At 40.8% G+C, this 115,343-nt stretch carries 94 protein-coding genes (1 of these 94 running past the window's edge); 70 read left to right on the top strand and 24 right to left on the bottom strand.

Features of this window, described 5'->3' with window-relative positions; genetic code table 11:
• The first annotated feature begins 214 nt into the window (after positions 1 to 214).
• The gene (locus FNH22_RS12310; protein ID WP_143398687.1) at positions 215 to 445 is read left to right on the top strand and encodes a helix-turn-helix domain-containing protein; all 231 of its coding nucleotides are present in this window, start codon (positions 215 to 217) and stop codon (positions 443 to 445) included.
• Between the two features lie 343 nt (positions 446 to 788).
• Here the strand turns inward: FNH22_RS12310 and FNH22_RS12315 are convergent, their stop codons facing one another.
• Positions 789 to 3,563: a phosphoenolpyruvate carboxylase gene (locus tag FNH22_RS12315; protein WP_143398688.1), complete on the bottom strand. Its 2,775-nt coding sequence runs from the start codon at positions 3,561 to 3,563 to the stop codon at positions 789 to 791.
• A gap of 145 nt (positions 3,564 to 3,708) precedes the next feature.
• Between FNH22_RS12315 and mfd the strand changes: the two genes are divergently transcribed.
• The gene (gene mfd, locus FNH22_RS12320; RefSeq protein WP_143398689.1) at positions 3,709 to 7,074 is read left to right on the top strand and encodes a transcription-repair coupling factor; all 3,366 of its coding nucleotides are present in this window, start codon (positions 3,709 to 3,711) and stop codon (positions 7,072 to 7,074) included.
• On the opposite strand, the gene FNH22_RS12325 is transcribed toward mfd, so the two are convergent.
• From FNH22_RS12325 to FNH22_RS12335, 3 genes are all read right to left on the bottom strand, one after another.
• A complete protein-coding gene (locus FNH22_RS12325) occupies positions 7,063 to 7,314 on the bottom strand; it encodes a hypothetical protein (protein ID WP_143398690.1) in 252 nt (83 codons plus the stop codon). The genes mfd and FNH22_RS12325 overlap by 12 nt on opposite strands.
• Before the next feature lie 217 nt (positions 7,315 to 7,531).
• On the bottom strand, positions 7,532 to 8,245 hold the full coding sequence (locus FNH22_RS12330) for a LytTR family DNA-binding domain-containing protein (RefSeq protein ID WP_143398691.1): 714 nt from the start codon (positions 8,243 to 8,245) through the stop codon (positions 7,532 to 7,534).
• A 7-nt stretch (positions 8,246 to 8,252) separates the two neighbouring features.
• Positions 8,253 to 9,314, bottom strand: a complete 1,062-nt coding sequence (locus FNH22_RS12335; protein WP_143398692.1) for a sensor histidine kinase — start codon at positions 9,312 to 9,314, stop codon at positions 8,253 to 8,255.
• 336 nt (positions 9,315 to 9,650) lie between these two features.
• On the opposite strand from FNH22_RS12335, the gene gldJ reads away from it, so the two are divergent.
• Both gldJ and FNH22_RS12345 read left to right on the top strand, forming a co-directional pair.
• Positions 9,651 to 10,904, top strand: a complete 1,254-nt coding sequence (gene gldJ / locus FNH22_RS12340; protein ID WP_143398693.1) for a gliding motility lipoprotein GldJ — start codon at positions 9,651 to 9,653, stop codon at positions 10,902 to 10,904.
• A 223-nt stretch (positions 10,905 to 11,127) separates the two neighbouring features.
• Positions 11,128 to 11,757, top strand: coding sequence for a DUF1295 domain-containing protein (locus FNH22_RS12345; protein WP_143398694.1), 630 nt, complete (start codon positions 11,128 to 11,130; stop codon positions 11,755 to 11,757).
• A gap of 26 nt (positions 11,758 to 11,783) precedes the next feature.
• Here FNH22_RS12345 and FNH22_RS12350 read toward each other — a convergent pair whose 3' ends face one another.
• Positions 11,784 to 12,710 carry an AraC family transcriptional regulator gene (locus FNH22_RS12350; RefSeq protein ID WP_143398695.1) on the bottom strand — a complete coding sequence of 309 codons (927 nt, stop codon included), beginning with the start codon at positions 12,708 to 12,710 and terminating at the stop codon, positions 11,784 to 11,786.
• Positions 12,711 to 12,957: 247 nt separating this feature from the next.
• On the opposite strand from FNH22_RS12350, the gene FNH22_RS12355 reads away from it, so the two are divergent.
• Positions 12,958 to 14,802 (top strand): BspA family leucine-rich repeat surface protein, encoded by a 1,845-nt coding sequence (locus FNH22_RS12355; RefSeq protein WP_143398696.1) that lies wholly within the window; start codon positions 12,958 to 12,960, stop codon positions 14,800 to 14,802.
• Positions 14,803 to 15,227: 425 nt separating this feature from the next.
• On the opposite strand, the gene FNH22_RS12360 is transcribed toward FNH22_RS12355, so the two are convergent.
• A complete protein-coding gene (locus FNH22_RS12360) occupies positions 15,228 to 15,782 on the bottom strand; it encodes a ComF family protein (protein WP_185154202.1) in 555 nt (184 codons plus the stop codon).
• Positions 15,783 to 15,950: 168 nt separating this feature from the next.
• Here FNH22_RS12360 and FNH22_RS12365 point away from each other — a divergent pair, with 168 nt between their 5' ends.
• The 12 genes from FNH22_RS12365 (at position 15,951) to FNH22_RS12420 (ending at position 30,866) form a co-directional block, all read left to right on the top strand.
• Positions 15,951 to 16,298: a carboxymuconolactone decarboxylase family protein gene (locus FNH22_RS12365; RefSeq protein ID WP_143398698.1), complete on the top strand. Its 348-nt coding sequence runs from the start codon at positions 15,951 to 15,953 to the stop codon at positions 16,296 to 16,298.
• The gene (locus FNH22_RS12370; protein ID WP_143398699.1) at positions 16,295 to 16,666 is read left to right on the top strand and encodes a hypothetical protein; all 372 of its coding nucleotides are present in this window, start codon (positions 16,295 to 16,297) and stop codon (positions 16,664 to 16,666) included. Before FNH22_RS12365 ends, FNH22_RS12370 begins: the two co-directional genes overlap by 4 nt.
• 102 nt (positions 16,667 to 16,768) lie before the next feature.
• Complete coding sequence (locus FNH22_RS12375) at positions 16,769 to 20,050, top strand: DUF4175 family protein (RefSeq protein WP_185154203.1); 3,282 nt, start codon at positions 16,769 to 16,771, stop codon at positions 20,048 to 20,050.
• A 5-nt stretch (positions 20,051 to 20,055) separates the two neighbouring features.
• The gene (locus tag FNH22_RS12380) at positions 20,056 to 20,457 is read left to right on the top strand and encodes an ATP-binding protein (RefSeq protein WP_143398700.1); all 402 of its coding nucleotides are present in this window, start codon (positions 20,056 to 20,058) and stop codon (positions 20,455 to 20,457) included.
• Positions 20,457 to 20,894 carry an rRNA maturation RNase YbeY gene (gene ybeY / locus FNH22_RS12385; RefSeq protein ID WP_143398701.1) on the top strand — a complete coding sequence of 146 codons (438 nt, stop codon included), beginning with the start codon at positions 20,457 to 20,459 and terminating at the stop codon, positions 20,892 to 20,894. Before FNH22_RS12380 ends, ybeY begins: the two co-directional genes overlap by 1 nt.
• Before the next feature lie 106 nt (positions 20,895 to 21,000).
• Positions 21,001 to 22,863, top strand: coding sequence for a tRNA uridine-5-carboxymethylaminomethyl(34) synthesis enzyme MnmG (gene mnmG / locus FNH22_RS12390; RefSeq protein ID WP_143398702.1), 1,863 nt, complete (start codon positions 21,001 to 21,003; stop codon positions 22,861 to 22,863).
• A gap of 1 nt (position 22,864) precedes the next feature.
• Positions 22,865 to 23,749 (top strand): class I SAM-dependent methyltransferase, encoded by an 885-nt coding sequence (locus FNH22_RS12395; RefSeq protein ID WP_143398703.1) that lies wholly within the window; start codon positions 22,865 to 22,867, stop codon positions 23,747 to 23,749.
• Positions 23,749 to 25,452: an Ig-like domain-containing domain gene (locus tag FNH22_RS12400; RefSeq protein ID WP_143398704.1), complete on the top strand. Its 1,704-nt coding sequence runs from the start codon at positions 23,749 to 23,751 to the stop codon at positions 25,450 to 25,452. Before FNH22_RS12395 ends, FNH22_RS12400 begins: the two co-directional genes overlap by 1 nt.
• Positions 25,453 to 25,809: 357 nt before the next feature.
• Positions 25,810 to 27,663 carry a tetratricopeptide repeat protein gene (locus FNH22_RS12405; RefSeq protein WP_143398705.1) on the top strand — a complete coding sequence of 618 codons (1,854 nt, stop codon included), beginning with the start codon at positions 25,810 to 25,812 and terminating at the stop codon, positions 27,661 to 27,663.
• Positions 27,664 to 27,708: 45 nt separating this feature from the next.
• The gene (locus FNH22_RS12410) at positions 27,709 to 29,475 is read left to right on the top strand and encodes a long-chain fatty acid--CoA ligase (protein ID WP_143398706.1); all 1,767 of its coding nucleotides are present in this window, start codon (positions 27,709 to 27,711) and stop codon (positions 29,473 to 29,475) included.
• Positions 29,476 to 29,477: 2 nt separating this feature from the next.
• On the top strand, positions 29,478 to 29,969 hold the full coding sequence (locus tag FNH22_RS12415; RefSeq protein WP_143398707.1) for a hypothetical protein: 492 nt from the start codon (positions 29,478 to 29,480) through the stop codon (positions 29,967 to 29,969).
• A 111-nt stretch (positions 29,970 to 30,080) separates the two neighbouring features.
• Complete coding sequence (locus tag FNH22_RS12420) at positions 30,081 to 30,866, top strand: hypothetical protein (RefSeq protein ID WP_143398708.1); 786 nt, start codon at positions 30,081 to 30,083, stop codon at positions 30,864 to 30,866.
• Positions 30,867 to 30,935: 69 nt separating this feature from the next.
• Here the strand turns inward: FNH22_RS12420 and FNH22_RS12425 are convergent, their stop codons facing one another.
• Complete coding sequence (locus tag FNH22_RS12425; protein ID WP_143398709.1) at positions 30,936 to 34,301, bottom strand: amidohydrolase family protein; 3,366 nt, start codon at positions 34,299 to 34,301, stop codon at positions 30,936 to 30,938.
• A gap of 345 nt (positions 34,302 to 34,646) precedes the next feature.
• Between FNH22_RS12425 and FNH22_RS12430 the strand changes: the two genes are divergently transcribed.
• From FNH22_RS12430 to FNH22_RS12455, 6 genes are all read left to right on the top strand, one after another.
• On the top strand, positions 34,647 to 36,581 hold the full coding sequence (locus FNH22_RS12430; RefSeq protein ID WP_143398710.1) for a GAF domain-containing protein: 1,935 nt from the start codon (positions 34,647 to 34,649) through the stop codon (positions 36,579 to 36,581).
• 179 nt (positions 36,582 to 36,760) lie between these two features.
• A complete protein-coding gene (locus FNH22_RS12435; protein WP_143398711.1) occupies positions 36,761 to 37,195 on the top strand; it encodes a hypothetical protein in 435 nt (144 codons plus the stop codon).
• A gap of 118 nt (positions 37,196 to 37,313) precedes the next feature.
• Complete coding sequence (locus FNH22_RS12440) at positions 37,314 to 38,234, top strand: carbon-nitrogen hydrolase family protein (RefSeq protein ID WP_143398712.1); 921 nt, start codon at positions 37,314 to 37,316, stop codon at positions 38,232 to 38,234.
• A 124-nt stretch (positions 38,235 to 38,358) separates the two neighbouring features.
• Positions 38,359 to 39,690: an amidohydrolase family protein gene (locus tag FNH22_RS12445; protein WP_143398713.1), complete on the top strand. Its 1,332-nt coding sequence runs from the start codon at positions 38,359 to 38,361 to the stop codon at positions 39,688 to 39,690.
• Complete coding sequence (locus FNH22_RS12450; RefSeq protein ID WP_143398714.1) at positions 39,671 to 40,012, top strand: hypothetical protein; 342 nt, start codon at positions 39,671 to 39,673, stop codon at positions 40,010 to 40,012. The genes FNH22_RS12445 and FNH22_RS12450 overlap by 20 nt, the downstream gene beginning before the upstream one ends.
• A gap of 79 nt (positions 40,013 to 40,091) precedes the next feature.
• Positions 40,092 to 40,904, top strand: a complete 813-nt coding sequence (locus FNH22_RS12455; protein WP_255518041.1) for a toxin-antitoxin system YwqK family antitoxin — start codon at positions 40,092 to 40,094, stop codon at positions 40,902 to 40,904.
• Between the two features lie 22 nt (positions 40,905 to 40,926).
• On the opposite strand, the gene FNH22_RS12460 is transcribed toward FNH22_RS12455, so the two are convergent.
• Positions 40,927 to 41,292 carry a YraN family protein gene (locus FNH22_RS12460; protein WP_143398715.1) on the bottom strand — a complete coding sequence of 122 codons (366 nt, stop codon included), beginning with the start codon at positions 41,290 to 41,292 and terminating at the stop codon, positions 40,927 to 40,929.
• 53 nt (positions 41,293 to 41,345) lie between these two features.
• Here FNH22_RS12460 and lipB point away from each other — a divergent pair, with 53 nt between their 5' ends.
• The 6 genes from lipB (at position 41,346) to FNH22_RS12490 (ending at position 47,184) form a co-directional block, all read left to right on the top strand.
• Positions 41,346 to 42,065: a lipoyl(octanoyl) transferase LipB gene (gene lipB / locus FNH22_RS12465; RefSeq protein WP_143398716.1), complete on the top strand. Its 720-nt coding sequence runs from the start codon at positions 41,346 to 41,348 to the stop codon at positions 42,063 to 42,065.
• Complete coding sequence (locus FNH22_RS12470; protein WP_143398717.1) at positions 42,062 to 42,466, top strand: hypothetical protein; 405 nt, start codon at positions 42,062 to 42,064, stop codon at positions 42,464 to 42,466. Before lipB ends, FNH22_RS12470 begins: the two co-directional genes overlap by 4 nt.
• Positions 42,467 to 42,607: 141 nt before the next feature.
• The gene (locus FNH22_RS12475; RefSeq protein WP_143398718.1) at positions 42,608 to 43,327 is read left to right on the top strand and encodes a 3'-5' exonuclease; all 720 of its coding nucleotides are present in this window, start codon (positions 42,608 to 42,610) and stop codon (positions 43,325 to 43,327) included.
• A gap of 92 nt (positions 43,328 to 43,419) precedes the next feature.
• Positions 43,420 to 45,591 carry a ribonuclease R gene (rnr, locus tag FNH22_RS12480; protein ID WP_143398719.1) on the top strand — a complete coding sequence of 724 codons (2,172 nt, stop codon included), beginning with the start codon at positions 43,420 to 43,422 and terminating at the stop codon, positions 45,589 to 45,591.
• 51 nt (positions 45,592 to 45,642) lie between these two features.
• Complete coding sequence (locus FNH22_RS12485; protein ID WP_143398720.1) at positions 45,643 to 46,620, top strand: polyprenyl synthetase family protein; 978 nt, start codon at positions 45,643 to 45,645, stop codon at positions 46,618 to 46,620.
• Between the two features lie 120 nt (positions 46,621 to 46,740).
• Positions 46,741 to 47,184: a DUF3995 domain-containing protein gene (locus FNH22_RS12490; protein WP_143398721.1), complete on the top strand. Its 444-nt coding sequence runs from the start codon at positions 46,741 to 46,743 to the stop codon at positions 47,182 to 47,184.
• A gap of 42 nt (positions 47,185 to 47,226) precedes the next feature.
• On the opposite strand, the gene FNH22_RS12495 is transcribed toward FNH22_RS12490, so the two are convergent.
• The 6 genes from FNH22_RS12495 to FNH22_RS12520 all read right to left on the bottom strand — a co-directional run bounded on the left by FNH22_RS12495 (position 47,227) and on the right by FNH22_RS12520 (position 55,284).
• A complete protein-coding gene (locus FNH22_RS12495) occupies positions 47,227 to 48,093 on the bottom strand; it encodes a hypothetical protein (RefSeq protein WP_143398722.1) in 867 nt (288 codons plus the stop codon).
• A 32-nt stretch (positions 48,094 to 48,125) separates the two neighbouring features.
• Positions 48,126 to 49,097, bottom strand: a complete 972-nt coding sequence (locus FNH22_RS12500; RefSeq protein ID WP_143398723.1) for a metallophosphoesterase — start codon at positions 49,095 to 49,097, stop codon at positions 48,126 to 48,128.
• A gap of 38 nt (positions 49,098 to 49,135) precedes the next feature.
• Positions 49,136 to 50,197 carry a phytase gene (locus FNH22_RS12505; protein WP_143398724.1) on the bottom strand — a complete coding sequence of 354 codons (1,062 nt, stop codon included), beginning with the start codon at positions 50,195 to 50,197 and terminating at the stop codon, positions 49,136 to 49,138.
• Between the two features lie 63 nt (positions 50,198 to 50,260).
• Positions 50,261 to 53,371, bottom strand: coding sequence for a TonB-dependent receptor (locus tag FNH22_RS12510; protein WP_255518042.1), 3,111 nt, complete (start codon positions 53,369 to 53,371; stop codon positions 50,261 to 50,263).
• 119 nt (positions 53,372 to 53,490) lie between these two features.
• Positions 53,491 to 54,492, bottom strand: coding sequence for a FecR family protein (locus FNH22_RS12515; RefSeq protein ID WP_143398725.1), 1,002 nt, complete (start codon positions 54,490 to 54,492; stop codon positions 53,491 to 53,493).
• 237 nt (positions 54,493 to 54,729) lie between these two features.
• Complete coding sequence (locus FNH22_RS12520; RefSeq protein WP_143398726.1) at positions 54,730 to 55,284, bottom strand: RNA polymerase sigma-70 factor; 555 nt, start codon at positions 55,282 to 55,284, stop codon at positions 54,730 to 54,732.
• A 207-nt stretch (positions 55,285 to 55,491) separates the two neighbouring features.
• Here FNH22_RS12520 and FNH22_RS12525 point away from each other — a divergent pair, with 207 nt between their 5' ends.
• Both FNH22_RS12525 and FNH22_RS12530 read left to right on the top strand, forming a co-directional pair.
• Positions 55,492 to 56,757, top strand: coding sequence for a sensor histidine kinase KdpD (locus FNH22_RS12525; protein ID WP_143398727.1), 1,266 nt, complete (start codon positions 55,492 to 55,494; stop codon positions 56,755 to 56,757).
• Positions 56,750 to 57,433, top strand: a complete 684-nt coding sequence (locus tag FNH22_RS12530) for a response regulator transcription factor (RefSeq protein ID WP_143398728.1) — start codon at positions 56,750 to 56,752, stop codon at positions 57,431 to 57,433. Before FNH22_RS12525 ends, FNH22_RS12530 begins: the two co-directional genes overlap by 8 nt.
• A gap of 522 nt (positions 57,434 to 57,955) precedes the next feature.
• Here the strand turns inward: FNH22_RS12530 and FNH22_RS12535 are convergent.
• Positions 57,956 to 58,207 carry a DUF3253 domain-containing protein gene (locus tag FNH22_RS12535; protein ID WP_143398729.1) on the bottom strand — a complete coding sequence of 84 codons (252 nt, stop codon included), beginning with the start codon at positions 58,205 to 58,207 and terminating at the stop codon, positions 57,956 to 57,958.
• Positions 58,208 to 58,561: 354 nt separating this feature from the next.
• Here FNH22_RS12535 and FNH22_RS32010 point away from each other — a divergent pair, with 354 nt between their 5' ends.
• Positions 58,562 to 59,164, top strand: coding sequence for a hypothetical protein (locus FNH22_RS32010; RefSeq protein WP_185154204.1), 603 nt, complete (start codon positions 58,562 to 58,564; stop codon positions 59,162 to 59,164).
• A gap of 47 nt (positions 59,165 to 59,211) precedes the next feature.
• Positions 59,212 to 60,600, top strand: coding sequence for a S41 family peptidase (locus tag FNH22_RS12540; RefSeq protein WP_185154205.1), 1,389 nt, complete (start codon positions 59,212 to 59,214; stop codon positions 60,598 to 60,600).
• A 27-nt stretch (positions 60,601 to 60,627) separates the two neighbouring features.
• Here the strand turns inward: FNH22_RS12540 and FNH22_RS12545 are convergent, their stop codons facing one another.
• From FNH22_RS12545 to FNH22_RS12555, 3 genes are read right to left on the bottom strand one after another with little or no spacing between them, the layout of a single operon-like run.
• A complete protein-coding gene (locus FNH22_RS12545; protein ID WP_143398731.1) occupies positions 60,628 to 61,494 on the bottom strand; it encodes a fructosamine kinase family protein in 867 nt (288 codons plus the stop codon).
• Between the two features lie 3 nt (positions 61,495 to 61,497).
• Entirely contained in the window at positions 61,498 to 62,628 is a 1,131-nt protein-coding gene (locus tag FNH22_RS12550; RefSeq protein ID WP_143398732.1) for a PLP-dependent aspartate aminotransferase family protein, read from the bottom strand.
• 58 nt (positions 62,629 to 62,686) lie between these two features.
• Positions 62,687 to 63,676: a LysR substrate-binding domain-containing protein gene (locus FNH22_RS12555; RefSeq protein WP_370513181.1), complete on the bottom strand. Its 990-nt coding sequence runs from the start codon at positions 63,674 to 63,676 to the stop codon at positions 62,687 to 62,689.
• Between the two features lie 141 nt (positions 63,677 to 63,817).
• Here FNH22_RS12555 and FNH22_RS12560 point away from each other — a divergent pair, with 141 nt between their 5' ends.
• From FNH22_RS12560 to FNH22_RS12600, 9 genes are all read left to right on the top strand, one after another.
• Positions 63,818 to 64,153 (top strand): hypothetical protein, encoded by a 336-nt coding sequence (locus tag FNH22_RS12560; RefSeq protein WP_143398734.1) that lies wholly within the window; start codon positions 63,818 to 63,820, stop codon positions 64,151 to 64,153.
• Positions 64,154 to 64,239: 86 nt separating this feature from the next.
• Entirely contained in the window at positions 64,240 to 64,899 is a 660-nt protein-coding gene (locus tag FNH22_RS12565; protein ID WP_143398735.1) for a hypothetical protein, read from the top strand.
• Entirely contained in the window at positions 64,889 to 65,698 is an 810-nt protein-coding gene (locus FNH22_RS12570) for a sensor histidine kinase (protein ID WP_143398736.1), read from the top strand. The genes FNH22_RS12565 and FNH22_RS12570 overlap by 11 nt, the downstream gene beginning before the upstream one ends.
• On the top strand, positions 65,670 to 66,326 hold the full coding sequence (locus FNH22_RS12575; protein ID WP_143398737.1) for a response regulator transcription factor: 657 nt from the start codon (positions 65,670 to 65,672) through the stop codon (positions 66,324 to 66,326). Before FNH22_RS12570 ends, FNH22_RS12575 begins: the two co-directional genes overlap by 29 nt.
• A gap of 182 nt (positions 66,327 to 66,508) precedes the next feature.
• Positions 66,509 to 66,961: a PleD family two-component system response regulator gene (locus tag FNH22_RS12580; protein ID WP_143398738.1), complete on the top strand. Its 453-nt coding sequence runs from the start codon at positions 66,509 to 66,511 to the stop codon at positions 66,959 to 66,961.
• Positions 66,962 to 67,303: 342 nt separating this feature from the next.
• On the top strand, positions 67,304 to 68,335 hold the full coding sequence (locus FNH22_RS12585) for a hypothetical protein (protein ID WP_143398739.1): 1,032 nt from the start codon (positions 67,304 to 67,306) through the stop codon (positions 68,333 to 68,335).
• Between the two features lie 6 nt (positions 68,336 to 68,341).
• Positions 68,342 to 68,584: a hypothetical protein gene (locus FNH22_RS12590; protein WP_143398740.1), complete on the top strand. Its 243-nt coding sequence runs from the start codon at positions 68,342 to 68,344 to the stop codon at positions 68,582 to 68,584.
• On the top strand, positions 68,584 to 69,579 hold the full coding sequence (locus FNH22_RS12595; RefSeq protein WP_143398741.1) for a patatin-like phospholipase family protein: 996 nt from the start codon (positions 68,584 to 68,586) through the stop codon (positions 69,577 to 69,579). The genes FNH22_RS12590 and FNH22_RS12595 overlap by 1 nt, the downstream gene beginning before the upstream one ends.
• Positions 69,580 to 69,782: 203 nt before the next feature.
• Entirely contained in the window at positions 69,783 to 69,983 is a 201-nt protein-coding gene (locus FNH22_RS12600) for a hypothetical protein (protein ID WP_143398742.1), read from the top strand.
• Positions 69,984 to 70,036: 53 nt separating this feature from the next.
• Here FNH22_RS12600 and FNH22_RS12605 read toward each other — a convergent pair whose 3' ends face one another.
• Together FNH22_RS12605 and FNH22_RS12610 are read right to left on the bottom strand one after the other, a co-directional pair.
• Complete coding sequence (locus FNH22_RS12605) at positions 70,037 to 71,062, bottom strand: RluA family pseudouridine synthase (RefSeq protein ID WP_143398743.1); 1,026 nt, start codon at positions 71,060 to 71,062, stop codon at positions 70,037 to 70,039.
• Positions 71,063 to 71,108: 46 nt separating this feature from the next.
• A complete protein-coding gene (locus FNH22_RS12610; RefSeq protein ID WP_143398744.1) occupies positions 71,109 to 72,881 on the bottom strand; it encodes an RDD family protein in 1,773 nt (590 codons plus the stop codon).
• Positions 72,882 to 73,007: 126 nt separating this feature from the next.
• Between FNH22_RS12610 and FNH22_RS32015 the strand changes: the two genes are divergently transcribed.
• From FNH22_RS32015 to FNH22_RS12635, 6 genes are all read left to right on the top strand, one after another.
• Complete coding sequence (locus FNH22_RS32015; RefSeq protein WP_185154206.1) at positions 73,008 to 73,148, top strand: hypothetical protein; 141 nt, start codon at positions 73,008 to 73,010, stop codon at positions 73,146 to 73,148.
• A 221-nt stretch (positions 73,149 to 73,369) separates the two neighbouring features.
• Positions 73,370 to 73,711 carry a single-stranded DNA-binding protein gene (locus FNH22_RS12615; RefSeq protein ID WP_143398745.1) on the top strand — a complete coding sequence of 114 codons (342 nt, stop codon included), beginning with the start codon at positions 73,370 to 73,372 and terminating at the stop codon, positions 73,709 to 73,711.
• 86 nt (positions 73,712 to 73,797) lie between these two features.
• Positions 73,798 to 75,954 carry a DNA helicase RecQ gene (gene recQ / locus FNH22_RS12620; RefSeq protein WP_143398746.1) on the top strand — a complete coding sequence of 719 codons (2,157 nt, stop codon included), beginning with the start codon at positions 73,798 to 73,800 and terminating at the stop codon, positions 75,952 to 75,954.
• A 40-nt stretch (positions 75,955 to 75,994) separates the two neighbouring features.
• The gene (locus FNH22_RS12625) at positions 75,995 to 77,050 is read left to right on the top strand and encodes a PA0069 family radical SAM protein (protein ID WP_143398747.1); all 1,056 of its coding nucleotides are present in this window, start codon (positions 75,995 to 75,997) and stop codon (positions 77,048 to 77,050) included.
• A gap of 108 nt (positions 77,051 to 77,158) precedes the next feature.
• On the top strand, positions 77,159 to 77,818 hold the full coding sequence (gene msrA / locus FNH22_RS12630; RefSeq protein WP_143398748.1) for a peptide-methionine (S)-S-oxide reductase MsrA: 660 nt from the start codon (positions 77,159 to 77,161) through the stop codon (positions 77,816 to 77,818).
• A 45-nt stretch (positions 77,819 to 77,863) separates the two neighbouring features.
• On the top strand, positions 77,864 to 79,711 hold the full coding sequence (locus tag FNH22_RS12635) for a glycosyltransferase (protein WP_143398749.1): 1,848 nt from the start codon (positions 77,864 to 77,866) through the stop codon (positions 79,709 to 79,711).
• Between the two features lie 26 nt (positions 79,712 to 79,737).
• Here FNH22_RS12635 and FNH22_RS12640 read toward each other — a convergent pair whose 3' ends face one another.
• Positions 79,738 to 81,093, bottom strand: a complete 1,356-nt coding sequence (locus tag FNH22_RS12640; RefSeq protein WP_143398750.1) for an HTTM domain-containing protein — start codon at positions 81,091 to 81,093, stop codon at positions 79,738 to 79,740.
• The gene (locus tag FNH22_RS12645) at positions 81,090 to 82,019 is read right to left on the bottom strand and encodes a carbon-nitrogen hydrolase family protein (protein WP_143398751.1); all 930 of its coding nucleotides are present in this window, start codon (positions 82,017 to 82,019) and stop codon (positions 81,090 to 81,092) included. Before FNH22_RS12645 ends, FNH22_RS12640 begins: the two co-directional genes overlap by 4 nt.
• An 81-nt stretch (positions 82,020 to 82,100) precedes the next feature.
• On the opposite strand from FNH22_RS12645, the gene FNH22_RS12650 reads away from it, so the two are divergent.
• Positions 82,101 to 82,361, top strand: coding sequence for a hypothetical protein (locus tag FNH22_RS12650; protein WP_255518043.1), 261 nt, complete (start codon positions 82,101 to 82,103; stop codon positions 82,359 to 82,361).
• A gap of 9 nt (positions 82,362 to 82,370) precedes the next feature.
• Here the strand turns inward: FNH22_RS12650 and FNH22_RS12655 are convergent, their stop codons facing one another.
• Positions 82,371 to 83,012 carry a porin family protein gene (locus tag FNH22_RS12655; RefSeq protein WP_185154207.1) on the bottom strand — a complete coding sequence of 214 codons (642 nt, stop codon included), beginning with the start codon at positions 83,010 to 83,012 and terminating at the stop codon, positions 82,371 to 82,373.
• Positions 83,013 to 83,079: 67 nt separating this feature from the next.
• Between FNH22_RS12655 and FNH22_RS12660 the strand changes: the two genes are divergently transcribed.
• The 16 genes from FNH22_RS12660 to FNH22_RS12735 all read left to right on the top strand — a co-directional run bounded on the left by FNH22_RS12660 (position 83,080) and on the right by FNH22_RS12735 (position 111,129).
• Positions 83,080 to 84,096: a gliding motility lipoprotein GldB gene (locus FNH22_RS12660; protein ID WP_143398753.1), complete on the top strand. Its 1,017-nt coding sequence runs from the start codon at positions 83,080 to 83,082 to the stop codon at positions 84,094 to 84,096.
• A 2-nt stretch (positions 84,097 to 84,098) separates the two neighbouring features.
• Entirely contained in the window at positions 84,099 to 84,842 is a 744-nt protein-coding gene (locus FNH22_RS12665) for a type III pantothenate kinase (RefSeq protein WP_143398754.1), read from the top strand.
• Positions 84,843 to 85,266: 424 nt separating this feature from the next.
• Positions 85,267 to 86,385, top strand: coding sequence for a hypothetical protein (locus tag FNH22_RS12670; RefSeq protein WP_143398755.1), 1,119 nt, complete (start codon positions 85,267 to 85,269; stop codon positions 86,383 to 86,385).
• A gap of 13 nt (positions 86,386 to 86,398) precedes the next feature.
• Positions 86,399 to 87,187: a hypothetical protein gene (locus FNH22_RS12675; protein WP_143398756.1), complete on the top strand. Its 789-nt coding sequence runs from the start codon at positions 86,399 to 86,401 to the stop codon at positions 87,185 to 87,187.
• The gene (locus FNH22_RS12680) at positions 87,184 to 87,666 is read left to right on the top strand and encodes an OmpH family outer membrane protein (RefSeq protein WP_143398757.1); all 483 of its coding nucleotides are present in this window, start codon (positions 87,184 to 87,186) and stop codon (positions 87,664 to 87,666) included. Before FNH22_RS12675 ends, FNH22_RS12680 begins: the two co-directional genes overlap by 4 nt.
• Positions 87,650 to 88,252, top strand: a complete 603-nt coding sequence (locus tag FNH22_RS12685; protein WP_143398758.1) for a hypothetical protein — start codon at positions 87,650 to 87,652, stop codon at positions 88,250 to 88,252. The genes FNH22_RS12680 and FNH22_RS12685 overlap by 17 nt, the downstream gene beginning before the upstream one ends.
• Complete coding sequence (locus FNH22_RS12690) at positions 88,249 to 93,093, top strand: hypothetical protein (RefSeq protein WP_143398759.1); 4,845 nt, start codon at positions 88,249 to 88,251, stop codon at positions 93,091 to 93,093. Before FNH22_RS12685 ends, FNH22_RS12690 begins: the two co-directional genes overlap by 4 nt.
• Positions 93,094 to 93,100: 7 nt before the next feature.
• Positions 93,101 to 96,745, top strand: a complete 3,645-nt coding sequence (locus FNH22_RS12695) for a PKD domain-containing protein (RefSeq protein WP_143398760.1) — start codon at positions 93,101 to 93,103, stop codon at positions 96,743 to 96,745.
• A 5-nt stretch (positions 96,746 to 96,750) separates the two neighbouring features.
• Positions 96,751 to 97,428, top strand: coding sequence for a hypothetical protein (locus FNH22_RS12700; RefSeq protein WP_143398761.1), 678 nt, complete (start codon positions 96,751 to 96,753; stop codon positions 97,426 to 97,428).
• Between the two features lie 74 nt (positions 97,429 to 97,502).
• A complete protein-coding gene (locus FNH22_RS12705; RefSeq protein ID WP_143398762.1) occupies positions 97,503 to 98,726 on the top strand; it encodes a hypothetical protein in 1,224 nt (407 codons plus the stop codon).
• A 116-nt stretch (positions 98,727 to 98,842) separates the two neighbouring features.
• Positions 98,843 to 100,651 carry a hypothetical protein gene (locus tag FNH22_RS12710; RefSeq protein ID WP_143398763.1) on the top strand — a complete coding sequence of 603 codons (1,809 nt, stop codon included), beginning with the start codon at positions 98,843 to 98,845 and terminating at the stop codon, positions 100,649 to 100,651.
• Between the two features lie 105 nt (positions 100,652 to 100,756).
• Positions 100,757 to 109,315: a leucine-rich repeat domain-containing protein gene (locus FNH22_RS12715; protein ID WP_143398764.1), complete on the top strand. Its 8,559-nt coding sequence runs from the start codon at positions 100,757 to 100,759 to the stop codon at positions 109,313 to 109,315.
• Positions 109,312 to 109,608 (top strand): hypothetical protein, encoded by a 297-nt coding sequence (locus FNH22_RS12720; protein ID WP_143398765.1) that lies wholly within the window; start codon positions 109,312 to 109,314, stop codon positions 109,606 to 109,608. Before FNH22_RS12715 ends, FNH22_RS12720 begins: the two co-directional genes overlap by 4 nt.
• A 132-nt stretch (positions 109,609 to 109,740) precedes the next feature.
• Complete coding sequence (locus FNH22_RS12725; protein WP_143398766.1) at positions 109,741 to 110,184, top strand: SMI1/KNR4 family protein; 444 nt, start codon at positions 109,741 to 109,743, stop codon at positions 110,182 to 110,184.
• A gap of 380 nt (positions 110,185 to 110,564) precedes the next feature.
• Positions 110,565 to 110,807 (top strand): hypothetical protein, encoded by a 243-nt coding sequence (locus FNH22_RS32660; protein WP_255518044.1) that lies wholly within the window; start codon positions 110,565 to 110,567, stop codon positions 110,805 to 110,807.
• Positions 110,808 to 110,871: 64 nt separating this feature from the next.
• Positions 110,872 to 111,129 (top strand): hypothetical protein, encoded by a 258-nt coding sequence (locus FNH22_RS12735; protein ID WP_143398767.1) that lies wholly within the window; start codon positions 110,872 to 110,874, stop codon positions 111,127 to 111,129.
• A 108-nt stretch (positions 111,130 to 111,237) separates the two neighbouring features.
• Here FNH22_RS12735 and FNH22_RS32020 read toward each other — a convergent pair whose 3' ends face one another.
• Positions 111,238 to 111,393 (bottom strand): hypothetical protein, encoded by a 156-nt coding sequence (locus FNH22_RS32020; protein WP_185154208.1) that lies wholly within the window; start codon positions 111,391 to 111,393, stop codon positions 111,238 to 111,240.
• Between the two features lie 819 nt (positions 111,394 to 112,212).
• Here FNH22_RS32020 and FNH22_RS12740 point away from each other — a divergent pair.
• From FNH22_RS12740 to FNH22_RS12760, 5 genes are all read left to right on the top strand, one after another.
• Positions 112,213 to 113,004 carry a fibronectin type III domain-containing protein gene (locus FNH22_RS12740; RefSeq protein WP_143398768.1) on the top strand — a complete coding sequence of 264 codons (792 nt, stop codon included), beginning with the start codon at positions 112,213 to 112,215 and terminating at the stop codon, positions 113,002 to 113,004.
• A gap of 140 nt (positions 113,005 to 113,144) precedes the next feature.
• Positions 113,145 to 113,360 carry a hypothetical protein gene (locus FNH22_RS12745; RefSeq protein WP_143398769.1) on the top strand — a complete coding sequence of 72 codons (216 nt, stop codon included), beginning with the start codon at positions 113,145 to 113,147 and terminating at the stop codon, positions 113,358 to 113,360.
• Between the two features lie 563 nt (positions 113,361 to 113,923).
• Complete coding sequence (locus FNH22_RS12750) at positions 113,924 to 114,145, top strand: hypothetical protein (protein WP_143398770.1); 222 nt, start codon at positions 113,924 to 113,926, stop codon at positions 114,143 to 114,145.
• Positions 114,146 to 114,557: 412 nt separating this feature from the next.
• Positions 114,558 to 115,163, top strand: a complete 606-nt coding sequence (locus FNH22_RS12755) for a hypothetical protein (RefSeq protein WP_143398771.1) — start codon at positions 114,558 to 114,560, stop codon at positions 115,161 to 115,163.
• A gap of 9 nt (positions 115,164 to 115,172) precedes the next feature.
• A protein-coding gene (locus tag FNH22_RS12760) for a hypothetical protein (protein WP_143398772.1) crosses the window boundary here: on the top strand, positions 115,173 to 115,343 show its beginning. It continues 270 nt past the right edge of the window; the window shows 171 of its 441 coding nt (coding positions 1–171); it begins with the start codon at positions 115,173 to 115,175; its stop codon lies beyond the right edge, outside the window.

Raw genomic sequence — 115,343 nt, forward strand, 5'->3', positions numbered from 1 at the left:
AGTACTTTCACACGAATTAAGGCCTTTATAATGGCCATATTTATTCTTTTTTCTTCAAAAACATTTGGGCCTGCTATGGACAACATAATACACTGATAAAGAGATAATTAATACAGATCGAGCTGTAAAATTAATAAGAATATTGACTTATCCGCTGTGTTATAAAACAGTTAGCATTTAAACAAAAATTGACAATCTAAACTTATATTAGAATATGAACAATTCAGAAGACTATTCTAAGTTGAATATGGACTTTGGCAAGAGGGTACGCGAGTTACGAAAAGAGAAAAAGATCAGTACGATTGAAATGAGTAGAAGGTGCTTTATTGATTCAGGAAATTACGTCCGGATTGAACAAGGTAAAACCAATCCAACGTTAAGGACCATCTACAAAATCTGTGTGGCGCTTGAAATTACTTTATCAGAACTTTTTAGTACTTTATAGGTATAACAACGTAACTATTGTGGGTGGAGGGAGGTATTCGTTAAGATCTGAAAAACAGGTTTGCATAGTGACCTCTTTTTCTGAAGGGGTATAAGATCAATTCGTTAATTATTGGAAGCCCATTAAGACGGTGAAAAGGAGAGATTTGGGTGAAAAAACAAATTTGCACCTTTTTACCAAATGGCCTGTACTGAAAAAACGATAACCTTTATTATACAACGAAAATTGTGGGACTTTTTTTCTAAATGGACGCCACACATTTTATCCATACGCATAATCGATAGTATACCCGGCAGGTTTTTAAACTGCCGGGTATACTATAATAGTCGTAAGATGTTGATTATCAACCAGTATTTCTCATGGCTCCTGCTATGGCATTAATCGTGGTGAGTAGGGCAATTAAAGTTTGTTCGTCGTCTTTGCCTTGCGTTTTTTCATTTCGCCATTGCTTCAATAAGGCTACTTGTTTGGCATGAAGATCATTCATAATAGATGCTCTCAGCTCATTAGAAAAAAAGTGTTGCGGACGCCTTTCTTCTATGTCTTTGCCTAGAATATCCATTAATACAACACGTGTTTTTTCTAATTCTGAGAGAAAGAGGTTCAAGAACTTATCACGTATATTTTCATCTCTTACAAGAGATGCGTATAATTTCATAATCTCTTCATCCGTGGAAGCAAGACTGGTATCAACATTGGTCAAAACATAGCGTATAAAAGGATCTGTCTTTACCAGTGTTTTGAGTTTCGTATAGCCATCAGCATCATCATTTTTGAATCTACTTAAAGTAGTACCCAGGCCATACCAGCTGGTCATATTAAACCTGGATTGACTCCATGAAAACACCCATGGTATTGCCCGAAGGTCTGAAAGTGAATTAGCTCCTTTCCTTCTGGAAGGCCTGGACCCGATCTTACTCATTTCAATGGCGTCAATGGGTGTGGCTTCTCTGAAAAAGGTTATGAACCCTTCTTCATGTAGCAGCCCTGAATACACTTTTTTACTTTCAGCCGCCAGGTAGTTCATCGTAGCGGTTAACGGATATTCCGTCCTGGTTGTATTCTTGCCTAATATAGTTCTCGCTGTAACGCTGGCGGTCAATAATTCCAGGTTGTAAGCAGCGTTCACCTTATTTGCATACTTCTGTTCAATCGTTTCTCCCTGTTCTGTCAAACGCAGATCTCCGTTGATAGTAGAATGAGGCAAAGCGCCAACAAAATAGTGAGTAGGCCCAGCTCCACGACTGATGCTACCTCCCTTACCATGAAAAAAACGAATATTTACATTATGTTTTTCTCCTACTTCCCAAAGTTTTGCCTGGGCCTTATACAAATTCCATTGGCTGGCCAATATCCCGCCATCTTTGTTGCTATCGCTATAACCTACCATTACCTGTTGTACGAGAACATCAGCGTTGGTTTTTTCTCTGAGGTATTCCAGGCTTCTCTTGGTAAATGGATGTGAAAGAAACGCTTCTAATATCTCTGGTCCGGCTTCCAGGTCTTCAATGGTTTCCAATAATGGCACTACTGGTACCGTACAGACAATACCCTCGTCAGTATTTAATGTCAAACCTGTTTCACGCGCCAGCACATATACTCCTAAAAGATCAGATAATGACCGGGTCATACTGACTATAAACGAGCCTATGCCAGCCAGACCATACTTGGAAATATGTTTTTCTACCACGCGATAAACATCTACTACAGCCGCTGCATAACTCCCCAGCTGCATATTTGCATGTGAAAAGGGCCGGTTGGAAAGCAACTCCTGGTTCAAAAAGTCCTGACGCCGCGCCTCATCCCAGTCTATGTATTTTTCTCCGCTGTATCCTGACGCAATCATCAGTTCAGTAATAGCATTATCGTGAAATTCGCTATTTTGACGAATGTCCAGTGCAGCCAGATGAAATCCAAAAATATCTACGCAACGTATCGCCGAATTCAAATCATTATGTGCAATGATCAGCGCACCATAACTCCCAAGCTCCTCTTTCAAAAGTTTCAGGTCATCAACCAATTCATCTTTTTGCATGTAACACCCTTCAAACTCCTGTACTTGAGTAGCATGTCCACGGGCCGTATCCAGCGGCATTTTTGTGATCATAAGGTTGACAAATTGACGAAAGGCTTCACCTTTATTTCGGTATATGGCCAATTCACCTTTTTCACCAAGCTCACTTTCTATTTCGCTTATTCGAGATTGAAATGCCTTGCTGGTTTCATGTCGATGAATAGCAAAACTCAAGTTTTTTACCAGGGAGGTGAGTCTTCTGCGTATAACTACCAGTGCATTTAATCTTAACAAACCCAGCGCTTCTGCGGTGACTTCCGCAGTCACCAACGGATGTCCGTCCCGATCACCGCCTACCCAGTTACCAAAAGTAATTCTGGGAAAAGCACATTCGTCCTTTATCCTCTGGGTAGAATAACCCTCCTCTTCTAATGCCTGAAGCATTCTACCATCCAACACTTCAAGTACGTCAGGAAAAACATTGGTAAGGTAATGGACTACATTACGTAACTCAGATTCGATATCCGGTTTTTCAACAAAAATCTCACCCGTTTTCCACAAGCGATACAAGGAAAGTTTTATGCTGAGGCGAATTTTTTTCAGTTCATTTTCCGTGTACATACCATTTTCACGTTGCACCATCAGCAAGTACAACTCACGGTGATGCTCCAGTACCGTGGCACGCTTGGCCTCTGTAGGGTGTGCCGTTAAAACCGGTTCTACACGAATATGTCTCAACCACTTGCTGATTTCGGAATCCGGAACTCCTTGCTCTTTTAACTCTTTGAAGTTATCTGCCCATAATCCGCGAACACCAGCAAGTGTACCTTCGCTTTCTTTTTGTCTTCGTTGCTGAACGGCGCCGTTCACTTCTACTATATTCACCAGTTGGAAAACAATACTATAAAGCTGTATGTGTTTTAATGTGAACTTCTGAGGATCTCGTGGAGGTAGATCATTGACCCAGGGAATTTGACTGGCCATGAGGTCTTCTCCATTTTCACTAAGTACCTCTTTTAAAGCCTCTAGCAAAAAATCTAAATCCTGATAGGGCTTGCCCAGCCTGGACTTTATTTCATTTAATGGGTTAATTGTATTCTTCATTTTAGTCGATCTCTATTTTGCAGGGCATAAAACAAACCAAATAACAAAGAATAAACAAGATGATTGTATTAGCATAAAATAAAAAGATGAGTTCAAACGATTGCATCAGTCCATTGCTATTGATATTTTCTAACTTTGCAGCCTTGTGAATACAACGGAGCTACTTAAACTATATAAATCCGACAGCTTTATCCGGACGATAGCTGAGGAAACCAAGACAAACGAGGGCAAGTCCATACAGGTAAAGAATCTCTCCGGAAGTCTGGATGCCATTATCATAGCGGCAGTATATCAGATCAATCATCAAAACCAGCTTATTGTTCTACACGATAAGGAGGAGGCAGCTTATTTTCATAATGATCTTCAAAACCTATTGTCGGCAAAGGAAGTGCTGTTTTTTCCTACTTCATATAAACGCCCCTACGAATTTGAAGAAACCGAAAACGCCAATGTACTCATGCGGGCGGAAATTTTGAACCGCATTAATCATAAATCATCAAGTGGCGAACTGATTGTCACCTATCCGGAAGCGCTTACTGAAAAGGTAGTCAATAAGAAATCATTGTCTAACCATACTTTCACAGCCAAAATCGGTGAAAAAGTGGACGTGGAATTTCTAACTGAAATACTGGCTTCTTATGATTTCGAAAAAACGGATTTTGTTTACGAAGCAGGTCAGTTTGCTGTGAGAGGTGGTATTATTGATGTATTTTCTTTTGCACATGACCTGCCATACCGAATAGAACTGTTCGGTGATGAAATTGAGAGCATTCGCACATTTGACCCCAGTACGCAGCTCTCCGCAGAAGTAATGAAGGAGGTTAACCTTATTCCCAACATCCAGACCAAGTTGATCCATGAAGAAAGACAGGGTTTTCTGGATTTTCTGCCGAACAATACGAAAATATGGTTTAAGGATCATCAACAGACACTGGATGTTATTGATGCTTGTTTCGACAAAGCCACACAAAGTTTCGGCGCTATTTTAAAAGAAAGCGGCAATTCACAGATTGTACTAAAACCCAATGATCTCTTTGAAGAATCGGGTTCTTTTTCACAACAAACAAGTGCTCTCGTAAAAATTGAATTTGGTAATCGTTTCTACCTGGACGGCAAAAGTTTTGAACTGACCTCACAACCACAGCCCTCTTTCAATAAAAATTTCGACCTGGTTGCTCAAAATCTTCGGGAAAACCTTGAGAAGGAGTTCACCACACTTATTGCAGCTGAATCACAACGACAGCTTGAACGACTAAGAAATATTTTTGAGGAAATAGACCCGAGGGTAGAATTTCAGGACCTACCCGTAAGCCTAAGGCAAGGATTTGTAGATCAAACCCTTAAAATTGCCTGTTATACAGATCATCAGATCTTTGAACGCTTTCACCGATACAAAACCAAAAACAAACATTCCAAATCAAAAGCACTTACATTAAAAGAACTGCGAACATTACAACCGGGTGATTTTGTCACCCATATTGACTATGGTATTGGTAAGTTCGCCGGTTTGGAAAAACAAGAGGTAAATGGAAAAGAACAGGAGTCTATCCGGCTGATCTATCGTGACGATGATCTTCTGTATGTAAGTATCCATGCCTTGCATAAAATCTCAAAGTACACAGGCAAAGAAGGCACTCCACCAGCTATAAGCAAACTAGGCTCGCCGGAATGGGAAAATAAAAAGAAAAAGGCTAAAAAGCAGGTAGCCGATATAGCTAAAGATCTTATTAGTCTATATGCCAAACGCAAGAAAACACAGGGCTATTCTTTTTCACCCGATAGTTTTCTCCAGGCTGAATTAGAATCATCTTTTATTTATGAGGACACTCCGGACCAGGCAAAGGCAACAGCGGACGTTAAAGAAGATATGCAAGAGGGACATCCTATGGACCGATTGGTATGTGGCGATGTAGGCTTTGGAAAGACCGAGGTAGCGATTAGGGCAGCTTTTAAAGCCGTTGCTGATAATAAACAGGTAGCCGTATTAGTACCTACTACGATATTAGCTATGCAGCATCACCGCACCTTTGCAGAGAGGTTGAGTCGTTTCCCGGTAAAAGTGGAATACATTAATCGTTTCAAAAGTACTCGAGAAATTAAAGAGACTTTAAAAAGAGTAGAAAGTGGTGAAACCAATATCTTGATAGGTACGCATCGCATAGTGAGTAAAGATGTAAAGTTTAAGGACCTCGGCCTGATGGTAATAGACGAAGAACAAAAGTTTGGGGTAAAAGTAAAGGAGAAGTTAAAAGAAATGAGAGTAGATGTAGATGCAGTTACTTTGACGGCAACTCCCATACCCAGAACCCTTCATTTCTCACTCATGGGGGCCAGGGATTTAAGCATTATTTCAACCCCACCACCAAACCGTCAGCCCGTTACTACCGAGCTACATGCTTTTGGAGAAAATGTAATCCGCGATGCCATTAGCTTTGAATTACGGCGGGGTGGCCAGGTATTTTTTGTTCACAACCGAATAGGCGATATTGATGAAGTAGCCAATATCATACTCAGACTGGTACCAGACGCACGTATAGGTATTGCACATGGCCAGATGGATGGTGCAATATTGGAAAAGGCCATGATCAAATTTATTGAAGGTGAGTACGATGTATTAGTTTCTACCAATATTATTGAATCAGGCCTTGACATACCTAATGCCAATACTATTATTATTAATCAAGCCCATATGTTCGGACTTTCCGATCTGCATCAAATGCGCGGAAGAGTGGGAAGGTCTAATAAAAAGGCATTTTGCTTTCTGCTCTCACCTCCTACAGCAGGACTTTCTTCCGACGCACGCAAAAGATTAAGTACACTGGAAGAATTTTCCGATCTGGGCGACGGTTTCAAGGTAGCTATGCGTGATCTTGATATTCGCGGCGCTGGCAACTTGTTGGGCGCAGAACAAAGTGGTTTCATTTCGGACCTTGGGTTTGACACCTATCATCAAATACTGGATGAGGCAGTTCAGGAGTTAAAACAGACAGAATTTCGTGATCTCTTTGAAAAAGAGCTGAGCGAAACCACCAAAATACTTGTAGAAGACTGCACAATAGAAACAGACCTGGAGTTGATTATTCCAGAAAGCTACGTCAGTAATATTTCGGAGCGCTTAAGCCTTTATGCCCGGTTAGATAGTATTAAATCTGAAGAAGAGCTTGAAAAATTCCGCGATTCTTTAACAGACAGGTTTGGTCAGCTACCCGATACGGTCATTGAACTAATAGAAACAGTAAGGCTTCGGTGGTTGGCTGAAAAACTTGGGTTTGAAAAGCTGAGCTTAAAAGGAGAGAAACTAAAAGGTTACTTTGTATCGTCTGATAAAGAGGCGTTCTTTAAATCTGAAACGTTCGGAAATATTCTGACCTATGTCCAGTCCCATCCCAGAAATTGTAAATTAAGAGAACATAAAACGCGCCTGATATTAACGATAGATGATGTTATGAATGTGGACCAGGCCAAACAGATATTGACTGACATGGTGCCACAAGAAATTTTACAGACTTAAATCTGTAATATCAATAAAATCATAATAATCTTCCAGCTCCTCAACAGTGTGAAATGCATTGATCCCCAAAACTCGCCCCTCACTCGGTAGATAACATACTTCTACAAAATAATCTTTCATAGAATACAGATAATATTTCTTTTCTTCCTCTACCCTGTACAAAAGATAATCTGCAAAAACAGTAATAAAATCACACTTTTTATTGAAAGATAAAATCTGAAAATCGTCTAAAGAAATCATGGTGTTACAGGTCTATTACACCATTCAACTGTTAAACATTGTGCCAGCGACTAAAACCGTCAAAATGAGCTGTTTATGAGGTTTATGAAAAGGGGTGAAGGTCAAAAAGAGATGATCAGTCCCATTTTGGGACTGATTCCAAGCTTCTAATCGATTTTAAAGACAGTTCATCGAGTGTTCTGTGTCTTAAGGTTTTAGTATCCCAAAATAGGACGCACTAGAAACTCATGAGGTCTTTAAAACGTTGGGTCTGTCTTCTCGATACATCTACCTCATGCCCCCCTTTCATATATATTTTAATGCTGCCACTGAACCAGGGTTCTATCCTGTCTACCCAGCGAAGGTTGATCATTTGCTGTCGGTTAGCACGGAAAAAAGTTTTTGGATCTAATCTTGATTCAAGGTAGTTCAACGTTCTCGGGATCATTGGCTTTTCTTCTTCGAAATAGAGTTTGGTATAATTACCATCCACTTCAAAAAGTCGTACGTTGGACAGTCGCACAAACCAGCATTTTTCACCATCTTTAACGAATACCTGATCATTTTCTGTCATTCTATCTTCCAGTGATAACTCTGACTTCTCTTTTTTCTCAGCTACCTTATTTATAGCACCGGCAAGACGATCTTTTTGAATGGGTTTTTGTAAATAATCCAGTGCATTGTATTCAAAAGCCTTAATGGCATACTCATTATATGCTGTAGTAAATATAATGTCCGGGATGAATTCTAGTTCTTCCAATAATTCAAAGCCGTTCTTACCTGGCATTTGTATATCGAGAAAAACCAGGTCCGGTTTATCATTTTCAATTTTTTCTTTTGCTTCCATCGCGTTAGCAGCTTCACCTATTACCGCTACATGATCAAACTCCTTTAATAATCTTTTCAATTCGCTGCGTGCCAGTCGGGAATCATCCACTACAAGTGCCTTCATAATATTTTTAATTTACAGGTACAGTAAATCTTGCCAAAACGTGCTGCCCATCCATGTTTTCAATTTTGAGATCAGATAATTTTCCAAACAATAATTTCAATCTATCCGAAGCGTTTTTTAATCCAATGCCTGTACTGGTAGAGCTTTCCTTCAACTGCCCGGTATTGATCACCTCTACTGACATAGCATTGTCCTTAAGGTAGGACTTTATATTTATTTGACCACCGTTAGGCAAGTTGGCTATACCATGTTTAATCGCATTTTCCACTAAAAGTTGCACTGCCATAGGTGGTATTTTCATCTCCAGCGTTTCAGGCTTTATCTCTAGTTTATATTGAAGCCGGTCTTCTAATTGAATTGATTCCAGGTTCAAATAGTTCTGAACAATTTCCAACTCATATTCCAGGCTTACCTTTTCTTTATTATTAAACTGGACAGAGTAGCGTAATAGTCCGGAAAGATGTGTGATCATATCTCTGGCTTTTTCCGGATTTTCAATAACGAGGGAGCGAATGTTATTCAAGCTGTTAAAAATAAAGTGAGGATTGATCTGAGATTTAAGAGCGATAAGTTCAGCATCTTTTACAGCAGCTTCCAGTTTCCACTTTTCCACCTCGCTTTGACGGAAATTAAAAAACAACTGAAATAGAAAATAGATCAATTGCCAGCCTAAAATGGTAATGGACAGGTTTACAGAAGTCAGGATCACCTCCAGTAACCAGTGCATTTCAGGTTCCTCTTTGATATCTATTGGAAAGCAGACATGCGAAATAGGTATAATGATCAGGGACCAGATAAAACCAATAATGACCGAAGAAAGAGCCACCAATAGGGCTAGTCTGAATATGCCGAATTTAGCCCAATTATTACGCTTAATAACATATTGCCTGAAAAGATGAGACAACATGAAGCCTACAACGGTAGTGGTACCGTAGCTATACAGGATATTCCAATGAAAACCAACAAAATACAACAGTATTACTGAAAATAATGCATAGAATAACATCCAGCCTATTGCCTGGAATATCCAATACATCTTTTCCTTGTTGAATTTCTCTATGTCGATCATAGCAGATTAAATCTCAAATCTATACTAATGATAAATGGATTATCACAATAAAAAAAAGTGACGGTGAATGACGGCATATGTAGCCTCTGAAAGGTAGGTAAGCATTATAAGTTTTCGGAAAAAAGAATTAACTTATCATAATAAATCCGGGTTCTGTCAGTTATTTCATTCGGTACTCCAAGGAGTTATAAGAGATAATCAAACTTAAATTTTCATCTTTTGTATGAAAATTGTCAAATAGAAGTGTTATTTTGCCGCTTTGTAATCTAGTATTAATAAATAGATATCACTTAAACTGTGATAACATTTAATTTTTTAAGAGTAAATACAACAGGTATGAAAAGAACTGCGAACTTTCTAAAAGGTGCTTTGTTCGTTGTCAGTGGTTCGATGGTACTTACTTCATGTTTTCTGGGAGGCGGTGGTGGAAGGCCAACAAGTGTGCATCCGGGAGCAGTAAGTACAGCCACAGGTTTGGCTTATAATGATGAAGACAATAATGGATTCATGGTGAATCCATACAGCGGTCAGCCCGAGGGACCAAATTTGGTCTTTATAGAAGGTGGACGTGCTGTTGTGGGATCCTTCGAAGAGGATATTCTCAATAGAAGAGATAACATCGAACGTACCGTTTCTGTAGCATCTTTTTATATGGATGAAACAGAGATCGCTAATATTCATTGGTTAGAATACCTTCATTACCTGAATGTATCGGATTCTTCAAGAGAAGTTTATATTGCTGCTTTACCTGACACTACGGTTTGGGAAGCGCGCTTAGCTTATAATGATCCTTATACGGATCACTATTTAAGATATCCTGGTTTCAGGTATTTTCCTGTTGTAGGTGTCAGCTGGGTTCAGGCCAATGCCTATTCAGATTGGAGAACTCAGGCTGTAAACCTGAAACTATTAGAAGAATCAGGAGAAGAGCTTCCGGAAACTACCGGGGGACGAATTCCTTTAGAATCCGGTGTAGTACTTCCTAACTACAGACTACCATCAGAAGCTGAGTGGGAATATGCTGCAACTGCCCTTATCGGTACACAGTGGCTGGATGAAAATCAAACACACCAAAGGTTATATCCATGGGATGGTCATGCATTAAGAAATCCTTACGGTAAAGAGATGGGTTATTTCCTGGCAAATTTCAAAAGAGGTAGAGGTGATTATGCCGGTATAGCAGGTAAACTGAATGATGGTGCGCTAATTACATCTTACATTTATGAGTTCCCTCCTAACGATTTCGGATTATATAATATGGCTGGAAATGTAAACGAGTGGGTATTGGACGTTTATCGACCTATGTCATTCCAGGATTTTGATGATCTTAACCCAATTCGACGAGATGGCTACTTAGATGAAGTAAAAAATCCGAATACCGGAGAGCAATATTATAATAGCGATAGCGAAAATAATCCTGAAGGCTTTACATCACTCATCACGGATGAAGCAAGAGTATATAAAGGAGGTTCATGGAAAGATGTAGCCTACTGGCTATCCCCAGGTACCAGAAGATACCTTGATCAGGATTCTTCAACTTCCACTATCGGCTTCAGATGTGCAATGATTCGGGCAGGATCAAACTACTAAGAAAAAAAGATTTATTTATATAAGGCCTGCTGAGAAGTGGGCCTTTTTTTACACTGTACTGCTCAATTTTAACAAGAGTTATGTCTGCTGACAAAGTTACTCTTTGACTATGTCTACATTTAGCGTAGGAGTTCTTAATGGGTACACAAAAAAACCGAGGTAGTAACTTTTGTTAAAAGCTCTAAACTAAGTCCAAAACAACAAGACAGCCGGCCACTAAGCTATGAAAATAAAAAGTACAAAGGCTGTGTATATAAACCTGTATAAAATACTGGCCGTTCCGGTTATTTTGGGCTTAATGTTCTACTATCAAAACTTCTCTACAGAGGCATATGTCTATTTATCTCTTCACGGGACATATTGTTTTTTATGGTTCTTGAAATATTTGTGGTTCAGAGACGAAACATTTAAGGGCAGGATTTCCTTCATAAAAGGCTTTTCTTCTATTTTTTTAGTTTCTCTGGGATATTTTGCCGCACCGTTCATTTTGATAAGTCAAAAAATTGATTCCTCAGCTCTTTACATTGCGTTGGTTTTGTTTTTTTACATAATTGGAATTTTCTTTCACTATGTGAGTGATATCCAGAAATACTATACATTGAAATATAGAAAGGGATTGATAAAAGAAGGAATGTTTAGCAGAACAAGAAATCCCAATTATTTCGGTGAGATAATGATGTACGCTTCCTTAGCTATGTTATCCAAACATTGGATACCTTTTTTTATACTCGGATCATTAGTAGGTTTTGTGTTTCTTGGAGTTATGACTCAAAAGGACAAGTTCTTATCACAGTTCCCGGAATTTGATGATTATAAGAAAAAAACCTGGTTGCTGTTTCCAAAGTTCTTTTAGCTAATCCATAAAAACGATCTCGTAATTTATTTTTCCAGAAATTTGGACGGAGGCACTCCATATGTCTTTTTGAATAGTTTGCTAAAAGAGGCTAAATCGGTAAATAACAGTCTCCCTGAAATATCAGATATAGACATCTTCCCTAAAACGCAGTACTCCTTGGCTTTTTGCATCCTTAGTTGATTGATATATTGATGCGGGGTCTTTTGAAAAATTAGTTTGAAGGAATCGTATAAGTGGTACTCTGAAAGTCCACATGCCATTGACAGTTCTTGAATACATATCATATGTGATTCAAAATTATCATGTATATAATCTCGGGCTATTAACAGCCGTTTAAACACTTCTTTTTTGGTGGACTTCTTCTTTCCTTTTATAGAATTTATCTTTTTTAAACCTTCAAGTTGATCTGTAAATAGTTTATCCAACAGCTCGAATACTATCTCATTCGGATCGGAATAGTGGTATTCTTCAGAATTACTTCTTGAAAATATCTCCTGCAAAAGTGTACCTAATACACTGTAATTTGCATTGTAAATATTTTCAACGAAAAAAGAACTGGAAGACTTATGATCAAAAGGGCTGTCCAACAGTTGTATTTCAGAAGCATCAAATCCAAAATAGAACTTAGAGGTAATTTCTTCAGGTAGAATAAAACTTAGTATATCCATTCTTTCATTTTGGCTACCAATCAGTTCCCAGTCAGTACCAGGGTTTAACACCATGTATTGATTTTTCCCAAACCTGGAAGACGCTCCGGGGGTAATAATTTTCGAATTGGAATTAGAATTGGAATAGACTACGGACAAAGCATTTTGGTCTTTGGAGACGGAGTACGGTAGAACCATATTATACCGCATTAAGTAACTCTTCCCCACAGTCAACGGCTTATGGTCTACCCTGGCATTTTTGCTAAAGTGATTATAGAAACGATCAATATAGATTTCGGACATACCTGAGAGTAGCAACTTTAAATAATTATTTAAATGTGCAGAAAATCATGGGTTTTTGACAACTCATTGTCCATTTTCTAAAATACTTTTATCCACAGAATTAACAGCCTTAGCAAATTAATAGGTTCGATAAAGACTACTATCAAGCCTGGTGTTTTATCACTTGAAATACCTTACAATCTATCTGGTAAAGCCGTGAATTATATTTTTTGAAATAAATAGACAACCGATTAATGACCATTTTTTTATGAGAAACAATACATTCAATATTACCATTTTAGTCATTACAATGGCGCTTTGGGCTTGTGGAGATGACGATACTACCGAGCCGGTAAACACGGCACCCAGCATGAGCGCTCAGTCCTTCAGTGTGTCAGAGGCAGTAGGCGATACAGATATCATTGGTACAGTAACGGCGACTGACCCTGAAGATGATGAGCTTACTTTTAGTATCACTACTAATGACAATGACTTGTTTGAAATCGCCAGCGCCGGGGCGCTAAGCCTGGCTACAGGTAAAGGTCTGGATTTTGAAATGACTACCAGTCATACGATTACCGTACAAGTGTCAGATGGAGAGTTTAGCGTTTCCACCACTATCACCATCTCTGTGTTGGACATTAGTGAAAACACTATGCCCACTATTGCTCCTCAAACCTTTTCAGTAGCTGAGGATATCGATGATATCACGGAAATAGGTACAGTCGTAGCCACGGACGCTGAAAGCAACGAACTTACCTTTACCATAACTACTAATGATGATGACTTATTTGAAATATCGGAAGTTGGTGTACTAAGTCTTGCAGCGGGCCAAACTCTGGATTTTGAAACGAAGAAAAGTCATAGCATATCTGTTGAAGTTTCAGATGGAGTATTGGCAGCTTCATCTGAGATCACCGTCAATGTAACAGATGTATCTGAAATCGCATCTGTTCCATTCATAACAACATGGGAAACCACAGCTGACAATGAATCCATTACCATTCCAATAGACGAATTCAATTTTACATATAATTATAATGTCGATTGGGGAGACGGCAGCACAAGCAGCAATCAAACGGGAGGTGCTTCTCATACTTATGCGACAGCCGGCACATATACTGTCAGTATTACGGGTCTTTTTCCAGCTATTTATTTTTTTAATAAGGGGGATAAAGACAAAATAAGAACAATCACACAGTGGGGGGATAACTCCTGGAAATCCATGAGAGACGCATTTAGAGGTTGTTCAATGCTTACATACGCCGCTTCGGATATTCCTGATTTGTCTCAAGTAACTAATATGAACAGTATGTTTACAGCGTGTAGTTCATTCAATGGGGCTATTGGGAATTGGGATGTGAGCAACGTAACCACCATGGCCTTTATGTTTGCCTCTGCCACTTCTTTTAATCAGGACTTAGATGATTGGGATGTAAGTAATGTAACAAGTATGTCTACGATGTTCTCTTCTGCATCTTCATTCAATCGTGATCTTAATAAATGGGACGTGAGTAATGTAACTCGAATGTCTCTTATGTTTAACCAAGCCTCCTCCTTCAATGGAAATATTAGTAATTGGGATGTAAGTAATGTAACTAGCATGGGCTCCATGTTTTCTGGAGCAACCGCCTTCAAGAGGAATCTAAATAGTTGGGACGTGAGTTCGGTTACTAGCATGCAAGGTATGTTTAGTCGTAGCTTTTATAATTCTGATATTGGGGATTGGGACGTAAGTAATGTAACTAATATGGAAGATATGTTCAACGATGTGACTCCTTTTAATCAGGACATAAGTGGTTGGGACGTTAGTTCTGTAACTAATATGGAAGAAATGTTTTACAGAGCTTTTGGCTTCAATCAAAACTTAGGCAATTGGAATATCGAAAATGTTGCTAATATGTCCGACATGCTGAGAGATTCCGGACTTTCTATCGCAAATTATGATGCTACACTACAAGGTTGGTCACAATTGCCGATAGTTCAATCTGGTGTAAGACTCGGCGCTTTTGGTCTTGTGTATTGTGATATTGGAGAAGCAGCCATTGCTGTTTTAGAAACAAAGGGTTGGATAGTAGGTGGTCGTAAGGGTTTAGGAGCAGAGTGTGAGTAACTATTTTATTTTAATGACCTTCTTTTCGCACTAAAAAATCAGGCTGGAAGCCGACTTTTCTATTAGATACGTTGTTCCATGTGAAAATTCATTAACCAGTATTATCAACAATGGCTCACCGCATTAAATGGTGAGTCATTGTTATTTATGCGCTCAAACAGGCAATGTTGATAATCAAATCTCAAATAGTATGTAACATATAACAAGCAAAATGAATAGCGACTTAGATTTTTCCTAAAGATCTTACAATCTAATCAGTCCATTTCTCTTAATTTTCATAATACCTATAGTATTGTTTATTTTTTGGTTACTCTATTTTTGATCGTTCCTTAAAAAGTGAACGATAACCATGAGTCATGAAGATTTACAACAACAGTCTGATCCTTTTGAACACAGTACCAGCAATACTAAAATGACATAGCTTATCATTTAGCTGCAGCCATCGCCGCTATACTCAGCGACTTGAGGTTAGCTTTTGCCATTGACTGACCACAGGCCTCAATAGTTGAACCTGTGGTAATCACGTCATCTACCAGCAGAACATGCCTATCTTTTAATGACAGCTCATCAATCACTTTAAAGATCTCATCTACATTTTGCCAACGTTGAACACGTGATTTGCTAGTTTGTGTTTCAGTATCTTTTACTCTTATTATACTTTTTGTGGCAACTTCACATTCCAGGTATTGAGCAAGACCATTAGCAAAGTGCTCACTTTGATTGTAACCTCTCCGTCTCATCTTACTCTTATGCAACGGAACCGGAATAATAACGTCAATTTCCATGTGTTTGTGGTTTTCTTCTAACGTATGGCCAAGCTTTCTGCCCACCAGCTCAGCCAATTCAGGCATATTATGGTATTTCATTTGATGTAGCAGCCTTTGTATCCGTCCTTTTTTATGAAATTGATAATATGCCCAGGCATTTTCAATTTCAATTCTGCCATGGAACTTTTTGGCCAGAAAATTATTGTTATCCATATGGCTATCCGTTTTAGCCATTTTATAATCACATGAAAGGCAGATGAGTTTTTCACCCTTTATCAATGCCTGATTGCAGGTGATACATGTATTTGGAAAGAAGAGGGCAAAAAAGTCGGTGAGCATTGGAAGGGAATGAATATATTTACTTGTTAAAGTTGAAAAGTGATGAATAAGGTCGAAGAATTTAATGATTACAGAAGTCGGATGAATGAACAAATTCTTTCTGACAATAACAAAGTCATTAAGAGGATTTTTAATCTTGACACAAATACGTACGCAGCAGGCGCACTGGATGAAAAAACAAAGGAATTAATGGGTTTGTCCTGTTCAATGGTATTACGATGTGATGATTGTGTTAAATATCATCTAGGTAAATGCCATGAACTGGGATTTACGAAAGAAGAAATATATGAAGCCTTTGCTGTGGCGAATCTGGTAGGAGGTACTATCGTAATACCTCATTTAAGAAGAGCAGTAGAATATTGGGATGAGTTAGAATCTCTGGACCAATGATAAAAAAAGACCTGACGTTAGAAAAATCATGGCAGCAGTTACTTAATGCACTTGAAGAGTTAATTGGAAAAAGGCCAAATGACTTAAATGCCGTTCTTTTTCTTATTGGCGTTCAAGAGTTAGGTAAAGGAAAGAAGGTCTTTTCTAAAGAAGAAAAACAGGACCTCCTTCATATTGCTATTTGTAAAGTACTCAGTCTTTCAGGATTTTACCAGTTGGAAGGATTAGACGAGGAGGGTTGGCCACATTGGAAACTTGTAAAAAAATTACCTCATTTTGATCTTTTAGAACAGGAAAAATTACTTAAAATGCATGTAATAGATTACTTTGAGCAGGAAATGAATTTGCAGCTACAAGCTGAAAGCTAATTATTTGAAACAATCTAAAATTGTTTTTACTTATACTATTGTGTGGTGAACTCTGAATGAGGCTAATGCGTATAATTACTACGCTACAGCCGCGGCTGAACTATGAGTGATCAAGATAGAATATATCGAAGTTTAAAAAAATACAAACGCAAGTATTTCATTGATCTTGCCATCAGGGGCACCTTGATATCTTTGACGTTTATATTAAGCGTTTTTCTAATCGTAAATACTCTGGAATATTCGCTCCGCTTTGATACCTATGTACGTGCCGCACTTTTATTTCTCCTTATTCTCACTACACTTTACTTTTTGATCCGCCATGTACTGGTACCATTATACAGGCTATTAAAAAGTGATCATAGTATGAATGATGAAGTAGCTGCCAGAAAAATAGGCACCTATTTTCCTGAAATAGGAGATAAGTTGCTGAATATCATACAGTTAAATTACAATAGCAATAAAGGCATTTCCCTGGCACAGGCGGGAATTTTACAAAAAAGTAAGGCTGTGGGCCACGTAGAGTTCACTCAGGCCGTTCCATTGCAGCATAATCGACGTTATTTGAGCTACTTTGCCGCACCTTTTTTGATATTAATCACCCTTCTTGTTTTCAGCCCGGCTCTGATCACTTCCAGCACAACACGCATCATCAAATTCAACGAAGAATTCTTGCCTTCAGCCCCATTTGAATTCAACCTGGATAATAAAGAATTACAGGCGTTTAAAAATGAAGATTTTAGTATATCACTTGAACTTACCGGTGAAGCATTACCTAAAAACGCATATGTATTGGTATCGGACCGAAAGATTAAGATGACAACTGCAGGTAATGGCATTTACACTTACCTGTTTAAAAAGATACAGAGCTCCAAAAACCTTCGTTTCGAAGCAGCTGGTTTTCAGTCTGCTTCATACACTCTAAATGTGGTTGATCGTCCAGCATTAAAAACGTTCAATGTTTACCTCAACTATCCTGATTACCTGAACAAGAAAAGCGAAAGATTGAGTAATGTAGGTAATCTTCAAATACCTGAAGGTACACGTGTTCGATGGGAGCTAAGCGCTTTAACGGCCGATGAAGTAACATTAAACTTTTCATCTACAGATAATGATCAGACACCGAGCCAATTGGAAAACGATGTTTTTGTATTGGAGAAAACAATTACTCAGTCAGATCAATATACCATTGATCTCAGCAATGCCTACGGAAAGAACAAGCAGCCTATCGTTTATAATCTGGATGTCATTCCCGATAAGTACCCTCAAATAACTTTGAATGCATTTCAAGATACCACCCTATTTAGTTTTATAGCCTTAGGTGGAGATATTAACGATGATTATGGACTCACTCAACTTAAACTTTTTTATAAGTTCGATGAAGCCGCGAGTGACTATCGCGAAATAGAAATTGGGATTAATAAAAGTCAAAATGTACAACGCTATTACTATCAATGGCAATTTGACTCGTTAGACATACAAGGCGATAATCAAATACGCTACTACATGCAAGTTTGGGACAATGACGGTGTAAATGGACATAAATCTACCAAAACGGGTGTTTATTCATTTCGAATACCTTCCAAAAGAGAACTAAAGGACCAGGTCAATACTGAAGCCAAACGTACTGAAGATGACATTGACAAAACACTACAGGAAGCAAAAGAGCTCAAGGAAGAAATAGAAGAAGCTGAAAACCGATTGAAAGGAAAGAAGGAACTCAACTGGCAAGATGAAAATCTATTGAAGGATATCCTGGAAAGGAGAGAAGAACTAAATAAAGCAATAGAAGAGCTAAAAGAGCAGAATCAGAATATCAATAAAAAAAGAGAGCGTTACAATCCTCAAAGCGAGAAGATAAAGGAAAAAGTGGAAAAACTTCAAGAATTAATGAATGATCTTTTAGACGAGGAAACCAAAAAATTATATGATGAACTTCAAAAGTTATTAGAAGAGCAACAAAATATAGAAGATATCCAAGATGTATTAGATCAGTTGAACAACAAAGAAAACAATCTTGAAAAGGAGTTGGAGCGCACACTTGAGCTTTTTAAACGTATGAAATTCGAACATGAGCTGGATGAATCTATCAACGAGCTCAACGAACAAATCAAAGAACAGGAAGAGCTACAAGAAAAGACTGAGGAAAAAGATTCCGATACTGAAGAGTTAAGTGGTGAACAGCAAGAGCTACAAGAGAAATTTGAAGATTTTCAGGAAAAACTCGAACAGCTGGAAGAAATCAACCAGGACATGAAAAGGCCTGAATCTTTACCTGACATGCAGGAAGAAAAAGAAAGTGTAAAGGAAAGTCAGAAGGAAAGTAAGGAACTCCTGGAAGAGAATAAAAAGAAAAAAGCGGCAAAATCACAGCAGAATGCTAAACAGCAGATGCAGCAAATGGCAGAAAAGATGCAGCAAATGCAAAGTAATTCACAAATGTCCATGTCGCAGGAGAATCTCGATGACTTACGTGATATTGTTAACAACCTTCTCAAACTATCATTTGATCAGGAAGATCTGATGAAAGAATTTGGTGATGTTAAACAAAGTGATCCACGTTTTATAGAATTATCACAAGAACAACTAAAATTAAAGGATGATGCTAAAATTGTAGAGGATAGCCTGCTCTCTTTAGCTAACAGGGTGTTTGTATTAGCTTCATTCGTTACACGTGAAGTAGGGGATATGAACAACCATATGGATAAAAGTGTAGATGCAATAAAGGAGCGAAAAAAACCACTAGCCGTTTCCGAACAGCAATTCGCGATGACTTCTATGAATAACTTGGCATTGTTACTCGATGATGTATTAAAACAAATGCAACAGAATATGGCTGATGCGATGGGTCAGCCTCAAAAAGGGGAGGGCAAACAAAAGGCGCCTTCGCTTGGAGAGTTACAACAACAACTCAATAAACAAATTAAAGGACTCAAAGAGAGTGGAAAGAGCGGTAGACAGCTCTCTGAAGAGTTAGCTAAATTGGCGGCTGAACAAGAACGTATACGACAGGCTTTACAGGAAATGCAGGAAAAGTACGGCGAAGGTGATAATGGCCAGAAGCCAGGAGATGGATTGGTTGAAAAAATGGAAGAAACCGAAATTGACCTGGTCAATAAACAGATCACCACGGAAACGATCAAACGGCAGCGTCAAATACTTACCCGGTTACTAGAAGCCGAGGACGCTTTACGTCAAAGGGATAAGGACGAAGAAAGAAAGGGGGAAACTGCCAAAGATTACGATAAACAAGTTCCTAAAGCTTTTGAGGAATATTTTAAGCTGAAAGAACAAGAAATTGAATTGTTAAAAACTATACCACCTAAACTATATCCCTATTATCGAAAAGAAGTGAATGATTACTTCAAAAGATTGGGAGATAACTGATCAGAATGAATAGTATTAAAATCCAAATTCCGTCACTCACTGAGAATATCCGGATGATCGAAAGCTTCATTGACAATGCCAAGGAGAAGTATAAACTGGAAGATGATATCTATGGTAATATCATGATTGCTGTCACAGAAGCCGTAAACAACGCCATCCGTCATGGTAATAGTAATGATAAATCAAAAAATGTGGCACTCTCTCTTGCCCTGGAAGATAATCAAATCACGTTTACAGTGTCAGATGAAGGAAAAGGTTTTGACTTTCAAAATTTACCAGACCCCACCGCTCCTGAAAATCTGGAGAAACCAGGGGGTAGGGGAATATTCTTAATGAAACATTTATGCGATGAAGTGGCCTTTAAAGAAAAAGGTAAAATTGTAGAACTTAATTTTTACATCAATTAATGCCATCGGTTTATTTCCATCAGGAAGACATAACGTTCATTCTTCCTGATGAGAATAAGGTCATTCAATGGATTGAAGATGTAGTAAATGGTCATAATCATGTGATACACGAGCTAAATATCATTTTTTGCTCAGACGAATATCTTCACAATATTAATACCTCTTACCTGGACCATGACACTTATACTGACATCATTACATTCGATCAATCCGAAACCAGTGATGATCTGGAAGGTGATATTTTTATAAGTATATCAAGGATAAGAGAAAATGCGAAGCAATTTGATGTATTGTTCGAAGATGAGCTTCACAGGGTCATCATCCATGGTATATTACATCTAATGGGTTATAAAGACAAAACTGTTCAAGAAATAAGGCAGATGCGGGAAAAAGAAGAAGCTTGCTTATCTTTGCGCCTTTTTAAAAGCCGTTATTGAAGTAGTATAAGTGTTCCACGTGGAACAGTGCTAGTCTGAAAATATTGGCACGAAGTTCTAACAACACAAGTGTTCCACGTGGAACACTAAAACATTTGATTGAACTATGTTTCAAGAATATGATATAATAGTAGTAGGAGCCGGGCACGCCGGATGTGAGGCCGCACATGCAGCAGCCAAGATGGGTTCAAGTGTGTTATTAGTTACCATGAACATGAATACCATTGCACAAATGTCCTGCAACCCTGCCATGGGAGGTGTGGCCAAAGGTCAAATTGTGCGAGAAATTGACGCACTAGGTGGCATGTCTGGTATTGTATCTGATAAATCTATGATACAGTTTCGAATGCTTAATAAATCCAAAGGTCCTGCCATGTGGAGTCCAAGGACTCAAAACGATCGAATGAAGTTCGCCGAAGAATGGCGTTTAGCCCTCGAACAAACTCCAAATGTTGATTTTTGGCAAGAAATGGTCACAGGAATTATAGTAGATAATGGCAAAGTTACAGGTGTTACCACAGGAATGGGGTTGGAAATAAAAGCAAAATCAGTTATTCTAACCAATGGTACTTTTCTAAATGGTATAATTCACATAGGTGTGAAGCAATTTGGAGGTGGCAGAACAGGTGAAAAATCAGCTAAAGGTATTACAGAACAACTCGTTTCACTAGGTTTCGAATCAGGGCGTATGAAGACAGGTACACCTCCCAGGGTAGATGCCCGTTCCCTGGATTTTACAAAAATGGAAGAACAGCAAGGAGACGCAGTACCCGGCAGGTTCTCTTATACCGATACTACGCCTCTCACCCAACAACGAAGCTGCTTCATCACTTACACCAATCCCGATGTTCATAACATTCTGGAAACCGGATTTGACCGTTCACCTATGTTCAATGGCCGAATTCAAGGTCTTGGACCACGCTACTGTCCTTCCATTGAGGACAAAATTAACCGCTTTGCAGAAAGAGATCGTCATCAAATATTTGTAGAACCGGAAGGATGGAATACAGTTGAAATATATGTCAATGGCTTCTCAACCTCTTTACCTGAAGATATCCAATACAAAGCCCTTTCAAAAGTACCTGGTTTTAAAAAAGTAAAAATGTTCCGTCCAGGCTATGCCATTGAATATGATTTCTTTCCGCCAACCCAACTTAAATTATCATTGGAAACAAAGCTCGTTGAAAATCTCTATTTCGCAGGACAAATCAATGGCACCACAGGTTATGAAGAAGCCGCTAGTCAAGGACTCATGGCAGGAATCAACGCACATCACAAAATCAATAAACTAGAACCATTTATACTTAAAAGATCTGAAGCCTATATAGGCGTACTAATTGATGATCTTATCAACAAGGGGACTGATGAACCTTACAGAATGTTTACCTCCCGAGCAGAATTCAGAATACTCCTTCGTCAGGACAACGCAGATATAAGACTTACCGAAAAAGGGTTTAATATAGGTTTGGCTTCCAGGCAACGCTTAGCCGACCTAAACGATAAGCTAGATAAAATGGAAAAACTCTCTCGTGATCTTAAAGACACCCGCGCCATTCCCGAATCATTTAATAAAGGTCTGGCCAACTTAAAAACAGCCACAATCAAACAAAAAATACCCGTTGTGAACTTAATTCGGCGACCTGAATTAAGTATACACACTATTAAAAATCTGGATGAAAATCTATCCAATTCACTCTCCTCTTACGCCAATGATATACTTGATCAGGTAGAAATTCAAATCAAATATGAAAATTATATACTTAAAGAGAAACAACTTGCCGAAAAAATGGAGCAACTGGAGAACAAAAAAATAAGGACTAACTTTGATTACAACACTATCACAGCCCTCTCTGCAGAAGCCCGTCAGAAACTAAAGACCATACGCCCTCAGACTATTGGACAAGCCTCTCGTATTAGTGGTGTATCACCCGCTGACATTTCAATATTAATGGTTTACCTGGCTAAATAAGATGCTCGAACAACTAGAAAATTGCCCTGTTTGCCACGATAAGCAATTTCATAACGAACTTACTTGTAAGGATCATACCGTTTCATCAGAAAACTTTGTATTAGTTCGCTGCCAAAAATGCTCGTTTCTCTTCACCAATCCACGACCTTCATCCGCTAACATTGGAAATTACTACCAATCGGATAATTATGTCTCACACCAGAACAAAGCCAACAACCTTATCAATCTTATCTATAAGCTCAGTCGACATTTTACCCTCATTAACAAGGTCAAACTGATCAACAAACTACAAGCGGTTGGTAAACTTTTAGACGTAGGCTGTGGTACCGGCCATTTCCTCAGTTATGCTTCCAAATCCAATTGGCATGTACAAGGGATAGAGCCTGACATTCATGCCAGACAAAATGCTGAACAACTTACACAATCTAAAATACATTCTTCACTTGAAGATATAACCGAAGAACAATTCAATGTAATAACACTATGGCACGTCCTGGAACACGTTCCTGATCTGGATGGTTACATCCTTTCCATTACCCGACTATTGACATCAGATGGTACAATCATTGTAGCCGTACCTAACCATAAAAGTTATGACGCTCAATTATACAAAGAATACTGGGCCGGTTATGATGTACCGCGACATTTGTACCATTTCAGCCAAAATACGATGAAACGCTTACTATCCAATTATAACCTAGAGATAACCCATACACTACCCATGAAACTAGATGCTTTCTATGTATCATTGCTCAGTGAAAAATACATGGGAACAGGTTTTAAAGGATTGATTAAATCTCTCATAAACGGCTTAAAATCAAATAATTACGCATCAAAACATACCAACGACTATTCAAGTCTCATATATATTATCAGATCAAAATAATGCAACTTTTCCTAAGGCTTCTCATTTCATTGTTCCTGATTATTACCATGGTTAAATGTGCTAACCAAAGTCAGCCCACAGGGGGACCCAAAGATGAAGAGCCTCCTGTACTCATCGATTCAGATCCGAAACAATCGGAGTTGGATGTAACCACCAACAAGGTTGAGGTAGCATTCAATGAACGCATCAAACTAAACAACCCTAAAGAACAACTTATTATAACACCACGCATAGATGCTGAATATACTGTAAAGTATAATAAAGATCGTGTCATTTTCACTTTTGAACAAGATCTGCCCGACAGTACTACATTCACCTTCAATTTTAGGGAAGCTATACAGGATATAACTGAAGGGAATGCTCCTGAAAATTTGAAATTAGCATTTTCAACAGGCGACTACCTGGACTCCATATCCATCGCAGGACAAATTCGTAATCTCCTTACTAACGAAACCGGAAAAGATATTACGGTAGCCCTTTATCAGCTCCTGGATACCCTTGACATTTTTACAGGACCTCCCCTCTATTTCACCAAAACTGACGAGGAAGGGAATTATCAGTTCGACAATATCAAGATCGATCAGTATCGTGTCCGTGCCTACAACGACAAGAACAAGAACCTCACAGCTGAATCAAAATCTGAAAGCTATAGTTTTTTAAGCAATACACTGGAACTAGATACTTCCATTCAAAATCTAGACCTGTCACATTACTCCCTGGACAGTCGTCCCCTTGAATTACAGAACGCTCGCCAATCGGGAACTGTATATATCATTAAATTCAATAAATCTGTGACTGATTATGAATTGATCACTCTCGAACCTGATCTCATCTTGTCCAGCAATTTCACCGATGCAACACAGAATACCATCCAGATATTTAACACCTTTCCAATCGTGGATAGTCTATTTTTATATATAAAAGCAACAGATAGTCTCGATCAAGCCACATCCGATACAACCTATTTAAAGTTTGAAGAAACCAAACGCAAACCGGCCGACTTTAAACCTGAGTACCAACTTGAAGATGTTATTACTGACGTAAGAGTCGTGAAAGGATCCATTCGTTTTCAAAAACCCGTTAGAGACATTAATTATGACAGCACACTTATCTTCATTGATTCTTTACATATATATCCCTTCCGCAATGAACACTTCACCTGGAATAAATACAGAGATTATCTTGAATTTAATTACATACTTGATAAAGCCCTTTTCGAAAAACCTAAAGATCCTCCAAAATCCCAAAAGGTCGAACCCGATACCTCACAAATCGAAAAATCCAAACCACAAGTTATCAAACCCTATCTCCTTTTCGGCCAACAGGCTTTTACAAGTGTTGAACAGGATTCTTCACAACAATTCAAACAAGACCTTTCATTCCGTAAACCCGATGACTTTGGGACTATTTTCGTTACCATAGATACTGAACAACCCAGTTATATTGTACAACTGCTCAATTCAAGCAATACAGTAGTCAAAGAAAAAACCAGTACTTCAGAGTTCCAGTTCAATTATGTCCCGGCTGGTAATTACCGCATCCGTATACTCATAGACAGTAACGAAAACGGTCAATGGGACATTGGTAATATTTGGCTCAATGAAGAACCCGAACCTGTATTCTTTTATACTACTTCCACCGGTGAACAGGAAATTACTATGCGCGCTAACTTTGAAATTGTACCAGATCCCATTGTTTTTTAATGTGTATAACTAGTAGATCAGCGGTGGATATCTCAAAACTTAGTAACACTATCTCACGTTATACTAATCTATAGTTTCACTGCTGTTTATATGTAGTCAAACCGTGTAGGTTATCCATAATATTTCCACACTCTTCACTAAAATAAATATTCTAACCCATGACATACCATTTTTGTGAATAACTCTATAAATCATTATAAATCAAATAGTTACATCTTGACAACTTGTGGAAAAACAAAGATTACCTCACTTCTAATCAACAAATGAATATCACAAACTTTTACTTATTTAGTTTTCCACGTATTCACATGATAGTAAATAATAGTAATTTAAATATTATATAATATATTAATATATATGATGTTAACATTGGGGATAAAGAGCGTACGTTTCATTGGTTTGATTTTGGTAGCTATTGCTGCACAGAGCTACGGTCAAAAAAATAGCGATATACAATTGGCCAACGAATATTATTCTCAGGGCGAGTATGAAAAAGCAATGTTGCTGTATGATAACCTATCCAGGAGCTATGAGAATATACCCCTAATCCACAATAATTACTTTTTTCTTCTTATAGAATCCGGGGAGTACGCTAAGGCGGACAAATACATTAAACGTTTAATTAAAAAATTCCCTAACAATTTATACTATCACCTTGATTTAGGCCTTGTTTATAAAGGAAAAGGGGATGAACAAAAAGCAGACAACTACTTTAAAGACATCATTAAAGATGTAAGTACAGATATTTATCGTACCAGGATCACCGCTGATTATTTTGTAAATAAACAATTACCAGGGTATGCCATCATGACTTTCAAATCAGGCCGCCAAGCTGTAAATAATCCGTATTCCTATTCACTTGAAATGGCCAATATATATCGTATCTTAAATGAAAAGGATCAAATGGTGGAGGAATATCTTAACTACGTCACCCAAAATCCTTCCAATTTAAACTACGTTAAAAATACACTACAGAATCTTTTGGCAAAACCCGAAGAACTGGAAAGTCTCGAAAGCTTACTCTACGCTAAGATCCAGGACGATCCTAACAGTGAGATTTTTGGAGAGTTACTCATTTGGGTGAATCTCCAACAGAAAAATTTCTATGGCGCATTTGTTCAGGCACGTGCCATCGATAAACGATTAAAATCACAAGGTACCAGAAGCATAAGTATCGGTTTGATGGCTTTAGATAACGATGATTATAACAATGCAATCAAAATTTTCAGTTATGTGATCCGCGAATATCCGAGTTCGTACAATTACCTGTTGGCCAAAATGTATCTCATCCGATCTTATGAAAAGAGAGTACGTAATACCTATCCCATTGACGAGAGGGAAATACGGAACCTTATTCACGATTATAACATTTTCATCAATGAATTAGGTGTAACCAGGAATACATTAGAAGCACTTAGAAATAAGGCCCTTCTGCACGCTTTTTACCTGGATGAAAAAGACTCTGCGAAGTTGATACTTCAAAAGATCATAGCTACTCCCCGTGCTAACGCCAATATTAAGGCCCGGAGTAAACTAGACCTTGGTGACATCTATTTGCTTACGGAAGAACCCTGGGAATCTACTTTGCTTTATTCACAAGTAGAAAAGTCACACAAAGAAGAAAGTTTGGGGTACGAGGCCAAATTAAGGAATGCTAAGCTTTCTTATTATAAAGGTGATTTTCAGTTATCCCAGGAGCATTTAGATATTTTAAAAGAAGCGACCACGCGTGAAATTGCTAATGACGCAATGGCCTTGAGTATCTTGATCAAAGACAATATAGCGCTAGACAGTTCCGAAACTGCTATGAAACAGTATGCAGCTATAGATCTCATGCTATTTCAAAATAAAACGATAGAAGCTCTTGAAGCGATATCAAAGATGAAGAGCACTTTTAAAGGTCATAGCCTCATAGATGAACTGCTTTGGTTAGAAGCGGATATTCAGAGAAAGATTGGTGCATTTCCTAAAGCATTGGAATTACTACAGCAAATCGTTGATGAATATGATTATGACATTCTTAGTGATGACGCTTATTTTATGATAGCAGAAATTTACGATAAGCATACAAATCAATCGGAAAAAGCTATGGAGTTTTATCGTGGGTTGCTTACAAAGTATCCTGGAAGCGTATACGTAGCTGAAGCGCGAAAACGATTTCGCATGTTAAGAGGAGATTTTGATGCGAAGGATAAAGAATTTGTCAACTAATAACTTTATTACAAGCCTAAGTATTAAAATTTTGTATATTTCTATATGAAATTAGAAAGGTTATTTGATTGTTTACCCTATCAATTTGAAAAACACCCTTTAGACGTCGCCCTTGCTTATAAAGAAAAAGGCAGGTACATCACTTATAGCACTGAACAGGTTCTTGAAGAAGTAAACAAACTGAGCAACGGCTTACTGGCTCTGGGAATAAAACCCGGTGATAAAGTAGGCTTAGTTTCCTATAATCGACCGGAATGGATATTTGTGGATTTTGCCGTTTCGCAAATTGGCGCTATTAACGTGCCTATGTACCCCAACTCCACCAGTGAGGATTATACTTTCATCATACAACATGCTGAAATAAAAGTCATTTTTGCCGGTGATCTGGATATAGCTGCTAAATTAAAAATTGCTATAAACAACATTCAGGATCTGTCACCTGACGTTTATACTTTTGATGAAGTTCCTGAGGTAGAACATTGGAGTAAAGTCAAATTACCAATGGACTCAGACAGTCTAACTTCTTTAAAGGTATTAAGCGATCAAATAACATCTGAAGACCTGGCCACTATTATTTATACCTCGGGAACAACAGGCGACCCTAAGGGTGTAATGCTTTCACATCATAATATTTTGAGTAACGCCATGTCTGCAGCCAGGATATTCTCAGCTATCCGACCGGATATGAAAGCCTTGAGCTTTTTACCGCTGAGTCATATTTTTGAGAGGACAGGCTTGTATGCTTATATGCATAAAGGGGTATCGATTTATTTTGTACAGGACATTGATACCATAGGCGAACATTTGAAAGAAGTCAGACCTAATATTTTTGCCACTGTACCCAGGTTATTGGAAAAAATCTATGAAAAGATCCTCAAAAAAGGCTATGAATTAAAAGGCCTTAAAAGGTTTATCTTCTTCTGGGCGCTGGATCTTGGAAAAAGATATAAACTTAATGAAAATCAGGGGTTTTGGTATGAGTTACAATTGAAATGGGCCAATAAACTTGTGTTCAGTAAATGGCGTGAAGCACTTGGTAACAACGTCCTTTTCATCACTTCCGGAGGTGCAGCTTTACAGCCCCGTTTAGCCACACTTTTTTGGGCAGGTCAGATTCCCGTTTATGAAGCGTACGGTATGACTGAAACATCACCGGGTATTGCCTTTTCCAAACCAGATGCAATGCGAATCGGTTCTGTCGGTCCGGCTATGGAAAACGTACAGATAAAACTGTCCGAAGACGGAGAAATTAATGTGAAGGGCTCCAACGTAATGATGGGTTATTATAAACGACCTGACCTTACAAAAGAAGTAATTGATGCAGACGGTTGGATAAAAACAGGTGATATTGGTGAGTTTGTTGAGGAAAAATTTCTGAAGATTACGGACCGTAAAAAAGAAATGTTTAAAACTTCCGGGGGTAAATACATTGCTCCGCAAATCCTGGAGAATAAATTTAAGGAATCACTATTCATAGAGCAGATTATGGTAATAGGCGAGAACAAAAAATTTCCGGCTGCCTTGATCGTTCCTGCCTTTGACTCACTCACTAAATGGTGTCAGCTACATGATATAAATCTTACAGATTCCGTGGCAATGATTCAAGACCAAAGAGTATTAAAAAAATTCGACCAGGAGCTTGAGAAGTACAATGCAAATTTTGCTCAATACGAAAAAATCAAAAAATTTAGCCTGATGCCTGACCCATGGACTGTTGAAACAGGAGAATTAACTGCTAAACTGAGCATGAAAAGGAAAACCATTCGACAAAAGTACCTTGCTCATATTGACAAAATATATGAAACAAAATAACTGTGATCATAGGTATAGGTGGTATTAGCCAATCCGGTAAATCCTATTTATCAAATAAGGTTAGCGCTGAATTAAGTAATAGCACGGTACTTTCATTAGACGACTATACACTGCCTGAGTATAAATTACCGAAAATTAAAGACCGGTATGACTGGGAGTTGCCCAAAGCCTATGACTTTAACAGCTTATTATCTGATGCTTTGTCGTGTTCAGATAAATTTCAACATGTTATTCTCGAAGGTATTCTGATTTTTTATGATGCTGCAATTAACAGGCTATTCGATAAGCGTATCATGCTGATGCTTGAGAAATCAGAATTTCTAAAGCGAAGGAGGAAAGAAAAACGTTGGGGGGATGAACCTGAGTGGTTTTTAGAACATGTCTGGTATAGTTATGAACAATATGGGAAAATAGTGAATGATGAAGCGTTGCTGGTAAACGCTCAGGACTTTGCAGACCAGAGCAAAATAATGGATTACCTGAGAAAACTATAGCGCCTCTCCCTATCGAGCGTCCTAACAAATTTTGTTTTTGTCAGATTTTTAACCATTGACGTTTACATTTCATTTTTTTAGGAGATCAAGGCTGTAAAAATTAAAAGAATCATGAAAAACAGTCTTAAAATCTTAAGTTTATTGCTCATTGGCCTGTTGGCCGTATCCTGTGCTGATGACGATAGTGAAACCCCAAAAACTAACCTTGAAGATGTACGTTTTGCTTTTGGTAGCTCAGAGTTACCCATTACGATTCCTTCCGGTTTAACACAAACACAAGATCCCAATGCACTGCAGACGGTGGGTTACCTGAGTACAGCTAACCTGATGCAGCTTTGGACGCTTTACCTTGAAGTACCTCAAGGCGCTACTCAATCCAATACACCTATAGGAAGAAAAGCTTCTGTTAATGGTCGTACCCAGGAAGATGTTTTGGTATATACCTGGACATTTGACGATGGTTTTCAAAGTGTATCTATAGCTTACCAAATTGGAGAAACCAGTGATAAATATACTTTCGAGGTTTTCTGGAAAATCAATGGTGGCGAATTTCAGAAATTTATGTCTGCAGAGGAGTCGAAAGATGAGTTGAGAGAAGGACGCCTGGATATTTTCATTTTTGATTTTGCTGACAGCCGACCTGCCGACCAATCCGTCTTGACTTACACCTGGCGGGAAACGGCTACAGGACAATTCTTTTACGACGTCTCCAGCAATGATACAGACGATCTTTTTAATATCAGTGCAATTATCAATCCGGATGGTTCAGGTTCCCTGGAAGTTTCAGAAGGTGCTGTTAAAATATATGCATCTACATGGAGCGCTAACGGTTTGTCAGGTACCTTCTCCATTTTTGGTAGTGGTGGATCTGTTATTGACTCTGGTACCTGGGGGTAGATAAGAATCAAAACTATTGTAATCAAAAAACCAGACTCAACAAGTCTGGTTTTTTGGATTAGAACATCTCTATTTTCGTATACCGGGTACGTTAGTTGGCGCTTTTTGATGCCAGTCCAAACCGGAAGCTTTCTTTTCTTCAGGATATACTTCGTCCAGGTTGTCGCCATTATGTAGTCTGCCATTTTTCATGACCATGTAAACAGAATTCGTATTTCTTATATTTTCCAGCGGATTTTTATCCAGTATCACAAGGTCAGCAATTTTTCCTGCTTCCAGTGATCCCAGGTCCTGGTCCAGACCGATGGCCTCTGCGCCCAGAATGGTAGCTACCTTTAGAGCATCATGTTCTTTCAACCCACCTGATTGCATAGACCAAAGTTCCCAGTGATAGCCCAGACCCTGGAGTTGACCGTGCGATCCTACTCCGGATAGTCCTCCTGCTTCTACCAGGTCTTTTACAAAAACAGCATGGTCTTCAAACACATGCTCCTCTTTCATAAACCATCCGGCATTTCTTCTTCGAGACTTTGAGTCCAGCTCAGACTTTGGCGTGAAAAAATTTAGTTTCGGATCACCTTGCACATTTTCTGTTGCATAATAATAATTTTCAGCCCAGGGTCCTCCGTAAGATACCAATAATGTTGGTGTGTAAGCTGTTTTTGACGCAGCGACAAAATCTGCAAATTCCTGATATAACGGATAAACCGGAAAACTGTGTTCATGACCGGGATACCCATCTAAAATTTGCGTGATATTTAGTTTGAAATCCAGGCCCCCTTCCGTCGTAGGCATCAGCTTTTGCTCTTTTGCCGCCATTATGATCCACTGCCTGTGCTTACGATTACCGGTAAGGTACATCTTAATGGTTTTTGTATTATAGTATTCCGAATATTGCTTCAAAATATCCCTGGCCTGATCCAGGCTCTTGATGTTATAGGCCCAAAACCCTACTCCAGGCCCGGTGGAATAAATCCGTGGACCATATATTTTACCGGCATCTACCATATCCGCGTACGTGAGTACATCAGTGGTTCCGGTCTGCGGATCACGTGTAGTAGTGACTCCGTAAGCCAGGTTCGCGGCATACATCCATACCTGGTTTTTATGCACTCCCCATGCCGGCCACATATGTGCATGAGTATCTACAAAGCCGGGCACTATTGTTTTACCGTTCAGGTCAATCTGCTTTATTTTACTATCTACATTTACAGTCCCTGAAGCGCCTATTTGTTTTATCCTGTTATTTTCGATAAGTACATCGCCTTTTTCTATGATTTGATCTCCCTTCATGGTAATGAGACGTGCATTTTTGAGTAATACAGTCCCTTTTGGAATGTCTCTTTTTACCTCAATTTTTATTCTTATTTCTTCAGGCTTGTAATGGTCTTCTTCCTTTTTTTCTTCCTCGTCATCGTCAGGTTTTTTCTCTTTTGATTTTTCTTCTTCCTTTTTCTCTTCCAGCTGTTTTTCTTTTGCCTTGGCATCAGCCAGATTATAAGTGAAAAAGGCATTGCCAATAGACCAGTGAACATTCTTGGCATCGCGACTCCAACCAGGGAATTGTCCCCCTATTTTGGTGAGTTTCTTTGCAGGAAAAGCAGCCTTTTTCGCATCGCTAACATTGATCGTGATAGTTTCGCCTCCAACTTTTGGTATTGTTATCGTATATATTTCGTTATGTACCATGGCGATAGCTTTATCACCTTCGGGTGCCATCAGTATAAGGCTGGCTTTAGAGGGTTTCTTTTTTGGTTCATTAGCTGTTTCGACTAGTATATGATGACCCAATTCATCACGTTCTGCGCCGAAAGTAGTAATACCGGTTATTTTGACTATTTCCTTTTCATCGGTTCCATCCCAGCGGATGGAGCTAAGACCCTTCTCTCCATACAAGTAAATACGGTCTTTACTTTTTACAAAGTGTGGATTACCTCTCTTTTTGGACCTATCAATGAAATTAGTTTTTCCACCGGTTGCCGATATCCAACGTATTTCCGCTTTAGATGAAAAGGCCACCGGTCCGTCATTGTCATAGTAATCCTGTCTGCTGCCCAGCATGAATACGATACGATCTTCTTTGAAACTCCATGATGGTTCCGAATAAGCAGCGGCTGTTTGTGTTAATTTCACGGGCTTGGGTCTGCCTTTTGTATTGACTTTGTAAATATGTCCACCGTTTTTATCATCCCACGTAACGTATGCAATAAAAGCACCATCCGGGCTCCATGTGGGCATAGCTTCCGTAAAGTCGAAATTGCTCAGACGCTGGGGCTCACCATCCGGCAGGTCCTTTATATATAATCGATTTAAAGCGGTAAATGCTATTTTACTTCCGTCCGGAGAAACAGTTGCATCACGGATTTGTGTCACCGTCATCATCGGATCATCACTAATGGGGTAATTAAACTTAAGTTGCGGGCCTAACTCTACAGATGCGTTTACTTCAAACGGAATTTCTACGGCGGCTTCACCGGAAATTGGAATACGGTAAATTTTTCCACCGTAAGAGGCTACTACATTTTTACTGTCCGGTGTGAAAGACATAGAAGGAAGAACGCCTAACGTGGCGATAGATTCCTGATCATCTCTTTGCACAGGATAAGCCAGCCATTTTTCTTCTCCTGTATCTAACCTGCGTGCCATTAACCCGGTTTGATCGTTCCATCGCGTACCATATACCAGCCAGTGCCCGTCAGGAGATAACACCGGAGTAAATGCCGATCCATAGCGTGAACTTCTCGTCTCTATTTCTCCGGTTTCTCTATCGTAAGTTGCTATTTGGTACTGCGGAAAACGGGCATTGTATTGCCACGCATTAGTGCGTCTTGAAAACCAAATGTATCGTTCATCCGGCCCGAAGGCAGGTTCATGCACTTTCAGGTTATCGGGCTTCTTGATTAATTGTGTGCCCGAACCTCCTTCTATGTGATATAAAAATAATTTCAGATTACGGATCCCTTTGCTTACCACAATGTAATCTCCGTCCGGTGTCCATTCTGCAGCCGGCATATTATGGGTATTGTCCTTTGTGATCTGCTTGGTTTTTTTACTTTCCAGGTTAATCGTCCAGGCGTTGTTACTGCCGTCTCTATCGGATACAAACAAAATACTTTTTCCATCCGGACTGAAGCGGGGTTGCGTATCAAAAGCTAAACCTTTGGTTAACCTTTCAGCGTTACCACCTGTAATGGGTAGTAGATAAATATCACCTAACATATCAAAAGCGATGGTTTTTCCATCCGGACTTACGTCCAGTGAGAGCCATGAGCCTTCATTTGTTTTTACCTGGACGGTGCGCTCAGCTTTTAAAGGGAGGCCTTTTTTGGATTTGTCCTTTTTTACAGAATCTGACGTGACCGTTGTGCTATCCGGTTGTGAAAAAACGGGTAGCATAAATAGTACTACTAGTGCGAGTAATATTAATCTTTTCATGAACAAAGCATTGTTTGATTATAAGTTGATAATAAAGGGAGTTGCCGCTTTCCAGAGTTACGTCATACACAGGCCCTACTCCAGTTTCTATGATTAATGATAGAAAAAATGTAGCAGAGAATAGCGCAGATTTTTATCAGCGGTGTTTAACATAAGCCAAACCCACCTTTACCATTGTATTACGTTCGATGACATTAGAAACTAAGAAGTTGTCATAAATATTTTTCTTTAGAAGCATTTTACTTGCTCGCTTTGATACTATTTAGTTACAATTCTTTAACAAGATCATAATGACCAAAATAAAGCAAAGGCATTTAGTTTGTGGTTTACCAGAATAAAGAAAAAATGAAAGGTTGGATACTACAATTGAAGATCAGACTGAAGTTACTTTTGGCTTTTGGGTCCATTTTATTAATGTCGTTAGTATTGATAATAGTCGTTATAAGGTCTACCAGGTCCATTCAAGAATATAACACATTGAATGAACAAGTAGACCAACTAACAATTATGGACCTCAGGATGAATAACGAGGTAAAAGATTTTTATTCTGAAGGCTACAAACAGGACGTTTTCCAACAAACCGGTAAAAGTGCGATAATTGATGCGTTTACAAATCTTAATCTGAAGTACGATAGTTTATTGACGCTGATTGCGGAACACCAAATTTTCGATGAACAGGATTATGCAAGTGGACTCAATTTGTTGCATGCTGATCATGAGCAGATGAATAATGGTTTTCGTCTGCTTATTAACCTTTTCAAAAAAAGGGGATTCAAAGATTATGGCCTGGAGGGTGATTTGAGAAGTTCAATTCATGGAGTTGAAAACTCGACCTATCCCTACAATCCCGCCGAAATGCTGATGCTTCGCCGCCATGAAAAGGATTTTTTTCTAAGAAAAGACCTCAAATACCTGGATCGTTTCAATAAGGATATTACCGTTTTCAAAACGTCCATACTTGAAGCAGATTCTTCTGATAATTCATTTTCCAATACAATTTTACAGAAAACGAATAGTTATCGCGATCAATTCAATGCTATTGTTACATTAGAAAAAAAGATTGGTTTGAACAGAAATTCAGGCGCAATAGGTCAAATTCATACTCATTACAAAGCCATTGGCCAGCGTATGGCTAACCTTACACAGCTGATTAAGAAGGAAAAAGAAAATTATACCAGATCTTCCTTTATTTTCGTGTTTTCATTGCTTGGTTTACAGTTGGTCTTAGGCTTGTTTCTTGTTGTTGTCTACTCTAATATTCTTACCAAAGCCATTAAGGAAATAAAAAGTGCCATAGTAGCATTATCTAATGGTACATTCCCAAAATCGCTGAACATGCGTACAGCTGATGAGATTGCTGAAACGAAAAGAGCACTAAATCAATTGGTGGCAAGGATCAGGGAGGCTGTAAACTTTGCCCGGGATCTTGGTGAAGGAAAACTGCATATAAAATACAATGAACAGTTTACAGACGATGTACTGGCCATGTCCATCATTACTATGCAGGATAAACTGGTTGAAATAAATGAAAAGCAAAAGATCACTAATTGGACCAATGAAGGCCTTGCCAAGTTTTCAGAAATATTAAAAGACGATTTTAAAGACCTTGAGTCACTTTCAAATAGTATTCTAAGTCAGTTGGTGAACTACATAAATGTCAATCAAGGCGTATTGTACCATGTAAATTCGGAAGATAAAAAGTTACATAGAATAGCTACCTATGCCTATGGAAAACGGAAATTTGTTGATGAAGTACTTTCAGTAGGACAAGGTTTGGCAGGCCAATGCGTATTGGAAGCAGATACCATTTACCTGTCACAATTGCCAAATGATTATGTTAAAATAACATCGGGTCTTGGCGAGGCTACTCCACGTAATCTTTTAATAGTACCTTTAAAATCCAAAGATATCGTGATCGGAGTACTTGAATTGGCATCATTTCAAGTACTTAAACCTCATGAAATCAAGCTGGTAGAAAGAGTTTCAGAAAACATTTCTAACATCATCTTAACAAGGCGATCCTCTGATCGCACGAAGAAGCTGCTGAAAGAATCTCAGCTACACGCTGACAGTTTGTTGTTGAAAGAAGAGAAGTTACGTCAGAATGCCGAAGAACTTCAAGCTACTCAAGAACAAATGCAGCGCAATGAAGCCGGTGCCAAGAAAAAAATAAAGGATCTGGAAAAAAATATTCGACACAAAAACCAAGAGCTTGCACTGTTGAGAAAACAGCTTGTTTCCACTGCGCGTTCAACATTTAAAACTACCCTGGATTTTTAGTTTTTCTGTTAACACCTTAAATACCAAATATTAATAGCTTCAAAATGGGTTTAACAGGAAGTAGTATCAAGAATACACTAACTCCATTTCGTCGTTAAACTATTACATTGGGGTTTTCTTTTACAACCAATATTAGAAAAACAGCGTCTTATGTATACTATTGATTTATGACGAAGAAGATGAATAGATTTTTGGTATTTATAGTATGCTCATTATTCTTTTTTGCCAGTTCTTGCGACGAAGAGGCGCCCGATGAATTACCTCTGGTACCTTGCGATAAATTTTTAATTGTTAATGAAAATGCATTCTTGACGCTCGACAGTGACCCTTTCACCGTAACCAACGCTTTTGTTATAGATGATTGCTTGCAAGTGGTAATAACAGCGAGTGGTTGCGATGGCAATGCCTGGGAGGTAGAACTTATTGGTTCAGATTCAGTCGAAGTTTCTACTACTATTCAGAGAGATCTGCGATTGAAACTGAAAAATGAAGAGGATTGTGATGCTGTAATTAATAAGCCTTTTGCATTCGAGTTGCGCACACTTGGTGTAAAGGGTTCAATAACCCTCAATTTGGACGGTTGGGACAAGCCCTTAAATTATAGTACGGAATAAACTCTATCCGGACCTAAGGCTAGGTGACACATCAAGTGGACTATGTGTTCGACGGTTGCGCATAAATGCGGAGAACCAACTATCTTTATCTTCAAATCTGATCATAAAAAGGGTTTAGATGAAGGTCAAAGTATGTGTAGTTCAGGATAGCCCGGTTTTTTTCAATAAAGAAGCGACTATTCAAAAGATAGAAACACTCGTCATGCGTTATGCAAAGGAAGAGTGTAATCTTATCGTATTTCCGGAATCCTTTATTCCCGGGTATCCAAGAGGTTTTTCGTTTGGCGCTACCATAGGAAACAGAACTAACGAAGGAAGGGAGCTTTACGCCGAATACTATGAACAAAGCGTAAGCCTGGAAAGTGAAGACCTTAAACGACTAGAGAAAATAGCCCGATTGCAGAATGTATACCTCCTACTCGGCATTACAGAAAAACAAAATACCAATGGAAGTCTGTACTGTTCTATGCTTTACATTTCGCCGAAAACCGGATTGTTAGGCACCCATAGAAAGATCAAACCCACCGGAACAGAACGTGTAATTTGGAGTGAGGCGCATGGTGATTCGATGGTCACATTTCAGACAGCTATTGGAAAACTTGGAGGGTTGATCTGTTGGGAAAACTATATGCCCCTGGCTAGAATGGCTATATATAAAAAAGGAGTAGAGATTTATGTGGCGCCTACCGCTGATTCCAGGGAGCAATGGACTGCCACAATGCAACACATTGCCCTGGAAGGCAGATGTTTTGTGTTAGGTTGTAATCAGTACTTCACAAAATCAATGTATCCGGAAAAGTATCACGCATTGGTTAAAGATGAACCCGAAAATTTATGTCGTGGTGGCAGTGTTATTGTATCACCATTAGGTGAAATAGTGGCTGGACCGTTGTTTGATAAGGCTGGTGTTTTAATGGCCGAATTAGATTTAGAAGAGATCAGCCATAGCAAACTGGATTTTGATGTGATCGGTCATTATTCAAGAGATGATATTTTTCATCTGGAAGTAAAGGACCAACCCGGAATGATAAAAGAATAATGTAACTTTTGCATCCTTGTTTTCCTCTTGTAGCTACGTCCTTCCGTCTGTCAGAATCCCGGGAAAATGGATTGAGCACCTCAAATAATTCTTTAAATTCAAGGGAATACTCAACCTAAACCTTATGAATAGAATACGATTACTCTTGTACCTCGTCTTTATGATGAGCAATACTACTTTTGGTCAAATTAAAGCCCTGGTAGGCGGTACACTCATAGACGGGTTTAGCGCTACGCCCATTCAAAATAGTGTGATCATTATAGAAGGGGAACGCATTCGTGCGGTGGGTACGGTAAGTACGCTCAAAATCCCGGAAGGAGCAGAAATTATTTCTACCGAAGGTATGTCCGTGCTGCCGGGCCTTTGGGACATGCATGTTCATCTTATGATCAATGGTCATAGCGATTACACCTATTGGGATAAGACCTATCCGCCTCTCTTCGAAAAAGTGATTATGCCGGCTTCGGCACATCAGCTTTTAATGGCTGGCGTCACCAGTGCGCGAGATTTGGGTGGGCCTTTGAAAGAAAGTATTGCGGTGAGAGATGCCATTAAAAACGGTAGTATTCCAGGCCCTACCATGTATATGTCCGGTCCGTTCATTCAGCATAAGCCATATCCCGGGACGGAGCAATTTCGATGGGGTGTGGAAAGCCCTAAAGATGCACGTCAAAAAGTAAAACGACTTGCAGATGCCGGTGTGGATTGTATAAAACTTATTGACCAGGACCAGATGACATTGGAGGAAGTTAAAGCTGTCGTTGACGAAGCACATAAAAATGGGTTAACCGTAGTAGGCCACGGTCATCGTCCTGAAGAAATTCGTAGGGGTTTAATAGCCGGTGTGGATTGTTTTGAACATACCGGGCTGGCTTCGGCCCCGGAATATCCTGCGGATGTTATGGAAATGATCAGGGAAAGAACGGCCCAGATGAATCTGGGTCCGCTTTTCTGGACACCAACCGTGGAAGGTCTTTACAATTATGAGTATGTGCGAGACCATCCGGAGAAACTGGATAATACCTCATGGCATCTGGGGTTACCGGATTCCGTCATCAAAGATATTACCCTCTCCATTCAACACCCGGACCGACTCCCGTATTTTCAATTAACACCTATCCGAAAACCAACATTGGAAAGAAAAGTAAATCAATTGAAAGAGGCAGGAGTAGTACTTCTGGTAGGCACAGACAGTGGTATTCCTATGAAATTCCATAGCCAATCTACTTGGAATGAACTGGATGTATGGGTAAATGAATTTGGCTTCGACTCCATGTACGCCATAAAAGCAGCTACCTATTGGCCTTCTGTGTTAATGGGAGTAGATAAAGAAGTAGGTACGGTCAGTGAGGGTAAATATGCTGATATCATTGCGGTAAAGGGTGATGTATTAAGATATATTAGTTTATTGCAAGACGTTGATCTGGTAATAAAGCATGGTAGGCAGTATAAGTAAAAAAACAGACAAAAAAGCATTGGTTTTGAACGTATCAAAAGCCCTTCTGCTAATCATAATAGTGATAGCGTCTGCGATCGTTATATTGGCAATGAGTTATTCTTTAATCGAACATGTCTATGGTAAAGACTTTTCGGTGGACTTAACTTTAAGTGCAGACGTTATAGTTACAGGAGTAGTGTTTGCGGCAGTTTTATTTTATTATTGCTTCTTTAGAAGAAATAGGCAAAAAATACGCGCCAATAGAAATAACAAAGTGTTAGTGCTTGTGTTGGAAAAGTTTGGCTTTAACTCACTTATGGTTACTCTAAAAGGCTGTTGACTAAACTTTTTTAAACTTTCCGTATTTTTCCTAAACTAAACCACTTATGTCTAACGTTTTGTTGAACACACTATACAAAATGAGAGCACTATTATTTATTTCCATGTACCTGATTTCCAATGCTGTAACATTTGGTCAGGAAGGATCTGAAACGGCTGATGACCTTTTTACCATCAGTTCACCGGTCACGCTTGACCTGGGAGAAAATGAGGAGGCAGAGGACGAACTCTACGTTCCAAAAAAGAAAAAACGAAAGAAGAAAGTTTTCTATGGCCTTAAGACAAAAAAGCGCTTTACTAAAAAGGGAATAGGTCCAGGTACTACTTTTGAGCTATTTTATGTGCTAAAAGAATTTGAAAAACCGGAGACATTTGTTCGTGATATCTACTGGTTGGATTACAGACGTCAGGAGATCAGAAAAGGAGGCAAAATAGATCCGAAGTTTGGCGCCATATTACATGGAACTTATAAAAAGATGCGTCAGAATAAGATTATAGAACAGGGTATTTTTTATAAGGGAACCAAGCACGGTCGTTGGGTGACTTACGATAAGAACGACCTTTTAGTCGATAAAAGAAAATATTATAAAGGCTGGCCCAAAGAATCACAGGTACGTTATTATGATAGCGAAAGAGAAAAGATGAAAGAGATCATACCGATAGAGTATGGTGAAAAAGAAGGTTATTATTACTACTTTTTCGGTAACGGCCGAAAAGCCGTGGAAGGCGAGTATCATTGGGATTATCCTGTAGGAGACTGGGTAGAGTATTATGCTTCCGGCAGAAGGAAAAAAATAGTGCGTTATGCTAAAAACCCTCATGATGACGAATTTCGTCCTTATATATGGAAAGAATGGAATCGAAAGGGCAAACTGATTTACCAGAAACGCTGATTATGTGGAGGCACTTTTGTCCCTAATAAAACGCATCTTCTAAGTGAAATAATTTATGCCCGGAGCGGGTTAACTGAACGGCAATGATATCAAAACGAATGTCCTGATGCCAATCAGTCTCAAAGACAAATTGCTCAGCGCCCTTCATTACATTACTGGCTTTTTTTTCATCCACAGCATCTTCCGGATTTCCAAAGGCCACCGAATGCTTGGTTTTTACTTCTACAAAAACTAACAGATCATCTTTTTTAGCAATGATATCGATCTCGGATCGTTTGTACCGCCAGTTCCTTTGCACTATTTTATAGTTGCTGGCCTCAAGGTGTTTTGCAGCCAGTTGTTCGCCGTACCTACCGGTTTCATTCTTGTCAGAAGTTTGTTTAAGCACGTTCTTATTATATTCTGATTTGAATATTGATATTTGTAATATTAAATAAATACGTGAATAACCAATCAAATAAAAACGTCAAGTTCATTGATCTGGGTGTAATCGATTACAAGCTGGGCTGGGATTATCAGACACAGCTTTTTGAAAAAACAGTAGGTGTCAAGATCCAAAATCGTAAAAATACCCCGGAGCAACAGGATGCTACTCCGAATTATCTTATTTTCTGTGAACATCCACATGTTTACACCCTTGGTAAAAGTGGGTCTCCTGAAAATTTGCTGATCGGTGAACAAGACATGAAAGCCAGGCATGCTAGCTATTATAAGATTAACCGAGGAGGTGATATCACCTATCATGGCCCGGGTCAGATAGTGAGCTATCCCATCCTGGATCTGGAAAACTTCTTTACAGACATACATAAATACCTGCGCTATTTGGAAGAAGCGGTTATTCGCACACTTCTGGAGTATGGATTGGAAGCCGGCCGTATAGAGGGGCTTACAGGAGTTTGGTTAGATCATGTAAGTCAGCAGAACCCCAGGAAAATATGTGCACTGGGTGTAAAATCCAGTCGATGGGTCACTATGCACGGATTAGCATTTAATATAAATACTGATCTCTCTTATTTTGACGATATTGTTCCCTGTGGTATTGAAGATAAGGCTGTAACATCACTGGCACAGGAATTAGGCGCCGGGCAAGATATTAATAAAGTTAAAGACCAACTGAAAAGACATATTGCAGACTTGTTTGAAATGGACATTACCTCATGAGAAAAGATATTGATATTCCACAAGTTAAAAATGTTACCGTAGCTATCGCCCGAAAAAAGGATGAACTTAATAACACTGGGTGGAAAGTGTATTTGATCAACCAAAACCAGGTAGACATAGAGAACACCCTGGTAACTTCTAAGGGATATGGTCAGAAAAATGGTGAGGAACAAAAAACCAGTGTGTTACGCCATTTTTTAGAAACCGTGGAAGCCAATGGTACTGCATTAATTGAATCTATTCAGCCGGAAGTTTTTCATCTTAATAATGAATATTGGGTGAGCTACTATATTGGAGGAGAACTCTTCGATAAGAGATTCGTTTTTGTGCCCGAATCTATATCTGAGAAAAATCTGACTTTCATAAAAGAGCTGGAAATGGATGGCATACTTCATTCATAACACGCTCTATCGTCAGAATTACGAGCCGGATCGGGTATTTCCGTAAGGATCGTTATATGGAATTTGGTGATTCTGTAAAACCAAAGATTTCTACTATATTGCCCGATTAAATTTAATGATATACATATTTTTTTAACCCTCATGGATAAGTCGCTGAGTAATATACTTTTTATAGATATTGAGACAGTAGGAGTAACTCAACACCATCATGAACTGGATGAGCGATTAAAAAACCAATGGGCAAGAAAGGCGGCTTTCTTGAAAAGAGAGGATGGAATTACTGATGAAGAACTTTTTCAACAACGGGCAGGCATTTATTCAGAATTCGGAAAAATCGTTACTATAGGCCTTGGTTACTTTATAGCTGAAAAAAAGAACTTTGTCTTGCGTACCAAAGCGTTGTATGATCATAACGAAAAAACGCTGCTCCTGCGTTTTGCCGATCTGCTTAAAAAGATCAATGTGGAAAACCTCAGGCTCTGTGCTCATAATGGACGGGAATTTGATTTTCCTTACTTAAGCCGCCGTATGTTGATCAACGGATTACCGCTTCCTGAGGTACTTGATCTGGCGGGTAAAAAACCATGGGAAGTCAATCACCTGGATACGATGGATCTCTGGAAGTTTGGCGACTATAAACATTATACTTCACTTGAATTACTGGCTACAGTTTTTGATATTGACTCTAGTAAAACAGGTATGGATGGAAGTAAAGTAAATGCCGCTTACTACGAGGATGATCAGCTCGTTGAAATAGCGGATTACTGTGTGGAAGATGTGATCGTCACTGCACAGGTCTATCTAAAACTGAAAAGCATAGTTGCGGAAAAGGTAGAAGTCATTCGTGCCGACCCAAATTGATCCGGAAACGTAACTGCCCGTACTACCACGTAGTGCATTAATAATACGTCTTACACCTTAGTGCACAGATAATAATCGCATCTTTGTAAATAATGAGTAAAAAAAGAAAAAAAACTAAGAAAGGAAAGTCAGAGAACATCACTGAAAAGCTCAAAGCCAAGATCGTTGCATTACTTAACTCCAAGCCTGACTATGACTATACACCAAAGCAGGTAGTCCGGCGCTTAGGTTTCCGCCGCAAAGATTATAACCGGGAAATCCCTTTCGTTATGGCCCAGCTGGAAAGGGAAGAGAAAATCACTATGTTAAGCCAGGGCGCTTATAAAAGTAATCGCAAACCGAACATATGCGTCGGAAAGATAGACCACGTCAATCCCAGGTTCGCTTATGTGATTTCAGACGATTCAGAACAAGACATTTACATCAAGGGCCGTGACCTGAAAAATGCCATGCATGGCGACACGGTAAAGGTATCCATCTCGCCCAGACGGCACGGGAAACACCCTGAAGGCACTGTAATGGAAATAATACAACGTGGCAAAGATGAATTGGTAGGAAGAATTGAATTTTCCCCACGTTTTGCTTTTGTTGTGCCGGACAACAAGAAGTTTCATCAGGACATGTTTGTTCCCTTAGAAAAAACATTGGGTGCAGCCCATAATGATAAAGTTATTATTAAGATCAGCCAATGGCCTGCTCATGACAAGAGTCCTGAAGGAGAGATAATTTATGTATTGGGTAAAGCCGGAGATAATGAAGCCGAAATTCATTCTATCATGGCGGAATTCGATCTTCCTTTTGAGTTCCCGCAACATGTGATTGAGGCAGCTGAAAAAATTTCAGACCGTATTACAGCAGCAGAAATTAAAAAGCGCAAAGATTTCCGTGATACCCTCACATTTACAATAGATCCTGAGGATGCAAAAGATTTTGATGATGCACTTTCCTTCCAAACACTGGAAAATGGGAACTATGAAATAGGTGTACACATAGCAGATGTCACACATTATGTACAGCTTGATTCCTCCCTGGAAAAAGAAGGATACGACCGGGCCACATCCGTTTACCTGGTAGACCGTACGGTACCCATGCTGCCGGAGCGTTTATCAAACGGACTGTGTTCCCTAAGGCCCAATGAAGACAAATTGACATTTGCCGCTGTTTTTGAAATGAATAAAGAAGCTCAAATTGTCAATGAATGGTTTGGCAGGACCATTATTCATTCGGACAGAAGATTTACATATGAAGATGCTCAGGAAGGGATAGAAAATGGTGAAGGAGATCACGCCGAAGTGCTGGTTTTATTGAATGAACTGGCAAAAAAGATGCGAACCCGGCGTTTTGGTTCAGGTGCAGTTAACTTCGAGACTACGGAGGTGCGCTTTACACTGGATGAAAAAGGCAAACCGCTTGGGGTAGTACCTAAGGTGAGAAAAGATGCACATAAGCTTATAGAGGAGTTTATGTTGTTGGCCAATAAACAGGTGGCAACGTTTATTTACAATACAAAAAAAGGTAAAGACAAAAATACATTTGTTTATCGCTCTCACGATTACCCTGATCCTGAAAAGATAAGCACATTCGCCTCCTTTGCCCGGCGTTTTGGACATGAGGTAAAAACGGAAGATGAAGCAGTCTCAAAATCATTAAATAAACTGCTGAGTGAGGTAGAAGGTAAGCCAGAGGAAAACGTACTTCAGCAACTCGCCATTCGTGCTATGGCAAAAGCCAAATACACCACGGAACCTATGGGTCACTTCGGCCTGGCGTTTGCGCATTACACCCATTTTACTTCACCCATACGTAGATATCCGGATATGATGGTGCACCGATTACTGCAGCATTACCTGGATGGAGGAAAGTCCGTTGACGCAGACGATTATGAAAGCAAATGTGAACACTCCTCTGAACGTGAAAAACGTGCTGCCGATGCAGAGCGCGCAAGTATTAAGTTCAAGCAAGTAGAGTTCATGCAAAATGCAGAAGACAAAGCTTTTGAAGGAGTCATTTCGGGCGTCACCGAATGGGGTATTTTCGTAGAGATACTGGAGACCAAATGTGAAGGTATGGTTCGGATGGCTGATCTTAAGGATGACTTTTACGAATTTGATGAAGAATACTATCGAGTAATAGGACGAAACAACAAACGAATCTATTCCTTAGGGGACAAAGTGTTTGTTAGAGTAACAAATACTGACATTGATCGAAGAACAATTGACCTTGAGTTTGTTGAAGAAGAAGACCTGCCTGCTTTAGAACAATAAGCTGTAGCTCAGCCAGTAACTTAACAGACTAATCATTCAACACTGACCGCCATGACTAAAAAACTGGATCAACTCAAACAGCTGATTTCAGAAGCCATAGAACAACAACAATATGGAAACCACCCTGAGGAATTGTACGAACCGATTCGTTATCTCATGGCGCTGGGAGGAAAACGATTGAGACCTTTGCTCACCTTACTTGGCTATACGTTATTTCAGAACGACCCTGAAAAAATTGTGAAACAGGCGCTTGCAGTAGAAGTGTTTCACAATTTTACACTGATGCATGACGATATTATGGACGAAGCGCCTTTACGTCGTGGAAAACCTACAGTTCATGAAAAGTGGGACCGGAATACAGCTATACTTTCAGGCGATGTAATGCTTGTAAAAGCATATGAGATACTGATTGATGTAGAACGAAAATACCTACCCAAAGTACTAAGGTTATTCAATAAATGTGCTGCTGAAGTGTGTGAAGGACAGCAGATGGATATGGCATTTGAGTCTAAGGATTTCGTAGGTCAGAAAGAATACCTGGAAATGATACGATTGAAAACGGCTGTTCTGTTAGGAATGAGCCTTAGACTGGGTGCATTACTTGCCGGAGCTTCTAAATCAGAGCAAAAAGCCTTGTATCGGTTTGGTGTTAACATTGGCATAGGTTTTCAATTAATGGATGATCTGCTGGATGTATATGCCGACAAACAAAAATTTGGTAAGCAGGTAGGAGGTGATATTATAGCCAATAAAAAAACATTTCTGTTGATCAAAGCCCTTGAAACAAGTGATGGAGAGTTAAAAACAGAACTCCAGCAATGGCTTGGCAAAAAGAAATTTGACCCTGAAGAGAAAGTCACTGCGGTGACGGATATTTATAATAGATTAAATATCAAAGAATTGACTACTAAACAAATGGACCTACACTTCCAGGAAGGGTTCAAATCACTGGCGAAAATGAAAGTAGGGCCTTCTCGAAAAGCGATGCTTCGACAATTCACAGAGACATTGATTGCACGGGAAAGCTAAGGTCTTAGAGGGATTAATACTATTGCTTAATTGAGATTAAGCAACGGTTCGAAAATATGCGGTTAATTCGGGCCAAAATGAATAGGTTTTAAACTTTCCGAAATGTTCAAAACATAAAGCATGCTCACCTCAGTACTTATTTACACGAATACTTTCCTGTTTTTAATTTTGTCAGGATTACATTTTTACTGGCTTTCTGGTGGAACATGGGGCTATAATGCAGCTATTCCCGAAAGATTCAAGGCGTCGTTTTTTAACCCTGCCAGGAGGTTAAAAACAAGGTTATCTACATTTTTGGTAGCCATTGGCTTGTTGGCTTTTGCCTCTGCTAGTTTTCTGAATCTTTCTGATTATCAATTACTTCATGAACGATATCCTATCCGTCAAGTTACCATTGGCATTGCCTTTGTCTTCTTGTTGAGAGCTGTCGGAGATTTCAGATATGTGGGATTCTTTAAAAAGGCAGGTAATGATGTTTTTTCAAGAATGGATACGGCTCTCTATTCTCCTTTGTGTTTAATATTTAGCATTAACGCATTTTATATGGCATTATGGACATGTTAACCCTAATGTCGCGGCCTGGCCGGCAGGCTTAACAGTCGGGAGTTATTTTCTCTGGTAGAAGTAAACCTCCGCTTCTTTCTCTCCGGGCTCTTCGCTTAAGGTATAGAAACCGGAGTCATCTACATTCCAGGCAATAGACTCACCCTGAGGTTCAGGTTGGTAAGGGACATCAATGGGAGGAGTAAGTAACGTTTCTTTAATGTCATTATTCTCCTTCCTTTTCCAATACAGAATACGGTCATAGGTCTTCATAATGATCTCCTGTCCATCCGCTGAGATGTCACCTGCTACGATCTTATGAAAATGGAGTGTGCCCACATTCTTTGGAATTACCGTTTCCGAGGTGCTTTGCGGATAGGCCATATTATACAGGTGTACATTTTGTTCTCTTTTAGAGACAATATAAAGGTCGGCCGTTAACGGGTCGACCATCAGGCATTCGGCATCCCGATTCCCATCGGGATATTGAAACCGGATAACATCTACGTCAGTGATCATTACATCATCATCTCGCGATGGTTCTTTAAAGCGGTAAATGTATTGGTATTCATGGATGGCCTTATTGTCACCCATCTCTGCTATATAAAGATAGTTCTCCCCTTTTTCCGGTCCTGGTCCAAGTGTCAGGTCCTCCCAGTCCCTGTTTTGCAAGCCCGACAGGTAAAATGTTTTTACATCCTGACCATTTTCATGGATCAGGAAAATGCGGGCGGTATCACCACTGTCATTATGAGTCCACAGTAATCCGGGGTTTTTGATGCTCGCCTCCAACCCGGAAGCCTCATTGATAGCGTCATTAGTCAATATCCCCAGGGATTCGGCCCTTGAAAAGGGGGGATCACTATTTTTTTGGTCAGAGCAAGCCAATACAGCCGAAATAGCTATTAGCAGTATTAATCTGTTCAACATTTATAAACTTCCGGATCATTAAGCTGGCAAACTTAATCAGAATCTTTTTTAATGTTAAATGTATAGATTACTGTTCCATCCACATCAACAAACTGCAAGAGAATGGCATCTCTTGTAAGGGAAGCGGCCACGAAACCGGGTACTGATTTCGCAAACTTTGAATGTTGCATCATTCCTGTGGGCCTTACTTCAGAACCAGCTCCTGAAATGATATGATGTGTCATTCCATCAACAGGTTTAATATGCTGTAAATCATGTTCATGCCCTGCAAAATATAGATCCACTTGATTTCTTTTAAATATCGGATCAAAATGACGTTGGATATTGGCCGTTTTTTTCAGCCGCTGACCGCCACTGTATAATGGATGATGACCCACTACTATCCTCCAATCGGCCTTGGAAGCTGACAATACACTATCCATCCATACGATTTGTGCCGTGGTATCCTGTCCTGCTACAACATCTTTGTATTTGTCCTCCTGGTAATAATCATCTTCAAAAGGAGAAGTATCTATAAAAACAAAGGTAGCTGTGGCACCGTCGTCACTTTTAAAATCTTTTGTGTAGTAGCGGTCCGGCATATTCCATCGACGTGAAATATGAGTATAATCTATTTCTGCCTGTATATTGCCTCGGTAATCATGATTACCCAGTACCACATACCAGGGACAGTGTGTGTACTGACCGGAGTAGATTTGTTCATAGGAACTGATCCAATTATAATCTTGTGTACTTCCTACACCATTATCATAGAAATTATCACCTGTAGAGAGTATCATTTCCGGTTCAATAACATAGGCTGACTTTTCCATTATATCAGCCACTTTTTGCTGACTGAACTGGCCATTACGACCCCAGTCACCCAGAACATAAAAGTGGAGGGCATCTTCTGTTACTTGTAGCGCAGGGAGTGTCTCTTTCTCTTGTTGTTGCTTTTCCTGTTCAACAGGTACACACTGCATGAAAAAGCTTACTACCAGACAAATGAAATACGTGGTTTTCATAACAAACAGTAATAAAGTTTTGATACGTTTTAAGAAAATTACTTTAGCTCTTCCCCGGCAATATCTTGCCACTTATAAAAGTGAAATGTACCATCATCTGACATGGCTGCGAATAAACCACGCTGAAAACCAGAGTTTAGCGGAACGTTAGTTACATCACTACCATCACTTTCTGAAGTAGAAAGAAAGACTGTTTTCATAAATGTATGTTGATGGGGATTGTCACCTGTGCCTTCCCTGGAATAAACTTGAAATGTATTGGCTTGCTGGTCGGACACTAAAATATAACCTGTAGAATCAGAAGTTTTATAAATGGAAATACCTTCATGATCACGTGTGAAACGCTCTTTACCAAACAAGGCTAACTCAACGTTGCCGCTGTCAGGATGAGCGTAGTATTTTCGTACTCCTACATTCTCATCCGAATAATAAACATAGCCTAACTCGTTGTCTACTGCAATGGCTTCGATCTCTTTTATCCCGCTGAACTTTCCAAAAGAACGTACCAGGTTTCCTTCTACACTCCCATTTTCTTCATACAACTCATACTGTCCAAGGTAGCCGTTGGCAGGGCCAAATTTACGACTTACGATAGCATAGATTTTCCCATCAGGCTGCCGTGTATACAATGCGATGCCCATGGGAGCGCGAAGAGAATCCTGTTCGAAAACCGGGATACCGCCATTATCAACAGGCTCCATTTCCGGTAGTTTAAATACCCGGATGCTGTTAGTATTTCGTTCGGTACAAACCGCAATGTCTATATGCTGTCCTGAGAATTCAAAGTCATAGGCTATATCTACATTATTAGGTCGTTTGATATTACTGACCGTATCCACAATTTTACCTTCCAGGTTAAAAACATATAAGGCGCCGATGCCATTATCGTCACCTTTGTCCGTACCGATAATAAGGCTTTTGGCGGCGTCTTTCTTATTTATCCAGATGGCAGGGTCATCTGTATCATGGGCCACGCGTTGCGTAATAATAGTGGGTTTAATGAGTGAAGTTATGTTAAGGTCACTTTCAGTTGGGGCGTTCTTTGCAGGCTGACAAGCTGCGAAAGCTGCTACTAAATATATAAGTAAAAGTTTCTTCATAATGAATAACAGAGAATGCCAATCAACCGCATGGACTGGCCGGCATTCTCTGTGTAATGTGATCTAGTTTTTGAACAGGTCGAATTTGATACCAGCGTTGAACCGAACATTGTAAAACTCAATTTGCATTGTCCTTTCTTCGATACCCTGATAGTAGCGCAGAGGTTGGTTGGTCAAGTTATTTACCTCGAAAAAGAACCTCCATTGTGGAGTAAAGGCATAAGAACCATTTAAGTCCAGGAAGGTCTGCTTGTCATAGTATCTATCATTAAATGCGTCTCCCCCGAGTTCATCAATATAGTCACTGGCAAAGTTGAGCGAAGCGCGGAGTACGAGTTTATCCGTTTCATAAGAAAGGGAAGCGTTAAACATATTTTCCGCTGTACCTGGTAGCGCGAGGTCTTCTCCTTCACGCCCTTCTATACCATCTGTGCTGGATTGCGTATAGGTATAGTTCAGGTAAACGCCAAAACCTTTCCAAATTCCCGGTAAGAAATCTAGTTGACGCTGGAAAGAAACCTCAAATCCGTAAATTTCGGCCGTACCGCCGTTTTCAGGGGTTTCAAACTCAACATCTGTTTCGTTGATGCCCAACGGTCTTGCATCGAAGTTTTCAATACTTCTGGAATAAATGAAATCATCGATGTCTTTATAGAATGCCCCAGCTGAGACCAGACCAACAGATTTGAAGTATTTTTCAGCCATTAGGTCCAGGTTCATCGAAACAGCAGGTAACAGGTTAGGGTTACCTGTACTCAGTTCCGGTCCGTCAGGATCAAATTGTTGAAAGGGTACCAGATCAAAATAATTGGGTCGTGCAATGGTATTGGTCCAGGCTAACCTTAGTACGGTACTTTCTGAAAGGTCATATTTCAAATGTAATCCAGGAAGTACGTTGGTGTAGCTATCCGTGCCGTTTGTGGTACCGATTTCTTCCGTATCCACGTCGAAAGAGAAGCCGTTGTAGTCAATATCGGTGTGCTCTACCCGTAAACCACCTAATAGGGAAAACTGCGGGGTGATTTGAGCATCAAACATGGCATATCCGGCAAAGATCTTTTCTCTGGCTGTATAGTTACCAGGAGCATATTCCTCAGGAATATCAGATTTATCAAACAATGCTGGGTTTTGTAGATCTAATGATCCGAGAAATTCTTTCTGGGCGAAATAACCTGCTTGATATTGGCTTCCTACCAGGTAATTACTTTTGGAAATGTCTGTAACGGGTACATTGATCATGGGATCAAAATCAGCTGTATTCACCGGTTCATATTCCGTAAAACTGTTGTCACGTTTTTTGAATTTGTTGCGATAACGTCCGCCTGCTTTTATGAATACATTTTCATTAATCGGTAACCGGAGGTCTAAACGTCCGTTTAAATCTTCTTCGAATGTGAACTGTCGCTCGTCGGTAATGTCATTCAGAGACAGGTTCTGCCATTGGTTTTCTGCATTGCTGGTAACCAGTGGCCTTTCGGGGTTTCTAATGTCTATAGTTACCGGCAAGTCACCTTCTCTGAACCTGATGTAGCGCTCATCGGGTCGTTCTTCCGAGGCACGAGCATAAGTGCCTGACCAGTTTAACTTAACATTGCTGAATAAATGTTCTCCCTTAAGGCTTATGTTACGCATACGCTGATCTTCCAGACGTGTATTCTGTACTCTGTCCGAGCCTATACCACCTTTACTTTGCCTTCCGATTCTGCCCAGTGCGGTGAAAAGGCCAGGCTCCAGCTGTGTAACCGTTCCATCGTCGAAAGAGTCTTCCAGTTTGCCCACGCGATAACGGAATCTGTTCTCCCAATCATCTCGCCAGTTATAGATGGAGTTTAAAAATAAGGTATGATTGTCATTGATCTTATAGTCCAGGTTGAGCGAGGTGCTGCGTCTCACACGTTGTACGGTATAAGTTCTTATATCAAATTCGTCAATGACAGCACCGAATTGGTCATTTTCTATCCATACAGCTTCTGCATTGTCAGAACCAAATTCGTGATTATTGTATGAAGCAGAAAATATCACCCCCAATTTGTCATTCATAATCCTGTCACCTATCACCAACGCTCCTGTCCATATGGGTTTTTCGGAAAGAAAGTTTAAACCACTGGCCGCGGTACCTGAAATACGCAATCCGGAAGGCGCCTGACGTGTTACCAGGTTTACAGATCCTCCTATGGCGTCTGCATCCATATCCGGTGTCACCGCTTTATTTACCTGGATAGTTTGGATCATGTCAGAGGGGATCAGATCCATTTGTACCCTTCTGTTGTCTCCTTCTGCCGATGGTATACGCTCGCCATTGAGAGTAACCGAGTTAAGCTGGGGGGCAAGTCCTCTTATAATAATATCACGAGCTTCTCCCTGGTCGTTCTGCATAGTAATGCCAGGGACCCTTTTAAGTGCGTCACCCACATTGGCATCAGGGAACCTGCCAATTTGATCGGCAGCAATGACATTGGTGATATTAGAATTTGTCTTTTGCTGATTCAGTGCTTTAGCCTGCCCTTTAAGACGGTCGCCTAATACTAACACTTCATTTCCTAGCGTCACACCTGGCGACATTTTTATATCCAAGGAACTGGATTGACCGGCTGTGACGGTCACGGGCTGGTTTACCTGTTCGTAACCCAGGTAGGAAACATTTAGCGTATAATCTCCTTCATTAACTTTAGCGATAAAGAATTCTCCTCTTAGGTCTGTCACCGCTCCTTTTGACGTTTCAGTGAGTATTACGGTAGCTCCCGGGAGTGGCAACCCATTTTCATCCAGCACCCTTCCGGATACACTACCCATTGCCATTTTTACTCTGGCGGACGATTTGTGTTTATCCACTACTATGTTATAGTTGATCTGCTTGAAACGTAATTTGGAGCTCCTTGAGATTTCGGTGAGCAATTCTCCTAAGCTTTCATAATCATTAGTCAGTTTTATTTTCTTGGCGGTGTTGATCTTGTCGTTACTGTAAACAAAGGAAAAAGCAGTCTCACGCTCTATAGTCATGAAAAACTCGGCAAGCGACGCATTTTTTAAGTTAACATTAATATCAACGTCAAACACACTTTGGGCGCTCCCTTCACGGGCAATAAGCGACGTAAAAAGCATTGTTTGAGTAATCAGGCCATAAAGTGTGTACTTACTTAGCATACGTATAGCTAGTAAAAGTTTTTTTTTCATAATTTTAATTAGTTTGAGGTTAGAGATACTTGACTTTAAACTTTAGTACACCTTATCGATCGTTTCCAGGCGTTGAGATAAGGCGTCTCATTATAAGCCGGGCCTGCCAGCCCGGTTTTTTATTTACATCCGTTCCCGGAGAGGATTACTTGTTTTCCATTTTTTTCGTAGTTAATTCCTGTACCTATTTTAATTGCATTCAATACATTCACGAGATTCTCATCCATGAATTTACCCGTAAGGCGGCACCCTTGTATTTGGGTACCTTCAAATGCTACATCTATGTTGTACCACTTTTCGAGGCGCTTGGCCACCTCGGCCAGCCGACTGTTTTCGAACCATAAGATATTTTCCTTCCATGCCAGTATAGAAGCCATGCTTGCTTCTCTTTTCAGGAGATCGCGTGTTTCACGATTATAAACGGCTTCTTCTTCTGGTACCAGTACAGCAGAACTGCCTGCACTGCTTTTCACTAGTACCTTGCCAGTGGCCACGCTTACGGCAACTTCATTCGTTTCATCAAAAGATTTAATATTAAAGGAAGTCCCCAACACAGTCGTTGTGAGGCCATCAGTTACTACAGTAAAAGGCCTGGATTTATCAGGTATTATGTCGAAAAAGGCTTCTCCGGTAAGTGTCACACGTCTTTCTTTTACCGAGAAAACTTCAGGAAAGCGTAAGGTACTTCCAGCATTCAGTTTAATTAATGATCCGTCAGGTAATCGAAAAGTAGATTTTTGTCCGTTAGGATTTTGCTTGACCACATATGCCGGGAGTTGGGTTTGCTCGTTATTGTTTAAATAAAAGCCAATGAAAGCACCACTTAGAATGGCAAATGATGCCGCTACTGCATACCACCAGCGATTCTTGGCTCGTACCGGTGTATGAAGTTGAAGTTGCTCATGAGCCTCTATCTTATCGTTTAAAAGATCCAGCCCACGTTTTAAGTCGAAAGATTTCTGATCGTTATATTCTTTATTATATATTTCCACATATTCCTGAAAGATGTTCATATGCTGAGGGTTTTCGGCTAACCAGTTATGTAGTTTCTCCACTTCGCTCAATGATGCCTCATTGCTCAGGTGTTTTAGAATAAGTTCTTCAGGTATCTGATTTTGCATAGCCCCTCTTTTGTCTTTAGAGAGCCGAAAAATGTAAATACACCCCTATTTGAAGCGGTTTATGAAATTGTTAATTGTGACGGCATGTTTTTAACAATTAGGCAACATTATCAGAAGGGATTAATTTGGGCAATAATTAGCCAGATGCTACTCATTGATTCAGCTTGTAAAGCATTACAGGCTTCAAGAACCATTTGAATCGAAATTATGACAATTATCTCCCAAACGAGATGGTCGTCATGTTTCTTCCACTTGATAATTAACGACAGCCCGGCGTATGGCCTTTAGGGCCTTAAGCATATGATTTTCTACGGTCTTTATAGAAATATTCAAGACGTCACTGACTTCCTGGTATTTCAGGCCATCTATTTTATGGAGCTTAAAAATTTGCTTGCACTTACCAGGTAGCGTATTGTAGGCTTGTTTATACGTGTTGGACAGCTCTTGATACAAGTAATCACTTTCCGGAGTACGATCAATGACCATTCGAGCACTTTCGTCTTCAATTTCTTCGAAGATCACACTTTTCTCACCAACTGCCTTTAACGCATGGTTCCTCACTGACCGAAATAAGTAGGCTTTAACAGAGTGATTAATTTCAAGGTGGTGCCGATCTCGCCATAAAATAAAGAAAATATCAGACACTACTTCTTCTGCCAGTTCTTCCTTCTTTACGATTAACATGGCGAAATTACATAGACTGGAGTAGTATTGTTCAAATAATATTTCCAGCGCCTTGCGATCATTGGCCTTTACCTGTTTATACAATTTGACTTGTTGATATCTCTCCATAATTATCTTTTGAGATCAACCTCAAAAATTGGCGATAAAGTGTGGCTTGCCAAGCTTTATGAATTACTAAATTTTTAAGCTTTAAATGCCAGTGAAGGCTTAGTTCGCGGAAATTTACGTATTCCTGATAAAATGTTAAGGGAATGTTAAAACACCCATGATAATATGTTATTTTCTTAAATTTCACATTCGGTTTAAGTTTAAAAAATGAGGAGAAATGCCATTCGAGTACTGATTATTATGGCTACCATTAGCATTTTAGGGGTAGTGGCAGTTCAGGTATATTGGTTTAAAAAAGCCTTTAATACTGAGGAAGAGCAGTTTAATCGGGACGTAAATACCGCACTTTTTAATGTGGCGAACCAGTTTTTTGAAATTAGTGAAACGGCTGTACCGTCTAATAACCCCATTCAGCAATTGAATACCAACTATTACGTTGTAATGATCAATCGAGACATAGATGCTAATTTGTTGGAATACCTGTTACGTGCCGAATTTGAAAAGAGGAACATTACAGTGGATTTTGAGTATGGTATCTATGACTGTTCCAGCGACAAAATGGTCTACGGAAATTATGTGAGTTTTGACGAAGAGGCTTCTGCAGGTGAAACCAGTATATTACCAAAGTGGGAAAACCAAAGTTACTATTTCGGAGTTCAGTTCCCTGATAAGACTTCGATCATAAAAGAACGTATGGGTATCTGGATTTTTTCTTCTACTGTGTTATTGATAGTGGTCATCTTCTTTAGCTATGCAATGTTTGTCATTTTAAAGCAAAGGCGTCTTTCCGAAGTTCAAAAGGACTTTATCAATAACATGACCCATGAGTTTAAAACACCTATTTCCACCATTGCACTTTCCGCAGAAGTACTAAAAAGCCCGGGCATTACGAAACAACCGGAGCGTCTTATCAATTACGCCACCATAATAGAAAATGAGAACCAAAGGTTAAAAAACCAGGTGGAGCGTGTACTTCAGATGGCCAGTGTGAACAAGAGAGGGATGACGTTGAAAAAAGAAAACCTTTCACTTCATGGCATTGTTCATGAAGCACTCAAAGCAATGCGGCATCGCTTAGAAGAAAACAATACAAAGATGGAGCTGGCCCTAAAGGCTGAAAATGATCTTATACTGGCGGATAGGCTTCATTTGGTAAATGTTATGTATAATCTTATTGACAATGCACTTAAATACCGTAAAGATGATCTGGCTATTAACATTAACACGCAAAATTTTAACAATCACATAAATATTGAAATAATTGATAATGGAATAGGAATTGACAAAGCAAATTTGAAAAAGATATTCGATAAATTTTTTCGAGTGCCTACCGGTAATATTCACGATGTTAAAGGATTCGGTTTGGGCCTTAATTATGTTAGGTTAGTAGTGCTTGCCCACGGAGGTTCAGTAAGTGTTTTTAGCGAAGCTGGTGAAGGCACAAAATTTTTAATATCATTAAGAAATGCATGATATAAACATTTTACTTGTTGAAGACGATGAGAGTTTGGGATATGTCATTAAAGACAATCTGGAGCTAAGAGAATATGAAGTCCAATGGTGCAAAGACGGTCAGGATGGCATAAATACCTATCAAAGTGGTATTTATGATCTGTGTATATTGGATGTAATGCTACCCAAAAAGGATGGATTTGAATTGGCGGAAAACATCCGGTCGCGAGATAAGAACATCCCGATACTCTTTTTAACCGCCAAATCCATGCAACAAGATAAATTGGAAGGGTTTCGGCGTGGAGGTGATGATTATATCACCAAGCCCTTTAGCATGGACGAACTAGTTTACAGAATGGAAGTTTTTTTGAAAAGGCGTACTACTGATAAACACCGGGGTACTTATCAACTGGGAGGATATTTTTTTGATTACAACGGACTCAAACTGTCTATGGACAGCGATGAACGGGTTCTTACACAAAAAGAAGCTGACGTACTCAAATATTTTGCAGATAACCTGGGGCAGGTAGTTAAGCGCAAAAGTATTCTCAAATCCATTTGGGGTGAGAATGACTACTTCATGGGCAGGAGCCTGGATGTGTTCATTTCCAAATTACGTAAATACTTGAAAGCGGAACCTCGCCTTGAAATCATTAACATTCATGGGGTGGGTTTTAAATTGAATTTGAGGGATTGATTTACATTACTCCTTAATGCAGTGTAATGAGGAAAACTCAATTTTTCCTATCAAAAGTGTGACGCTGAAAATGTGTTTAGGCAACTGAAATGCTTCAAAATGACCAACCTTGGTCATTGACATTAAACTCAAATTGAGCCTTTTTTACCTAAAAAAAAGGACTCTTATTATATACTTTAACAGAGTCAGTTTCTTAGCTTTTCAAAGCTTTATAAATATGAAACATGTCATCATGTGAGTGTATGTTACAAGAATAGAATGCTAAGCGTGATGTGTTTAGTGGGCCAATATTCTATCGAAGAGTAATTCCTCGCACCAAACAAAGGGTAGATTGTGATTGATTACTAAATTGAGGTGTAGGTTGAGTGCCCCGTCTAGGGCATAACCCCAAAATGGACAACTACGGTTCTTTTGGGGTTTTTTAATTTATAAAGAAACGGATGTGTATCTGAAAGCAAACTTGTCGTTTATAAGGACATAAATTCAATAGTGCACCATCTCTTTCAGCCCATATCATTCTCTTCAGGTATTTAATTTAAGATGGATTGATTCTTCAGCTTGATAAATGTGCGGGAAAGATTGACAGGACTGGGCATTAATAATATGCCCGGAAATCACCATTTCCTGTGCCACTAATTTTACTAAATCCATTTGCTCTTTCCAGTGTTCAGGAGAAAGCTGGCGAGCTACTTCAGAAAGGCTAAAACTCTTATCTTTACCCCTTTCAATGGCTAGAGATAAAATAACTTCTTTTATTTTGCTTGCTTCTATCATCTTGTATCAATCGAATAAACAAAGAAGTTTATAAACAGGTTCTCTTAGGAGTAAATATTGTCTGAGAAAAACGCGTTCTTACGCTAAAACAGCCGGCCTTAACATAAAGTTACTTGCCTCGGTTGTTGATTAATCTTTATAACCTTAGGAATTGCGTTGAAACAAGTGCGATCTTAACACGCCATTTCTATGATACGATCAACATTTTCCTATCATTATTATACTAGACATTGAACACCGGCGAGATTAATTTTGTTAGTCACATGTGATGTACAAAGAATGGTTTTATCACATAACTAGGCCCATTTGTATAATACCCCTTTCGTTGACCACAGAAATGGAAGTTAAATTAGAGTGAGGAGAAATAGTGTAGTGAACGATGTAACAAACAGTAGTAATGTGTTTATAGGGATTGATTACGGTGCAAGAAAGGCAGGTACTACGGCTTTGTGCTGGGAGGAGAAAGGAGGGCTACGTGTAGAGCAGTCTGAGAAAGATAGGGATGCAGATGGTTTTATACTGCATAAAGTGCAACAGTTATGTCCTGAGACAATCTATCTTGATGCGCCGCTCAGCCTTCCTATGGTATATAGCCGTCCTGGTCAGGATTATTTCTACCGGGAATCTGACAAAATGCTGGGAGCTATGTCTCCAATGTTTTTAGGTGGCCTTACGGCCAGGGCGATGCGACTAAAATTTACATTAGAGCAGATTGACATTAAAGTATTTGAAATTTATCCGGCCGGACTTGTAAAAAGTATTTCAGCAGGTGCTTTTTATAAAAAAGATTTGGATGCTTTTGCTAAAGAAATTGAAGAAAAAATGCACATAACATGCCCTGCATTAACCAGTTGGCATCAGGCAGATGCTGTATTGGCCTGGTGCAGTGGCTTACGTCATCACAAAGGAGTAAATGCGTCTTATGGACGACAAGAAGAAGGAATCGTTATTATTTAAGATACATTTTTGACGTAATTTACGTTAACCCGGGAAATGATGAGATTATGATGCAACTGAATCACAGGCTCTTTTTACTTGTACTGTCGACTATTTTATTTATAAGTTCTTGTGGAGATGATGAGGGTTCGGCTACTAGTGAGACCGAACAGGTGAACCAATGGATACTCAGTGTGATGGAGGAGGTCTATTTTTGGACAGATGAAATTCCTGCCAACCCTAACCTGTCTCAAGACCCCGGCAACTTCTTCACTTCATTACTTTCTTCACAAGATCGCTTTTCAGCAATATTTGCAGATTTTAATGAGCTTACTAATCAGCTGGATGGTGTGGTGATGGAAGCAGGCTATGAACTGGCGGTGGTAAGAGAGAATGGTACCAATAACGTAGTAGGGGCCATTACTTATATAAAGGAGAATAGCCCGGCCCAATCAGCTGGCTTGCAGAGAGGCGATATAATACGTAGAATAAGTGGTCAGGCCATGAATACGAACAATTTCAGGTCGGTTTTACAAAATATTTCTCAGAATCATACCATTGATTATGAACGATTCAATTTTGATACTAATCAAAATGAATCTTTTCAACAGGATATCTCTGTTATTCAGCTTTCAGAGAATCCTAATTTTCTTGACACTACTTATACTACACAGAATGGAAAGAAGGTGGGTTATTATGTATATAACTTTTTTTCCCAGGGAGTAGGAAGTTCTACACAGTATCGTGATGAAATGGACCAGATATTTGCCGGCTTCAAAGCAGCAAATATAGATGAATTGATATTGGATTTGAGGTATAACAGCGGTGGATCAGTAGCTTCAGCTACTAACTTTGCAAGCCTTATTGCTCCTGGCGTTACCAGCGAAACGGTATTTTTCTTGAACCGATGGAATGATTTGCTGCAGCAGGAGTTTGAAAACGATCCAAAGTTTGAGAGCTCTCTTCGAGGTAATTTTCTTGAAAAAACAGAGAACATTGGTGACAACCTTACCTCACAGCGTATTTTCGTACTGGTAGGGCCTGGCACAGCCAGCGCCAGTGAGCTGATGATCAATGGGTTAATTCCATTTTTGAATGTGATTATCATCGGAGGTACCACGGTAGGTAAGAATGTAGGCTCAATACCGATAGAGGATACGGAAAACCCGGACAATAACTATGGGTTGTTACCTATTGTTTTTCAAATCGCGAACAGTCTGGGGCAGTCAGATTACGCTGACGGTTTTGTGCCGGGCCCGGAGTTCCAGGTCACAGATTTTCAGTTTCCTCTGCGGCAATTAGGGGATGTAGAAGAGCCTTTGCTTTCGGCTGCGTTAGCCGAAATTGAGGGGCAGTTAGGCGGTAGAAAAAGCTCCGCTAAAAGTGACATTGACGTTGATTATTTGATGTCTACGAAAGAATTGAATCCGGTTAGGCAGGAATTAGTCATTAGATAATAAGTTTACTTTGAGTACGCTCTTGTCTTAACTGACATAGTGCTTTACGATCTGCATACATTGTATTAAATACCCTCCACCAAAAAGGTTGACATGCACTAACAGAGCGTAGAGATTGTATAAATCCATCCGGCCTTCCCAATCAGGAACGAGTGGATATGTTTCATTATATGCCTGGTAAAAACTAAGGGGTGGTTTACCAAAGAGTTGCATTAGGGCGAGGTCCATTTCACGATGAGCATAGGCAACAGCCGGATCAATTAAAGCAGGCTTACCAGCATTATCGGTCATTATATTTCCGTTCCATAGGTCCCCGTGGATCAATGCGGGAGGTTCTGTTACCAATAATACATCCAATTGCTGAAACAACTTTTCAAAAAGCCTGATATGATCATTTTGCATTTTGCCATGATCAACGGCCAGTTTTAACTGAGGCTGTAAACGGCATCGAATAAAAAAATCTATCCAGTTTTTATGATATGCATTGTCCTGTACCAGAGAACCCATATAATTGGAATGGTCTAACCCATAATGATCAGCTGACATTTTATGAATACCAGCCAGCCCAATGGCCAGGTCTTCCCAGTACGTTTTTACAGGAACAGAACTTTCCAAAAACTCCAATATCAAGCAGGAATGCTGTTCACCCTCATAAGTAGCGATCACTTGAGGAACAGTTATACACTGTGGTCCCTGCATCAAACGTAAACCTTTTGCTTCTTTTGTGAACATGTCAGGAAATCGGGTGGCTGAATTCCACTTGAGGAATACATGACCTGAATGAGTTTCCAGTCGTCCACCGTTATTAATACAACCTCCTGAAGCAGATCTAAAGGACTGTAGCTCTCCCAATTCTCGGATACAGAACTTTTTTATTTCTTCCGGGATATCCATGGGTTAGATCATAGTGAGAGCTTGCTCCAGGTCAGCAATCAGGTCATCAGTATCTTCGATACCAGCGGAAACACGTAATAATCCGTCAGAGATCCCTACTTTCAATCTCTCCTCAGCACTTATCTTGGAATGAGAAGTTTGAGCAGGACAGGTAATGGTTGATTCTACACCTCCAAGGCTCATAGCTGACTTTATCAACTCTAACTTCTTTACAAAGGCATTAGGATCAGTTCGGATTTCGAAGGACAACATACCACCAAAACCAGACATTTGGGCCTTGGCAATATCATGGCCGGGATGATTAGTTAAACCCGGATAATAGACATTCGATATCTTTTCATGGCCCGATAAAAATTCACTGATCTGTTGAGCGTTTTGATTTTGTTGGTTTACACGTAAAGCAAGTGTTTTAAGGCTGCGTTCCAATAGATAACACGATTGAGCATCCAGACTGCCGCCCATTTTAATGGCTGAGTCCCAAATGCCTTCTACCAAAGATCTGCTGGCCAACGCCGCACCACAACAAATGTCACTATGTCCTCCCAAGTACTTTGTTCCGCTGTGCATAACGATATCAACACCCTGATCAATTGGGTTTTGATTGATAGGAGATGCAAACGTATTGTCAATAAGAGTGATAATTTTTTTTGACCGGGCCATATTTGTCAGAGCTTTCAGGTCTATGATCTTGAGTAAAGGGTTTGAAGGAGTTTCAACATAAATTAACTTGGTACTGGCTTTAATGGCGGGCTCATAATCCTTCCAGTCCATGCTGTCCACAAATGTATATTCTATACCAAAACGTTCCATTTGTGTGGTAATAGTATAATGTGTTCCTCCGTACAGGTCATTTTGGAATATAGCATGATCTCCTTTTTTTAACAGGCTGAATAGTACCGTTGTAATAGCGGCCATGCCAGAACTAAAAACCAAGCCGTCTTCTGCATTCTCCAGTGCGCTGATCTTATTTTTTACGGCCTGTTGGTTAGGGGTATTAAAGTAGCGAGGGTAAGCATTGATATCTACATTTACATAGTCGTATGCTGTAGAGGTATAGATCGGTGATACCGTTCCCTGATGTACATCATCTTTGAGCGTCCCACTATGTATACATTGTGTTTTTTTACTATTCATCTCGTTTTTAACTTAGCTTCTAACTTGCAGGAGCTTATAGCATAAGCGTGGTATGAATTTACTTCCACTTCACTACTTCACCATTTTTGTGAATGCTGATATAATCAGGAATGGCCTCCAGGATCTCTTTGTGCAGCGCCTCTATCAGTTTTTGCTTTAAAAAGCTCTTCTTGATAAACAGGCTTACCTCCCGTACGGGTTGTGGGTCAATGAACTTTTTAAGTCGGCTTTGACTGCTTTTATCGAAGTCTAATGTTGCCAGCTCCGGAAGCAGTGTTAACCCGCCATGTTTATCAACTATCTTCTTTAATGCCTCCAGGGAGCCACTTTCATATTTAAAGCGGCCATTATGTTCGCCATACATGTGACAAACCTGAAGTACCTGTTCACGGAAACAATGTCCTTCATTTAACAGCCACAACTCATTGTTGGGAATGTCTTCTAAACGTAATGCCGGCATATTGTACAGCTTTTCACGATGATTTACATATGCGTAGAAGTGCTCATAAAACAACGGAATACTTGTCATTCCAGCTTCTTTGTAAGGTGTGACAATTATTCCAACATCCAGCTGTTCATTACTCAGTTTGTTTACCACCTGGTCAGTGAGCAATTCCTCTACCCTCACATTTACTTTTGGATATTTCTCCATAAACCCATGAATAAACAGGGGAAGTAAATAGGGTGATAATGTCGGTATAATACCGATGCTTAGTTCTCCGTTCAACCCATCTTTTTCGTCATTTACAATCTCATTCACGCGTTTGGCTTCATTTAATGCCAGGCGGGCCTGAGTAATGATCCGCTTTCCAATGTCCGTAGGAACTACGGGTTGTTTGTTTCTATCAAAGATCACCACACCCAGTTGCTCTTCAAATTTTTGAATTTGCATACTTAACGTAGGTTGAGTGACAAAACAACTTTCTGCTGCTCTGCCAAAATGCCGGTAATTATCAACGGCCACTATATATTCAAACTGTATTAAAGTCATCCTGATTTCCCCGTGGGAAATTAAACAATTGATAGATAGTGTGAAAGGACATTGCATCCATAAATAAAAAACCCGACAAAATGATTTAATCCTTGATTAGTGCTATAATTTATAAAAATTTATAATACGATATAACCTTCGTATTCCTTATATTCAACAAGTTTTACAATTATCAATTACATTACAAATTTTGTCACTATGGCTTTCAATGGAACAGAAGGGAGACCCATCACTCTCGAGCAAGCAAAAAGATGGACAAAGCGTTATCAGGATGAAAATAAAGGGGCAGTCAAAGCACATTTTTACGGCTGTGAAAGATTGAGGGAATTGTTGGATGAACCCGAATGCGTAGGGATACGCATTTACTATGGTTTGGACGACGATGGTAAAAGAAAATTGGTACTTGTCGGAGCTAAGGCAGATCAGAACAATATATTACCGCAAGAAGAAGGAAAGGGGCCACAGCATCAAATTCTAAATGATGGAAGAGATTGTCCTCCTGCATGCCCTGATTTTCTTGAAGACCAATTATAGTTTCGCATAGCTTGCATGAAGTACCTATTGCTTAAGTTATAATTGCAATAGGTATTTTTTTTGTACCTGGCAATCTATCTTCGTTTATGAGTATAGAATATTGGTATTATCGAATGGCAGATTTTATGACATTGATGGCATTTTTATCCTTCCTGATAAGTACCAAATATTCTAACAAAGAATTGCTACTAATAAAATGGATGCTTTGCATTTCGGTTATTTCAGATGTGACATTCGCTGTTCCCTTCTATTTTCTGAAATCATATATACCCTACACAGGTTTGATATATCGTGTGGCTGAATTTGTTTTATTAGTAGAATTTTATTTTCTGGTATTTGGAAAAAATTTTCCAAATAAACTGAAATGGTTGAGTCAGCTCTTGATACCTGTTGCTGTGATTACGTTTACATCTGTTGATGCCACACCGCTAAGAATAACAAGCAGCATTTTATTCAGTATACTTTCTACTCTTTGGTTTCTGAAAATAATAAGGGAGATGAGTGTTGGTATACTTACTAACCTTCCTGTTTTTTGGATGAATTCAGCTTTCCTTCTTTACTTTTCAGGATCGCTTTTCCTTTTTTTGCTTTTCGAACCATTGGGTAAACTCCACGAAACTTCCGCTATTGTTTCTTATATGTTTCATAACCTATTGGGCGTAATTAAAAACATATTAATTGGGGTAGGTTTTTGGAAGGCAATAAAACTGGCAAAAGGCCAAATTTCATTGAATTATGACAGATGAGGTATTGAATTTGGTAATAATTCTTGTGATAGGGACTTCGGTAACGTTGTTTCTGTCCATTGCCATTATTTCTTTCGTAGTGTACTACCAAAAGCGCATGCTTCAAATCAAAATGGAGCGACAAACACTGGAATCGGAATACCAAAGCCGGTTATTACAGGCTACACTGGAATCGCAGGAAAAAGAAAGAAAGCGGCTGGCTTCGGAGCTTCATGATGGCGTAGGTGCTATGCTCTCAGCCACCAAACTGAGTTTGAATTTTCTTAAAAAATCAAAGTTAAACAATGACGCTTTGGAATCTGTTAGCGAAGCAAAAGATATGATCGATGATGCAATTGATACTGTAAGAAGAATATCTAAAGATCTTCTTCCGGCTTCCCTGGAAAAGTTTGGCCTGTCAGAGGCGTTGAGAGAGTTTTGTGATAAGGTTAGTTCAACTCAGGTCAATGTAATTTTTAATGATTACGGTATTAAGCCCTTATTAGAGAGAAAAGATGAACTCCCGGTTTATAGGGTGGTCCAGGAAATTGTGAATAATGCTTTAAAACATGCACAAGCAAAAAACATCAACATAATAATAAGGAGTGAGGGCTATTTTGATCTTACCATTGATGATGATGGTAAAGGTTTCAATATAGAAGCGGTTAAGAGTGATATCAACAAGGGGGTTGGATTGTATAATATCGAAAACCGTGTAAAAATGTTGAAAGGTACTATGGATGTGAAAAGTGAGGCGGGAATAGGGACAACGTACAAAATCACCATAAAAAATGAACAAGTGGACAGTATACATAGCTGACGATCAAACCTTATTTAGAAAAGGGATGAGCCGCCTGGTACGTAGCTTTAAGAATGTAGCAGAAGTTCGTGAAGCAAGCAACGGTCAGGAACTGCTCGATCTGGTGTCTGATAAAAGGCCGCATGCAATTTTAATGGACCTGGAGATGCCAATAATGGATGGTGTGGAGGCTACTGAAAAGATATTGGCAAAATATGATAATATTAAAATCATCGTCTTGTCTATGCATGATTCACAAAACCATATCTTCTATATGATAGAAGCCGGTGCTCATGCCTTTCTGCTCAAAAATGCTGAGCCTGAAGAAGTAGAGCAGGCTATTGAGTCAGTGATCGAAAAGGATTTTTACCAAAATGAGATCGTTAGCGCTGCATTACGTAATGTGACCAGAAGCAGAAAAAAAGTTGATAGCAGGCCAGTTTTCCAAAATCAGGCGGTCTTGAGTGATCGTGAAAAGGAAATTCTCATACTCATAAGCCGGGAGTTAACAAATAAAGAGATCGGAGAAAAGTTATTCCTGAGCGAAAAGACGATTGAAAACCATAAAGCCCGTATGATGGATAAAGTAGGCTCGCGTAATTCTATAGGACTGGTAAAATACGGGTACGAAACGGGCCTTATTACATGATTAGTGGATTTCCCTCAATTCTGTAGGTGAATTCACCTAATGTTTTGCTGCATTTATATTTGTAATATACTTATAATCAACAAGTTAATTGAAAATCTGAGTTTTCTATCGGGGTAATCCCTTAAAACCTGATCAGGCTAGCTACTAAATTCGTGGAGTAAGAATTTAAATGTTGGCTTGAGATGAAACCCACAATTCTAATAGTACATCAAGACGATAGAGATAGGAAACGTATGCACGGCATACTTTCGAACTTCGAATTTGATCTTATTTATACAAATGATGGTCTTAGCGGTTTGCAGGCAGCAAGATATCTGAAACCGGATTTGGTCATTTGTGAAATCGAATTAAAACTTATCGATGGTCTTACATTGGGTAAGAATATTCGAAATGACGAAGAGATAAGCGAGACGCCATTGATATTTCTTCACCATGAACTGGACCTTGTACTTATAGAAGAGGCTAAGAAGCTTTCGTCAAGAGCTTTTTTAATTAAGCCTTACGTGGATAATTCGATTATTTATGGTGTGAAACGGGGACTCCGCAAGGCCCATCTCGTGACCTCGGCTGACCGGAGCCCTGTTCCTTATGAGGAATGTTTCATGAACGTGAGTGCTAATCAGCGTTACGTTTAAACAAAGAATTGTTTTATTGCCAATCACTCGTTATTTAAGCGTAAAAACTTTAATTTATTTGCACATTCTTGGCTACGGATTTGGAAAAAGTAGATGACAGGACAGGATACATGAATGTTGTGATCTTCAGAGACCAAAGCCATGAGAATCTGAAAGCGTATTTAGACTTCTTTTCTGGTTTCTCAATGACAGTGCTAAACAGCTGCAGTATATACTGAAACAGAAGAATCTCTGAACAAGTAACAGGCCAGTACAGTAGTGGATTGCTACGAAATGATCATGAGTAATGGCTAAAAACTAAAGATTATTTGGTTAATTTTCCTACAAACATAATCCCCGGTAATGCTGAACTCCAATGTACTCGACATTGTAATAGGCCTTGTTTTCATATATCTGATTTTAAGCCTGTTCGCAAGTGCTATTAATGAACTTGTGATGCGCTGGTTGTATTCAAGAGGTAAAAATCTGAAGAAAGGGATTGTGAACCTGTTATCCGATAACGGTAAAGAAACAGATATACTGGTAAGTAAATTTCTTCAAAGTCCATCATTCAGGAAATTTTGTAGTTCTAACAATACGTTACCGTCTTATCTGACAGACCGTCGTTTCGCTGAAGTGTTATTGTTTATACTTAATGGAGACAATAGCACGAAGCAAAATATTGGAAGCATTAAAAAAGGAGTTGAGGCCTTACCTGAAGGAAATACCCGGCAATGGCTCATGGCGCTAATTACTGAAGCAGGCGAAAATCTGGAGGACTTGAGAGAACAGCTAAAAAGCTGGTATAACGACGTTATGCAACGTGCGTCAGGTTGGTATAAAAGGAAAGCTCATCTTTTTCTTTTCATCATCGGCTTTCTCATTAGCATGGTGATGGATGCTGATACCTTTCAAATTGTGCATAAACTTAACAATGACCCGTTGGCCAGGGCTGAACTGGTTAAAATGGCAGAGCTCCAGTTGGCGCTACTTTCGGAAGACTCAGCTCAAACGGCTATAACTGACTACAGCCTGGATTCATTGTCAAATAATCAGAATAGGCAAAGAATAGGTCAATTAGAGCAACGTGTAGACAGCCTATTCACAAATCAAATTGCTCAATCACAAAGCATACTTGGTTTGGGGTGGGACATTCCGCAAACTAAATCAGTATTGGTAGCTGGTGAAAAGATTCAGCACAAAACGTCACTTGGTGAAAAGATCGAAAGCATCTGGTCACAAATTTCTTTTCAGGGAGTTTTTGGGTGGCTAATAACGGCGTTAGCCATTTCTTTAGGAGCCCCCTTCTGGTATGACCTTTTGAACAGGGTCGCCAGCCTCAGAAGTACAGGTCAAAAGCCTGTGGACAAAGAAATGCCAAAAAGCTCAATATAAATACGGATGGAAAAATTCTTAAATGCACCTCAGTTAAAATTATTCAGGGATAAAGCCCAGGAAATTAAGGCTTCCGGAAAACGATTTTCCGATGTTGAAGATGCTGCCGGACATCAGTTTGTAGACTTGGTGCAAGAAGGTGGGGGCGTTTTAGGAATAGCATTAGCCGGATACACGTATATTCTGGAATCAACAGGTATACGTTTTTTAGCCTGGCAGGAACATCGGCAGGAGCAATTAATACATTGATGATGGCAGCCTTAGGGAAAATTGAAGAGGCTAAATCTGAAAAAATTTTAGACATTCTGAGTAAGAAAGATCTGTTTGACATAGTGGATGGGGATAAAGCCATTAAAAAACTTATACAGAAAGCTATTAAAAAGAAAAAAGGGCTTGGTTGGAGTGTATTCGTTAATGCTTTTAAGATCTATAAAACGCTAAAAAATAAACTTGGAATCAACCCGGGAACGGACTTTGAACGGTGGATCACCCGTGAACTTAACAAGCAAGGCATTGATACTATCGGGGACTTAATGGAGTTAAGAATGCAAGCTCCTTCGGGCCTTAAAGATGTTACAACGGGAGCATTAATAGATGATCTATTTCCTGACTTGGCAATTGTAACCTCAGATATTACCACGAATACCAAAGTGGAATTTCCCAGGATGGCCTCATTGTATTGGAATGATTTTAAAAGCGAGAGTCCCGCTAAACTGGTTCGTGCTTCTATGTCCATCCCTTTCTTCTTTGAACCGTTCAAAGTAACCAACATTCCTGATGCAGGAAAGGAAAAACACCCGCTTTGGAATGAGAATGCGAAATATTTCGGGCCGGTACCGGCCTCGGTCAGTTTTGTAGATGGTGGAATGCTCAGTAACTTTCCTATTGATGTATTTCATCGCCAGGATGGGGGTGTTCCCAGGATGCCCACTTTCGGAGTCCGGTTGAGTACCTACCGCGAAGAGTTTAATAGTACAGATAGCCTATTTGGCTTTAGTGGTGCAATGATCAGTACTATGAGGCAAATACACGATTATGATTTTTTAATGAAAAATCCTGATTATCGCCAACTTATATGCCGTGTAAATGCTGATAAAGACTTCAATTGGCTTGATTTTCAGATGCCTGTTAACGAGCAAGTAAGACTGTTTTTGAAAGGAGCCGAAGAGGCGGTCAAATTTCTCGATGAATTTGACTGGGAAAAGTACAAAGAAGTGAGACGTAACTTTCCCGGGTCTTACTGACCGGGCTGTGAGTTATGATAACCTTGGAACAATCCATAATCTAACGAATATATAATTGTGCCTAAACGCAGTTCTACCTGTAAATCTGGTAGTTCGCATAAGGATTTTACGGTTTATCTCTATGTTGTTAAATCTTTACTATTCCTTAATACATGAACTAATGCTGGTATGATCCGTTATTTTTGGTAACAACCACTACAATCATGAACACTATCATTAAAAAACAAGCCATCGTTCAATCGTTGGATTCGATGAACGATGGAGACATGGAGAATGTACTGGGCTATATTAAGGAGCTTTTGTACAATGAACAATTGGACATGACTTATCAAGACTTTAAGAAGCAGGCCATGATCCAGATCAATCAAGCGTTGGATGACAATAAGAAGCTGGTGACAGCTTAATTTCCAATCTTGAATTGATGACAAATATACTTACTGTCGTCTGAAAGAGACCACTAAGTATATTGCACATAATTTTCCCATTTTTCCAGGACTTCCCTCATATCCTCAGGAAGTTCTGAAGAGAACTGCATTCTCTTTTTTGTAACAGGGTGGATAAACCCTAACGACTTGGCATGTAACGCTTGTCTTGGAATGATTCTGAAGCAATTGTCCACAAAACTTTTGAATTTGGAAAACTGGGTGCCTTTCAAAATCCTGTCGCCACCGTAAGTGGCATCATTAAAAAGAGGATGTCCAAGATATTTCATATGTGCACGGATCTGATGCGTCCGCCCTGTTTCCAGGTTACATTTTACCAAAGCTACATATCGCAAGTCTTGAATGGTTTCATAGTGAGTTATGGCATGTCTGCCAATGGAATCATCTTCAAAGGCCATTGTTACTCGCCTGTCTTTCGGGCTGCGCCCTAAATTTATAGTTATAGTGCCCTTTTCAGGTTCAGGTATACCCCATACCAGAGCATAATAAGTTCTTTCAATAGAATGGTCAAAAAACTGTTTGGCCAGTCCCGTCATGGCAAGCTCACTTTTGGCGATTACCAGCAGACCGGAAGTGTCTTTATCGATGCGATGGACCAGTCCCGGCCTCCCGTCATTTCCCTCCATTTCCGGTAAGTTTTGAAAATGATAAGTGAGCGCATTTACCAGGGTGCCCGTCCAATTTTGGTAAGCCGGATGTACCACCATTCCGGCTTCTTTATTGACCACAAGCAAATGTTCATCCTCAAAAACAATGTTTAAGGGGATATTTTCAGGTACTACTTCTGTATCACGGGGTGGTTCAGGCAGGGCAATGATGATCCTATCGCCCGGATGGACCTTATAATTTGGTTTTACCTCCTTATCATTCACTTGTACAAATCCATCTTTTATGCCTGACTGAATTTTGGTACGTGTAGTATTCGGCAGGCGGTCCATCAAAAACTTGTCAATACGGATCAAGGTCTGGTTGGGATCAGCGATAATCTGATGATGTTCATAAAGCGAATCATCTTCTTCTTCAAAGTCTTTTAATGACATGGATAGTATTTGTGCTCTTTAAATATTTATAAAAAATGGGGAACTGTCATTCATACAACCTGATAAACTCGGCTTCAAGATCCTGACCTTTGACTTCATACCGGTAAGAAGTACCCTCATTGTCTATTATACTTATCTCAAAATGATAAGGTTCTCCCTTTTGAGAGTTTTCAGCACTAAGCGAGATGCTTGGGTAACTGTCGTTTTCGGCGGTAGGCAACTCTAATGGGAATGTAGTGATCCATCGAATATCCTGCACTATATTTTTAATAGATGTAATTCTGCAGGGTCGCCCCTCATTGATTATATTCATTTCAAATGAATTCCTACTTAAACGACCACCACCACTGGTCCGTAAAATAGGGCCGAAAGCCTCGTAGATATTTTCTACCTTATAGAATGAATTGTCATTCAGAAAAGCGAAACTCTCATCATTTTTAGAGCGCAGTTGATTATATTCATATATTGAGTTAGTCATAAGGTCAGTGCGACTGATTTCGACTTTATTGAAGGCGTATTGATTTTGGAGGTAGTACTGCTCAATGTCGTACTTACTTGTAGAATATGATTTTTTGAAGGGTACAATACTACAATAGACATGGTTGCCATTTACATCTTCCACTTTTAAGTAATAAGTAGTATCCGAAGAATATGGTCTTTCGGTGTTTTTCAATTCAATCATCGTATTATGCGACAGATGTTCAATAGTATTACGATTCCTCTCCATCTTTCGCTCATGGCGGGCTTTGGATTTCAAATACCATTGATGATCTTCCCAGGCCTCATTACCAAAATACAAGCCGACAACAATGGCTATGGCGATAGGAAAGATCCAGAAGTAATGCCCACCTTTGACGCCGGTACGAATTTCCTTTACCACCGCCGTATTTGACCATTTGTCATGCCAACCACGGTCTCCTAAAAACGAAAAAGCATCAAACGGGACATAGCGCGATAATGTTCTTAGAAGTATTTTGGTGCTTTCAGGGCGTTTGAAATCAGTACTGACTACACGTGTTTCAGAAAGAAACTTGGCAGGTGTCATACCCAGCAACGTTTCGAAAAATAAATAATAAACGAGCCTGAAAGCTAAAATTATACCGTAAGCGGTATAACGTTCACCTAATGAATTTTCCAGCCCACCCATAAATTCAAAGTAGCTGATAAACGGTGATAAAATTAAAATACTCATGTACGTATCAAAAACCAGATTGAAGATACGTTGCCAACGGGTGGCCTCCCCTCTGTTATATTTAATGACTTTTTCTTCTAAAGCTTCAGAGGCTAACTTTTCAGAATCCAGCTTATCCTTGGCCAGCGTTTTTAACGACCAATAACTCAGATAAATAATAAGTACACCAACAAATTTAAAGAGCACATAAGCCGGCCATGAAAAATTGCTGTCCAAACTGCGAAAGTTCAGCAAGGGGTATATGGTGTATATGATAAGGCCGGCGGAATTCGAAAGTATTATTAAAGACAGAAAAAACCTCAGAAGCCTTTGTTCACGCTCGCTTGTGAAGTAATACAATGCTAATCCGATCAAACCAATAATGTAAACTACCAGGTTAAGCTGATTGATGTACATCCCGTTATCAAAAATGATAACATACCTCTGAAAAAAAGTGAAAAAACCGAGGTTAAGATTAGATAAAAACCCTTTGATGTAAAACAAGAACCTGGCGTCTTCAAACGCTACATTTTGGAAAATAAAAGGAAGAAGCTCCGCCAGAATACCCCCGGCACTAAAGTAAAGTCCTATGATGGAAATTACCTTGATTTTAGATTGGGTACTAAGAAATTGGTCAATGGCATTCATTTTTTCAGGTAGGATTTTCAATTTGAAAAAAAGCAAGGTAAGGAATTAATAATATAAATACTCCCTGAACCATACAGAGAGCACGTCAAAGGATGGCAATTTTAATGAAACAACCTTATTACTTTTATGACGGAGACAATAAGGCTGAAAGAAGACCCGAATAGAACCTTAATTAGTTTCAAAGAGTACCTCACCACTTTTATTTTGTTGCAAATGGAAGAGAACGCAGCGTTAATTATTGGCCTGTGGTCCGATAATCCAAGATAATTTCTTTCCGCTAATGAAAATAAAAAACACTGATATTCAATTTATTATCCGACAACAAACGTTTACAAATGTAACCTAAACGAATACAAACATTTACCATACGACTGTGGCCTGATCGCTCTTTTTACTTTGCATCGTTCCAATTTCAATACCTCTTTTACGAGTGACAGGAATAGAAGAACACATGATAAATCATTTTGTAATTTTAAAATTTAAGTCGTATGAAAAGTTTAAGAAACACCGTTCAACTGATTGGAAGATTAGGTAAAGATCCTGAAGTAAAAACCTTGACATCCGGTAGGAATTTGGCCACATTCACCATAGCTACTACAGACATGTATTATAATGCCGACGGAGAGAAAGTCGAAGATACACAATGGCACAATATCACTGCCTGGGGGAAAAGGGCTGATATAGCTTCTAAATATCTGGTGAAAGGACAGGAGATTGCATTGGAAGGCAGGTTGATCCACCGTTCTTACGAAAACGGCAATGGTGAAAAGAGATACGTTACCGAGGTGAGTATGAACGAACTCTTGATGATAGGAGGTAAAAAAGTTTAAATGAACAGGAAGTATCGGCGGTAAAGGAAAAATGAGATACCCTTTGCCGCTCTTTTTCTTCCGAATTTTGACGAAATATATGAGCTATGAATACTTTACTACCCACTGACCCACTCGCCATATTAAGAGGTACATTTGGTTATCATGATTTCCGGCGTTCACAACGTGAAATAATCGATAGTGTATTGGCGGGAAAAGATACATTGGTACTGATGCCAACAGGAGGAGGGAAATCGCTATGTTATCAAATTCCTGCTCTTGTCAAAAGAGGAACGGCCATCGTGGTTTCCCCTTTAATCGCTTTGATGAAAGACCAGGTAGATGCTTTACGTCTCCATGGTATTGCTGCCGCTTATTTAAATTCTACACAAACTACCGAGGAACAAAGCCACATTATGGACCTGTTGCGTACGGGAGAATTGAAGTTACTTTACATGGCTCCGGAAAGATTGCTTGGCCGCGAGCAACAGTTTATCAATTTCATTAAAGAATTAGCTATTTCATTGGTAGCGGTGGATGAAGCCCACTGCATTTCCTCATGGGGTCATGATTTCAGGCCGGAGTACCTGTTGCTTTCAAAGATCACCAAAGCGCTTGGAGACCGTGTCCCGGTGGTGGCATTGACCGCTACGGCCGACAATCTGACACAAACAGATATTGCTGAAAAGCTGCAACTCCGACAGCCACGCATCTTTGTCACAGGCTTTAACCGGCCCAATATTCGGTATGTAGTGCAGCCTAAGAACAATACATACGTACAACTGGTCGATTTTTTAAGTCAGCATAAAAGTGATGCAGGTATAATTTACACCCTAAGGCGCGCAGATACTGAGCAACTGGCAGAACGTTTATCCCTGGACGGCTTTTCTGCCAAACCCTATCATGCTGGTCTTGGAAGAGAAACAAAAAATAACCACCAGGAAGCTTTTTTAAAAGATGAAGTCAGCATTATAGTAGCGACTATTGCATTTGGTATGGGCATTGATAAATCCAATGTTCGCTTTGTTGTGCATATGGATCTGCCTAAAAATATAGAAGGATACTACCAGGAAACGGGTAGAGCCGGACGTGATGGATTGCCAAGCACGGCACTGATGTTTTACTCGTATGCGGATTTTTTTATGATGCAAAAGCTTACCACTATCACCGATAATGAGGAGCAATCCAAAGTAATGGAAAACAAGCTTCGGGAAATGGCCAATTTCGGTAGCCTGAGAACTTGCAGACGCAGATTTTTGCTACAATATTTTGGTGAAGAAGCCGCGGCCTATTGCGGTAATTGTGATAATTGCCTGACTGATTACGAGGAGATAGACGGAACATTGATAGCCCAGAAGGCACTATCAGCTGTGACGAGGTTGGGGCAATCCTTCGGTGTCAATTATGTTATTGATTTTCTTAGGGGTTCAAGCTCACAAAAGATCAGGGAAGTACATAGAAAGATCAAGACCTTTGGTGTAGGGGTTGAGTTGTCCAAAGATGAATGGAGACACTACCTGAATGAACTCATACAAATGGGATTCCTGAAGAGGTCTTCCGGTCAATATCCGGTATTAGAACTTACAACTAAAAGCAAGGAGGTACTAGCTCATGGGGCCAGCGTAAAACTTCCTAAACTGGTTGAGAAAGAAATACAAACGGAAGGATCTGAGGAGGTCGAATTACATGTCGATCTTGGCGTGATACTCAAAGAACTTAGAAAAATGATTGCTGATAGTGAGGGAGTGCCTGCTTATGTGGTTTTTTCCGATGCCAGCTTAAGAGAGCTACTTCTTTACTTACCCACCACTTTACAGCACCTGGAACAGATCAGTGGATTTGGAATGGTGAAAGTGCAGCGTTATGGTGATCCTATAATAGAAAAGATAGCCGCTTACTGCAAGGAACACAATCTTGAATCAAAAGAACGGGCCGTACCTAAAGCCACTTCCAAACGGACGAAGTCAGCCGGGGGAACTCACTTGAAAACACTGGAACTTTTCAAAAACGGTCGAAGTATCAGGGAAATCGCGAAGGAAAGGAACCTGAGGCATGGTACCATTGAATCGCACCTTGATCTTCTTATTAAAGAAGGTAAGCTCCAAATCAGCGAAGCGCTGTCGGCAGAACGGGTCAATACAATATTAAGTGTGTTGTCTGATATACGTGAACCTGGCCTTAAGCCTGTCAAAGAGAAGTTGCCGGAAGACTTCAGCTATGGAGAGATTCGAATGGTCATGACCCACAAGAATTTGAATAAATAAAAAAGCTAAAAAATATAGTATATACTAATTATATTAGTATATGCAAAAGAACTATCGAAAAGGGCGAGGAGCTCAAATTATTACGAAAAATCCGTTTTTGGCTCAGGAGTATGTTACTGATCATGAAGAAGGCCTGGATGAAGAGCTACTACCGGAAAACCTGCAAACCCGTATTTACTACGAAACACCAAAAACTGTGGTGAACAAAGTAGAAAGCCCTGATGTAGGTATGGAATATTCATTAAACCCTTATCAGGGTTGTGAACATGGTTGTGTTTATTGCTATGCGCGCAAGACCCATGAATTCTGGGGTTTTAATGCAGGGTTAGATTTTGAATCCAAAATTGTCGTTAAAAAGAATGCTCCTAATCTTTTGGAGCAGCTCTTTCTTAAGCCTTCCTGGAAACCTGAGACCATCGTACTGTCTGGTAATACGGACTGCTATCAGCCGATTGAAAGGAAATTAAAGATTACACGGAGTTTATTGGAAGTATTTGCCCGGTTCCGCCATCCGGTAGGCATTATTTCCAAAAATACCTTAATGTTACGTGATTTAGATCTGCTTCAGGACTTAGCTAAGGACAATCTTGTGCTGGTTATCCTGTCTATAAATACATTGAATGAAAAACTTCGTTCCGTGATGGAGCCTCGAACGGCCTCAGCGATTAAAAAACTTAAAGCGATCGAAAAAATGAGTAGTTTGGGCATTCCGGTTATGGTGATGAATGCTCCTGTTATTCCTGGACTTAACCACCATGAGATACCGCAGATCATTAAATCAGCTGCTGAGCACGGAGCATTGTCGGCCGGATACACCCTAGTGAGGCTTAATGGATTTATTGCGCAAGTATTTGAAAATTGGCTAAAACAAAATTTTGCTGACCGCTTTGATAAGGTTTGGAATCAGGTCCGGGAGGTTCATGGAGGACAAGTGAGCGACAGTGTCTTTGGCAGAAGGATGAGGGGAGAGGGAAATATAGCAGATGTTATAAATCAGCTATTTCATCAGGCCCGTAAAAAGTACATGCGAAACGACTCGTTACCTCCTTTGGATACCACTAAATTCAGACGAGGTGGTCATTATCAATTGTTCTGATTTCAGCATATGAACAAAGGGGTTGTTATGTCAATAATCAGGTAATTGTCTTGAAGCCGATAAACATATGCACGAGGAATAGCGTTGACTGCATTAAATAAAGATGTTATGAACAAATTAAGATTTTTACTCATCCCGGCTTTCTGTTTACTTTTTGCCAGCTGCTCAGGGGGCAATCAAAATACTGCACAAACAGTTGTTCCGATAAGCGCTGAACACGCTGAGAAGCTGGATACGGCTTATTTTGCCAGTGGATGTTTCTGGTGTACGGAAGCGGTATTTGAGCGAGTTAAAGGAGTTTATGACGTAGTGTCGGGCTATAGCGGAGGGAAGGAAAAGAACCCGACCTATCGGCAAGTGAGTGCAGGCATTACCAGTCATGCGGAAGCCGTAAGAGTGTTATATGATCCGCAAGAGGTGTCCTACACTTCTTTAGTGGAAATCTTTTTTGGTTCGCACGATCCAACTACGCTGAACCGTCAGGGTCCGGATGTGGGTACCCAGTACAGGTCTGCTATTTATTATTCGAACAGCCATGAAAAGCAGATTGCTGAAAAGATCAAAAGTGAATTAGACGATAAGGGAACGTTTTCCAACCCTATCGTTACCGAGATCACCGCGTTTAGTTCATTCTATGATGCAGAAGATTATCATCAGAATTATTATGAACTCAACCCTAATCAGCCGTACATTCTTTCAGTATCTAAACCCAAGGTAGAAAAATTCAAAAAAGCCTTTAAAAATCGACTGAAAGAGGCTTATAAATAGACATAAACCGCTGGTTTTTTGTTAAATTAATAAAAAACATAGCGTGTGACTTTAGAACTACAACCTCGACAAAATCATCTGAGACAACCCCGTTCATTACAAGGCGCTTATCTTGTAGAAACAGCTTGGGAAGTATGTAATCAGATGGGTGGTATATACACCGTAATCAGATCAAAAGTGCCAGCAATGACCGCTCAGTGGGGGGAGCGCTACTGTTTGTTGGGACCTATCGTTAATCAGGATGTGAGTGCTGAATTTGATCCTGTTGATGATCTTTCCGGACCTTATGGAAGTGCCGTAAAGAAGATGAGAAAAATGGGGTATCAGGTCGAGTTTGGAACCTGGCTCGTAACGGGCCGGCCACTTGCCGTACTATTGCATGTAAAAGACCTGGAACCCAAAGCGTATGAGATCAGGCAAAGGCTCTTTACAGATCACAAGATCAATCTCTACCATGATGACCTGCTTCAGAACCAGGTGGTGTGTTTTTCAGAGCTTTGCACCATTTTTTTCACCCTTTTGGCGAAAGAAATGAACGCGATTAATAAACCTGTTATTGCTCATTTCCATGAGTGGATGGCATCTGTGCCAATACTTGATATAAAAAGCAGAAAACTGCCCATTAAAACGGTTTTCACAACACATGCCACATCGCTTGGCCGTTACATTGCGATGAATGACGAGCATTTTTATTCCTCCTTAAGTAAATACAACTGGAGTCAACAGGCTGAATATTTTCATATTCTTCCATTGGCCGAAATAGAAAGATACAGTGCACAAAAATGTGATGTACTTACGACGGTCAGTGATGTCACAGCGAAAGAGTGTAAAGAATTTCTAGGGCATGAGCCCGATGTGATCACACCTAACGGCCTGAACATAGAACGATTTGTTGCTACCCATGAGGTACAGAACTTACATCAGCAATACAAGTCTGAAATACACGAATTTGTTATGGGTCACTTTTTTCACAGTTCTCCTTTTGACTTGGACAATACCTTGTACTTTTTCACCTCAGGGCGATATGAGTATAAAAACAAAGGATACGATATTACCCTGGAGGCCTTGACCATACTCAATACTATGTTGAAGAAGGCCAAAAGGAAGCAGACAGTGGTGATGTTTTTCATTACCAAGCGACCTGTGTGGTCCATTAACCCTGTAGTGCTACAATCGCGAGGTGTGATGGGTGAGATCCGTAATACCTGCGAAGATATTGAAAGCCAGATAGGAAAGCGTATGTTTTATGCGGCAGCCAGTGAACAACGTAATCTCAAACTTCCGGATCTTAACAATATGGTGGATGACCATTTGAGACTCAAATTTCGAAGAATACTGCAGTCATGGAAGTCGGATGCATGGCCTATTGTAGTAACCCATAACCTTAAAGACGACAATAACGATGAGATTCTCGGTTACCTGAGAAATGCTCCATTAGTCAATAACCCGCTGGATAAAGTAAAAGTGGTATACCACCCGGATTTTATAGATACTACTAACCCTCTTTTTGGTATAGACTATGGTGAATTCGTGCGAGGATGCCATCTGGGAATATTCCCCAGTTTTTATGAACCATGGGGCTATACACCGCTGGAATGTCTGGCCAGAGGTGTACCTGCTATTACATCTGATTACTCAGGTTTTGGAGACTTTGTTGGAAGATATTATCCTGATCATGAACAGTATGGGGCTTATCTTCTGCATCGTCATGCCCGTAAGCCGTCAGCAGTGGCCAAAGACCTGGCCATCAAAATGTTTAACTTTGCAGATTTAACACGCCGTGAACGTATGCAACAAAGAAATAAAGCAGAAGATCTTGCGGAAAATTTTGACTGGACAAACCTGGTGGCGTATTATAACAATGCACATGAAAAAGCACTAATCAGCACATAGGTTTTACTGATGCTTAGCTCCAGAGGTTAGGGATCAACTTCTGCAGAAGAGGGACTGTTCTCATTAGACAGTAGCAGCCATTCAGAAGGTTTGAAGCGGTGCCATTCAGCTTTTGCCAGGTCATATTCAGGATCGATCAAGGGTTGATATGGTCTGCCGTTTAAGCTCACTTTACTTTGGGCATGAATGCTAATGTTATCATAGCCTCTGGAGTGAAAATCTTTTTTTAGAATTTGAACAAACTGCCATAGCATATCTGGCCGCGAAGAGATCACTCGGGCTTGTTTATCTGTTAAATAGTCTTTTGGCCTTACGTTCCAGTCATCCCCGGAATCGTTATCTACCACAATGAAGTTCACATAGCCAGCCTTAACTCTTAACATCATATGCCAGGCAAGGCGGTGACCCTCTTCTGTCCAGTTTACATTTCCGGGATACAGCCAGTGCCGCAGTGGTAATAAAGATTGAATGATGAGATAGCCACCTAAGACATACATGAGCAAAGGCCTTCTTGGGTACATGTATGGATCTATGGATTTGTCTTTCAGGCTGGATTTATTCTTAAAAAACAGGCTTCTTATTACCTCCGGTTCAAAGAAAAATACACCAATGGCAATTCCGAGATAAGGAAAAATACCTACCTGGAAAACAGCAGAATTGAATAAGTGGAATAAGACAGAGCCTATGAAAGCATACTTTCTGGTTTTCTTCCAGAGCAGCCCGGGACCTATAAGCAGATCGTACAATATTCCCCCCCAGGCTACAAAATGCTGGAACCATTCCTGGGCTAAGAGAGGTCCTATGAGCCAGTAATGTTGTTTTGCTCTGAACCATATGCCGATAGGTTTTGCTTCGATCCAATCCGGGTACATCTTAGCCACTGAGGCATAAAAATAAACTATGGCCATATTGGCTACGAACAACCAAATACACCACTGCGGACAGGTAAGGCTTTTGATTTGTGGATTACGCCTTGCGTCCAATGATGCATATTGATGTGCCGGTACCATCCACATGAGGAAGTTGAGTAACATGAGCAAATAATAGTGATTATTATAATGCGTTTTCTGCATTAAATACACTCCTGCCCACATGATAGCATAGGCACCCATGGCCAGTCGGTAACGATAACCTAACATCACCATAATGCCTAATCCGCCCATTACAACATAATAGAAATACATACCAGAACCCGGTAATGGCTCTAACCATGAAAAATCAATGAACGGGAAGGTATGCTGAGGTTCTATAAACGCCTTCCTTACCCAGCCGGTTGCTATGGCTCCCCAGGCTTCCAGGCAAAGTAACAGGCCATAAATTATCCGAAAAAAAATAAGAGGACTATTGTCTACCGGTCGGAAGAGGCGTTCAATAAGGGTCATATCAGTCTGTCTTTCTTGATTTCCAGGTTAAATACATCGGGTCGTTGGTAGTGTCCGCTGGTATCCAGTGTCATTTGCTCTTTAATACGCTGGTCCGGATCAATTTCTGCCATGATCAGACCCTCTTTGTTAAAAACGGGAGATACAATATATTCTCCCCTGGGATTAATAATACAGCTTCCTCCTGTAAGTACCAGATGCTCTGGATCGTCACCATCTGATATACTTAACGAGGACGGGTAATCACCTGCTTTTAATAACTGACCGGCAGCCAAGACAAAACATCTCCCTTCAAAAGCATATTGAAGACTGGCAATTTGATGCCTCTCATGTACCGTAGGCCATACGGCTACATGTATATCTTCCGCTGTATCGTGTAAAACCTGTCGTGTCAGGGGCATCCAGTGTTCCCAACATACCAGTCCACCCACCCTTCCTATATTGGTTTCTACAGCTTGTAACCCATGTGCATCCCCATGTCCGTAGATCATTTTTTCCGTGTAAGTAGGAACGAGTTTTCTATGATGATTGACCAGGTCTCCCTGATCATTAAATGTTAGTAGAGCATTGAATACTGTACCACTTCCTTTACCAGAAGTTATAATTTCATTGACGCCTATTACAATGTTCACAGCGGCCGCCTTGGCCAATTCACCTATTTTAGCAGTTTCAACACCTGGTACCGTTATACTACTCTTACGAAGTGCCAGGTAAGCCTCTTTTGTGGGTTCGTGGTCCCATTTTGCTACCTCAGGGCAGTTATCTAACCAGGCAGGATAACCTGATAGCCACGTTTCCCCGAACACTAACAAATGTATCTTTTCGCCGGCTGCTTTACGTATGATCTCCTCCAGTTTCTTCATACTGGCGGGCAGGTCCAGATGCACGGATGAATACTGTGCAATAGCTACTTTAACTGTGTTCATAGCTTAAAAATCAACTTTTCCACCCGGATTTGTGTTAATTGATTACAGATTTTTTAATTTTTTCAGTTAGCAATGAACAAGATGGACAGGATACAAACTGTGGAAACAACATTCAAATTGACGTATACCCCTGAACAGTACGACAAAGCGGTGGCTTACATTGAAGATATGAAAAAACACCCTAAACGTATTTTTTGGTTAGGTAAGAAGGGGAAAACGGATGAGGAACTCATTTATTCACACATTGCACATCGGATACTTTCTGGGTTTTACAATAATTATGACCCTACCTTTGCACGTCAGCAGATTATGGATATGACGAATAGAAAAGTATTGGATTAGTCAGGTGAATCAAAACTTTACACCCAGATCAATGCCCACATAATCATTTTTTAGTGTGAGGTCTGTATCCAATGGAGCCTGGTCACTGACAACGTTTAGCAGACCGCGGTTGTAAGTAAACCCTCCAAAGATCGTTGTATTCACACCGAGCCGGTACTCCAACCCTATTCCTGCCAGTAAAGACGAATCGAAAAATTTGAAATTATCCACCAGGAAATTCGCCTTGTCTTTTGCCTCTTCTTCAATATTGAATTCCATGGTAGTCCCTAATTTGAAATAGATCTTTTTATCGATGCTGATCTCATTCGTAAATAACTTTAGCGCTAAGGGTACACGTAAGTATTGAAGCTTGTATGTTTCACGTATAGGTGTCCCTGCATCACCTGGTCGACTGGCTTCTATTCCTGCTCTTTTCGAGACAAAAAGCAACCCTGAACTGAAGTAGTAGTTCTCCTTTATCTGCACATCTATGATGGGCCCAAAAGCAAAGCGCAAACCGGTACCATTCGTTTCAATATTCAGCGTATCAGAGTCTGCTGTAATTCTGTTAGTGCTTAATATCGGCGTCATCTGTAAGCCTATCTTAAACTGAGCAAGCGAACCGCCAGCTAAGAATAAGAGCATACCCGTCAACAGCATATATTTTCTCATGAGCATTAAATTTATTTACCTTAGAGCAAAATTAAATTAGTCTGTTACAAATTAAGTGAATAGTTTGATGACTCGAAAAGTACACTACTTTATACTTGCCGCTCTTATTGGCTTTCTCTCCTTTTGGTCATGTCAAACCTCTGACTATAACGAATGTGTTTATCAACCTGATATATCCGGTCACGAAATTCAGCTGGAAGTGGAGGAGCTTCATAAAAAGCTTTTGAACGTTGAAAGCAAAGATGAGCTACAGACATTTCTAAAGACTTATCCTATTATTAGCGCTGTTTTCCTTCAGAGCCGTAATTATCCCAGTGAAGAGGTAATGGTAGACGAGCTGTTCAAAAGGTTCACCAACCCGCAAATTGCTGTTTTGGATGGTGAGATAGACCGTGTTTTTGGAGATTTGTCAACCCTTAAGAGTGAACTGAACAGTGCTTTTAGCCATTTAAGGTATTATTATCCTGATGTACCACTTCCCAAAGTGCAGACAGTGGCTACAGGATTGATGAATGACCTGTATGTTTCGGATTCCTTAATCATCATCGGCCTGGACTATTATTTAGGCGAGGGTGCAAAATATCGACCCATCAATATGTTCAACTACATTCTGAGGCGTTATGCTTCCGAATATATTGTACCATCTATCATGCTGTTATATGGTATTTCACCCACTTTTAATGTGACGGATGTTTCTGACAACACTATTCTGGCAGAGATGGTATCCTATGGCAAATCATTTTACTTTGCAAAACAAATGATGCCTTGCACTCCTGACAGTATTATGATATGGTACACAGGGGAAGAAATGGCGGGAGTGCGTGAGAATGCTGCTATTATCTGGACACATTTTGTAGAAAATGAGCTGCTCTTTGAAACTAATCATGAAGTAAAACGAAAATATATTGAAGATAGACCGAAAACTTATGATATTGGTGATAAAGCGCCGGGACGAATTGGGACGTGGTTAGGGTGGCAGATTGTACAGGCTTATATGAAAAAGCAAGAAAATATTTCATTACCTGAACTTATGGAAACGAAAGAACCCCAGGCGATCTTTAATGCATCAAAATACAGACCTTGATTATGTTATTAGCTGTTGATATCGGTAATTCAAATGTTACTTTCGGTCTTTATGACGGAAAGTGGAAAGAAACCTGGCGTACCAATTCGAAGTACCATGCCCAGGAACAACTTAACAACCTGTTAAATAATCACCTCCATGGATTGCCAGTGACGGATATCGTTATAAGTAGTGTGGTGCCAGTCTTCACAAAAGCGGTGGAAAAGCAACTTGCCTATAAATTTGAAGCTAGTCCGTACGTTGTAGGTCCTGACAGCTATTCAAAGTTACCACTGAAAGTATTAGAGCCTTCACGTATTGGGAGTGACCTGGTAGCAGATGCCATGGCGGCACACCAACTATTTCAAAAAGACTGTATAGTCGTAGACTTCGGTACTGCACTTACCTTCACCATTATTTCAAAAAGCGAGATTTTGGGCGTGAACATAGCTCCAGGTCTTAAAGTGGCCATGACAGCGCTTGCCTCGAATACGGCCAGGTTGAGTGAGATACCCTTGGAGTTACCGGAATCAGTTATAGGAAAAGATACCACCACCGCGATACAATCGGGTATTTTATGGGGTTACGTGGGTTTGGTAGAAGGGATGATCCAACGGATAGAAAAAGAATTAGGCGCTGAACTAAAGGTAGTGGCAACCGGAGGGCTTTCCGAAGTGCTTAATCCTTTACATGATCGTTTTGATATGGTCGAGCCTAATCTAACGTTGGAAGGTATGAGGCAAATCTATAATTTCAACCAAAAGTAAAGCCAGAAGGCCTTGGTCCAACCCTTACACCCAATACTTAAGAAAGGCCAAAGTTTGTAACTCTGGCAGTAAAAAAATATCACTCGATTGTTTATAAAAACACCTTATTGGACATGCTATATTTGTAATATTTTGCTATTATTCATTGTATTTTCCGCCCAAAATTAAAAAAATGTAACAACTTTGTAGTGGGAAACTGCTTGATCCTACAAATTTTACCTCTGATATATAGCATATTAATAAATTCAACAGATTGATAATAGAGCTAACCTTACCAGCGTATTTTTCAACTCTTATTTTCTTAAAACTTCGGATCACCTAAGCCTTAAATTTACAATACCCGACAATTGAATCTCTCTTTGCCAAAGAGGAGGTTGGATTGTATCAAATTGTTTATAGAGCCAACAAAAAGTTATCTATAGTGATGAAGGCTACAAAACTACCCTCAGTGATCGTTGTAGGCTGTATAGTTTTACTGATCACTCATGAAAGCTACGGTCAGATATCATCCAAAGATGTAGACCTCAAATTTGACCCTCCAAAAGAGGTCAGAACCCATAAGGTATATGACAGCCTTAACACTCTTCAGCAAAAGGAAATAATACCATTACCTAAAGACAGTATTCAACACCTGATGACAGGTGGCCGGAGAATATATTCGGAAAAAACCTTAAAGCACTTTTATGATTCTTTGCTGCGCCTGGGTTTAATAACCCCTGATTTAATGAACAAAAAAACAGAGGTCACGGAACAGCAGCTTGTCGATGAGATCAACAGGAGAGTTGTTGAGCGTGATGATTATAACAATTCAAGGGTAACCATAGATAATGCCGGTCAGCTAGTTAAAACAAATGAACAACATTGGCTGGACCAAGGCTCAGAAATTGCTGATCTGTCCAATGTGCAACTGCCTACTCAGGAATTGTCAGGGTTAAAACCACTGGCAAGGCAAATGATCCGGACAGAGCACCTGCATGCTATTGACAGTCTTCGTAAAGTGAATCTTAAAAAGAAAGCAATTTCTTTGAAAGAAGAACAGGTCACCCAACGTTTGAAAGTATCGAAACTGGCAGAAAAGCCTGGTTTTTGGCAAAGAACATATATCGAGGCAATACTCGGTTTCTCCCATCAAAATGGGGAAGTCAATCTTTCACAAGTCTCTCCCACGCTGGGCTTCCACTTCTTAAAAGACTTGTCTCTGGGCCTAGGGCCAAATTTCCGGTTCGATCCTTCTTCGGATCTGGATGACGTAACTACACTGGGATTAAGATCATTTGTCAAAGCCGAATTTCTTGATCAAAAAGGTTATCTCCAGTTTGAAAACGTAGTTGACAATGGTATTAAAAATACAGAAGATAATCATGGTGTTCGTCATAATCCAATGATCGGAGGTGGTTACCTGCTGGGTTTATCACGATCATGGGCATTGAATTTTGCCTTGTTTTACCAATTAACACATGACCGTCCTGAGCCACGGGCCTCTTCACCATTTGTATTTCGTATTGGTATAAGCTCAATAAAACCTCAAAATCAGAAAAGATAGAATCAGCCAACCCATGAATTATAACTATCTCCATATCGTAAATTTGGCTATACTCCTGCTCTTTTTCCCACCCCTGGATATATACGCTCAAAAGCAAAATGAGTCTCTCAAAAATGCATCTTACTACATAAGTCTGAATGCAGACACCCCTTCCAAAGTACATGATCTTCAGGAAGCCTCCCTGAGCATGGAATACCATGATCGTTACGGGCGAAAAAAAGAAATGACTTTCAGTATCTATGACCACAAGCGAACATTGATCACGGCGTTGGTCATGGATAAAAGCTTTGGTCTTAACCATTATACAATTGATCTGAGAGATATACAATACCAATGGAAAACAGAGCAAACTTATAGCGGAGAAATCGTTGACGATGTGGGTCGGCGTCACCAACTTTTATTCCGCCTCATCCCTGCTCCTGAGAAAGAAAAACCGGTAGTAAATATAGTGGTAAATCCACTCGATGTAGCGTGCAATGGTGTTGATGATAATGTGATAGAATACTATGGAAAGATTGAAGGAGGTAACGCTCCTTATCGCATTAGTTGGTTCGTTTTAAACGAACAAAGAACAGAACTTATTTATCAGCCGGATACGAAATTGATAAAAGATCCTACTCAAACAATGATGATCCAGGTAGATGAGCCACCGGGTTACAGTGTAGTGCTTCATGTAGTGGATGCCTGTGGTATGGAACAACAGCAGATGGCAAATGTGATATGTGAAAAAGGAAGAAAGAAGATCAATACGCTTTTTCTCGAAGAAGTTGAACCACCAGTTAAAAAGGGAGGTGGGTCATGAGCTACAGAAAATGGATATTTCCTATTGTCAATCTGATAACCCTGGCTTTTGTGCTTTACATCTATGCAACAATTACACCAGCTAAAAGCGCCTATTTCCTCAATCAGGCGGTATTTGAAGCTTCTACCGCACGACAGGAGCTTGAGTTGAGGTTGGGGCATATGAAAACTGATCATCAAAAACACCTCGACTCGTTGACGACCTTAATGCAAACGGTAGAAGATGGCTCCATGCTTGTAGAAGACTATCGGGAAGCTGTAAAAGAATATACACTTCAGCAACAGAAATTAACGGAAACCTATACAGCGGAGCTTTGGCGACAGATCAATCAATATGTGAATGATTACGGCGAGGAACATGACTACGATTATATATTCGGTGCTACCGGTGACGGAAGTCTTATGTATGCTAACCTATCGAGGGATATTACAGATCAGATCATAACTTATATAAATAAACGCTATGAAGGGGAGAATTAAGTTTTTACTGCATGTCCTATGGACGGCGCTGCTCCTTCCGTTATCAGGTTGTGAAAAGGCGTTAAACACCAAAGATTACGCCAATTGGATAAAGGACACCGATAATGGCCTGCGAGCAAAAAAGAAGGTCAATCATCATACTTTCGACCTTCAATACCTCCCGGCCGAATACGTCTGGTGGCAACGAAACAAAATGATGACGGATAAGGAAAAAATGCGGGAAGAAGTGCCTGCTATTGAAGAACTGCAATACTATACACTGACTTTGGGTATTGAAAATGACGTTGTGGATTTTGTCGATTATGGTGTACAGGATCACACAGAGAAGCAACAGAAGCTATATTACTTCTCCTATGGTTTTCAGCAGGACCTTAAACTGGAAGTAAACGGCCGTTTACTTCCCTGTGCACTCTTTCACTTCGAACGCACTTTGGACCTGAAATCTACAAGGACTTTCGTATTGGGATTTGAAAATGACAGTAAGGACACAGAAGAGACCCGACTTATCATTGAATCCGGCTGGCTCAGTGCAATTCCGGTGAAAATAAAAATATCCAAAAAGAACATCCCCAAACTAAGACTATGATCAGCATTTTCCTACGTAAAAAAAGAACCATAGCATTGTTCCTCATCCTATTGATGTTTGTTCAGATTGTTCCTGTGCCTATGGCGTATGGACTTACTTCAGGACCAAGCCAACCGGAAGTACAGTCTTTTCAACCAGCAGGGGCCACCGAAATGGTCGACCTTTTTTCCGGTGATTTTAGTTATAACATCCCTCTTTTCGAGCTTCCGGGCCCCAATGGCGGATACCCATTTAACCTTTCTTACCAATCCGGTATCACTATGGACCAGGAGGCAAGTTGGGTGGGGCTGGGCTTCAGCCTGAATCCGGGTGCTATCAATCGCCAGATGCGCGGGCTGCCTGATGAATTCAAAGGGGATGATATCTATACAAAAATGTCAATACGTCCCAGTGTGACGGTTGGGCTCGGCGCCGGGGGTGGGTTAGAGATCTTTGGGGGAGCTGGTGAGTTAGGTTTAGGGCTCGGTATATCTCAAAATAATTACAAAGGTTTTGGCTATAGTATTGATGCTAATCTGGGTTATGGTAAAGCAGCCGGAGGCAGCCGTACCCGTCCGCTAAACCTTGGTATTAGCCTGGATCCAAAAGAGGGAATTGGTGTGAACCCCTCTGTGTCTCTTGACACCAAAATGGGGCAGTTAGGCGTAGGGGCTGCATACAATTCAAAAGCAGGCCTTATGAATGTTTCTATGACCCATAGATCCCCATTTACATTAAGCTACAAAAATAAGGCTGGTAAAGAAAAGTCTTTAAGTCAGGGCGCTTCTTCGGCTGCTCTTAGCCTTGCCCATTCGGGTTATACTCCACAGGTATCCATGCCTATGCGTACGGTTAATATTGCCGCCCAGATCAAAGCCGGGGGGTCATGGTGGGGGGTCTTTTTGTATCCTTACATATCTGGTTTTTATAACGAGCAGTGGCTTAAAAACGATAAGAAGAGGATACGCGCTAACGCATACGGATACATGAACTATCAGCATGCCGCTGACCCTGAAGATATGCTAGACATCAATCGGGAGAAAGACGGAATGGTAAGCAGGGAGGTTCCGAATCTGGCAATCCCGTCACTCACCTACGACATTTATTCCGTTACCGGACAAGGTATCGGTGCTATGTACAGGCCCATGAGAAATGATTATGGAGTTGTGCATGATCCCGAGGCTATCTCGAAATCGACGGGTGTCTCTTTTGGTGTTGACGCTGCTGCTACTTTAGCACATGCCGGTGTTAATCTGAGTATCAATCATTCCAGATCAGTTTCAGGAAGGTGGGCTGAAGATAATGCCATGAATGATCATCACTTTACGGAAAAGTCTGTAGATGATCTTAATGAGCCGTGGTACTTCAAAGTACACGGGGAGCCCTCCGGTGAAAGGTTTTCCACCCTGGAAAACCTGGGAGGGGATGAAGCGGTAAGAGTAAAGCTGACAGGTAGCAACAGTGAGCCTCAGGCCTCTACCAGTCTGGAGAACGACAGCTGGACAGGTGTTGCTCCCAAAAATGCTCAAGACAATCAAGAGCGAAAATCACGTAGCCAGGTAATTCAGCCTATTACCAATGAACAATTACTCAATAGTTCCGGGAACGAACTAATATCACTGTTCAAAGTGAACTATATGGACCAAAACGGGAGTACACGTTCTTTCAATCGAACCTCACTCCCTGAGCATCATATAGCTGGTCTTACTGCTTTAACACAGGAAGGTATGCGCTACAATTATGCCATACCTGCCTATAATCTCCATCAGGAAGAAGTGAGCTTCAGTGTCAGAAAACAATCCGGTCAGGTATCCCGGGTAAATGCCGGTAATGGGGGAAGTGGTGATCCTGACTACACGCACACAGGTACGGATAACTTTCTTAAAAGAGTGGAGATGCCCCCTTATGCACATTCTTACTTATTGACTTCCATAACCGGCCCCGATTATGTTGATGTTAGTGGTGACGGTTTAAGTCCGGATGATCTGGGTTACTGGGTCAAATTCACTTATCAAAAGACAACGACCAATACTGATCGTTATAAATGGAGGGACCCTTACTCTAAGGCCCATTTCCAGGAAGGCTGGGAGACTGACCCGAGGGATGATAAAGGAAGTTTTGTCTATGGCGAAAAGGAATTATGGTACCTTACCCAGGCGGAGACCAAATCACACATTGCTACTTTCTCCTTACAGACAAGACAGGATGGGCGTGGAGTGGCAGCGAAACTACAGGACGTTAATAACCAGGGAAAAACCGTACAGGCATTAAGCGAGATCAAACTCTTTACGCGGTCTGCGGGAAGCCAGTATCCTATTAAATCAGTGAAGTTCGATTATGATTATTCGCTGTGTCCCGGCGTATTCAACAATGGTTCGGGTGGGGGAAAACTTACCCTTAAGAAATTGTGGTTTGAGTATGGTAGCAGTACACGTGGAAGCCTGAATCCGTATGAATTTACCTATCATAATAATAATCCGGCCTATGATCTGCTGGCCTATGACCGCTGGGGGAGCTACAAACCCTATCCGGCACAGGATTATGAATATAATCGTGACTTTCCCTACAGCGAACAGGACCCGGCAAAAAAAGATACAATCGATAGTCAGGCAGCCGTTTGGAGTCTCAAACAAATACAACTACCCTCCGGTGGAAAAATAATGATTGACTATGAGACCGATGATTATGCCTATGTACAACACTTGCAGGCGATGCAAATGACCGCTATAGCGGACCCATATACCGCAGTAAATCAGGCACAAACTTCCAATCGGTTTAACCTGAAGGACGAAGATCTTAAGATCCGGTTTAAACTTGAAAAACCTCTTCCCGGGGATTTTAATGGAGATCAACGTAAGGAAGTGCTCAAGTATCTGGATGAAAAAAGAAAACAGGTCTTTTTTAAGACCAAAATTAACCTCAGAAGCACCGGGGAAAACTTTCATGAGCACATCTCCGGGTATGCTGATATCGATTTCAACGCTTCTATGGGGTTGGAAAAAGAAACGGCCGGTGACTATATCTATGGATATTTTTACCTCAAAGGAGAAGAAGGACGTCATCCCTTCTCCCTAAGGGCATGGCAGCATATCCGTACCAACCAACCTGACCTGGCCAATTCAGGGCGAAAGCTGCAACAAACTAACAGTGCAACCAAGCGGGTTAAGCAGATGAAGAGCCTTGGCAGTGTAGCAGCACAACTCCGTCAGATGTTCGGTGGGTTCTATAGTTTCTGCCACCAAAAGGGATGGGGCCGTGATGTTATAGTGGATAAGTCATGGATACGTATGAAGTCTCCGGATAAGATAAAATATGGTGGAGGTCTGCGCGTACGTCAGATCACCATGACGGACGCATGGCCCGAAGATGAAGAAGGTATCTACGGACAGGTTTATGAATATACAATAGAAGAGGAAGGAGCAGAGATCAGTAGTGGTGTGGCCGCGTATGAACCTTTTATAGGCGGGGAAGAAAATGCGCTGCGTCATGCCAAAAGATATACTAATTCTGTACCACTCCGGTCAGATAATAACTTGTTTTTTGAGTATCCCATCAATGAGACCTACTACCCGGGCCCGCAGGTGGGCTACCGTCAGGTGAAGGTTATGAGTTTGCCGGCAGCATATCATGTGGGTAAAGAGGTGAAGAATATTACCCTTTCTGATGGAAATCCCTTGTTTCCTTCGGGAGATGGTGTCAGCTATGGCACTTCCGGTATGACTGTACATGAGTTTTATACCGCTAAAGACTTTCCCGTACTCACTGACGAGACCGAAAAAGACGATAAACCCTATAAGCTTTCTGTGATCATCCCATTCCTGGGGAGTATTACCGTTTCCAAACTTTCCACCAGCCAGGGGTACAGCGTCATTACCAATGACATGCATGGTAAACTCAAGCAGGTGAGCAACTATCGTCAGGACCGCCTGGGGAATGTAGATGCCGATCCCATGTCATGGGTAAGATATAACTACAGGTCTGATGAGCGCTTTCAGGATAGAGAAAATGTCTTTGAGGTAACCAATATTTTCAAAGATAACGGCGATGGGACCTTGAGCATTCCCGGGGAAAGTGATTCAAACGAAAGCGCCGTGCCTAAATATACTTTAGGGCAGGAAAGTGAATTTTTCATGGATATGCGCCAGTTTGAGGACAGGTCATGGGGAGGAAGCGGGACTACTAATGTGGATATTGTCATGATACCCTTGATCTTTGTAGTAGTTCCTGTTCCTATTCCTACCGTCTGGCCAAACATCAGTAAAGACACCCGTCAGATGCGAACGGCGGTCACCAATAAAGTCATTTTCAGGTCTGGGATACTGGAAAGTGTAGAGGCCTATGATGGGGGGTCACTCATTACAACACAAAACCTCAAATGGGATAAATTAACAGGTACACCTGTACTGACATCGGTAAACAATAACTTTGATGATCCGGTATATACCTACACTATTCCCGCTTACACTGAGTATCAGGGTATGGGGGCTGCCTATAAAAATGTAGGATTGACCTTCTCTCTCACAGATGTACGTACTGCAGGCAGGCCTGAGGACAACTCGTATCGCTTCTCTACTCCGGTAATGGACGATGTACTCTTCCCCGGTGATGAAGTCATTATGTATCCGGTTAGTGAAGGGTCTGATCCTGTGGGCTTAGCCATTTATACGGGAAAAGAAGAAGGAGCCCACAGACTATTCAGCGTTACTCCCTTGCCGGACGCTGCCTACCAAGCACTGGTCGTGCGCTCCGGAAGGAGAAATCTACTGGCTGCTACGGCAGGAACCATAAGTGCGCTTGATGACCCCTCGGTTCCCGGCAGCAATGTTTCATACAGCAAGATCATAACCTTACCCAACGAGTAAAGATTTGATGATGAATAGTAACCAACGACATACCCCATCTTTCCTGTTCAGCATATGCCTTGTGATATTCACCACTGGATTCATCACAGCATCCGCGCAAAACCTGGTGCCGGACAACATAGAAAAAGCGGCATTGCTAGCACTCTACAACAGCACGGATGGTGAAAACTGGACGTCCAACCAATGGACTTTGGGACAGATCAATAGCTATCCCGATTCAGCACTTTTCGGAGTAGAGGTCTCTAATGGAGATATCACGTCCATTAACCTTACCTTTTCAGGTTTGTCCGGAACATTGCCGGCAGCGTTAAATGACCTGCAAGAGTTGGTGCATCTTTCCTTTCGGAATAATGCCTTATCAGGAGCCATCCCTGACCTCAGCGCTTTGAAGAAGCTGGAAGTACTGGACTTTTATTTCAATGATTTCTCAGGCGCTATACCTGCTACGCTCGGTAGCCTTTCTGCCTTAAGGACACTGAACCTTACCAGCCGGTCGAATACGGCAGTCAAACTGACCGGCCCCATACCTACTCAGTTTTCGGGGCTTACCAATTTAGAGTCTTTATACCTGAGCTATAATGACCTGGGCCAACCTGAGGCCATCCCTGCCTCATTTTCCGGTTTGAACAGTCTTAGGGTGCTGGAACTTACCAATTGCGGCCTTGTACCATTATCCGTATCCACCGGACTCTCAGGCCTTGCAAGCCTCCTAAACCTTGGACTTGGACAGAACCCGTCTTTTGTGTTGCCGGATGGCACGCTGCCGGATGTCTTGGTCAATCTGCCGTCACTGCGCAACCTAACGCTCACACAAAATGGTTTTAACAAGTTACCCGCTTCTTTCGATCTTCTGCTCAATCTTGATTATCTCCATCTGGGCAGTACGAACTATGCTGATACAAGCAGATTAGCAAGTGTGGTAGACACGCTCCGGAACAGTCCTAAGTTAAAAACGCTCTTGCTCACCAATTGTAACCTCTCCGGTCTGCCCTCTAACTTTCCGCAACTTACTAAGCTTGAGAACCTCTACATAGGAAACAATAACAATTTACAAACCGCTCAATGGGAAGTCATCGGACAGATGCCCGCCCTTACCAACCTGTATGCCAATTCCTGTAGTTTATCCGAATTACCCGCTACCTTGGCTGATCTCACTACGTTGAGGGGATTGTACTTGCAGCTGAATCAGTTAAATCCCGTTCCTGATGTTATTCGGGATATTCCTGCCCTGACGCACCTCAACCTTAGCTATAACGGTATTACCGGACTTCCCTCATGGACAGGCACAGGCAATACCCCTTCCTGGCAGTTTCTTTATCTCAATAATAATCAGATCCCACTTCCCTTGCCTTCTAATTTTGCCGGGCTGACTAACCTGAGATACCTGAATATGTCGCGCAACAATCTGGATGGCACGTTACCTTCCTATTTTTCCGGTTTCAGCAGTATTTATTACCTGGACCTTAGCCATAATCAGCTGGATTCTCCCCTGCCCGATTTAAGCGGGTGGAATGTACTGAGCTCTGTTTATCTCCAACACAACGAATTTACCGGTGACCTGCCCGGATACTTGTCGAATGTTTCCATCACCAAATCAGTCGTTGATATCAGTCACAATCATTTCGAAGGCTTTCCCGCCTATAACGCTTCTTCATCACTGAGCCTTTATTTGGATAATAATAAGTTCAATTTCTCCGATATTGTCAGGCAAACACCAGCCCTGAGAGCATTTCGTTATGCGCCACAGGATTCCATAGATACTGAAAAGCAACTTAAAGCCTTTGACGGAGGTACGTTGACACTGACTGCCCATGTCGATACTGCTACAACACCCCAAAGTAGTTTTCAATGGTTCAAATATGTGGATGGTATAAATGACATTTCCCTTACGAGTGCTGTACCTGGCGGATACCGGCATACGATCAATGTAACCTCTGCTGATGACGGTTCGATTTACTATTATAAGATCACTAACACTTCCTATCCTGTGTTGACCCTCCAAGGGCGAAGACAATACCTTACTGTATTGTGTGGCATCCTTCCGGACCAGTTGGATTTCAATGCCCAACGTTATCTATGTGCGATCAAGTTCACTCCATTGGTGTCCTATCCCGGCAGGTGTCGTACATTGTCGTGGTCATGGGATTTTGGAGACACAGGTACCTCTGCTTATGAGTCACCCTGGCATGTCTACGCGGCAGATGGCACGTATGATGTGTCCATGCGCATTCGATACACCTGTGGTTCGTGTATAGGAGATACCACTTTGGTAAAACCGGTATCGTTCAGCCTGCCTCAAGAGTTGCTCATGGATTCCTTGTTAAGCGTTACTACCGATGTCCGGGAAAGGGTAGTAGCGGTTACTTCCACTACATTTTCGGATGCATGGCCATTACAATTTGAAAACACAGGCCTTGACAACCTCAGCAGCTATCAGAATGGCACCAATGGGGTTTGGAGAAATGAAGGGGTGCATGTATACGATGTGCCGCGGACACTTTCTTCATCTACCCGCATTGATAAGGACGGGGTCTTTACACTGGAACATTTCAATTGGCAAATGGCAGAAGCCGATCTTATACCGGATTGGATAAAAGCCAACACGATGACCGAGTATAGCGCCTTTAGCTATGAATTGGAAAACAAAGATGTACTTGGCATAAATTCCGCAGCACTCTATGACTATGGTGGCCATTTGCCGTCAGCTAATGGGGTCAACATGCGTAACAATGAAATGGCTTTCACAGGTTTCGAATTCCTGGACAATAAAGCTTCGGGTAATTGGCTTTTTGGGAACCAATCCGTGCCTGCCTATGATTTCTTTGCCATTAGGATGGGCTGGAACTATATGGCTGTGGTAGAGGCACGTATGTCAGAACTGGTAGAAGTAGAAAAAGGTGATGTCAGTGCCCGGCATCTGATGGGCTTCTTTAACAAACGCATGAACTATATTGGCAACAACGATATCATATGCATGGAAGAACATCCCACAGACCCTGACCTTACCCTGGTGGTTTTCCGCAGAGCGCCTTTTGAAGGATTATGGACAGGCCGGCTTCGTGTGCGAAATAATGTAACCCCTGTTATCAGTCCGGATATTGATAATACCATGGCCCATACCGGTAGGAGTAGTCTGAGGGTCACCGGAGATAAATCATTTAAGCAAGAATTGCTTCAACTGGACTCAGGAAAGACTTATATGCTTAGTACCTGGGTTTCCATCAATGAAGCAAGCCTGACTCCCCTTGTTCCGGGAAGTGGGCCCGGCATCGACGTGATCTTCAAGGATAAAGATGATGTAGTGCTGTCTACGGCTTCACTCACGTCCATTGGCAGGTCAATAGAATCCTGGTATCAGCTGAAAGGTATTTTTGCTGTTCCCGCACGGAATGTGATAGTGGAGTTGAAATTTAAAACGGGCAATGCCACCACAGCCTGGTTTGATGATCTACGCTTACATCCCAACAAAGGCAATATGAAAAGCTATGTATATGACCTAGAGGATTACCGGCTTCAGGCAGTATTGGACGAAGAAAATTTTGCTTCCTTTTTCTACTATGATGTAGAAGGAAATCTTTACCTGACCAAAAAGGAAACGGAGGAGGGGATAAAGACCATATCCCAAAACGTAAGTTACATACGCGAAAGATGATGAAGATGACCATAAAATACGGCCTGTTATTGACCCTGATGTGGGGACTTCTGCCTTTATCAGCTCAGGATTTGATGAGTGCGCTCATGAACATGCGGAAAGAATACGAAGAGGCCTCTTCTTTACATGTGGTCATGCAGGTGAGCGTTTATGATGACACAGTGTCCCGGCAGCCTCACTTAAGCGCTAAAGGAGAGGTCAGAAAGGAAAACGATAACTATCGCTATGCCTTTGGAGGCATGGAAATGCTGATGAATGAACGCTACATACTGGTAGTAGACGCAGAATCACGAACCATTGCCTGTCAATACCGTCATCCACAGGCAGAATCTGATTTTCATAAAAGCCTGCCTTTTAGTATGGACAGTATTTTAAGTTTTTATGAAGAACCTGTATACCTGGGCAGGCAACAGGCAGTAGACCATTACAGCGTTATCCAGAAATTAGGTCCTGTTGGTAAAATTGACCTATGGATAAACACCGAAGCCAACAAACTTCACAAAATGGCTTATCTGTACCAGGAAGGGCAATATGTGGAAATAGCCTTTAATGTGTTTGACAACGATCCAACATTTGGAGCCGGTACATTCGATGAAAAGAGCTATGTGATTAAAGATGATTCCGGTTTCAGGCCATCATCCGGTTTTAATGGATACCTGGTACTGGAACCGGAAATGGATTGATGAAAACAAGAAGTGTATCGTATGATGGACGAATTGTATAAAGCTGATTGAAAAGTATAAAAAATACTACCGACATGACCTGGAAAAATTATTTAAGAATGGTATTGTTACTTATCCCCGCTCCACTATGTGCTCAAAGTGATTTGGTGGTGGGCACTAATTATAAGTTGAACATCCAGCGGCAGAATGCAGATGCAGATGCCTTCATTCTCCATAATGCCCGTACGGATCATACGAGAAAATACTTTTGGGAAACCACTCATCCAACTTTTGGCTTTCGGGGATTGCAAATGAGTTATATCAATGGGATCTATTTTTATGCGCAAAGAAATGGTACTACCGCAAGTCAGGAATTCACCCCAGAGCCGAAAATGGTGATCCGCAATGAGGGTAACGTGGGGATTGGCACTAGTCTGCCTAATGGACTATTGGAGGTTAAAGGGCCCTACAGCGGGCAGTCCCAGCTTATTATAAACACCATTTCATCCAATGCAGAATTGAGGTTTAGCGCTAATGGAGTGAAAAAAGGGTTTGTTTGGTATTCTCCTGTAGAAGATTATATAGCATTCGGTCGTGGCAATAGAGACAACAGTATGTTTGTGAACGTTTTGGGTGATGTAGGCATAGGTATTGTCTCTCCCGCCTATAAGTTGGATGTTGATGGACCGGTTAATGCTACAGAGCTGCGTGTCAACGGAGAGTTGCTAAATATTCCTACCCAATTTTGGAATCAGACGGGTACTAATATTGATTACATGGCAGGCAATGTCGGCATAGGTACTGTTACTCCGGCCTATACACTTGATGTTAATGGTGCCATCAACGCCACCGAGATCCGCTTAAATGGTGAAAAATTCAATCCCACAGTATGGGAACAATCCGGCACCGATATCAACTATCTGCAGGGAACGGTTGGCATTGGCACTGCCGCTGTACCCATAGGCTACCGGTTGGCAGTGGACGGTAATATAATGGCGGAAGAAATTCAGATCCAGCTATCAGATACGTGGCCGGATTATGTATTTGAAGAGGATTATGACCTGAAACCTCTTTCTGAAGTGGAAGCGTTTGTGAAAACGCATAAACATCTTCCGGATGTACCTTCTGCCGAAGAAGTTGCCAGCGAAGGGCAGCGGTTAGGGGAGATGAATACGATCTTCCTTCAAAAGGTGGAAGAGTTGACACTTTACATCATAGAACAAGAACATACCATCAGCGAGCTAAAACAACAAAGTCATAAACAGCACGAGTTGATCAAAGAACTTTACCGAAGGATCAGCAAAGATTATAAGAAATGAGGAGAAAAACTGGATTTAAAGGCAGCAGCTACAGAAGCCTGAGTAGGAGACGGACCAGACAGGTGAATATAAATGAATTCAAAAATCATTCCACAACATAAAAATAAGGAATTAGCATGGAAACAACGATCATTCCAACGAAACAAGTTTTTTTATGGGCTCTATCTCTTTTTATGGTCTATTCAGAAGTCCAAGCTCAGGGTGGAAATACAAGCTACGGAACAGGAGCCGGAACAGGAGGTGAAGAAAACTCTTTTTTTGGTGAGAATGCTGGCAGCCTAAATAGTGATGATAGTAACACATATATAGGTTACAATTCAGGTAGAAATAACACGGGTGGATATAATAACACTTTTATAGGTCACAGTTCAGGTAGAACTAATACGACTGGGTATAGTAATATTTTTATAGGAGCCTCATCAGGCTTTAGAAATACTACCGGTGATTTTAACGTCTTTCTAGGCACATCCACGGGTCGTGAAAATACTACAGCTCGCAACAATACTTATTTGGGCTACACAGCAGGTTACAATGCCACAGGAAATAGCAACGTTTTTATAGGCAGTCAGGCAGGTTACAATGAAACCGGATCCAATAAACTCTACATAGATAACTCAAATACTGCTACCCCTCTCATCTATGGTGATTTCAGTTCTAATCAGTTAGGGATCAATACTATACCTGGAACAGGTTTTACCTTAGACGTTGGAGGCAACCTGAGGGCCAATGGCAGCCTTACACTGAATGAAGCTGGTTACATCGACGATGATGTCACTTTTGGAGGTCAAAATGACGATTGGATACGACTACACGGGTACATAGAAATGAAATCCGCTACCGATGACTATGGTATTGTGCTCAGAAACAAAGATGCCAATGATTATTTGGGAATCACTCAGGTGGATGGTTCAAGTTATCTTACCGAAAGTTCCTCCCATGGCAACTACTTCATTAAAGGGACAAACCGTGATACTTATTTAGGTAACCATATCTACGGTAAGTCTGTAAATGAGGCTTATTCCAATCTGTATAAATTCGGAGGTCTGTTCCTCACCTGGGATAGTGATAACTATGGCACAAACGAACATCATTCGGTTAGATCCACCTATGGGGATACCTATGGGGATGACATTACCATCAATTCGTATGATCACCTGAGATTTAACCTGGATGCTAACAACAACAATCCCAACTCCTACTTCGAAGTAGGTCAGCATACTACGGATGTAGAAAATGTGCTGTTCCGTATTGTAAGCCCATCCGGCAACGTCGGAATCGGCACGACTTCCCCCGACTACAAACTGGATGTCAACGGACCTGTTAATGCAACAGAACTTCGAGTCAATGGAGAGTTATTGAACATCCCCACTCAATTTTGGAACCAGACCGGCACTGACATCGACTACATCGCTGGCAAAGTAGGCATTGGCACGGCTACACCCGCGCATACTCTGGACGTAAATGGCGCCATTAACGCCACCGAGATCCGTTTGAACGGAGAAATATTCAATCCTACTGTGTGGACGCAATCAGGTACAGATATCAACTACCTTCAGGGAACGGTCGGTATAGGTACGGCTACCGTACCTATGGGCTACCGGCTGGCAGTCGATGGCAATATCGTAGCGGAAGAAATTCAGATCCAGTTGTCAGATACCTGGCCGGATTATGTATTTGAAGAGGATTACGATCTCAAACCCTTGTCGGAAGTGGAAGCGTTTGTAAAAGCCAATAAACATCTTCCTGATGTGCCTTCTGCCAGCGAAGTAGTTAGCGAAGGGCAGCGCCTGGGAGAAATGAATGCCATCTTGCTGAAAAAAGTAGAAGAATTGACGCTATACCTGATCCGGCAGCAGGCAACGATCGAAGCTCAGGAAAACAAAATAAAAGAATTGTACGAAATGTTCCGGAAAGGAAATGAATGAAGTAACTGAAAAAACTGGGACAGCTGTTGAGGACAGTACTTTTACTGAACCAGGTGCGGACTGTTCTCAATACCGATAAAATAATTGTTTAAAACACCCACACCCATGATCCAACGCTACTGCTCGAAACGGCTCATCCCCTTCATCTTAATGATGTCTGTGGCAGGTTTTGCTTATGGCGTTTCACCCCACCAGGTAGGAACGAATGCATTTCCGCCAGACACCGCGATACAGGTTCCGAAAGCCCTGATCATTACCCGTGAAGGCAAGCTGCCACCCTCTGCCATTGAGCGCTCTTTTCTACTCAGCGAGTTGGGAAAAGACAGCATAAAAAAAGTTTTCCAGGCGCCTCCCTGCCTGGAAGGAAACTATTATGTGGCTTTTCAGCTTCAGTATGATCTTGGAGACCGGAAAACCCTTGCCGGATGGCGTGCTGCATTGGACATTCGCTTGTTACACAACACCGACACCCTCTGGACGCAGCCAGTTGGGGTGAACATGACTGATCAGACCTTTATCAGTACGGTGTTTCATGATACTCTTGTATCATGCGACGATAATTACCGGTTTCTGGTCCGGGACAAAGCCCTGCAGGGAGTGGTTCCGGAAGATAATGTCTATTTGAAGGTTCTACTGTACAAGGACGATTCGGACGTATTTGATCCTGCTGAATCATTATTGCTGAATTACAGCTATTTAAATGGAGAATGTACAGTGAGTTGGAGTCATTCTGGAAAGGCAGTCCGGACTTTTGATATGGAGTGGGTCCATATCGCGGACCATGAAAACTTTCCAGGCACCACCGCTACAGAAGCGTTTCAGTGGAAGGAACCGGCACGTGTATCCGTTTCGGGTCAGCTCTATCGCCTGCCCGCTTATTATCCTTCCGGCAGGCTCTGGTTCAGGGTCAGGGCCATAGGGTATGATCGTAAATACCCCTCACACCGTATTTATGGCAATTGGTCCTATGGCCCTGGTACAGCTATAATGACAACCAATCACCAGACCGACATGACCTGGCAGGAACAAACGGTATTTACCGAAGAAGGGAAATACAAAAAAACGATGTACTATTTTGACGGAACGCTTCGACAGCGCCAGATGCTCACGAATCTAAGCACGGAGCAACGGACACTGGTGGGAGAGACAAAATATGATTATGAGGGTCGGGGTGTCGCAGAACTGCTCCCGGTACCTGTAGATAATCTGTCTCTTTCCTATAAAACCGACTTTAACGTCTTTGCAGCTTCCGATGCTCTGGTAACCGCCCACACCTCTGCCGTCAGGAAGAAATTCCATTATGACAATTACAAGCTTGAAAATAGTATCATATCTTCTGTCAGCGGGGCGGGAAAATACTATTCCCCCAATAACGACCTGTTCGCTGTTCACTGGGAAGATACACCGGATGCTGAAGGTTATGTCTATGCACAGACGGAATATACTCAAGATGGTACCGGCAGAGTAAGCAGGCAGTCCGGAGTAGGTAAAGCCTTTCGCATGGACAGTTCTCATGTCACCCGCTATTATTATGGTGAAGCTACTCCCACAGAGCTCGTACGTCTTTTTGGTAGTAATGTAGGGAGTGCACTACACTATAAAAAGAACCTGGTGGTAGATGCCAATGGTCAGGTAAGCGTCACTTATCAGGACCAGCAGGACCGTACTGTTGCCACTGCGCTTGCCGGCGATCCGCCTGCTAACCTGGATTCATTACAGAGTTTTAAAGACCTCGACCTTACACCGGTAACCGTAAATATTACCGATAAAAATCGACGCACAGATGGCAAACATATTTTACAGCATAAGATATTAAATGAAGCCCCTAATACCTTCTTTACATTTGAATACGACCTTACCGCGTTAGGGGCTGACATGCTCTCTTTTGGCTGCCAGACCTGTACCTACGATCTGGAGATCAGGATCATCGGACCGGACGGTTTTACCGTTGACCTGTCTTCGGCATTGGGTAACCAGTCTGCTGACCCGAATGCCTATGAGGTGTTTAACATTTCAGCAGCAGATTGTACCGTACCGGCTGATCTCAATATTACTTTTGATGTGATACTCGCGGACATAGGCGACTACACGGTGATCAAGACCCTCACGCCTCGCGATGTATCTTTTGAAGACATGTTGACCGTGATACAGCAGGACTCCACCATACAACAACTGATAGAGCAGGTAAGGGAAAGCTATCCGCTTGATTCGGCAGATTGTGAAATATGTGTGGACACCTGTCCCGAAGCCGACGGATTGATCAATGAAGCTATACGGGAGATCGCCGATCTGGATTGCGAAAACATCTATTTACAGATAGAACAGGATTTTCGGGACCTGTATGGCCAAACCGGGGATGTATTTTATGAAGTGCCATTGGACAGCATAATGTCGGACCCTCGTTACTGCCAGTATGAATTATGCGTCAAAAACAAGGAGAGCGATGTCTTCGAAAAGCAGATCGCCCGTGCGCAGGATTGGAATGCCGCCTTAAGCGCCGGTTACGACAATCTTATTGATCTGGATCCCTTCTTTAATAACGCGGGCCTGAGCGGATACGATCATAAGCCAGCCATGCAGGGCCGGATCAACGACATCTTACTGGCATCCGTACCCTATGACAATAATGGAGATGGGGTACAGGATGGAATTACCGATTTCCGGGGCGCCATCGGTGCAGTAACTGATCCGGATAATACTTCCTTTTACATTAATGAAAGCGGAGTGAATGATGCGAATGGCAGACATATCCTTTATCTTGACCTTATGGGGCGCCGGCCTCAGATGACCAACGAAGCATATCAGGCCGAACTCAGTTTACAACGCTGGATACTATACCGGAACTTTTACCTGGAAGCCAAACGACAGGTCCGTCAAGGTATCCCGGAGTATCAGAATTGCCCGAAAGCAATGGAGGAATTGGGTCGTATGGATGATATCCCACAGACCGAATCCGATGTTGCTGCATGGGGAGAGGCCAACGGTGTAGGTGACCCGGTGAGTGCTGAGGAGGTGGAAATGGCCGTGACAAATATCAGCTCCATCTGCGAGGCCACTTTTAGTCCGGCTGACAGCACGGCGATTGGCAACCATTTGGAAGCCTATTTCAACAAAGATCCGCTCAACTTACTGAGACTTATTCTTACACAAGATGTAGGTACTGATCCTGATCTGATCGCCGTTCAAAACGTCTTGAATAATTACAACTGCGGACTCGATTCCATCGCTTTGCAAGATATCAGGGTTTGTGGCCGGGATACTACTATTACTCTGGTAGATAATATTGCCGCATTTGCTCAACGGACAGTGGGTAACCAACCTTCTGCTTTTTTAATGAATCGTCGGGATAGTTCTACATCTAATACGAGTAGAAATACGAAGTCCGGCTTAAGTCGTGAAAAGCAATTGGAAGCATATCTGGCCCAAAGAAGAGCAGAAGAAGAAAAAATGTACACACAGTGGTTAGCATCCCAAAACATAGTACCGGGCTCTACTGGTTCTATGAAAAATAGCAATACAGTGACATCCACCTTAAACAGCACCATGTTACCTACACAAGCTGAGTATGATGCCTTAATTGCCTTTTACAACGCAACCAATAATGGACGTGGATGGTTTACTACAACCGGATGGAGTACTGCAGACCCTGCTGTGGTAGAAGATGTGAGTAATTGGCATGGAGTAACTACGAATGCTTCAGGGAATGTGATCGCCCTGGAATTAGGCTTTAATCGTCTTATTGGAAGTATTCCAGCGGCAATTGGTGACTTAATTTACCTGGAAAGATTAGATCTGGGCAATGGGAATGCAGCAAGTAATTTAAGTGGCCCTATACCAGCCTCTATAGGTAACTTAGTTAATTTGACTTATCTAAATCTACGTTCTCAAAAATTCAATAATCCTATCCCCAATACTATAGGAAGTTTAGTCAATTTGAAGGAATTGATCATATCTGACAGCCGACTTACAGGAAGTATACCCTCAATGCTGAATAAGCTCTCAGGACTCGAGTATTTGGACCTGGGTTATAACAGTCTGACAGGGCCTATTCCTTCTGTGGATAGTCTGACTAGCCTTCAACAACTATATTTACCGGGTAATCAGTTAACCTCCATTCCCGCAAATTTGTGGACATTAACATCACTCACGAGGCTGAATCTGTCCTCAAATTTATTTAGCGGTGCTATACCGGTTGGATTTAATAATTTGACTAATCTTACGGTTGCCCAACTGTACGATAATGGGTTTACTTCATTGCCCGAAACATTGAACCAATTAACAAACCTTGAAGAATTAGACCTTAGCTACAATGACCTGACTACAATACCTGCTCAATTATGGTCATTGAGTAAGTTAAGAAGACTATTCCTGGACAACAATCAGATTACAACTTTACCTCCGGGAATTGCAAGCGCCACCGCATTGTTTGATTTGCACCTTAACAATAACCAATTATCAGTGCTGCCCACCGGAACTGAAAACTTGTTGAACCTTCGTGTACTCCGAATTGAAAATAATCAGTTAAGCGGACCACTTCCGTTGGTGAACCCTGATTTAGGGATTTTATCTTTTTATAATAATCGTTATACTTTTGAAGATATATTACCTCTTTATCAGAGCAAAGGTTGGTCTACAGGATGGTGCGGAGGGGATGAAGGAGATGAAGAGTGCTTTTATTATAGCCCGCAAGACTCCGTAGACGTACAAAAGTCTTTTCAACTTGACTTAGGTGCATCACATACGCTCACTACCAATATTGATCGTATGACGACACCTGCGTCTACCTACCAGTGGTTCAAATATGTAGAAGGTGGTACAGATATTCCACTGACCCCTGCACCTACTGAAACCGGGCACAGCTATACTTTTTCTTCTATTACAGCGGATGATGCCGGGTATTACTATTATCAGATCACGAATTCATATGCGTATGACCTGGTATTGACCAGCCGCTTGCAGCATATTCAGGTCAATGGTCCTGATACCCGTGATATTACCATTTGTCTGGCCTATGATACTGATCCTGTTGCCAACCCGACATTAGCCACTTTTTCCTTTACAGTCGACTGGGACAGTGAAGTGCAGCGCTGCCTGGACAATGCAGCGAGGCAAGACAGTGTGCTGATGGACTACGCCATAGAGAAACTCCTGGAAGAGCAGATCTCCGATTATTATAATACTTACCGTACCCGCTGTCTGGACAAGGTATCCGATAGTCTTCAATATACCTTCCTGTCTAAGGAGTACCACTATACTCTTTATTATTATGATCAGGGAGGTAACCTGGCACAAACCGTACCCCCGGAAGGCGTGGAGCCCCTGACCCCTGTTCAGACCGAGGCTTTCCTTGCCGGTTCGCCCAGTGAACCTGCACATACCCTGATCACCCGCTACCAATATAATTCACTGGACCAACTGATCTGGCAGCAGACCCCTGATGCCGGTGTGTCCCGCTTCTGGTATGATGATAAAAGTCAACTGCGCTTATCTCAAAATGCCCGGCAGCAGATCGACAGCAGCTATAGCTACATGCGTTACGACGAACAGGGTCGCATCATAGAAGTTGGAGAGATGAATACTGCCAGCACATTACCTGTACTGATCGATTCGCTGGAATCGTCGTTCTTCCCTCAAGCTAAGGACTATGCCTTGGCCGATATTACCAAAACACATTATGATTTTGCCCGTACTGACCTGGAAGGCTTTGTCCAGCAAAACCTTCGCACCCGGGTGGCCTGGGTAGAAGTAATCGACCGGGACCTGCCCGATACCACGGCCACGTACTATAATTACGATATTCATGGGAATGTAAAAAGTCTCTTGCAGCAGTTACCGGGCATAGCAGCCAAGAGGACCGACTATGCCTATGACCTCATTAGCGGTAATGTCAACGTAGTCTTATATCAATATGGCAAAGCAGATCAGTTCGTTCACCGGTACAATTATGACCCGGATAACCGGCTACTGGACGTACATACTTCTACGGACGGATACCTTTGGAGCCGTGAGGCCAACTACCAGTACTATGCTCATGGGCCCCTGGCCCGCACCGAGCTGGGTGAATACAGGGTACAAGGGCTGGACTACTACTATACCCTGCAAGGGTGGATGAAAGGAATAAACAAACCACTGGAAGATGACGTGCCGTTGGACAATGTATATGACTACAGGGTGGGTAAAGATGTCTATGCGTTTGCGCTGGGCTACTATGACGGGGATTACCGTCGTAATGGCTTTGGGACCCTGCCAGATACTCACTATCAGGTATGGCCACGTCATACCGAAGTCAACCGGCATAACGGCTTATACAATGGTAATATCAGTTGGATGATCACTGACCTGGCGAAAGTAGGTGAAGAGAACAACGACCGGCTAAAAGGAATGCAAGCCATGCTTTACCGGTACGATCAGCTGAACCGTATCACCGGCGCACGTAGCCTGACGGACTACACACCGGGCAGTGGGTTTATCATGCGTAGTGCAGGGCCTGAGGCTTATGATACGGATTACAGCTATGACGCTAACGGCAACCTGCTCACCTTACAGCGTCACGGTGGCTCAGGAACCCTGACCCATGATTTTCGCTACCGTTACCATGCCGGTACCAACCGCCTGCGCGAGACCGGCCCCTTCACGGAAGACAAAGTGTTTGACGGAGGACCGGTAGTTTCCAATGCCAAGCTCTACCGGCGGATCACCGTACAAGGGGACAGTTATATCCCCGAAGGCGAACAAGTAGAGTTGAGAGCTACTGAAAGAATCTCTCTTACTCCACGTTTCCGTGCTTCCGCAGGCCGCAGGTTCCGCGGCCGGATCGTACAGGGGGAAGCCATGTACCAGTATGACGCCATCGGCAACCTGGTGCTGGACCAGTCCGAAGGGGTAAAAATAACCTGGACGCCCTACGGCAAGGTTCGCACTGTCAGCTCCCGGAACGATAGCCTGGTGACTACCTTCCGCTATGACGGCGCAGGCAACCGCATTGAAAAGCGTGTGGCCCGGCTGGATAGCACCTGGCTCACCACCACTACCCGGTATGTACGTGATGCCGGGGGGAATGTGATGGCCATCTATAAGGATAGCCTATTACATGAAGTACCTATCTATGGCAGCAGCCGGCTAGGTCAGTACCTGGGGGGTGTTGGCACAGCATGTCAAACCTTAGGCGCCCGCCGATATGAATTAAGCAACCACCTGGGGAATGTCCTCACCGTGGTGACTGATAACATTGGTATGGACATGGACAGTACCTGGGCAACGGTAGTGAGTGCTTCAGACTACTATCCTTTTGGACTTACTATGGAGGGTAGGAATTACCAGGATTCATTGTATCGTTATGGCTTTAACGGGAAGGAAAAGGATGATCAGGGAGAGTGGGGAACCCAAGGAAGCACTGCTGAAGTAGAATGGACCAACCTGGTGAATGCTGCGGTAGAAGGTAATGGATTGACTAAAACGAATGTAGGTTCAGGTTGGAATACTTCAGGGGCTTCTTCAGTACAGCGCCTGGCGGCAGATGAAGACGGTTGGGTTCGTTTTTCAGTGCCACAGACTGATGGTGATCTGATGGTAGGGTTCAGCGAGAATGATAATGATCAGAGTGTGGAGGAGATGGCTTACGGTATTGTGTTGGTAGCTAACGGAAAATGGCAGGTGTATGAATCAGGCGTGGGACAAATTCCTTTTGTGGACAGGCCATCCTATGTGGCTGGAGATGTATTTACCATTGAACGCCTGGGCGATGTTATCTACTACCGTCAGAATGGTCAAACTATGCATACTTCTACTAAACCCAGCAATAGCAGCCTTGTAGTAGATGTTACGATCAATGATTTAGGTACCCGGGTAGAGAATGTGGTCATCTCTTTTGGAGGTGCTGGTGATGATAGGGCATTGGTACATTATGATTATGGGTTTAGGATTTATAACCCGGCCATAGGGAAGTTTTTGAGTGTGGATCCGTTAGCTAAATCCTATCCTTGGAACTCGCCCTATGCCTATGCAGAAAACGACGTGATAAGAAGCATTGACCTAGATGGTTTAGAGAAAGTAATAATTATCGGGGGGGCTGATTTGTTTTCTGGTTTTGATGGACCTTCTTCTACTTCTCAAGAAATGGAGAAAGCAGTACAAGCATACGCCGAAGAAAACAAATTGGATAAGACAAAAACCATGCTTACTCTGAAAGATTATTTTGATGTATTGGACGATCTGCATATCTCTATGGAGGCTGAGAAATTTCTTGAAGATAAAGGAGAAAATGAACCCGTAGTAATCTATGGGTATAGTAGAGGTGGGGTGGCTGCTTTGAAGGTTGCGGAATGGCTCGAAAAGAAAGGGGTTGATGTTGACTTACTAATTACAATTGATGTTGCAGATGGTCCGGCATCGTCAATAATTCCTCGAAAGGTATCAGATAATGTGAAAGAAAACATCAACATATATCAGACGGACCCAAGTATTCCATTGCTGTCACACGGAGATGAGAACACTCGTAAAGACGGATCAAAGGAGGGAATTACCAACATTGATCTCACAGGAACGACGTTCACAAATAAGGATGGTGAGATAGAAAATGTAAATCATGGAAATATAGATGAAGCTACTCAAATGGAGTCCATTAATCTAATAAACAAAGCTATTTCTAAAGAAAAAGAGAAATGAGTAAAACAATATCAAGGAGTTTTATTGCTATAGTAGCAGTATGCGTGTTGGTTAATGATTTACTTTACCTTTTCAATAATCCTGTCAAGCTTAGTGGTGTAGGTGCTGAAGACGTGTTACGTATTGTGCTTAGCATATCAGCGATGATAGCTATTCCTGGTTCTTTTTTTCTTCTGTATTACGCGTATCGAATGCAGAAGAAAAACAAAATACTAAGTGTAGTTTTATTTGTAGTGTCTGGTTTCTACATATTTTTATTATTGAGAAGTTGGATAGAAACGTACAATAATTAAATATTGTCCCTCATTCCTTTAAGTTTAAGCGGCATAAGTTTATTGTTCCTAACATCAAGATAATTTTTGGTTCTAGTGATGCTAAAACTTTCAAAGAATTTAAGCAAAAGGGATTAGATAAAATAGATTAATATGATTCAAGATGTAGAATTGACGTCTTTAATAAGAGAATTTCAATCTCAATTTGAGGGTTGTAGTGAGGGCGAAATTCAGTTTATAGAATCGTTCTATAAAATCAAATTACCATTAGTTTTAAAGGAATATCTTAGGATTATGGGGGAAAAATCGCGAGATGTTTTTTCAGGATTAGAAGTAGATTTCTCAGAGTTAGAATCAATTAACAATGAGTTTCAAGAAATTTTAAAGTATCATAATAGATTAGATGAAAATCCAGCTTTGGCTTTTATGATGAATCAAGGATATGCTTTTTACGCTATAAAGAATTTCGAATTAGATGATCCGGAAGTATATTCTTATATCGATGGCGATGATGGACTAGAGATTAGTGTGTCGGATAATAGTTTTTCAGTGTTTTTAAAAAGGATGTTGAAGATGAAAAAAAGACATTCTAACTGATAACCAGCCCCCCTTCTGGTTTAAGTATAAGCGTCGCGTTTACTTATGCCTACAAATTGTTGCAAGTTTGTAACTTACTTTTCCAACCTGTAGAACAATGCCCTCAAAATATAAGATAAACGACCAGTGCGCTCCTCATTTCATACTTTTGCCGTAGTAGAATGGATAGGTGCTTTATAAAGAACTGAATATAAAGACGTTGTCATAGAAAGTTTGAGTTTCTGCCAGGCCTCCAAAGGGGTTGCTTCTGTATGCTTAGGTGATCATGAATAATCATGTACATATGATCGCTGCCGCACAAGAAAGTGATAACCTGTCCGACTAGTAAGACACTGTTAGAAAGGATTAAGGGGAATCCAAAAGAAAGTAGAAGAAAATGGATGCTATGGCTTTTTCAATTTGCCGGTAAACGTAATAGCAATAATACCCATTACCAGTTTTGGCAGCAGGATAATCGATCCATAGAATTGTCTAGCCAGACGATGATGGATCAGCGGTTGGATTACATTCATGATAATCCGGTAAAAGCAGGCCTGGTTTATGCACTGGAGCATTATATTTATAGTAGTGCTTTGGATTATTGTGGGGGGAAAGAACTATTAAAGATTGAACTGTTGGGGTGATCGGCAGTTGCAAACTTCCTGATATTTATAGGGTTAGAGGAACAAATTAAATATATGATTAAAGATGGGCTTAGATAAGGAATTTGAGAATATTAAGTCTAAAGAAGATTTTGTAATGTTTCTTCAACAACTGAGGTTGAATTTAGAGGCTAGGCCAGAAGAATGGGAAAATGTTACCCTGGCTGACTTTTTAGAATCGCTACAGGCTTATACTGAAGATATTGAAGGGTATTATAAAAATAGACATCTAACGTTTGATAAAGACAAACCTACTTGGAGAGTATTTGCCCAATTGCTTTTAGGGGCGAAGGTATACGAGTAGATAATGTTTTGGGTCTATTTTATTAAATATGTAATGTTAGGAAATCTCATGCCATCGTTTCTAATAGTCAAGTGTAACCCCTTGGTCTTGAGTTTAAACGAAGCGGTCCTATGATCTAAAACTGCACTGGGCATCCGCCCGGTTTGTATTAAGAAGCACAAACCTGCCTGTTTTAGTATAGGGGATATAGGTATGGATCAGACCAAAAAGTGTTTTCTTTTTCTTTGATTTGAGCAGTTCAATATTTTGCAGGTGTTGTGGCATTTTTATAGAAGAAAGCGTTTATACTTTCCTCTGCCAAATAGTTGAGAGTCTTCACCAGAATCTCCAAAAGATGTTAGTAAAAAAAAATAACGTGAGTGAAGATATAACTGAGAAGTATAGGAAGTATATAATGGAAGTTATATACAGAAATAGATCTTTTTATACTTTATAGGGTGAAAATGAAAATGGTCAAAACAGTTTATTACTTAATGAAAGTAACGATGTTTTCTTCTTTGAACAATCAGCGCAGTTAATCCATTTCGTAAAAAATAATACACCGGTATATGGTTATGGCCTGATAAGACTAAGAAAATGGGTTGATGAAGTAAATGGAAACATAAACATAACGCAGTTTAATTTTGACACAGTCTTATATTGGATTGAAGGTAATGACTTCGCTCCAAATAAGAGACTTTTTGAACCTCTAAAGAATTTAATGAATAGTCTCAGTTTGGTCGATGACTATCTAGGTCAAATCCACTACGAGAAGCTTAAGACATTATTAAAGTCTATAAAGCACCCGGAACTTAATGATGCTATAATGAACCTTTTGATATGGACGGCCAAAAATGAAGTAAAGAAAGAGTTGTGGTTATTTGTTAAAAACAAATTAAGCAGTGAAAATTTTCTGTCTAGTATCAAAACTGATATTTGATATATTCCTACAATTGAACGATATTAAAGAAAGTACTTTATAATGTCATTATTATAAATTAGGTAGTCTACCCAACTGGTCTTAGCATCTCCCTCTAAGACCAAAGGACAATAAACCCTCAATAGTGCACATATAAAAAAACCAACAATCTAAACACAAGAACAATGAAACCAATCCTATTAACTTTCATGAGCTTTGCAGTAAGCCAGGCCATGGCTTATGCCAATACAAGTGCTTCAACTATAGCAGCCCCTGCTATCCCCAGTTCATTGACGGCCCAGGTAAACCCAGACAATTCCATTACCCTCAACTGGTCGGATAATTCTGTTGATGAACAGTTTTTCTTCATCGAATACAAAAGATCAACAGATACTGTGTTTTCTAACCTCTACTCAGTGGCAGAAAATACGACCAACTATCAAACTTCTCCACTGGAAGCAGGGACCTCCTACGAATTCGTAGTACGGTCAGGGCTATGGGACACTACCCTTCAGGAGGTGGTAAAATCTGCACCAAGCAACGTTGCGATGGCCGCTACCTACCCTTCTCCCACGTCAGCCTGGCAAACCAGTGGTTATGATATTCACTACAGCCTGTCCGGTGGTCGTGTAGGTGTAGGTTTTTCGGATTTTTCAGGATTATCCAATGACTTTCTGCTGGCAGTGGATGGTAAAATGCTGGTAGAAGATGTGGCCGTGCAGCTTTCGGAGACCTGGCCTGATTACGTATTCGATGAAAACTATGAACGGCCCGGCCTTTATGAGTTGGAAGCGTATCTGCGGAAAAACAGGCACCTGCCTCATATACCTTCCGCTGACGAGGTAGCGACCCAAGGGGTTGAGCTGGGTGTGATTAATGTGAAGCTTCTGGAGAAAATAGAAGAGTTGACCCTGTATATGATAGAGCTGAAGAAGGAAATAGACGAATTGAAGGAGCAGCTTGACAAGAAAAAGTGAGGAAATTGCAAGTAATCCTTTCGCTGCAAAATACGATTGGGCACCATTGAAAGATACCAATTTCGCCGGATGAGAAGACCCGGAAAAAGCTTAATGAGTATTCATCCTCCATTAAATGTATTCGTCGCTACTTTGTAAGTATGAAAGCAGAATCCTTAAAACTTGACCTGATTGAGCGTTTGATGAAGCTGCAAAAGGGATCTTCACTACAAAAGGTCGAAAAATCTATTATCCGGGTAGAAATGGAAGCTCGTGCAGAAGAATCTATGGAAGCCATCAAAAATGGAGACACACTATCTATGGATGAGTTTAAAAATGAAAACAGGCAATGGGCGAAGGAAAGGTATACGCTGTAATTATTACCCGACCTGCTACTGAAAATCATCCATTACATCAGTGAGCGGAATGACACGGTTTATGTGACTGATTTTTTTCCTGCTAAGATGAGTCCTCAGCGTATCAAAGATAATCACTAACGGATGGCCTCTCACTAGTGGCTCAGGTTTATTGCAGCGTAACCTGTGCTTAGGCAATTATACAGAATGAGGAAGGGAGAAGTTTTTAACTTCGTTTTTGGTGCATACGCCTGAAAAGAAAAGTACATTCTTCCACATAGCTAGTGATGGCATTATGCATTCTGATGCAGGTATAAGATTATAATCCGAGCTTAACGGTATTGGAAAAACAGAGTAGATTTCAGGAGTATGGTCTTTTATTGGTATATAATAGGAAAGAAGACTCCGGACAACCGGGTGCTGCATAGTCTTATTTACATGTTCAACGGTTTGCTGTTCAGGGATGTAATGAAAAACTAAAACCATTCGAGAAATTCACCGTACAAAATAATGATTTGTATAAAAGGAGTATGGATTTAGTCAGAGGAATTGTCTTGATCATTTATCTTATATCGACTGTCGGTATGCTACTACATAAGGTTGGACAGACCAGCAGAGACATAGATATTGTTGCTTTAAACGTCGAAGTTGAAGAGAAATCTGAAAACAGCTCAGAAGAAGATGAATGTCATGATATTGATTTTGAAAATCATCATTTAGACGATACCGCTCTTTGGTATAACCACTTGATACTTTATTCGTCCGCTTATACCTATTCAATCGAAGTGCCTCCCGAGCATCTCTGAGATCCCTGGCTTTTGATTTGCTAGGCGTTTTTCATGCCATCTATAGGTTATTAGTACAATCACTACTTAGAATTCTAGTGTGGAATTAATCAGTGCTTTTACCAGATAAATGCTTCCATAATACATGATACGCCAAATGAAATCAGAGCCATATTGTCTATTTACCACTATTAAACGGTCCATCATTGGATTGTGACCGTCAGATTATAGCTGGATTTCGGTATTAACGAATTAACTAAAAACCATTTACTCAGTACGTGGTCTAAACGGCATTGACTTATCCGGATGCATAAAAATGCTGCAAGGAATTGAGTTGCTACGTATTCGACCCAAACAGTCGTGTGATGGAGATTCTCAATAAGCGAAGTTACAACGTTTATCATGTACTCTAAATAACTTCAATAAGATGAATATGAGCCAGTTAAAGATTGTTGCAGCATTTTTGATAAGTCACTTATGCCTTGAACTCAAAGCTCAGAGTTTTCAAGAAAATTGTCCTGCTGACCTGCAAGTAAAAAAAGGAGAAAAACCAAAGTTCATGGTGGCACCAGGCTACGGTTATACGCGAATGGATGGAATAAGCGTCTCATTAGCAAATATTCGTGCGGGCATGATCTTACAAGACAAGTTCACGTTCGGAGGTTTTTATAGTTTCTCTTTAAATGAAATTGTACCTCAAAGTGAGACTTTGCCTGACACCCACATGGATTTTCGCTCGTATGGAGGTTTTGTGGAGTATACACTTAGTCCTACAGACCGAATACATTTCACTTTCCCCTTGTTTATAGGCCGTGGTGAGGTGGAAATGGATAATGATGAAGGAGGTGCCGGCTTGGGCGAAGAAGGTTTTTTTCTTTTGGAACCAGGCGCACTGTTGGAGATCAACCTATACAAAAATGTGCGCTTCAATTTAGGTGCTACGTATCGTTTTATAGGCGATATGAACTATCGTAATATGAGTCAGCGTGATATTTCAGGTCTTACAGGTCAGGTAGGTTTAAAATTCTTAATCTTTTAATGGAGTGCTATGAATAATGCTAAAGTAAAATTTATGATAATGTTATGCTGCTCACTTGTATTGGGTGGCTGCGATGATGATAGTGATCCACAGCCTCAGAATAGCCTTCAGGTAGAAGAATCTGAGCTCTTAGGTTTGTGGCGTGTACAGCTTTACCAGGACGAACAAGAGAATGAAACA

This window comes from Fulvivirga sp. M361, from assembly GCF_007097395.1.
Taxonomy (GTDB): domain Bacteria; phylum Bacteroidota; class Bacteroidia; order Cytophagales; family Cyclobacteriaceae; genus Fulvivirga.

Coding starts and splice junctions, on each gene's coding strand:
- FNH22_RS12550 (WP_143398732.1), bottom strand. CDS start 62,628: ATGAATAGTAAAAAAACACAATGTATACATAGTGGGACGCTCAAAGAT.
- FNH22_RS12430 (WP_143398710.1), top strand. CDS start 34,647: ATGAAAGGTTGGATACTACAATTGAAGATCAGACTGAAGTTACTTTTG.
- FNH22_RS32020 (WP_185154208.1), bottom strand. CDS start 111,393: ATGCCACAACACCTGCAAAATATTGAACTGCTCAAATCAAAGAAAAAG.
- FNH22_RS12585 (WP_143398739.1), top strand. CDS start 67,304: ATGCTGAACTCCAATGTACTCGACATTGTAATAGGCCTTGTTTTCATA.
- FNH22_RS12545 (WP_143398731.1), bottom strand. CDS start 61,494: ATGGATATCCCGGAAGAAATAAAAAAGTTCTGTATCCGAGAATTGGGA.
- FNH22_RS12670 (WP_143398755.1), top strand. CDS start 85,267: ATGAAGGCTACAAAACTACCCTCAGTGATCGTTGTAGGCTGTATAGTT.
- FNH22_RS12440 (WP_143398712.1), top strand. CDS start 37,314: ATGAAGGTCAAAGTATGTGTAGTTCAGGATAGCCCGGTTTTTTTCAAT.
- rnr (WP_143398719.1), top strand. CDS start 43,420: ATGAGTAAAAAAAGAAAAAAAACTAAGAAAGGAAAGTCAGAGAACATC.
- gldJ (WP_143398693.1), top strand. CDS start 9,651: ATGAAAAGAACTGCGAACTTTCTAAAAGGTGCTTTGTTCGTTGTCAGT.
- FNH22_RS12510 (WP_255518042.1), bottom strand. CDS start 53,371: ATGAAAAAAAAACTTTTACTAGCTATACGTATGCTAAGTAAGTACACA.
- FNH22_RS12565 (WP_143398735.1), top strand. CDS start 64,240: ATGAGTATAGAATATTGGTATTATCGAATGGCAGATTTTATGACATTG.
- FNH22_RS12505 (WP_143398724.1), bottom strand. CDS start 50,197: ATGAAGAAACTTTTACTTATATATTTAGTAGCAGCTTTCGCAGCTTGT.
- FNH22_RS12710 (WP_143398763.1), top strand. CDS start 98,843: ATGGAAACAACGATCATTCCAACGAAACAAGTTTTTTTATGGGCTCTA.
- FNH22_RS12445 (WP_143398713.1), top strand. CDS start 38,359: ATGAATAGAATACGATTACTCTTGTACCTCGTCTTTATGATGAGCAAT.
- msrA (WP_143398748.1), top strand. CDS start 77,159: ATGAACAAATTAAGATTTTTACTCATCCCGGCTTTCTGTTTACTTTTT.
- FNH22_RS12650 (WP_255518043.1), top strand. CDS start 82,101: ATGGACAGGATACAAACTGTGGAAACAACATTCAAATTGACGTATACC.
- FNH22_RS12345 (WP_143398694.1), top strand. CDS start 11,128: ATGAAAATAAAAAGTACAAAGGCTGTGTATATAAACCTGTATAAAATA.
- FNH22_RS12475 (WP_143398718.1), top strand. CDS start 42,608: ATGGATAAGTCGCTGAGTAATATACTTTTTATAGATATTGAGACAGTA.
- FNH22_RS12360 (WP_185154202.1), bottom strand. CDS start 15,782: ATGGATAACAATAATTTTCTGGCCAAAAAGTTCCATGGCAGAATTGAA.
- FNH22_RS12605 (WP_143398743.1), bottom strand. CDS start 71,062: ATGTCATTAAAAGACTTTGAAGAAGAAGATGATTCGCTTTATGAACAT.
- FNH22_RS12645 (WP_143398751.1), bottom strand. CDS start 82,019: ATGAACACAGTTAAAGTAGCTATTGCACAGTATTCATCCGTGCATCTG.
- FNH22_RS12470 (WP_143398717.1), top strand. CDS start 42,062: ATGAGAAAAGATATTGATATTCCACAAGTTAAAAATGTTACCGTAGCT.
- ybeY (WP_143398701.1), top strand. CDS start 20,457: ATGCCATCGGTTTATTTCCATCAGGAAGACATAACGTTCATTCTTCCT.
- FNH22_RS12705 (WP_143398762.1), top strand. CDS start 97,503: ATGACCTGGAAAAATTATTTAAGAATGGTATTGTTACTTATCCCCGCT.
- FNH22_RS12410 (WP_143398706.1), top strand. CDS start 27,709: ATGAAATTAGAAAGGTTATTTGATTGTTTACCCTATCAATTTGAAAAA.
- FNH22_RS12555 (WP_370513181.1), bottom strand. CDS start 63,676: ATGCAATGTCCTTTCACACTATCTATCAATTGTTTAATTTCCCACGGG.
- FNH22_RS12435 (WP_143398711.1), top strand. CDS start 36,761: ATGAATAGATTTTTGGTATTTATAGTATGCTCATTATTCTTTTTTGCC.
- FNH22_RS12735 (WP_143398767.1), top strand. CDS start 110,872: ATGGGCTTAGATAAGGAATTTGAGAATATTAAGTCTAAAGAAGATTTT.
- FNH22_RS12525 (WP_143398727.1), top strand. CDS start 55,492: ATGAGGAGAAATGCCATTCGAGTACTGATTATTATGGCTACCATTAGC.
- FNH22_RS12380 (WP_143398700.1), top strand. CDS start 20,056: ATGAATAGTATTAAAATCCAAATTCCGTCACTCACTGAGAATATCCGG.
- FNH22_RS12325 (WP_143398690.1), bottom strand. CDS start 7,314: ATGATTTCTTTAGACGATTTTCAGATTTTATCTTTCAATAAAAAGTGT.
- FNH22_RS12700 (WP_143398761.1), top strand. CDS start 96,751: ATGACCATAAAATACGGCCTGTTATTGACCCTGATGTGGGGACTTCTG.
- FNH22_RS12675 (WP_143398756.1), top strand. CDS start 86,399: ATGAATTATAACTATCTCCATATCGTAAATTTGGCTATACTCCTGCTC.
- FNH22_RS12310 (WP_143398687.1), top strand. CDS start 215: ATGAACAATTCAGAAGACTATTCTAAGTTGAATATGGACTTTGGCAAG.
- FNH22_RS12355 (WP_143398696.1), top strand. CDS start 12,958: ATGAGAAACAATACATTCAATATTACCATTTTAGTCATTACAATGGCG.
- FNH22_RS12315 (WP_143398688.1), bottom strand. CDS start 3,563: ATGAAGAATACAATTAACCCATTAAATGAAATAAAGTCCAGGCTGGGC.
- FNH22_RS12495 (WP_143398722.1), bottom strand. CDS start 48,093: ATGTTGAACAGATTAATACTGCTAATAGCTATTTCGGCTGTATTGGCT.
- FNH22_RS12695 (WP_143398760.1), top strand. CDS start 93,101: ATGATGAATAGTAACCAACGACATACCCCATCTTTCCTGTTCAGCATA.
- FNH22_RS12660 (WP_143398753.1), top strand. CDS start 83,080: ATGACTCGAAAAGTACACTACTTTATACTTGCCGCTCTTATTGGCTTT.
- FNH22_RS12720 (WP_143398765.1), top strand. CDS start 109,312: ATGAGTAAAACAATATCAAGGAGTTTTATTGCTATAGTAGCAGTATGC.
- FNH22_RS12330 (WP_143398691.1), bottom strand. CDS start 8,245: ATGAAGGCACTTGTAGTGGATGATTCCCGACTGGCACGCAGCGAATTG.
- FNH22_RS12520 (WP_143398726.1), bottom strand. CDS start 55,284: ATGGAGAGATATCAACAAGTCAAATTGTATAAACAGGTAAAGGCCAAT.
- FNH22_RS12655 (WP_185154207.1), bottom strand. CDS start 83,012: ATGAGAAAATATATGCTGTTGACGGGTATGCTCTTATTCTTAGCTGGC.
- mnmG (WP_143398702.1), top strand. CDS start 21,001: ATGTTTCAAGAATATGATATAATAGTAGTAGGAGCCGGGCACGCCGGA.
- FNH22_RS12610 (WP_143398744.1), bottom strand. CDS start 72,881: ATGAATGCCATTGACCAATTTCTTAGTACCCAATCTAAAATCAAGGTA.
- FNH22_RS12395 (WP_143398703.1), top strand. CDS start 22,865: ATGCTCGAACAACTAGAAAATTGCCCTGTTTGCCACGATAAGCAATTT.
- FNH22_RS12560 (WP_143398734.1), top strand. CDS start 63,818: ATGGCTTTCAATGGAACAGAAGGGAGACCCATCACTCTCGAGCAAGCA.
- FNH22_RS12665 (WP_143398754.1), top strand. CDS start 84,099: ATGTTATTAGCTGTTGATATCGGTAATTCAAATGTTACTTTCGGTCTT.
- FNH22_RS12350 (WP_143398695.1), bottom strand. CDS start 12,710: ATGTCCGAAATCTATATTGATCGTTTCTATAATCACTTTAGCAAAAAT.
- FNH22_RS32015 (WP_185154206.1), top strand. CDS start 73,008: ATGACGGAGACAATAAGGCTGAAAGAAGACCCGAATAGAACCTTAATT.
- FNH22_RS12420 (WP_143398708.1), top strand. CDS start 30,081: ATGAAAAACAGTCTTAAAATCTTAAGTTTATTGCTCATTGGCCTGTTG.
- FNH22_RS12490 (WP_143398721.1), top strand. CDS start 46,741: ATGCTCACCTCAGTACTTATTTACACGAATACTTTCCTGTTTTTAATT.
- FNH22_RS12370 (WP_143398699.1), top strand. CDS start 16,295: ATGATAAAAAAAGACCTGACGTTAGAAAAATCATGGCAGCAGTTACTT.
- FNH22_RS12740 (WP_143398768.1), top strand. CDS start 112,213: ATGAAACCAATCCTATTAACTTTCATGAGCTTTGCAGTAAGCCAGGCC.
- FNH22_RS12745 (WP_143398769.1), top strand. CDS start 113,145: ATGAAAGCAGAATCCTTAAAACTTGACCTGATTGAGCGTTTGATGAAG.
- FNH22_RS12530 (WP_143398728.1), top strand. CDS start 56,750: ATGCATGATATAAACATTTTACTTGTTGAAGACGATGAGAGTTTGGGA.
- FNH22_RS32660 (WP_255518044.1), top strand. CDS start 110,565: ATGCTATGGCTTTTTCAATTTGCCGGTAAACGTAATAGCAATAATACC.
- FNH22_RS12425 (WP_143398709.1), bottom strand. CDS start 34,301: ATGAAAAGATTAATATTACTCGCACTAGTAGTACTATTTATGCTACCC.
- FNH22_RS12690 (WP_143398759.1), top strand. CDS start 88,249: ATGATCAGCATTTTCCTACGTAAAAAAAGAACCATAGCATTGTTCCTC.
- FNH22_RS12715 (WP_143398764.1), top strand. CDS start 100,757: ATGATCCAACGCTACTGCTCGAAACGGCTCATCCCCTTCATCTTAATG.
- FNH22_RS12365 (WP_143398698.1), top strand. CDS start 15,951: ATGAATAAGGTCGAAGAATTTAATGATTACAGAAGTCGGATGAATGAA.
- FNH22_RS12500 (WP_143398723.1), bottom strand. CDS start 49,097: ATGAAAACCACGTATTTCATTTGTCTGGTAGTAAGCTTTTTCATGCAG.
- FNH22_RS12615 (WP_143398745.1), top strand. CDS start 73,370: ATGAAAAGTTTAAGAAACACCGTTCAACTGATTGGAAGATTAGGTAAA.
- FNH22_RS12595 (WP_143398741.1), top strand. CDS start 68,584: ATGATGGCAGCCTTAGGGAAAATTGAAGAGGCTAAATCTGAAAAAATT.
- FNH22_RS12600 (WP_143398742.1), top strand. CDS start 69,783: ATGAACACTATCATTAAAAAACAAGCCATCGTTCAATCGTTGGATTCG.
- FNH22_RS12725 (WP_143398766.1), top strand. CDS start 109,741: ATGATTCAAGATGTAGAATTGACGTCTTTAATAAGAGAATTTCAATCT.
- FNH22_RS12400 (WP_143398704.1), top strand. CDS start 23,749: ATGCAACTTTTCCTAAGGCTTCTCATTTCATTGTTCCTGATTATTACC.
- recQ (WP_143398746.1), top strand. CDS start 73,798: ATGAATACTTTACTACCCACTGACCCACTCGCCATATTAAGAGGTACA.
- FNH22_RS12450 (WP_143398714.1), top strand. CDS start 39,671: ATGGTAGGCAGTATAAGTAAAAAAACAGACAAAAAAGCATTGGTTTTG.
- FNH22_RS12375 (WP_185154203.1), top strand. CDS start 16,769: ATGAGTGATCAAGATAGAATATATCGAAGTTTAAAAAAATACAAACGC.
- FNH22_RS12485 (WP_143398720.1), top strand. CDS start 45,643: ATGACTAAAAAACTGGATCAACTCAAACAGCTGATTTCAGAAGCCATA.
- FNH22_RS12455 (WP_255518041.1), top strand. CDS start 40,092: ATGAGAGCACTATTATTTATTTCCATGTACCTGATTTCCAATGCTGTA.
- FNH22_RS12570 (WP_143398736.1), top strand. CDS start 64,889: ATGACAGATGAGGTATTGAATTTGGTAATAATTCTTGTGATAGGGACT.
- FNH22_RS12625 (WP_143398747.1), top strand. CDS start 75,995: ATGCAAAAGAACTATCGAAAAGGGCGAGGAGCTCAAATTATTACGAAA.
- FNH22_RS12590 (WP_143398740.1), top strand. CDS start 68,342: ATGGAAAAATTCTTAAATGCACCTCAGTTAAAATTATTCAGGGATAAA.
- FNH22_RS12640 (WP_143398750.1), bottom strand. CDS start 81,093: ATGACCCTTATTGAACGCCTCTTCCGACCGGTAGACAATAGTCCTCTT.
- FNH22_RS12515 (WP_143398725.1), bottom strand. CDS start 54,492: ATGCAAAATCAGATACCTGAAGAACTTATTCTAAAACACCTGAGCAAT.
- FNH22_RS12540 (WP_185154205.1), top strand. CDS start 59,212: ATGATGCAACTGAATCACAGGCTCTTTTTACTTGTACTGTCGACTATT.
- FNH22_RS12535 (WP_143398729.1), bottom strand. CDS start 58,207: ATGATAGAAGCAAGCAAAATAAAAGAAGTTATTTTATCTCTAGCCATT.
- FNH22_RS12755 (WP_143398771.1), top strand. CDS start 114,558: ATGAGCCAGTTAAAGATTGTTGCAGCATTTTTGATAAGTCACTTATGC.
- FNH22_RS12335 (WP_143398692.1), bottom strand. CDS start 9,314: ATGATCGACATAGAGAAATTCAACAAGGAAAAGATGTATTGGATATTC.
- FNH22_RS12685 (WP_143398758.1), top strand. CDS start 87,650: ATGAAGGGGAGAATTAAGTTTTTACTGCATGTCCTATGGACGGCGCTG.
- FNH22_RS12575 (WP_143398737.1), top strand. CDS start 65,670: ATGAACAAGTGGACAGTATACATAGCTGACGATCAAACCTTATTTAGA.
- FNH22_RS12580 (WP_143398738.1), top strand. CDS start 66,509: ATGAAACCCACAATTCTAATAGTACATCAAGACGATAGAGATAGGAAA.
- FNH22_RS12750 (WP_143398770.1), top strand. CDS start 113,924: ATGCTACTACATAAGGTTGGACAGACCAGCAGAGACATAGATATTGTT.
- FNH22_RS12405 (WP_143398705.1), top strand. CDS start 25,810: ATGATGTTAACATTGGGGATAAAGAGCGTACGTTTCATTGGTTTGATT.
- FNH22_RS12680 (WP_143398757.1), top strand. CDS start 87,184: ATGAGCTACAGAAAATGGATATTTCCTATTGTCAATCTGATAACCCTG.